The 87194-nt window shown below is 65.3% G+C and carries 76 protein-coding genes, 1 other RNA gene and 2 pseudogenes; 54 read left to right on the top strand and 25 right to left on the bottom strand.

Annotated features, from left to right (window positions below):
* Nucleotides 1–1826, top strand: a 1826-nt coding sequence (locus IC66_RS0111010; RefSeq protein WP_038947640.1) for a TRAP transporter large permease, incomplete at its 5' end; no start/stop codon positions are given.
* 12 nt (nt 1827–1838) lie between these two features.
* Entirely contained in the window at nt 1839–2816 is a 978-nt protein-coding gene (locus IC66_RS0111005) for an NAD(P)-dependent oxidoreductase (RefSeq protein WP_038947639.1), read from the top strand.
* On the opposite strand, the gene IC66_RS0111000 is transcribed toward IC66_RS0111005, so the two are convergent.
* Entirely contained in the window at nt 2813–3979 is a 1167-nt protein-coding gene (locus tag IC66_RS0111000) for an ABC transporter substrate-binding protein (RefSeq protein ID WP_038947638.1), read from the bottom strand. The two genes, IC66_RS0111005 and IC66_RS0111000, sit on opposite strands and share 4 nt — an antisense overlap.
* Nucleotides 3980–4308: 329 nt before the next feature.
* On the opposite strand from IC66_RS0111000, the gene IC66_RS0110995 reads away from it, so the two are divergent.
* The 4 genes from IC66_RS0110995 (at nt 4309) to IC66_RS0110980 (ending at nt 11143) form a co-directional block, all read left to right on the top strand.
* Nucleotides 4309–6699: a bifunctional diguanylate cyclase/phosphodiesterase gene (locus IC66_RS0110995; protein WP_049806505.1), complete on the top strand. Its 2391-nt coding sequence runs from the start codon at nt 4309–4311 to the stop codon at nt 6697–6699.
* Nucleotides 6700–6801: 102 nt separating this feature from the next.
* Nucleotides 6802–8103, top strand: a complete 1302-nt coding sequence (locus tag IC66_RS0110990) for an MFS transporter (RefSeq protein WP_038947636.1) — start codon at nt 6802–6804, stop codon at nt 8101–8103.
* A 158-nt stretch (nt 8104–8261) separates the two neighbouring features.
* The gene (locus IC66_RS0110985) at nt 8262–10844 is read left to right on the top strand and encodes an EAL domain-containing protein (protein ID WP_038947635.1); all 2583 of its coding nucleotides are present in this window, start codon (nt 8262–8264) and stop codon (nt 10842–10844) included.
* Between the two features lie 104 nt (nt 10845–10948).
* Entirely contained in the window at nt 10949–11143 is a 195-nt protein-coding gene (locus IC66_RS0110980; protein ID WP_244429102.1) for a DUF6894 family protein, read from the top strand.
* A 77-nt stretch (nt 11144–11220) separates the two neighbouring features.
* On the opposite strand, the pseudogene IC66_RS48230 reads toward IC66_RS0110980, so the two are convergent.
* A pseudogene (locus IC66_RS48230) lies at nt 11221–11441 on the bottom strand (hypothetical protein).
* Nucleotides 11442–11519: 78 nt separating this feature from the next.
* On the bottom strand, nt 11520–11729 hold the full coding sequence (locus tag IC66_RS0110970) for a cold-shock protein (RefSeq protein ID WP_028145479.1): 210 nt from the start codon (nt 11727–11729) through the stop codon (nt 11520–11522).
* Between the two features lie 442 nt (nt 11730–12171).
* On the opposite strand from IC66_RS0110970, the gene rpsU reads away from it, so the two are divergent.
* Nucleotides 12172–12447: a 30S ribosomal protein S21 gene (gene rpsU, locus IC66_RS0110965; RefSeq protein WP_028145478.1), complete on the top strand. Its 276-nt coding sequence runs from the start codon at nt 12172–12174 to the stop codon at nt 12445–12447.
* Nucleotides 12448–12608: 161 nt separating this feature from the next.
* Here rpsU and IC66_RS0110960 read toward each other — a convergent pair whose 3' ends face one another.
* Nucleotides 12609–13220 carry a TetR/AcrR family transcriptional regulator gene (locus IC66_RS0110960; RefSeq protein WP_038947634.1) on the bottom strand — a complete coding sequence of 204 codons (612 nt, stop codon included), beginning with the start codon at nt 13218–13220 and terminating at the stop codon, nt 12609–12611.
* Between the two features lie 132 nt (nt 13221–13352).
* Between IC66_RS0110960 and IC66_RS0110955 the strand changes: the two genes are divergently transcribed.
* From IC66_RS0110955 to IC66_RS0110940, 4 genes are all read left to right on the top strand, one after another.
* Complete coding sequence (locus IC66_RS0110955; protein WP_038947633.1) at nt 13353–14585, top strand: cytochrome P450; 1233 nt, start codon at nt 13353–13355, stop codon at nt 14583–14585.
* A gap of 142 nt (nt 14586–14727) precedes the next feature.
* Complete coding sequence (locus IC66_RS0110950; protein ID WP_038947632.1) at nt 14728–18339, top strand: AsmA family protein; 3612 nt, start codon at nt 14728–14730, stop codon at nt 18337–18339.
* A 369-nt stretch (nt 18340–18708) separates the two neighbouring features.
* Entirely contained in the window at nt 18709–19830 is a 1122-nt protein-coding gene (locus IC66_RS0110945; RefSeq protein ID WP_028145474.1) for a DUF2336 domain-containing protein, read from the top strand.
* Between the two features lie 47 nt (nt 19831–19877).
* Nucleotides 19878–20120 carry a hypothetical protein gene (locus IC66_RS0110940; protein WP_028145473.1) on the top strand — a complete coding sequence of 81 codons (243 nt, stop codon included), beginning with the start codon at nt 19878–19880 and terminating at the stop codon, nt 20118–20120.
* Between the two features lie 56 nt (nt 20121–20176).
* Here IC66_RS0110940 and IC66_RS0110935 read toward each other — a convergent pair whose 3' ends face one another.
* Nucleotides 20177–21196 (bottom strand): zinc-dependent alcohol dehydrogenase family protein, encoded by a 1020-nt coding sequence (locus IC66_RS0110935; RefSeq protein WP_038947631.1) that lies wholly within the window; start codon nt 21194–21196, stop codon nt 20177–20179.
* Between the two features lie 24 nt (nt 21197–21220).
* On the bottom strand, nt 21221–21694 hold the full coding sequence (locus IC66_RS0110930; RefSeq protein WP_085968322.1) for a cyclophilin-like fold protein: 474 nt from the start codon (nt 21692–21694) through the stop codon (nt 21221–21223).
* Between the two features lie 168 nt (nt 21695–21862).
* Here IC66_RS0110930 and IC66_RS0110925 point away from each other — a divergent pair.
* Nucleotides 21863–22588, top strand: a pseudogene (locus IC66_RS0110925) (LysR substrate-binding domain-containing protein); the annotation flags it as partial.
* Nucleotides 22589–22632: 44 nt separating this feature from the next.
* Here IC66_RS0110925 and IC66_RS0110920 read toward each other — a convergent pair.
* From IC66_RS0110920 to ssrA, 12 genes are all read right to left on the bottom strand, one after another.
* Complete coding sequence (locus IC66_RS0110920) at nt 22633–24339, bottom strand: ATP-binding protein (protein ID WP_038947629.1); 1707 nt, start codon at nt 24337–24339, stop codon at nt 22633–22635.
* Nucleotides 24336–25850 (bottom strand): ATPase domain-containing protein, encoded by a 1515-nt coding sequence (locus IC66_RS0110915; protein WP_028145469.1) that lies wholly within the window; start codon nt 25848–25850, stop codon nt 24336–24338. The genes IC66_RS0110920 and IC66_RS0110915 overlap by 4 nt, the downstream gene beginning before the upstream one ends.
* Before the next feature lie 305 nt (nt 25851–26155).
* Nucleotides 26156–26653, bottom strand: coding sequence for a GNAT family N-acetyltransferase (locus tag IC66_RS0110910; protein WP_028145468.1), 498 nt, complete (start codon nt 26651–26653; stop codon nt 26156–26158).
* A 166-nt stretch (nt 26654–26819) separates the two neighbouring features.
* Complete coding sequence (gene cax / locus IC66_RS0110905) at nt 26820–27923, bottom strand: calcium/proton exchanger (RefSeq protein WP_028145467.1); 1104 nt, start codon at nt 27921–27923, stop codon at nt 26820–26822.
* Nucleotides 27924–28017: 94 nt separating this feature from the next.
* A complete protein-coding gene (locus IC66_RS0110900) occupies nt 28018–28299 on the bottom strand; it encodes a hypothetical protein (RefSeq protein ID WP_028145466.1) in 282 nt (93 codons plus the stop codon).
* Nucleotides 28300–28490: 191 nt separating this feature from the next.
* Nucleotides 28491–30362: a ferrous iron transporter B gene (gene feoB / locus IC66_RS0110895; protein ID WP_038947628.1), complete on the bottom strand. Its 1872-nt coding sequence runs from the start codon at nt 30360–30362 to the stop codon at nt 28491–28493.
* 37 nt (nt 30363–30399) lie between these two features.
* Nucleotides 30400–30675: a FeoA family protein gene (locus IC66_RS0110890; protein ID WP_018319701.1), complete on the bottom strand. Its 276-nt coding sequence runs from the start codon at nt 30673–30675 to the stop codon at nt 30400–30402.
* Between the two features lie 124 nt (nt 30676–30799).
* Nucleotides 30800–31051 carry a ribbon-helix-helix domain-containing protein gene (locus IC66_RS0110885; protein WP_018319702.1) on the bottom strand — a complete coding sequence of 84 codons (252 nt, stop codon included), beginning with the start codon at nt 31049–31051 and terminating at the stop codon, nt 30800–30802.
* Nucleotides 31048–31236 carry a DUF4169 family protein gene (locus IC66_RS0110880; RefSeq protein ID WP_028145464.1) on the bottom strand — a complete coding sequence of 63 codons (189 nt, stop codon included), beginning with the start codon at nt 31234–31236 and terminating at the stop codon, nt 31048–31050. The genes IC66_RS0110885 and IC66_RS0110880 overlap by 4 nt, the downstream gene beginning before the upstream one ends.
* Before the next feature lie 281 nt (nt 31237–31517).
* On the bottom strand, nt 31518–32951 hold the full coding sequence (fumC, locus tag IC66_RS0110875) for a class II fumarate hydratase (protein ID WP_038947627.1): 1434 nt from the start codon (nt 32949–32951) through the stop codon (nt 31518–31520).
* An 89-nt stretch (nt 32952–33040) separates the two neighbouring features.
* A complete protein-coding gene (locus IC66_RS0110870; RefSeq protein WP_038947626.1) occupies nt 33041–33559 on the bottom strand; it encodes an SspB family protein in 519 nt (172 codons plus the stop codon).
* 110 nt (nt 33560–33669) lie between these two features.
* Nucleotides 33670–34034, bottom strand: a transfer-messenger RNA (tmRNA) gene (gene ssrA, locus IC66_RS42980).
* Between the two features lie 95 nt (nt 34035–34129).
* On the opposite strand from ssrA, the gene IC66_RS0110865 reads away from it, so the two are divergent.
* From IC66_RS0110865 to IC66_RS0110810, 12 genes are all read left to right on the top strand, one after another.
* Nucleotides 34130–34744, top strand: coding sequence for a chromate transporter (locus IC66_RS0110865; RefSeq protein WP_038947625.1), 615 nt, complete (start codon nt 34130–34132; stop codon nt 34742–34744).
* Entirely contained in the window at nt 34741–35271 is a 531-nt protein-coding gene (locus IC66_RS0110860; protein WP_028145460.1) for a chromate transporter, read from the top strand. Before IC66_RS0110865 ends, IC66_RS0110860 begins: the two co-directional genes overlap by 4 nt.
* A 94-nt stretch (nt 35272–35365) precedes the next feature.
* The gene (locus tag IC66_RS0110855; RefSeq protein ID WP_028145459.1) at nt 35366–36127 is read left to right on the top strand and encodes a tripartite tricarboxylate transporter TctB family protein; all 762 of its coding nucleotides are present in this window, start codon (nt 35366–35368) and stop codon (nt 36125–36127) included.
* 7 nt (nt 36128–36134) lie between these two features.
* Nucleotides 36135–37649: a tripartite tricarboxylate transporter permease gene (locus IC66_RS0110850; protein WP_028145458.1), complete on the top strand. Its 1515-nt coding sequence runs from the start codon at nt 36135–36137 to the stop codon at nt 37647–37649.
* A gap of 143 nt (nt 37650–37792) precedes the next feature.
* Complete coding sequence (locus tag IC66_RS0110845) at nt 37793–38773, top strand: tripartite tricarboxylate transporter substrate binding protein BugD (RefSeq protein ID WP_038947624.1); 981 nt, start codon at nt 37793–37795, stop codon at nt 38771–38773.
* A gap of 171 nt (nt 38774–38944) precedes the next feature.
* Nucleotides 38945–39739 carry a thymidylate synthase gene (locus tag IC66_RS0110840; protein WP_018319711.1) on the top strand — a complete coding sequence of 265 codons (795 nt, stop codon included), beginning with the start codon at nt 38945–38947 and terminating at the stop codon, nt 39737–39739.
* Between the two features lie 5 nt (nt 39740–39744).
* Nucleotides 39745–40230, top strand: a complete 486-nt coding sequence (locus IC66_RS0110835; RefSeq protein WP_028145456.1) for a GNAT family N-acetyltransferase — start codon at nt 39745–39747, stop codon at nt 40228–40230.
* Nucleotides 40230–40739, top strand: a complete 510-nt coding sequence (locus IC66_RS0110830; protein ID WP_028145455.1) for a dihydrofolate reductase — start codon at nt 40230–40232, stop codon at nt 40737–40739. The genes IC66_RS0110835 and IC66_RS0110830 overlap by 1 nt, the downstream gene beginning before the upstream one ends.
* 153 nt (nt 40740–40892) lie before the next feature.
* Nucleotides 40893–42029, top strand: coding sequence for an FtsH protease activity modulator HflK (gene hflK / locus IC66_RS0110825; RefSeq protein WP_028145454.1), 1137 nt, complete (start codon nt 40893–40895; stop codon nt 42027–42029).
* Entirely contained in the window at nt 42026–42922 is an 897-nt protein-coding gene (gene hflC / locus IC66_RS0110820; protein WP_038947623.1) for a protease modulator HflC, read from the top strand. The genes hflK and hflC overlap by 4 nt, the downstream gene beginning before the upstream one ends.
* A gap of 72 nt (nt 42923–42994) precedes the next feature.
* The gene (locus tag IC66_RS0110815) at nt 42995–43201 is read left to right on the top strand and encodes a DUF2065 domain-containing protein (RefSeq protein ID WP_028145452.1); all 207 of its coding nucleotides are present in this window, start codon (nt 42995–42997) and stop codon (nt 43199–43201) included.
* A 141-nt stretch (nt 43202–43342) separates the two neighbouring features.
* Nucleotides 43343–44860 carry a Do family serine endopeptidase gene (locus tag IC66_RS0110810; protein ID WP_038947621.1) on the top strand — a complete coding sequence of 506 codons (1518 nt, stop codon included), beginning with the start codon at nt 43343–43345 and terminating at the stop codon, nt 44858–44860.
* 135 nt (nt 44861–44995) lie between these two features.
* Here the strand turns inward: IC66_RS0110810 and serB are convergent, their stop codons facing one another.
* Complete coding sequence (gene serB, locus IC66_RS0110805) at nt 44996–45901, bottom strand: phosphoserine phosphatase SerB (protein WP_038947620.1); 906 nt, start codon at nt 45899–45901, stop codon at nt 44996–44998.
* Nucleotides 45902–45912: 11 nt separating this feature from the next.
* Between serB and miaA the strand changes: the two genes are divergently transcribed.
* The 9 genes from miaA (at nt 45913) to IC66_RS0110760 (ending at nt 56018) form a co-directional block, all read left to right on the top strand.
* Nucleotides 45913–46869, top strand: coding sequence for a tRNA (adenosine(37)-N6)-dimethylallyltransferase MiaA (gene miaA / locus IC66_RS0110800; protein ID WP_038947619.1), 957 nt, complete (start codon nt 45913–45915; stop codon nt 46867–46869).
* Between the two features lie 329 nt (nt 46870–47198).
* Nucleotides 47199–48974 (top strand): acetolactate synthase 3 large subunit, encoded by a 1776-nt coding sequence (locus IC66_RS0110795; RefSeq protein ID WP_038947617.1) that lies wholly within the window; start codon nt 47199–47201, stop codon nt 48972–48974.
* 24 nt (nt 48975–48998) lie between these two features.
* Nucleotides 48999–49541: an acetolactate synthase small subunit gene (gene ilvN, locus IC66_RS0110790; RefSeq protein WP_028145447.1), complete on the top strand. Its 543-nt coding sequence runs from the start codon at nt 48999–49001 to the stop codon at nt 49539–49541.
* A gap of 3 nt (nt 49542–49544) precedes the next feature.
* On the top strand, nt 49545–50240 hold the full coding sequence (locus IC66_RS0110785; protein WP_028145446.1) for a class I SAM-dependent methyltransferase: 696 nt from the start codon (nt 49545–49547) through the stop codon (nt 50238–50240).
* A gap of 45 nt (nt 50241–50285) precedes the next feature.
* A complete protein-coding gene (locus tag IC66_RS0110780; protein ID WP_038947616.1) occupies nt 50286–51176 on the top strand; it encodes an EamA family transporter in 891 nt (296 codons plus the stop codon).
* A gap of 7 nt (nt 51177–51183) precedes the next feature.
* On the top strand, nt 51184–51786 hold the full coding sequence (locus IC66_RS0110775) for a LysE family translocator (protein ID WP_038947615.1): 603 nt from the start codon (nt 51184–51186) through the stop codon (nt 51784–51786).
* A 134-nt stretch (nt 51787–51920) separates the two neighbouring features.
* Nucleotides 51921–52940 carry a ketol-acid reductoisomerase gene (gene ilvC, locus IC66_RS0110770; RefSeq protein ID WP_028145443.1) on the top strand — a complete coding sequence of 340 codons (1020 nt, stop codon included), beginning with the start codon at nt 51921–51923 and terminating at the stop codon, nt 52938–52940.
* Between the two features lie 147 nt (nt 52941–53087).
* A complete protein-coding gene (locus IC66_RS0110765) occupies nt 53088–53939 on the top strand; it encodes an SDR family oxidoreductase (RefSeq protein WP_028145442.1) in 852 nt (283 codons plus the stop codon).
* Between the two features lie 366 nt (nt 53940–54305).
* A complete protein-coding gene (locus IC66_RS0110760; RefSeq protein WP_038947614.1) occupies nt 54306–56018 on the top strand; it encodes a sulfatase-like hydrolase/transferase in 1713 nt (570 codons plus the stop codon).
* Between the two features lie 174 nt (nt 56019–56192).
* Here IC66_RS0110760 and IC66_RS0110755 read toward each other — a convergent pair whose 3' ends face one another.
* Nucleotides 56193–57752 (bottom strand): ABC transporter permease/substrate-binding protein, encoded by a 1560-nt coding sequence (locus tag IC66_RS0110755; RefSeq protein ID WP_038947612.1) that lies wholly within the window; start codon nt 57750–57752, stop codon nt 56193–56195.
* Nucleotides 57749–58531, bottom strand: a complete 783-nt coding sequence (locus IC66_RS0110750; RefSeq protein ID WP_028145439.1) for an ATP-binding cassette domain-containing protein — start codon at nt 58529–58531, stop codon at nt 57749–57751. The genes IC66_RS0110755 and IC66_RS0110750 overlap by 4 nt, the downstream gene beginning before the upstream one ends.
* A 134-nt stretch (nt 58532–58665) precedes the next feature.
* On the opposite strand from IC66_RS0110750, the gene IC66_RS0110745 reads away from it, so the two are divergent.
* The gene (locus IC66_RS0110745) at nt 58666–59484 is read left to right on the top strand and encodes an ABC transporter ATP-binding protein (RefSeq protein WP_038947611.1); all 819 of its coding nucleotides are present in this window, start codon (nt 58666–58668) and stop codon (nt 59482–59484) included.
* Nucleotides 59484–60272, top strand: a complete 789-nt coding sequence (locus tag IC66_RS0110740; protein WP_038947610.1) for an ABC transporter permease — start codon at nt 59484–59486, stop codon at nt 60270–60272. Before IC66_RS0110745 ends, IC66_RS0110740 begins: the two co-directional genes overlap by 1 nt.
* A gap of 48 nt (nt 60273–60320) precedes the next feature.
* On the opposite strand, the gene IC66_RS0110735 is transcribed toward IC66_RS0110740, so the two are convergent.
* On the bottom strand, nt 60321–60770 hold the full coding sequence (locus IC66_RS0110735; protein WP_028145436.1) for a cupin domain-containing protein: 450 nt from the start codon (nt 60768–60770) through the stop codon (nt 60321–60323).
* Between the two features lie 138 nt (nt 60771–60908).
* On the opposite strand from IC66_RS0110735, the gene IC66_RS0110730 reads away from it, so the two are divergent.
* The 19 genes from IC66_RS0110730 (at nt 60909) to IC66_RS47680 (ending at nt 84003) form a co-directional block, all read left to right on the top strand.
* Nucleotides 60909–61934, top strand: a complete 1026-nt coding sequence (locus tag IC66_RS0110730; RefSeq protein WP_038947609.1) for an ABC transporter substrate-binding protein — start codon at nt 60909–60911, stop codon at nt 61932–61934.
* Between the two features lie 30 nt (nt 61935–61964).
* Entirely contained in the window at nt 61965–62669 is a 705-nt protein-coding gene (locus IC66_RS0110725; protein ID WP_038947608.1) for an NUDIX hydrolase, read from the top strand.
* Between the two features lie 93 nt (nt 62670–62762).
* Nucleotides 62763–64073: an ABC transporter substrate-binding protein gene (locus IC66_RS0110720; protein ID WP_038947607.1), complete on the top strand. Its 1311-nt coding sequence runs from the start codon at nt 62763–62765 to the stop codon at nt 64071–64073.
* 15 nt (nt 64074–64088) lie between these two features.
* Nucleotides 64089–64856: an ABC transporter ATP-binding protein gene (locus IC66_RS0110715; RefSeq protein WP_028145432.1), complete on the top strand. Its 768-nt coding sequence runs from the start codon at nt 64089–64091 to the stop codon at nt 64854–64856.
* A gap of 2 nt (nt 64857–64858) precedes the next feature.
* Nucleotides 64859–65563 carry an ABC transporter ATP-binding protein gene (locus tag IC66_RS0110710; RefSeq protein WP_038947606.1) on the top strand — a complete coding sequence of 235 codons (705 nt, stop codon included), beginning with the start codon at nt 64859–64861 and terminating at the stop codon, nt 65561–65563.
* Between the two features lie 6 nt (nt 65564–65569).
* Nucleotides 65570–66451: a branched-chain amino acid ABC transporter permease gene (locus IC66_RS0110705; protein WP_028145430.1), complete on the top strand. Its 882-nt coding sequence runs from the start codon at nt 65570–65572 to the stop codon at nt 66449–66451.
* An 11-nt stretch (nt 66452–66462) separates the two neighbouring features.
* The gene (locus IC66_RS0110700) at nt 66463–67482 is read left to right on the top strand and encodes a branched-chain amino acid ABC transporter permease (RefSeq protein ID WP_370093429.1); all 1020 of its coding nucleotides are present in this window, start codon (nt 66463–66465) and stop codon (nt 67480–67482) included.
* The gene (locus IC66_RS0110695) at nt 67442–68371 is read left to right on the top strand and encodes a polyphosphate kinase 2 family protein (protein ID WP_038947605.1); all 930 of its coding nucleotides are present in this window, start codon (nt 67442–67444) and stop codon (nt 68369–68371) included. The genes IC66_RS0110700 and IC66_RS0110695 overlap by 41 nt, the downstream gene beginning before the upstream one ends.
* Entirely contained in the window at nt 68368–69405 is a 1038-nt protein-coding gene (locus tag IC66_RS0110690) for a patatin-like phospholipase family protein (protein ID WP_038947604.1), read from the top strand. Before IC66_RS0110695 ends, IC66_RS0110690 begins: the two co-directional genes overlap by 4 nt.
* Nucleotides 69406–70238: 833 nt before the next feature.
* Nucleotides 70239–72578, top strand: coding sequence for a mechanosensitive ion channel domain-containing protein (locus IC66_RS0110680; RefSeq protein ID WP_028145426.1), 2340 nt, complete (start codon nt 70239–70241; stop codon nt 72576–72578).
* Nucleotides 72579–72679: 101 nt separating this feature from the next.
* Entirely contained in the window at nt 72680–73681 is a 1002-nt protein-coding gene (locus tag IC66_RS0110675; RefSeq protein ID WP_038947603.1) for a Bug family tripartite tricarboxylate transporter substrate binding protein, read from the top strand.
* A gap of 161 nt (nt 73682–73842) precedes the next feature.
* A complete protein-coding gene (locus IC66_RS0110670; protein ID WP_080670331.1) occupies nt 73843–75495 on the top strand; it encodes an NAD-dependent malic enzyme in 1653 nt (550 codons plus the stop codon).
* A gap of 307 nt (nt 75496–75802) precedes the next feature.
* The gene (locus IC66_RS0110665) at nt 75803–76195 is read left to right on the top strand and encodes a BlaI/MecI/CopY family transcriptional regulator (RefSeq protein ID WP_028145423.1); all 393 of its coding nucleotides are present in this window, start codon (nt 75803–75805) and stop codon (nt 76193–76195) included.
* Complete coding sequence (locus IC66_RS0110660; RefSeq protein ID WP_038947602.1) at nt 76192–78708, top strand: M56 family metallopeptidase; 2517 nt, start codon at nt 76192–76194, stop codon at nt 78706–78708. Before IC66_RS0110665 ends, IC66_RS0110660 begins: the two co-directional genes overlap by 4 nt.
* A gap of 119 nt (nt 78709–78827) precedes the next feature.
* Entirely contained in the window at nt 78828–80297 is a 1470-nt protein-coding gene (locus IC66_RS0110655) for a DUF1800 domain-containing protein (protein ID WP_038947601.1), read from the top strand.
* A gap of 2 nt (nt 80298–80299) precedes the next feature.
* Entirely contained in the window at nt 80300–81547 is a 1248-nt protein-coding gene (locus tag IC66_RS0110650) for a DUF1501 domain-containing protein (protein ID WP_038947600.1), read from the top strand.
* Nucleotides 81548–81721: 174 nt separating this feature from the next.
* The gene (locus tag IC66_RS0110645; RefSeq protein WP_028145419.1) at nt 81722–82891 is read left to right on the top strand and encodes a serine hydrolase domain-containing protein; all 1170 of its coding nucleotides are present in this window, start codon (nt 81722–81724) and stop codon (nt 82889–82891) included.
* Nucleotides 82892–83213: 322 nt separating this feature from the next.
* Nucleotides 83214–83732 (top strand): septal ring lytic transglycosylase RlpA family protein, encoded by a 519-nt coding sequence (locus tag IC66_RS0110640; protein ID WP_038947599.1) that lies wholly within the window; start codon nt 83214–83216, stop codon nt 83730–83732.
* A gap of 115 nt (nt 83733–83847) precedes the next feature.
* Nucleotides 83848–84003, top strand: coding sequence for a hypothetical protein (locus IC66_RS47680; RefSeq protein ID WP_018319756.1), 156 nt, complete (start codon nt 83848–83850; stop codon nt 84001–84003).
* 344 nt (nt 84004–84347) lie between these two features.
* Here the strand turns inward: IC66_RS47680 and IC66_RS47090 are convergent, their stop codons facing one another.
* From IC66_RS47090 to IC66_RS0110615, 3 genes are all read right to left on the bottom strand, one after another.
* A complete protein-coding gene (locus IC66_RS47090; RefSeq protein ID WP_038947598.1) occupies nt 84348–84653 on the bottom strand; it encodes a hypothetical protein in 306 nt (101 codons plus the stop codon).
* A gap of 85 nt (nt 84654–84738) precedes the next feature.
* Complete coding sequence (locus tag IC66_RS0110620; RefSeq protein WP_028145416.1) at nt 84739–85011, bottom strand: hypothetical protein; 273 nt, start codon at nt 85009–85011, stop codon at nt 84739–84741.
* Between the two features lie 123 nt (nt 85012–85134).
* Nucleotides 85135–87194 (bottom strand): flavin-containing monooxygenase (locus IC66_RS0110615; RefSeq protein ID WP_049806504.1); only part of this gene is annotated, 2060 nt, incomplete at its 5' end.

Raw genomic sequence — 87194 nt, 5'->3', positions numbered from 1 at the left:
CCCGCCACGGCAGCATCGCCCTGCTGCTTCAGCTCAGCGACGCGATCGCGGCCATCCTGCTCGCCGCCGATCTCGTGGTGGTCTGCGTCTCGGTGCTGCTGCGTTTCTTCTTCAACGCGCCGGTCGAATGGTCCGACGACGTCGCGCGCGGGCTGATGGTCGGTTCGGCCTTCTTCGGCGCGGCGAGCGCGCTCGCGCGCGGCGAGAATGTCGGCGTGTCGTTCTTCCGCGATCTCCTGCCGCTGCGCCTGCGCGCGCTGGTCGATGCCGCTGGCGCTCTGCTGGTGGTGCTGATCTCGGGTTACGTCGCCTATAATGCCATCAAGCTGGGCTCATTGACTGCAGGCCAGACCACCGGTTCCGGCCTGCCGCTGGAGCTGACGTTCTATCCGATGGGCGTCGGCGCGCTGTTCATGACGGTGTTCGCCATCGACCATCTCTGCGCGAGGCCGCTTCCCGATATCGTCAGGGGGATCGTTGCGATCATCGTCGTCACCGGGCTCTATCTCGCCTGGGATTATCTGTCGCCGTCCTCGGTGCCGTCGGCGGGCACCTTGATGCTGATCGGCTTTTTCGTGACGCTGTTCGGCGGATTGCCGATTGGCTTTGCGCTGGCGCTTGCCGCGCTCATCTTCATCTGGGTCGAGGGCGCGCTGCCCGGCGTCATCTTCGCCCAGCAGATGGCGCGCGGCATCGACAATTTCGTGCTGCTTGCGATCCCGTTCTTCATCCTCGTCGGCTATCTCATGGAAGCCAACGGCATGTCGGTGCGCCTGATCGAGCTGTTGCAGCGCGGGGTCGGCCGCATGCGCGGCGGACTGAACGTCGTGATGGTGGCGTCGATGGTGCTGTTCTCGGGCATCTCGGGCTCGAAGATGGCCGATGTCGCCGCGGTCGGCTCGGTGCTGATCCCGGCGGCGCGCCGCTCGAAGCAGAACCCCGGCGGCGCGGTGGCGCTGCTGGCGGCGTCCGCGGTGATGGCGGAGACCATCCCGCCCTGTATCAACCTGATTATTCTGGGCTTTGTGGCCAACTTGTCGATCGGCGGCCTGTTCGTTGCGGGGCTCTTGCCGTCGGCGCTGATGGCGCTGGTGCTGATTGCGGTGTCCATCATCTTCGGCAAGCGGCCGGACAAGGTCGAGGACGTCGAGCCGCAGATGCCGGTGTCGGGGCTGTGGAGCGGCGCGATCGCCTCGTTCGGCCTGATCTTCATGATCTTCTTCGGCTTCAAGAGCGGCTTTGCCACCGCGACCGAGATCTCGGCCTTCGCGGTGGCCTATGCGCTCGTCGTCGGCAGCGTGGTGTTCCGCGAGCTCAGCTTCAAATCGGCCGCGCACAGCTTCGTGCAGGCGGCGACGCGCGCCGGTCTCGTGCTGTTCATCGTCGCCGCCGCGCAGTCGCTCGCGTTCACGCTGACCTTGCAGCAGGTGCCGCATGCGGTCGGCGATTTCATGCTCGGTTTGTCGAAGACCTCAGGCGTCTGGCTGTTCATCCTGCTCGCGATCGCCGTGCTGATCGTGATGGGCTCGGTGCTGGAGGGCGCCGCCGCGCTGATCATCTTCGGGCCGCTGCTGTTGCCGGTGGCCGTGCAGCTCGGCGTCGATCCCCTGCATTTCGGCGTCGTGCTGGTCATCGCCATGGGCATCGGTTTGTTCGCGCCGCCGCTCGGGCTCGGCCTTTACGGTGCCTGCCTGATCGGCAACGTGCCGATCGAGCAGACGGTGAAGCCGATCATGGGCTATCTCGGCCTGTTGTTCCTCTGCCTGCTCGTCATCGCCTTCGTGCCATGGCTGTCGACCGCGCTGCCGCGGGCATTCGGTTACTGAAGGAGTTTTGTCGTGAAGGTTCTGCTCGCTCACACGCCGGAGATGCGGCGCAATTACTATGGCGATCGCAGCCTGAGCGGCCTGCGCGCGGCCGCCGAGGTGATCCTGCACGAGAGCGACGAAACCCTGGACGCCGCCGGCCTCGTGCGCGCCGCGAAAGATGCCGACATCATCGTCGCCGATCGCATGACCGAAGGGCGCGGCGAGATTTTTGCGCAGCTGCCGCGTCTGCGGGCCTTCGTCCGCTGTGCCGTCGACATCCGCAACGTTGACGTCGAGGCGGCATCAAAGGCCGGCGTGCTCGTGACCCGGGCCGGCCCCGGCTTCGTTCAGGCGGTGGCCGAGCTCGCGATCGGCTTCATGGTCGATCTCTCCCGCGGCATATCCCGGGCGACGGCGGACTACCAGGCCGGGCGCAAGGTCGAAGCGCGGATGGGGCGCCAGCTCGCCGGCGGCACAATCGGCATCATCGGTTACGGCAGCATCGGCCGCTATCTCGCCGAGGTCGCAAAAGTGCTGCGCATGGAGGTGCTGGTCGCCGATCCCTTCGCAACCGTCAGCGACGCTGGGATCCGGCAGGTCGGTCTCGACGAGCTTCTCGCCGCGTCGGACTATGTCGTTTGCCTCGCGATCGCCAACGAGCAGACCGAGAATTTGATCGGGGAGGCGGCGCTGGCGCGCATGCAAAGGCATGCGGTCTTCGTCAATCTCTCGCGCGGCAATCTCGTCGACGAGGCAGCATTGGCGCGCGCGCTGCTGGAGCATCGCATCGCCGGCGCGGCGATGGACGTCGGCCGCGCGCCTGATCAGATGCCGACGCCGGAGCTGGCGAAGCTCCCCAACGTCATCGCGACGCCGCACGTCGGCGGGCTGACGCCCCAGGCGATCGAATATCAGTCGCTGGAAACGGTTCGGCAGGTGGAAGCGATCGTCAAGAGCGAGATCCCGCCGGGCGCGGTCAACGCCGAGCGATGGACGCGGCGGCCCTAGAGCCGATCCACCGCCCTAAACGTTCCGTCCTTCTGGATCACCGTCAAGAACACCTTCGGCGGCGTGTCGATCATGCGCAGGCCGACGGTGACGGCGCTGCCGCTGATGTCGAAGCGGCCGACATCGTTGATGGCGCGGAGCAGGTTTGCGCGCGTTGGCTTCGGCCCGGCCTGTTCCAGCGCCGCGGCCGCGAGGCGGCCGGAGAGATAGCCTTCCAGCGACACGAAGTCCGGTGTCAGCGTCGGATCGAACGCCTTCTGCGCCGCCTGGTAGTCGGCGACGATCTTGAGCGAGCGATCCCATGGAAACGGTACGACCTGCGAGACGATGACGCCTTCACCGTCGGGACCGAGCTCCCTGGCCAGCGCATTGGCGCCGACGAAGGAGACGTTGACGAAGGTCGGATGGAAGCCGCTGCGGTGCGCGAGCTTGATGAACTCCGCGCAGGGACCATAGGTCCCGACCATCACGATCGCCTCGGGTTCGGCGCGCCTGATCACCCGCCAGGCTGCGGTGACCGCGCGGGTGTTGCGCTCGAACGTGCCTTCGGCGGCAAGCTCGAGGCCGCGCTTGGCGAGCGCGCGCTTGACGCCGACCAGACCGTCGCGGCCGAAGGAATCGTCCTGGTAGAAGATGCCGATGCGGGTGAAGTGGCGATCCTCCGTGAGGTGCTTGATCCAGGCCTCGGCCTCCGCACCGTAGCTCGCGCGGATGTTGACGACGTTGGCAAGCTCGAGGTCGCGCAGGAATTCGGCGCCGCTGAACGGACCGATGAAGGGGATGTTCCTAGCGCTGGTGATCGGGATTGTCGCCATCGCGGTTGGCGTGCCCACCGCGCCGATCAGCGCGAACACCTTGTCGTCCTCGATCAGGTGCAGCGTCTGCGCCGCCGAACGATCGGGGTCGTAGCCGTCGTCGCGGCTGATGAGCTGGAGCTTGCGGCCGTGGACCCCGCCCTTGGCGTTGATCTCGGTGAATGCTGCGACGATGCCTTGCCGCATGCGCTGTCCGAGCGCGGAGGAGCGGCCTTCCAGCGCGGCGGCCTGGCCGAACAGGATCGCATCCTCGCTGACGCCGGCCTCGTCAGCTCTCGCTGCGAGCATGGTCGCGGCGAGGAGCGCGATGGTCAGGACGAGGGATGTCGCTGATCGAAATCGAAGCATCGGGGAGGTCTTGCCGCATGGATGGGAGAAGCCTTGCGCAACATATTCCTGCGAGCCTGAATAGCTCGCTAACCGGCGGCGCGTCGGCAGCCCGTAGTACTCCGGGCAAAACCGGCAACTTGTTTCCACAATGCCGGATCATTCGGGCAGTTCATTAACTAATTCACGCGTTGCGGAATGGTCGGGTTCCGAAATTGTGCAGTTCTTAACCGCGGTCTTGTTCCGATAGCGGCGCCGGCACCTCAACCAGAGGTTCGGTTCGTCGCGGACAGGGGGACGGCGGCTTCAAGATGGGCGATCGCGATCAGAACGATCAGGATCGGGGGCGTATGACCGGATGGTGGCGTGCCGCGCCGCTGCTCGGGCTGTATCGCCCTGCGCTCGTCGCGGTCGGCGTCGGTCTTCTGTTTTCGGTCGTGGGCGCGGCCGCCGTGGCGCGGTGGGAGGATCGAGTCAACAGGATCGAGTTCGAGAACGCGGCCGAAACCGAAGCGATCGTCATGCAAAACGGCATGGGCGAATACATCTCCCGGCTCGTCGCGCTGCGCACGCTGTTCGAATCGACCAATGACGAAGTCACCCGCAGCGAGTTCGAGACCTTCAGCGCCCGCCTGTTCGAGCGCCATCCCGGCATGCTGCGCATTGCCTGGCTGCCGCGCGTCAACCGCAAGGAACGCGCCGAATACGAGACCGCGGCGATCGCGGATGGCGTGTCCGGCTATCGCATCAAGTCGCTCCAGAGCGCGGGCTTTGCGACGGCGCCGCAGACCGATGAATATTTTCCGGTGTTCTACTCGACCCAGCCGAAGACCTCGCCGGTCTACGGCATGGATTACGCCACCGTTCCGGAGCGCCGCGCGGTGCTGGAGCGGGCGCGCGACAGCGACAAGGTCGCAGCCATTCGCACCCGCCTGTTCGAGCCGAAGGAGGGGGGCCGGCTGCCGGACGTTCTCGTTGCCATTCCCGTCTACGCCAAGGGAACGTCGCGCGAGACGGTTGCGGACCGGCGCCGCAATCTCGCCGGCTTCGTGGTCGGCGTCTTCGACCTGCCGCTGCTGATCCAGGCCATTCGCGTCGCCACCGGGGCAAGTCCCGCTGTCAGCATGAACGTCTATCCGCCCTTCACGGCGCAGATCGTCAGCCTGGAGCAGATGCTGCCGGATTATTCCTCGGCGGCCACGGCGCCGCAATCGATGCGGGACGTCGCGCGGGCGCTGCACTGGTTGGGCACTCTCAAGATCGGCGATACCGACTGGCAGGTGCGGGCGGTTCCAACCGCCGGCGGTCCGCTGGAGACGACTTACGATCGCGCCGGCGCGGTGCTGATCGTCGGCATGCTGCTGACGCTGTCGCTGTCGACCTATCTCATGCTCGCAAGCCGCAATTCGCGGCGGCTGTCGCTGGCGAACCGGCGGGTGCTCGAGCTCGCCCAGACCGACATCCTGACCGGACTGCCGAACCGCGCCTTCTTCCTCACACGGCTCGACGAGATGAACAGCCAGCTGAGCGTGCGAGGCCTGCCGTTCTCGATCCTGATGCTCGACCTCGACCGCTTCAAGAACGTCAACGACTCCCTCGGTCACGGTGCCGGCGATGCGCTGCTGCGCCAGGTGGCGCAGCGGCTGAAATCCGCCGTGCGCGCCAACGACGTGCTGGCGCGGCTCGGCGGCGACGAGTTCGCCATCATCCAGGAAACCGGCGCCGATCAGCGCGCCTGCTCGACCGAGCTGGCGGCGCGGATCGCCAAGCTCTTGACCGAACCGTTCCTGCTGCCCGGTCACCGCGTCGAGATCGGCACCAGCATCGGCATCGCCATCGCGCCGGATCACGGCAGCGATCAGGAGCAGCTGCTGAAGAAGGCGGACCTTGCGCTCTATCGTTCGAAATCGGCAGGACGCAACTGCTTCACCATCTACGACGAGGCGATGTCGGCCGAGCTGGAGGCCCGCAACACGCTGGAGGGGGATTTGCGCGATGCCATCGCGCGGTGCCAGCTGGAGGTGCACTACCAGCCGTTCGTCGACGCGCTCAGCGGCGCGCGGCGCGGCTTCGAGGCGCTGGTGCGCTGGCGGCATCCGACACGCGGATTGATTCCGCCGGACCAGTTCATTTCGCTTGCGGAGGAGACCGGGCTGATCGTGCCGCTCGGCGAGTTCGTGCTGCGGCGTGCTTGCGCGGATGCGGCCGGCTGGCCGTCCGGCCTCGCGGTCGCCGTCAATTTGTCGCCGATCCAGTTCAAGGAAGCCCGGCTGTTCGAGGTGATCTGTGCGGCGCTCGCCGATTCCGGCCTGCAACCCCAGCGGCTGGAGATCGAGATCACGGAATCCGTGCTGCTGGAGCGCGGCGGCGAGAACCACGCCTTCATGCAGCGGCTGAAGCAGCTCGGCGTCGAGCTCGCGCTCGACGATTTCGGCACCGGCTATTCCTCGCTCAGCTATCTGACGGCGTTCCCGTTCGACAAGATCAAGATCGACAAGTCGTTCATCCGCAACCTGACCCAGCAGCCGCGCAGCTCCGCCATCATTTCCTCGATCGTGACGCTGGCGCGTGGGCTGGACATGTCGGTCACCGCCGAGGGCGTCGAGACCCGCGAGGAGTACGAGCGGCTGAAGGCGCTCGGCGTCAATTTCGCGCAAGGCTATCTGTTCGGCCGCCCGCAGCCGATCGAGCGGATCCTGTTCGACGCACCCGTCAAACCTTCACGGCGCGACGCCGCCTGAGATCGCCCTGTCGCATCTCGCCCGACGGGCATGCGCGGAATTCGCTTGACCCGGGCACCCCCGGATGGTCGGTAGGACCGTCCAGGGATGAAACACACAAATATGCGGCTTCCGTTCTTCTACGGCTGGGTCGTGGTCGCCGTGACCTTCGTCACCATGGCCATTGGCGTCAACGCGCGCACCGCCTTTTCACTGTTCTTTCCTCCCATCGTCTCCGAATTCGGCTGGGAGCGCGGCGTCACCGCGGGCGCCTTCTCCTTCGGCTTCGTGGTGTCGGGCGTGGTCAGCCCTCTGATCGGCCGCCTGATGGACCGCGCCGGCCCGCGCGCGGTGATGGAGCTCGGCGTCGTGCTGATGGGCGGTGGTCTGCTGCTTGCGCCGCTCACCAGCGCGCCCTGGCATCTCTATGTCACCATCGGCGTCATGGTCGGCGCCGGCTCGGTGTGTCTCGGCTATTCCGGCCAGTCGCTGTTCCTGCCGAACTGGTTCATCCGCAAGCGCGGCTTCGCCATCGGCATCGCTTTCGCCGGCGTCGGCATCGGCTCGGTGACGTTGCTGCCCTGGGTGCAGCACATGATCGAGCAGACCGGCTGGCGCACCGCCTGCACCGGGATGGGCCTGCTCATCCTGGTCGTGCTGGCGCCGGTCAATCTGCTGCTGCACAAGCGCCCGCAGGACATCGGCCTCGAGCCGGACGGCGATGCCGTCTCGGCCGCGGGCGCGGCCGAACCGATCTCCAACGTCGTCGATCCCGTCTGGGTCGGGACCGATTGGACGCTGAAACGCGCGGTGGCGACCGCGCGATTCTGGTGGATCGCACTCGGCTATTTCTGCGGCCTGTACATCTGGTACGCGGTGCAGGTGCACCAGACCAAATTCCTGCTCGACATCGGCTTCAGTCCCGGTGTCGCGGTGTGGGCGCTCGGGATCGTCAGCCTGCTCGGCATTCCCGGCCAGATCCTGCTCGGCCATGTCTCCGACCGGATCGGACGGGAATGGGTGTGGGCGATCAGTTGCGCGGGCTTTGTGATCTGCTTTGCGGCGCTCATGGCGTTGAAGTTCCAGCCGTCGCTATGGCTGGTCTACGTGATGGTGTTCACGCAAGGCGCGCTCGGCTACGGCCTCACCTCGATCATGGGCGCCGTGGTGTTCGAGATTTTCCAGGGCAAGCACCAGGGCAGCATCTTCGGCACGATCATGCTGGCGGCGCTGGCGGGCGGTGCGGCCGGACCGTGGGTGACCGGCTTCCTCTACGATCGCACCGGTGACTACACGCTCGCCTTCGCCATCGCGATGATCGTGAGCGCCTTGTCGGCACTCTCGATCTGGCAGGCCGCGCCGCGGAAGGTGCGGGCCGTCGCCGGCCGGCTGCACAAGCTCCAGGCAGGAACCGGCGCGGATTAGGTTCCGCACGCATCAACATACCGTCGTGGTTTTCGCCGATCGTTAAGCATGCCGCGTCTTGGTCCCGAGGCGATAGGGCGGCAAAAACGTCTTGGACACCATCGGAGCGTTAGCGTCTGAGCGATTGCCGCATTTTCCCGCTATCGCCGGGTCAAACGATGTCCGCCTTCGATTGTCTCACTGAAATTCCGGACGTGCTGCGAGCCGCGCTCGAACGCGCCGACGATGGCGTCGTCATCGTCGATGACGCCCATCGCATCACGCATTTCAACGCCGCCGCGGAGCGCATCTGGAAGCTGGCGAGCTTCGACGTGCTCGGTCGCGATGCCGAAATTCTCGCCCTCAAGGGCCTTCAGGCCGATCCGGTGGCCGATCTCCGGGACGAGATCAGTCTCGTGCGCTGTGACGTCAGCCGCATCAGGGCGGCTATCGCGCTGTCTTCCGTGAAAATCGGCGGCGCCAATCATTACATCGTGTTTGCGCGCGACGTCACCATCGAAGCCGAGCGCCGCGTCAGGATCGGGCTTCTCCACGCCGTCTCCGACCAGACCAACCGGGCGGTGATCATCAGCGACACCGAGCAGAACATCGTCTACGTCAATTCCGCCTTCACGACGCTGTTCGGCTACACCAACGCGGAGGCCGAGGGTCGCCGCGCAGGCGAGTTGATTGCCGGCCGGCACACCGATCGCAAGGCGATCGCGAAGCTCATCAAGCGCCTGATGCATGGCGGTCGCCGCGGCGAAGCCGAGGTGCTGGCCTACGACAAGGACGGCGAGGAGATCTGGGTCTGCGCCCGGATCGATGCCTTCCGCGACATGAAGGGCCGGGTCAGGCACATCTTCGCGCTGCTCGAGGACATCACCGAAACCAAGCAGCTGCGCTCGTTGCAGCAGCTCATCATGGGCGCGCTCGCCGACGAGGTGCCGATCGGCGAGATCGCCGACAGGCTGTGCCGTCGCGTCGAGGAGATCGCGCCCCACGTGGTCTGCTCGTTGCTTCACGTCGATGCCGCGGGCTTGATCCATCCGCTCGGCGGCCCGAGCCTGCCCGATGATTATTCCCGCGCGCTGGACGGCGTGGCCATCGGCCCCGATGTCGGCTCCTGCGGCACCGCCGCCTTCTACGGCGAACCGGTGCTGGCGACCGATCTGGAGACCGATCCGCGCTGGCAGCCCTACAAGGCCATGCCGCTCGCGATCGGCCTGCGCGCCTGCTGGTCGACCCCGGTCAAGGCCAAGGACGGCCGGGTCATTGCGACCTTCGCCTTCTACTATCGAGAAAGCCGCGCGCCGAGCAATTGGCACCGGCGTATCGTCGAGGCCTGCGTCAATCTCGGCGCCTTCGCGATCGAGCGCAAGGAAGCGCGCGCCGAGATCGCGCGGCTCGCCTATCACGACATCCTCACCGGCCTGCCGAACCGCGCGCAGCTGCGGAACCTGATCACTACGGCGATCGATGCCTGCCCGACCGGCAGCCACGTCGCGCTCGCTTTCCTCGACGTTGATCATTTCAAGGACGTCAACGACACGCTCGGTCATGCCGCCGGCGACGAGCTCCTGATCCAGCTCGCCCAGCGCCTGCGCGAGCAGATCGGCCCGGAGGACATGCTGGGACGGCTCGGCGGCGACGAGTTCGTCATCCTGCTCCCGCAACGCAACGCCGAGAGCGCCGCGCGCGTCGCGGCCGACATCACGGAGGCGCTGGCTGCACCCTTGAAGCTTGGATCGAAGCTGATGCCGATGTCGGCCAGCATCGGCATCAGCCTCTATCCCGACCATGCTACCGACATCGACACCCTGATGCAGCAGGCCGATGCCGCCATGTACATGGCCAAGCAGGCGGGCCGCTCGACCTATCGTATCTTCAGCGCCGAGATGAACGGGCTCACCGAGCAGCGGCTGGCGCTGATCGCGGCGCTCCGCCGTGCCATCGCCGAAGGCGCGCTGACTCTCAGCTACCAGCCGCAGATCCGCAGCTGCGACGGCGCCATCCACGGCGTCGAGGCGCTGTCGCGCTGGCGCGATGCCGTGCTCGGCGACGTCTCGCCGGCAAAATTTATCCCGCTCGCCGAGGAATGCGGCCTGATCGAGCAGATCGGCCTGTGGTCGGTGCGCGAGGCCTGCCGGCAGATGGCGAGCTGGCGCCGCGCCGGGCTCAACATCCCTTGCGTGTCGGTCAACCTGTCGCCGATCAATTTCCGCAACGTCACGCTGGCGGCGCGGCTCAAGGACATCCTCGCCGAATACGATCTGCCGGCGGACGCCTTGATGCTGGAGATCACCGAAGGCGCATTCATGCAGGATGGCGTCGCCGCGCTCGAGACCATGAACGCGATCCGCGAGCTCGGCGTTGGGCTCTCGTTGGACGATTTCGGTACCGGCTATTCCAGCCTCAGCCGTCTCGCGCATCTGCCGATCCGCGAATTGAAGATCGACCGCAGTTTTATGCGCGACATCGAGCGTGACGCCAGCGCGCTTGCGATCGCCACCGCGGTGGTGCGCGTCGGTCAGGGCCTCGGCATGACCGTCGTCGCCGAGGGCGTTGAGACCGAAGGCCAGCGCAAGACTTTGGCCGAGCTCGGCTGCGACGTCGTGCAGGGCTTCTTCTACGCACCCGCACTTCCCCCCGTTGCCTTCGAGCGCTGGCTGATCGAGCACTGCGCCGAGCAGGCGAGGGCGATGCTGGGGCGGCTGGATGTGACGGCGGCGGAGAGCGACGCTGTGCGGAAGTCGGCCTAGTTGCCTTTGAGATATTCCCAGCCGGTAGGAACACATCGGCGGCCGGCGGTTTGGTCCCGCGGCGTCCGCCGCATGGGCACCGCCATCTCTGAGGGGGGCCCTAGATGTCGCAATTCTACTTCGACATCTGGGACGGTGAAGCGATCGTCGTAGACGAAGAAGGCCTGGATCTGGCCAGCCGACGGGCCGCGGAGGTCGAGGCCGCGTTGTCTCTTGCCGACATTGCCAAGCAGCTTGAGCCGTCGCCAGCAGCGATGGCCTGGCCATCAATGTCCGGGATGCGAGCGGTCTGGTGTTGAGAGCGATATCCGTCTGCGTAAGAGACCAGCCGGTCAATTGAGATCACCACAAGCGGCATGCCCGCTGATGGGTCTGGCTAGAGCAGCGAAAGCACGATGATCCCGTCTTCGAGTTCCCCTGAAGCGAGGCGGCCCGCGCCATACGCTCGAACTCCGTGCGATGCTTCTGGAGGTAGCTGAAGGCCTGCTTCTGCGTGTTGAATGTGGTGGCAAGCCGGCACGTCTTCCGGCTTGCGCCAAACGCAAGAAGGAAGGTGATGGTTCCGCCGTCCAGTTTGACTCTCACCCGGCCCCGCAAACAACCAAACCCGCTCAATCCGGAGATTGAGCGGGCAAAACGACCGTTTCAGTACATCCGTGAAACGGCGCCACGATATCAAGCCAGCGAGAGGTTCTCGGCGCTGACTTTACCTCGCATCTTGTCGGTCTTGGTCTCGAAGTTGACCTTTTGCCCCTCTGCGAGGCCGGCAAGGCCAGCTCTCTCAACAGCGCTGATGTGAACGAACACATCATTGCTGCCGTCGTTGGGTTGAATGAAACCGAAGCCCTTTTGGCCGTTGAACCACTTGACGGTACCTGTCGTCATCTTCTTCTCCAAAGCGCGCAAACGCGTTCCACGTGACGATCACGCGGTTATCTTCAACTTCGTCGATGTCGTCGGAAAAGGAGCCCGCGGGCGCATTCAACAAGGCACAGCGGCTAATCGAATCATCTCGATATAAGGGGCTTTCGGGATTTTGCAAGGAGCGAAGGCGGCTTGTTGTTGCGGAGCAGTTCTGGGTGTTCCCCGTCGAGGCGGTTTCGCGTGTGTCTGCCGACCTGCAAGCAAGCCGTTGTCGATTGACAGCGCTGCACGACAATGGTCACGTGGACCTCACCAAGCTGCTTCGCCGTGACAGGCAGGATCGGCTCGTCCGAAGCCGCGACGAGTGTCGCCGCTACTATCCTCAAAAATCGCAATGAAGCTCCTGCGCAATTTGGCTGCCGGCAGGACGTGTCGCATTCGCAGCCTCAGTCAGGAGGATCAATTGCACGTACTTGTCAGGGACAACAATGTTGAGCAGGCACTCCGTGTTCTCAAGAAGAAGATGCAGCGCGAGGGCGTCTTCCGGGAAATGAAACAACGGCGTTCCTATGAAAAGCCGTCAGAGAGAAAGACCCGCGAGAAATCTGAAGCGATTCGTCGCGCCCGCAAGCTTGCCCGGAAGCAGGCGATCAGGGAGGGGTTGCTGCCCGCGCCGCCGAAAAAGAAGCCCTTTGAACGCAAGCCGCCTTTGCCGGAAGTCAAAGCACGGACGGAGTAGAGAAGACCTTGGACCATGTGACGGCGATACCGGGGCCTTCTGCCTTGCATCGGGCGTCGCGGTGTTGCCGTGCTCTAGGGCCTGAAATCGATGCCGCGTAGCACGATGCCGGGCGGCGGGAAATTTCAGGGGCAGGGCTGTCGTTCAATAGCGACAGGACTTTACTCCGATGCCAGCCCCGTCCTCCGCCGCAAATCCGTGATCGCGCGCAGAAAGCTGTCCGCGGGCGTCGTTTCCGGATCGATCAGCCGGTGCAGGCGAAAGCCGTCTTCGAGCGCCAGCACGACGGAGGCCATCCAGGGCGGGTTCAGATTGTCGTTCCGTCCGTTGCTCTTCAACGTCGCCTCGACGATGTCGGCCACCAGCTTGCGCCGCGCGCGCAGGCGTTTGGCGAGCTCGGGGCGGCGCTTCTCGGCGCGGGCGACGAACAGGATCATCTCCATGTGCAGGAGCGGCGAGCGGGCGAGGGGATCCTGCCGCGTGCGGTCCATCGCCTTCAGCGCCGCGATGAAATCGTCGAGATTGTCGTGCTGGGCGAGGATGTCGAGGTTGCGCCGGATCGACTGCTCGACATGGTCCTCGAGCATGGCGATGATCAATTCGTCCTTGCTCTTGAAATTCGAATAGAACGCGCCGCGGGTGAAGCCCGCCGCCGCCGCGATCGCCTCGATGCTGGCGCCGCCGATGCCGTCCTCCTCGAACACGCGCGCGGCCGCCTCGAACAATTTGTCGCGCGTGTCGTCCCTGGTCGGCCTGGTTCTCAGCCTTGACATCGGATGAGGTTAGGGCAGAATGCAACTCGATACAACAATGTATCGAGTTGATAAATCTTGGGGATGGTTGCGCCGGGCAGTGGGGCTGCGATCGGCGTATTCGTGTCATCGGCAACCGATTTTGAGGTCACCATGAACGAGCACGTGCAAGGCGCCGGCGGCGCGCCGCTGTTCAACCCGCTCTCGCCGGACTTCATCCGCGATCCCTATCCGCACTATGACCGGCTGCGCACGATCGATCCGATCCACGTGACGCCGTTCGGCCAATTCGTCACCAGCCGCCACGCCGACGTCAGCCTCGTGATGCGCGACAAGCGCTTCGGCAAGGATTTCGTCGAGCGCACGACGCGCCGCTATGGCGAGAAGATCATGGACGAGCCAGTGTTCCGCAGCATGAGCCATTGGATGCTGCAGGCCGATCCGCCGGATCACACCCGCCTGCGCGGCCTCGTCGTAAAGGCCTTCACCGCGCGCCGGGTCGAGGACATGCGGCCGCGCATCCAGGCGATCGTCGACCAGGCCATCGATGCCGTGATCGATCGCGGCCACATGGACCTGATCGAGGATTTCGCCTTCCGCCTGCCCGTCACCATCATCTGCGAGATGCTCGGCATCCCCGAGGACCATCGCGAGGTCTTCTACAAGAGCTCGCGTGACGGCGGCCGGCTACTCGACCCCGTGCCCCTCACACCGGAGGAGATCAAGAAGGGCAACGAGGGCAACTTGATGGCGCAGATGTATTTCCAGCAGCTGTTCGAGCTGCGCCGCAAAAATCCCGGGGACGATCTCACCACCCAGCTGGTGCAGGCCGAGGAGGACGGCAACAAGCTCACAACCGAGGAGCTGACCGCCAACATCATCCTGTTGTTCGGCGCCGGCCACGAGACCACGGTGAACCTGATCGGCAACGGCCTTTTGGCGCTCCACCGCAATCCGGACCAGCTTGCGCTGCTCAAGGCGCGCCCCGAGCTGATGGAAGGCGCGATCGAGGAATTTTTGCGCTACGATTCCTCGGTGCAGATGACCGGCCGCGTCGCGCTGGAGGAGATCGAGGATCTCGGCGGCAAGAGGATCCCCAAGGGCGAGACCGTGCTGTGCCTGCTCGGCTCGGCCAACCGCGATCCCGCAGTCTATCCTGACCGGCCGGACCGGCTCGATGTTACCCGCCAGAACGTGAAACCGTTGTCGTTCGGCGGCGGCATCCATTTCTGCCTGGGTGCCCAATTGGCGCGCATCGAGGCCGAGATCGCCATTGCCACCCTGCTGCGGCGGCTGCCCGATCTGCGCATCGACGACGTCGAAAACCCGGAATGGCGGCCGACCTTCGTGCTGCGTGGCCTCAAGCGGCTGCCGGCGAGCTGGTGAGGCGGCTCGGCATTAACCTCCGCGCGCAACAGTCGCTGTGACTTCGCCACACTTCCCTCTATATAAGGGGCTGTTCCGGCGCGCCTGAAGTCCACTAAGGCCAGGGTTTGGTCCGGATGCCGGTTTGGCCGAGGGGAGACCCGTGCAGACGACGCTGCTCGGATTGGCGATTGCCTTCATCATTGCGCTGCTGGCCGCGCTGATCGGGCCTTACTACGTCGACTGGAACCAGTTCAGGCCCCAGTTTGAGGCGGAGGCTGGCAAGATCATCGGCGTACCGGTGCGGGTCGCGGGCGAGCTCGACGCGCGGCTGTTGCCGGCGCCGACGCTGCGGCTGCGCCAGGTCACCTTCGGCGGCAACAACGATCTCGGTCGCCTGCGCGCCGACAAGCTCGACGTCGAGTTCAGCCTGGGCTCCTTGATGCGCGGCGAATGGCGCGCCACCGAGCTTTCGGTGGGCGGCATGGCGGTCGACCTCGGCCTCGATGCCCGGGGGCGGGTCGATTTGCCCTCCACCGCGAGCGGCACCTTCAATCTGGCCTCCCTCGCCATCGAGCGGCTGAATCTCACCGGCCGCATTGCGCTTCACGATGCCGCCAGCCGCTCGACGCTGGAGCTGAACGACATCGCCTTCTCCGGCGACGTCCGCTCGCTCGCGGGCTCGGTGCGCGGCGACGGCAGATTCACCGCCGCCGGGGTGCGCTATCCCTTTCGCGTCTCCTCCGGCCCGAGTGCCGACGGCAGCGCCACCCGTCTCCACCTCAACATCGATCCTGGCGAGCGCGCCATCCTCGCCGATCTCGAAGGCGTGCTCGCCTTCGACAACCGCCTGCCGAAATTCGACGGTGCGCTGACGCTGGCCGTGCCGGCGGTCAAGAAGGCGGGCGAGGCGGGTCCGACGCCGTGGAAGCTCACGACCAAGCTCAAGGCGGACCCGGCCGGCGCGAAGTTCGAGCAGATCGACGCGAACTTCGGCGCTGAAGACAATGCGCTGAAGCTCGGCGGCGTCGGCGACCTCAGATTCGGCGCCGCGCCGCTGCTGCGCGCGGTGCTGTCGGCGCGCCAGGTCGATGCCGACAAGCTCGCGGGCAAGGACGATGCCGAGCCGCTCCGCATCCTGCCGGCGTTGCGCGCGGGGCTGGCTGCCATTCCGCAGGCGCCGATCCCGGCGCAGATCGAGTTCAACTCCGACCAGATCATGCTCGGTGGCCGCCCGCTGCAGAACATCGCGGCCGAGCTTCAGACCGATGGACGATCCTGGACCTTCCAGCGGCTCGAGCTGCGCGCGCCCGGCATGACGCAGCTCTCGCTCAACGGCGCAGCCCCGGGCGCCGACAGTTTCAGCGGCCGTCTCAGCGTCGAATCCTCCGATCCTGACGCGCTGGTGGCCTGGCTCCAGGGCCGCAGCGAGATCAACCGCCGCAGCACGCGGCCGCTGCGTCTTGCCGGCGACGTGACGATCGCCGCCAACCATCTCGCCATCGACAGGCTGAAGGCCGACATCGAAGGCGGCACCGTCGAGGGCCGCATCGCCTTCGTGCAAACAGGCGCGAGCAAGGGCTCGCGGATCGACGCCGAGCTCAAAGCCGACCGTCTCAACCTCGATGCCGCCGCAAGCTTCGTGCGCGCGCTTGCGGGGCCCCAAGTCGAATGGCCGGAAGAGGCAAAGCTCTCGCTCGATATCGGCCGCGCGATCTCCGCCGGCCAGGAGCTGCGACCGTTCGCGGCAAAGCTCGCTTTCGGCCCCGCATCGCTGTCGCTGGAGCAGCTGCGCTTCGGCCAGGCCAGCGGCGTGACCACGGAGGCGAGCGGCAGCTTCGACCGCACCAAAGCCACCGGCAAGCTCGCGCTGAAATCCTCGGCCAATTCGCTGCGCGAGCTCACCGCGTTAGTCGAGCCGTTTGCGCCCGCGGTGCGCGCGCGTTTCGATGCCATCCCGTCATTGCCAGGCGCGACCCGCCTCAAGCTCGATCTCAGCCTCGACAAGAATGCCGAGCATGCCGATCGCAGCAATGCCCGCGCCGTGCTTGATCTCGACGCGCCGCAGCTCAAGGCGACGGCGACGCTGGCCGCGCAGATGCCGGCGGCGGCGGTCAACGGCGTCGATATCGACAAATTGCGCAACAGCGACTTCACGCTGGACTCGAAGGTATCGGCCCCGCAGGCCGGCGCGCTGCTGGTGCTGCTCGGGCTCGATCGCGTGGTGGCTGCAGGCGAGGGCGCTTCGCAATTCGAAGGCAAGCTGACCGGAGCGTGGCGGCGGCCGTTGCAATTGAATGCCAAGCTCAGCGGCGGCGGGCTGGACGCCGATGCGCAGGGCAGCGTCGAATTGTCGGAGTCGAAAGCCAGCGTGAATCTGCGCGTGCGCAAGGCCAATCTGGCGCCGCTGTTCGGGACCAGCCCGGCCGACAAATCGATGCAGGCCGTGAGCCTGTCCTCCCGCCTCACGCTCTCCGGCAACCGCCTGACCTTCGACGATCTCGACGGCAACGCGGCCGGCTCGCATTTGCGCGGTCATCTTGCGGTGACGCTCGATCAGGAAAGGAGCGTCGACGGCGAAGTCGGCCTCGATACGCTCGATCTGGCGCCCGCGCTCGCGATGGCGATCGGCGCCGCCGGGCACGAGTCCGGCGAGCCGCTGAGTGCGGGGTTGTTGGGCGGCTGGCGCGGCCGCATCGCTTTCCAGGCGCTGCGCGGGATGTTGCCCGGTGGCATCGAGCTGCGCCCGTTTGGCGGCACGCTTCGAAGCGACGGCCAGTCGCTCGCACTCGATGCGCTGAAGGGCGGCCTCAGTGGCGGCGAGATGTCGGCGAGCTTCGACGCACGCAACGGCGCGAATGGTCTTGCGCTGAACGCGCGCATCGATCTCAGCAATGTCGATGCGGCGACGCTGCGCTATCGCGATCTCGCGCTGCCGAAGGGGCGCGCCACGGTGCAGATGGCGCTGACCAGCCAGGGCCGCAGCGTCGCGGCGCTCACCGGCGCGCTCGCCGGCAACGGCACGGTGACGCTGGACTCCGCGGAAATCGGCGGCCTCAATCCGCGCGCCTTCGAGATCGCGATCCGCGCCAGCGACGGTGGCCAGGTCGCCGACGACAACCGCCTGCGGCAGCTCGTCGAGCCCGCGCTTGCCGCCGCGCCGATCGCGGTGGCCTCGGCGCAGATCCCGTTCACGATCCGCGACGGACGCTTACGCGTCGGCGCGACCCCGCTCGAAGCGAAGAATGCCCGCGCCATCGTCTCCGGCGGCTACGACATTCCCGCCGATCAGGCCGACATCCGCGCCAGCCTGACGCCGATCATGACCGGGCTCTCCGGCGCGCCGCCCGAGATCCAGCTGTTCGCGGCGGGCCCTCCCGACAAGCTCAATCGCACGATCGACCTTGCGCCGCTGTCGTCCTGGCTTGCGGTGCGCACGATCGACCGCGAGACGCGCCGGCTCGACGCCATCGAGCGCGGCGAGCCTCCGCCGGCGACCGCGGCGCTGCCGACGCTGGTGTCTCCGGATGCAGCGCCCGAGTTGGCGCCGGCCAATGTGCCGCTGCCGGGCCAGGATCCGCGCCGCGCACCGTCAAAGCCGAAAGCCGCGCCGCTGCCAAAGGCCCCGCAGGCCGCGCCCGCCGCGCCAAGCCCGCCGCTCGCCCAACAGCTTGCGCCGCTGCCGCCGGCCATCGACGTGAAGCCTGCACCGGGTCCGCCGCCCGCCAAGCCCAAGCCGAAGCCGCCGCTGGTCCTGACGCCGCAGAATCCGTAAGGGTGACTTTAGTGAGATGAACGCGCGGGCTCGGTTCAACCTCTCCCGCTTGCGGGGAGGTCGGCGCGAAGCGCCGGGTGGGGGCTCTCTCCACATTGGGAGTCTCTCCGTTGAGACAGCCTCTCCCCAACCCTCTCCCGCAAGCGAGAGAGGGAGCGCACCTTCCGAGCCGCCTTGTCCGCCCGTGAATCCATTCCCTCGCATTTGAATGAATTTTGCCCGGCAAAACTGATTTGCCGATTTTACCGAATTCTCGCGTTTGATCTCTAGCGTCAGTTCCCAGAGGAATCCGGTGTCCCGCCACGAGTGGCGGGGCGCCGCGCCAAAAGAACTGCCAAGAATTACTCGCCAAGAACTGGGGTTATCGAGATGAACGGGGCGAAAACGCTTCTACAGGATCTGGACGACGCGATCGCGCGCGGCACTGACGAGAGCCGGGCGAAGGCGTTGTGGCATGCGACCGACATTCTGATCACCGGCCGCTACAGCGACGACGAGATCAGCATGTTCGGCGAGGTCATCGGGCGGCTCGCCGACGAGATCGAGGTCGCCGCGCGCGCGCAGCTCTCGGAGCTGATGTCGGCATGCGATCACGCTCCGCTCAACGTCATCGAAAAGCTGGCGCTCGACGACGAGATCGAGGTCGCCGGTCCCGTGCTGCGCGACTCCACTCGTCTCGACGAGAAGATGCTGGTCGAGAGCGCCATGACCAAGGGCCAATCGCATCTACTCGCAATCGCCCAGCGCAAATCGATCGGCGAGGCCGTCACCGACGTGCTGGTCAAGCGCGGCGATCAGGAGGTCGTGACCTCGGTGGCCAGGAACGAGGGCGCGCGCTTCTCCGGTTCGGGCCTGTTGCACATGGTCCGCCGCGCCGAAGGCGATTCGATCCTCGCCGAGCAGCTCGGCCTGCGCAAGGACGTGCCGCGCCACATCTTCCAGCAGCTGATCTCGAAGGCGTCGGAAGACGTCCGCCGCCGCCTCGAGACCGAGCGGCCCGAAATGATGGCGCAGATCCAGAGCTCGGTGACCGAGGTCACCGGCGATCTTCAGTCCAAGTTCGGCCCGTCCTCGCGCAGCTATTTCGTCGCCAAGCGCGTGGTGACGACGCAGTATCGCCAGGGCAACCTCAACCAGGATTCGATCTCGAACTATGCGCGCCAGCACCGCTTCGACGAGGTGCAGATCGGCCTGTCGCTGCTGTCGGCGCTGCCGGTCGACGTGATCGAGCGCGCGATGATGGACCGCAACCGCGAGATGATTCTGGTGCTGTGCAAGGCGCTCGACTTCTCCTGGGACACGACCATGTCGCTGCTGTTCCTCGGCGCCAAGGATCATCTGATCACGGCGCGCGAGCTGCACGACAACGAGCGGGATTTCGGCCGGCTGAAGATCGAGACCTCGCGCAGCGTCTTGAAGTTCTACCAGTCGCGCAAGACCGCCGGCGATTCCACCGCGGGCGGCCGTCAGCCCGAGCTTCAGGTCCACTGAACAGGTGCACTGAGCATCGTCCCGGACTTCAAAGGGGAGTATTTGCAATGTTGCCTCAATTCGGCACCGCGGTTCGCAAGAAGAACCTCAACAGCGCCGTGACCGCCGATCTCGGCGCGGGAGCGCCCGACAAGGCGTCGGTGGACGCCGCCTGGCTCGTGCTGGAAGCCGCCAATGACCTCGGCGACCACGCCGCGATCGACGCCTGCCGGCGTGTCATCGACGCCGAGCTGAACGGGACGGTGGCCGGAAGCTCGGACATCGATCTCGTGCTGGGGTATTTCCGGTAAGCTGCCTCACACACCGTCATCATCTCTCTCGCTTCGCCGTGAGGCGTCGCCCCATCTTAGAGGGTGATCAACGTCTTGATCGCGCGCCGTTCGTCCATGGCGCGGTATCCCTCGGCGACGTCGGACAGCGGCAGCTTGAGGTCGAACACCTTTCCCGGCTTGATCTTGCCGGCGAGGACGCGGCCGATCAGGTCAGGCAGGAAGCGCCGGACGGGGGCCGGTCCGCCGAGCATGCGCCGCTGCGCGAAGAACATCGCCTGGCCGTCGAAGGTCACGCCGTGCGGCACGCCGACATAGCCGATTGATCCGCCGGGCCGCGAACAGGCGATCGCCTGCGCCATCGATTCCTGCGTGCCGACGCACTCCAGAACGGAATCGGCGCCGACGCCATCGGTGAGGTCCTTGATGCGGGCAATGCCCGCCTCGCCGCGCTCGGCCACGATGTCGGTGGCGCCGAATTCGACCGCGAGCTGCTGCCGCGTCTTGTGTCGGCTCATGGCGATGATCCGCTCGGCGCCCATCTCCTTGGCCGCCAGCACGCCCATCAGGCCGACGGCGCCGTCGCCGACTACGATTGCGGTCGATCCCTTGCGAACGTTGGCGGCATCGGCGGCATACCAGCCGGTGCCAAGCACGTCGGAGGTCGCGAGCAGGTCGGCAATGAGATCGGGTGACGGATGCTCAGCGGTTGCGACCAGGGTGCCGTCGGCCAGCGGAACGCGCGCGTAGGGGGCTTGCGCGCCCGACATGAATTCGCGCTGGACGCAGGAGGAATGGAAGCCGAAGCGGCAATGCGGGCAGGTGTTGTCGGAGATGCAGAACGAGCCGACGACGAACTGCCCGGGTCGCACCGTCTTCACCTCGCTGCCGACCTCCACGACCACGCCGCAATATTCGTGGCCCATGTGCTGCGCACGACCGTCGATCGGCTGCAGGCCGCGATAGGGCCAGAGGTCGGACCCGCAGATGCAGGTTGCCGACAGCTTGATGATGGCGTCGGTGGGCTTGAGGATCTTGGGATCGTCGACCTCTTCGCAGCGGATGTCGCCGGGACCATACATGAGTGTTGCCAGCATGGCTGAACCTTTCGGGTTTGATCGTCAGGAGAGAAGCTCGAGCCGCAGCGGATATTTTCCGCGCGTGAGCAGGGGCTGAGCGCCGCCGTCGAGATGGCCGAGACGGATCAAGCCCTTCGAGTAGCGATAGCTGCCGTGGAAGAAGGCGAGATTGCCCCAGGGCGCGAAGTAGCAGAGATCGCCCGGCGCCTCGTCGGCGAACGGGACGCTGTCGAGCTCCGTCAGCTTGCGCGGCAGATAGGCGATCTTCTCGTTGGTCGAATAGTCCTCGATGGCGAGGTCGAGCGGCAGCAGAGCGACGAGGTCCCTCGCCGACGGGTTGTCCAGAAGGGTTGCCGTAAAACTGTGGCGGTCGAAGGCGCATCGCATCTGCATGTTCGCAGCTCCCGTCCGCCCGGCGGCGTTCGTCACGGTGAGGCCGGCGACGGAGCCGGGCACCGCGGCGGTGGCCACGAGGCCGCCGACAACGGTCCGGCGCGTGAAGCAACGTCTGGACATGATACATGCGCCTGTGGTCGGGGCCGGAGGGCACGAGAGCCGCGGCCGCCTCCGCCATTGGACATAACGCCCGGCGGGCGATCCGATTAGATGGATTAATCCGCTTGCGTTGATCGATGGGAGGCATGAATGGGAACTCTCGGCGGTGGAAGGCGATGGCCAGGCAGGATTTCAACGACCTTCGCCGGCGAGCGGCTGCGGCAAGCGATGGCACCGCGCATCGCGAAGATCGAGGCCGACATCGCCGACCTCATGGCGTTCCGCGACAAGCCGTCCGGGCGGACCAGGATGACGATCTCGAACCATGCATTCGAGAGCGTGGTGTGGCCGAAGCTGGAGCCGGTCCTGAAGAACTATCCGGACATCAAGCCCGAAGTCAGCCTCGACAGCGGATTTCGCGACATCGTCCAGGAGGGCTTCGATGCCGGCGTCCGTCTCGGCGAGAGCGTCGAGAAGGACATGGTCGCGGTGCGGATCGAGCCGGATTGGCGCCTGGTGGCTGTGGCTTGACCCGGCTACTTCGCCGAGCATCGCGCGCCCAAGCATCCCCACGAGCTCGTAGGGCACTGTTGCATCAGCCTGAGAATGGAACGGGCGGGCGGGCTTTACGCGTGGGAATTCGCCAAGCGCGGCCAGGAGCTTCGCGTCCGGGTCGACGGGCAATTGACGTTCAACAGCTCCTACACCCAGGTCGAGGCGGCCCTGAGGGGATACGGCATCGCCTACGTTCCGGAGAACATCATGAAGGCGCACATCGCCTGGGGCGACCGCGCGTTGGTGCTGGACGACTGGTCTCCGACGTTCGACGGCCACCACATCTACCATCCGAGCCGGCGCCAGAACTCGCCCGCCTTCAAGGTCATCGTCGACGCACTGCGTCATCGCGGGAAGTGACGGCGGCCGGCGATGCGGTTCGGTGCCGTCCCGTTCGTTCGAAGTCAGTACGAACCCGAGCGCTTTGATCCTGCATCGAGCCGTAGACTTGACCTCGCCGCGCTCAGCGCCGCAGACAGCTCGTCGATGTGGTAGGGCTTCGCCAGGATCTGGATGCCCGCCGCCTGCGCCTCATGGACGGAGGCTTCGGCGTAGCCGCTGGTCAGCAGAACCGGTATGTCGTTGCGACGCCGTTTGATCTCGTGTGCGAGTTCAACCCCATTCATGCCGCCGGGCATCATGATGTCCGAAAAGATCACATCGACGGAGCGACCATCGGCCAAAGCGCCGAGAGCCGCGGCAGCGCTGGCGGCGCGTGTGACTTCGTAACCGAGTTGGCCGAGCATCTCGGCGACCAGTGCGGCAACCTCGTCGTCGTCTTCGACCAGCAGGATTCGGCCCTGGTTGCTTTTCTTCGGTCGCACCCTGGTGAGGTCGATGAGGTGCCGCTCGCTCGAAGGGACATCGAACGATCGCGGCAGGTACAGTTCGATGCTCGTGCCCCGGCCGGCCTCCGATTGAATGCGGACCGTGCCACGAGACTGCGTCGCAAATCCATGGACCTGCGCGAGCCCAAGTCCCGAGCCCTTGCCGACGTCCTTGGTCGTGAAGAAGGGCTCGAAGACCCGCGACAGGATCTCCGGAGCCATGCCGACACCTGTGTCGATCACGGACAGCCGGACATAGTCGCCGGCGATCTCCGCGTCGTTCAGCTCGGGCAGGTTTTCGCCGCGGACGAGGATCGTGCCGCCGTTCGGCATGGCGTCGCGGGCATTGACGGCCAGGTTGAGGATCACCAGCTCGAGCTCCCCGGGATCGACCTCCACCGGCCACAGCGAATCCGGAAATTCGAACTCGACATGGACGTCGCCTCTCAGGCTTCGATCGAGCAGCTCGCGCATGCCACCGATCTGTGCGGCGACGTCGACGGGTTCCGGGCGCAGCTTCTGTCGGCGCGAAAACGCCAGAAGCTGCTTGGTCAGGCTGGCCCCGCGCTGCGCCGCCTGGATCATCCCGTCCATCAAGCGGCGACGGCGGTTGGGGTCCGTCTGGCGGTCGAGCATGTCGAGGCCGCCGGAAATCACCATCAGCAGGTTGTTGAAGTCGTGAGCTACGCCGCCGGTGAGCTGGCCGATGGCTTCGATCTTCTGAGCCTGGCGAAGCGTCTCCTCGACGCGAGCGCGCTCGTTCATTTCGAGACGCAGTTGCTCGTTGGCTTCCTTCAGTTCGCGCGTCCGCTCGACCACCAGCTTCTCGAGCTCCTGCGCGGTCTGCTCGCGGGCCTCGAGCAGAGCCCGGATTTCATATTGACGCCGGCGTGCCCGGATCGCCGACTGGATGGCGCTGGTCAGCGTGATCGGCTGAACCGGCCGTTCGAGCAGCGAGACGTTACGGAGAAGCTCGACGATACTGCGTCGCCACGCGACGACCGCCGGCTGTTCTCGATGGCTGGTGAGAACGACAAAAGGGAGGTCGGACCACGGCGGTTGGCGCGCGATCCATTGTGCCAGCGGCGCCGTGTCTCTCCCGAACAATCCTTCCTCGGCCAGGAAGACCGCGCCCACGCCTTCGGTCATCGCGCTGACGAGCGCGGACAGATCGCGGCAGTTGACCGCCTCCAGGCTCGCGCCGCGAAAGAGTTCGGTCGATGCCGGCCCGTCGCGGCCGATCGGGGCGAATACGAGAACGCGGTGATCCGGGTCGAGGCTCATTCGAATGGCCCTTCCGGCAGTGCCCTGCCGGTATAATGCGGATTGCCGGAAAAGATGCCGCTGAACTCCTGCAGTGGCGGGCCGAGCCTGATCCCGCTGCTGCCAAGCCGGAATTCGCGAATGCTATGCTCGTGATTGCCGCTACGCTTCTTGACGACTGACAAGGCGCGCCGCACCGTTCCACCGAATTCGAAATAGCGCAGCATCAGCACTGCATCGCTCAAATAGCTGATGTCGAGCGGCGTATCCATGGGACCTACAAGCCCATGCTGAGCGAGGATCAGGATGGTGAGGACTCCCTGCTGTGCCAGGTAGCTCAGGAGTTCATGCATCTGCAGGATGAGAAAACGTTCATCCGGCATCGCGTTCAGGTAACCGTTCAGGCTGTCGATGACGACAAGGCGGGCGTTGTCGGCCTCGACGCTTCGGCGGAGCGTCGCCGCGAACTCACCGGGCGACAGTTCGGCCGGATCGATCTGTTGAAACCGGATTTTACCCGAGGCGAGATGTTTCTCCAGAGGCAAGCCAAGTGTCCGTGCACGTGCTTCGACCGTTCCACGGCCTTCATCGAATGCGAAGAATACGGCGTGCTCGCCACGTTCGGCCGCCGCAATGGCATAGGTCAGTGCGACCGACGACTTGCCCGCACCGGCAGAGCCGAGCAGAAGCGCGTTGGTGCCGCGTTCGAGCCCGCCTCCCAAGAGCTGATCGAGCTCGGCGTTGCCGCTGGACATGGGCTCACCGGCGAAGGACTTGTGATGTTCGGCCGCGACGAGCCGGGGGAAGATCCGCAAGCCGCCTTCCGAAATTGTAAAATCGTGGTAACCACCGCGAAACCGGATGCCCCGCATCTTGATCACGCGAAGACGGCGCCGCTCGGCCCCATAGTCGATGGCGAGCTGTTCGAGCATCACCACGCCGTGCGCAATCGAATGCAGTTGCAGGTCGTCCTGAGAGGACGAGAGGTCGTCGAGGAGAACGACAGTGCAGTTGCGGTTGGTGAAAAAGTGCTTCAGGGCCAGAACCTGACGCCTATAGCGCAGCGGGTTCTGCGCCAGCAGGCGCAGTTCGGACAGGCTGTCGAGCACCACGCGGGTGGGATCAATTCGTTCGACCTCCCTGAAGATCAAATTGGTGGTTTCGCTCAACTCCATTTCGGCGGGATGGAAGACCGTGAGCTCGCGCTCCGGGTCGAGCGTCGTCTCCGGTGGCACCAGTTCGAAGATGTCGACCCCGTCCAGCGACCAGCCATGCCGACGCGCGACGACACTCAGCTCCCTCTTGGTTTCGGACAGGGAGATATAGAGCACGCGTTCGCCATCACGCACACCTCTCAGAAGAAATTGCAGCGCGATCGTGGTCTTGCCGGTGCCAGGCCGGCCCTCGTAAAGATACATCCGATTGGCGTCCAGGCCGCCGCCCAGGATGTCATCCAGGCCGTCGCTGCCGGTCGAAACTCTCGGCGAATCCTTAAGGTCGCTGTCTGGAGCAGCCCTCGACGGACCGGTCATTGAACCCCCTCGCGCATGTCTTCCGGAAGCTGATTTTGCCCGAGCGCCCAGAGGCTGGCAGCCGGGGTTGGACCGAAGAGGTCCTTCCAAGGAACTCTTCAGACAGGAACGAGTTCCCGCAGAGAGGTTACCCGGGCGATCGATGGCCCCGGCTTGAGCTATCGATGCAAGAAGCCAGTTGCGGGTCGGAGCGTCCAAGGGACGAGCCGCAATAGACTGTGCCGATAGCTCGGTGCTGTCGGTTCAAAACTGAACACAAGCTCCTGTGCTCGCCGCAGGTGGATTTGGTCGCATCGTGGTGGCGGTCATCGCCTTGCGCGGTAGATCACCACGTCCTCGCCGTGACGACTCGTGCGCCGCTCGAGCAGGTAATTCGATTTCTCCAGCACGCGGCGCGATGCGCCGTTTGCGGTATAGACGATGCCGATGAGAGACGGCAGCTCGAGTTGTGACAGCCCGATCTCAGTCAGCTCGGTCGCGGTCTCGCTGGCAAATCCCCGGCCCCAGAGACTGGGTGTGAACGCGTAGGCGATCTCGATCTCGTCCACGTCATCCACCAGGATGTGCCGGATGCCGGCCCGCCCGGCAAATGCGCCGTCTTTCGTGCGCAGGGTCCACAGGCCAAAACCGTATTGATCCCAGTGCGCCATGTTGACGGCGAGATATTTCTCCGTTGCCTCCGCCGAACGCACGCCGCCGATGTAACGCGACGCTTCGGGATCCAGATGGAGCGCGACGAGGTCGGCGAGGTGACTTTCGTTCAGCCTCTCCGCGGTCAGGTTGTCGGTACTGAAGCGATCCATGGAAGCAGGGTGTCGCGCGGAGCTGGTCGCGATCTGGATGTTGTTGAGGCCGATGATGCCATCGTGCCGCTGTTTTGCCCGACAGGTCAACCGGCTCGCGGCCTTTAGGTTTTTGTTCAAGCATGGTCCTTTCGGAAAACCGCCGCGCACTTTTCCGGATCATGCTTTAGACCGGGCCGTGCGAGCCGGGCGGGACCATGTAGAGCGTCATCGCGAAGATCGTGTAGATGCAGAGCAGGAGGGCACCGACGAACCAGGCGGAGCGTCCGCCATTGGTGACGAAGCTCGTCACCACGGTGGCGATCATGACCATGGTCACCGCTCCCGGCCAGAATTGAAGGTCCATGGGCTGCGGCCCGACGACGTAGCTCAGCAGCACGAGAACGGGTGCGACGAACAAGGCGATCTGGCTGGCGCTTCCGAGCGCGATGCTCACGCTCAAGTCGAGCCGGTTGCGGCGTGCCGCGGAAAACGCCACGGCCATCTCGGCCGCAGCCCCGACCAGGGCAACGACGATGAATCCGACGAATGCCGGGGTCATGCCGAGCGTTTCGGCGGCCTTCTGCACCGATGTCACGAAGATCTCGCTCACGAGTGCCACCAGCACGGTGACGATTCCCAGTGTCGGAACGGCGATCGCAATCGGCAGTATCGGGCCGCCTGCCTCGCCATGGTCGCTGCTTGCAAACAGCTCCTTGTGCGTCTTCAGCGAGAACAGCAGGCTGAGACCGTAGGCCGCAATCAGCAGGACCGCCAAGGCGGTGCTCAAGCGCTGCACCGTCGCCTCGTGGCCGGGAAAGTCGAGGTCGGCCACGGCCGAGGGTGACAACAGGGCGATCGTGGCCATCAGCAGCAGCGCGGAATGGAGCCTGCCGCCTGCCCGGTTGTATTCCTGCACGCGATGCCTCAATCCGCCCAGAAACAGCGATGCGCCCAGCATGAATAGCGAGTTGGTCACGATCGCACCCGCAATCGAGGCTTTGACCAGCATGTATTGACCGGCCTGCAACGCCGTGACCGCGATGATGAGCTCCGTGAGATTGCCAAGCGTGGCGTTCAACAGCCCGCCGACCGCATCGCCGGTCTTCTCGGCCACGGCCTCCGTCGCGTGGCTGAGCAGGCTCGCGAGCGGCACGATGGCGATCACGGCCAGCACGAACAGCAGCGTATGCGCGTCCGGCATGACATGCTCGAGCACGATCACGACAGGCACGACAGCCAGCAGCCACAGCAGCGGGCTGTGCCGGATTTCCCTGAGCAGCGCGTTCATGGTCCGTCCTACGCGGTCAGACCTCGACGCTGCCGCCGGAGTGGGGCCCGGTGTTGATCTAGCTCAACGGCTTGTGCGCCCTCGAACCGGCGCCTCAATAGCAGGGCGGATAGGGGTGATATCCACAAGCCCGGCGATAGCCATAGGCGCCATAGGCGGCAGCTCCCGCCGCTGCGGCACCGTAGTAAGCCCGCCGATGGACTCTACGGTTGACGCCGGCAACGCTTCCCGGCGTGAGCGGGCGTCCGACGCGGGCCTCGGCGGTGTCAACGGACACGGCGAGCGCATCCACCGGCGAGGTGTGGAACGACAGGGGCGCTGCCGTGAACAGCGCGGCGGTGACGAACAGTCCGATCAGCTTGGCATGTCCAGTCATGTGCTCTCTCCCTTTGCAGGACGACGAGAAAGCGTGACAGGCGGGTGAGGTGGACCATTGACCGAAATCAATGGTCGCGGTTTCCTGGGATCGCCTGGCCCGGATGATTCCTGCACTCGCGTAAGCCATTGATTTCACAACCCCGGTCTACTGTGCATGGGGTTGTTTTCGCAATTTTAGTTTTGAGGGCTTCAGCCGGCGCCCAGCGCCACCGCGACGTTGTACGTCAGGAGGCTCGCGGCATAGGCCAGCACCAGCATGTAGGTGAAGGTCACGGCCATCCAGGTCCAGCTTCCGGTCTCGCGCCGGATCACGGCCAGCGTCGAGGCGCATTGCGGCGCGAAGATGTACCAGGCCAGCATCGACAGCGCGGTGGCGAGCGACCATTTCGTCGCGAGCACCTGGCCGATCTGCTCGGCCGCTTCCTTGCCGCCCTCGATCGCATAGACGGTGCCGAGCGCCGCGACCGCGACCTCGCGCGCCGCCATGCCCGGGATCAGCGCGACCGCGATCTGCCAGTTGAAGCCGACCGGGGCGAGCAGGGGTTCGAGCGCCTTGCCGATGATGGCGGCGAGGCTGAAGTCGATGGCGGGCTCGGTGGCGCCCGCCGGCGGCTGCGGGAACGAGGCCAGGAACCAGATCAGCACCATCATCGAGAAGATCGTGGTGCCGGCGCGCACCAGGAACATCTTGGCGCGGGTGTAGATGCCGATCGCGATCGATTTCAGCTGCGGCATCTTGTAGTCCGGCAGCTCCAGCATGAACGGCGCCGGCGCAAAGTCGCGCAGCATGAAGAACTTGATCAGGAACGAGACGGCAAGCGCGCTGATGATGCCGGCGGCGTAGAGGCCGAACATCACGAGGCCCTGCAGGTTGATGAAGCCCCAGACGTCCTTCGCAGGGATGAAAGCCGAGATGATCAGCGTGTAGACTGGAATACGCGCCGAGCAGGTCATCAGCGGCGCGATCAGGATCGTGGTCAGTCGGTCGCGCTTGTTGTCGATCACGCGCGTCGCCATGATGCCGGGAATGGCGCAGGCAAAGCTCGACAGCAGCGGTATGAAGGCGCGGCCGTGCAGGCCGGCGCCGCCCATGATGCGATCCATCAGGAACGCGGCGCGCGCCATATAGCCGAAATCTTCCAGCAGCAGGATGAACAGGAAGATGAGGATGATCTGCGGCAGGAACACGATGACGCTGCCGACGCCGGAGATCACGCCATTCTGCAGAAAGCTCTGCAACAGGCCGTCGGGCAGGGTGGCCTGCACGAGCTCCCCGAGCGCGTCGAAGCCGGACTTGAGCACGTCCATTGCTGGTTGCGCCCAGGCGAACACCGCCTGGAACATCACGAACAGGATCAGCGCGAGCACGATGAGGCCGCCGACCGGATGCAGCACGATCGCGTCGATCCGCGCGGTCCAGGTGTCGGGCCTAGCAGGCAGGCTGACGCAGTCGGCGATGATGCGGTCGGCCTCGCGCTGGGTCGCGCGCAATTCGGAGACGCTGAGCGCGCGCCAGCTGTTCGCCGCCGCCTCGGCGGCGAGCCTTACCGAGATCTCGTCGGTCAGCTTCAAGAGGTCGGCGGTGCCGCCCTTGCGCACCGCGATCGAGGTGACCACGGGCAGGCCGAGCTCCTTGGCGAGCCGCTCCGTGTCGACGGTGATGCCGCGGCGGGCCGCGATGTCGAACATGTTGAGCACGAGCAGCATCGGCCGTCCGGTGCGCTTGAGCTCGAGCAGCAGGCGGATGGTCAGCCGCAAATTGGTCGAATCGGCCACGCACAGCACGAGGTCGGGCACGGTCTCGCCGGACGCCTTGCCGAGCACGAAGTCGCGGGTGATCTCCTCGTCGGGGCTGCGGCCGCGCAGCGAATAGGTGCCGGGCAGGTCGACCACCGAGACCTGACGTCCCAGCGGAGTGACGAAGAAGCCTTCCTTGCGCTCGACGGTGACGCCCGGATAGTTTGCGACCTTCTGCCGGCTGCCCGTCAGGGCATTGAACAGCGAGGTCTTGCCGCTGTTCGGCGTGCCCACCAGGGCGAGATGCAGCAGGGGTAATTCCATGGAATCACTGGTCCGGGATCAGAGGTCCGGTCGCTGTCTAGGCGACGATGATGGCCATGGCTTCGCGGCGGCGGACCGCAATCGTGATGCTGTCGACCCGCACGGCGATCGGGTCGCGCCCGACCAGCCCCTCGTGCAGGACCTCGACCCGGGCGCCTTCGACGAAGCCGAGCTCGATCAGGCGGCTCTCGAGCTCGATGTCGGAGAGCGCCGAGCCCGCCTCGCGAGCGGAAAGATGCTGGATGACGCCGGTATAGCCGCGCTGGGCCAGACCCAGCGGCATGTGCGGGCGCGTGTCATTGGTGTCGGTCATGCCCTGTATTTTCAACGCAAGGCATTGAGGTCAAGCGCGCGCGCTCCCTGAAACCGCACCTTAGAGTGATTTTAAAGTGCGGGTGGCGGAGCGCCGTCGAAGGCGCCCCCGAGGGCTGGGTTGGCTACTGGGCCGCGACCTTGTCCGGCTGGGGGGCCATGGCCCGGCTCTTGAAGTAGTCCAGCACGAACAGGCGGATCGCCGACGACAAATTGCCCTGCTGGCGGTTGTTGTCGATCTCGCCGACCAGCTCGGACAACGTCATGTTGCGCAAGCCGGAAATCTCCTTCATGCCGTTCCAGAACGCCTCTTCCAGGCTGACGCTGGTCTTGTGCCCGGCGACGACGATCGACCGTTTCACGACCGGCGACTTCATGGCTGCTCCTCGCGATCGATCTGATGCTGATCCAGATGCGCTTTCGCCTTGTCCGCGCGCGTCTCCTGCGCCGACCGTTCCGCCTTCGTGCGACCGAACTTCGTCCGGTTGGCGTCCGCCTGCTTCGCCGAGGCTTCCCGTTCGGCGCGCTTCCTGAAACGATTCAGGTTGATGACGTTCCCCATGCCGCGTCTCCATCATCCGATCCTTTCCAGGCAGGATGAAACACTCAGAAACAGGGTGCCGCACTGCGCCCCACAAGACTTGATCGCCATTCGCTTGTCCTCGTCAATCGGCCTCTAGGGCCATCAAACGATGAATTTCGCCCCCTTCGAGGGGCGGAAGGGCTGCGTAGCACGCCGTCCTGCCGGAACATTGACGGTAATCAAATCCCGCCCCCAAAGCCGCACATTTCTAGGGCGCCGAGCGTCCGTATCATTACGGATGGCTATCGGAATTCGGAGTTCTATCCCGGGCTGGTCATCTTCTCGGGGCGTACCAGGCGATCGAACTCATCAGCCGAGACGAAGCCGAGCCGCAGCGCCTCCTCCTTCAGCGTGGTGCCGTTGGCATGGGCCGTCTTGGCCACCTTGGCGGCGTTGTCGTAGCCGATCTTCGGGGCGAGCGCCGTCACCAGCATCAGCGAGCGCTGCATCAACTCACTTATGCGCTTTTCGTCGGCACGGATGCCGCTCACGCAATGCTCGGTAAAGGACCGCGCCGCATCCGCCATCAGGCGGATGGAGTGCAGCATGTTGTGGGCGAGCACGGGCTTGTAGACGTTGAGTTCGAAATGGCCCTGGCTGCCGGCCACCGTGATCGCGGTGTGATTGCCGAACACCTGGCAGCACACCATGGTCATCGCCTCGCACTGGGTCGGATTGACCTTGCCCGGCATGATCGAGGAGCCCGGCTCGTTCTCCGGCAGGACAAGCTCGCCTAGGCCCGAGCGCGGGCCTGATCCCAGGAGGCGGATGTCGTTGGCGATCTTGAACAGGCCTGTCGCGACCGAATTGATGGCGCCGTGCGCCAGCACGTAGGCGTCGTTGGAGGCCAGTGCCTCGAATTTGTTGGCGGCGCTGGTGAAGGGCAGCTTCGTGATCCCGACCACGTGCTTGGCGAAAAGCTTCGCGAAGCGCGGCTTCGAGTTGAGGCCGGTGCCGACGGCGGTGCCGCCCTGCGCCAGCGGATAGAGGTCCTTCACCGCGACCTTGAGCCGGGCGATGCCGCTTTCGACCTGCGCGGCATAGCCGGAAAACTCCTGGCCGAGCGTCAGGGGCGTGGCATCCTGCGTATGAGTTCGGCCGATCTTGACGATGTTTGCGAACGCCTTCTCCTTTTTGCGCAGCGCGCGGAGCAGCTCATCGAGCGCAGGAATGAGATCGGCAGTGATGCGACTTGCGGCCGCGATGTGCATCGCGGTCGGAAACGAATCGTTCGACGACTGGCTCATGTTGACGTGATCGTTGGGATGCACCGGCTTCTTGGCGCCGAGCTCGCCGCCGAGCAGCTCGTTGGCGCGGTTGGCGATCACCTCGTTGAGGTTCATGTTGCTCTGCGTGCCCGAGCCGGTCTGCCACACGACGAGCGGGAAATGGTCATCGAGCTTGCCCTCGATCACCTCGCGGGCGGCGCGGATGATGGCGCCCGCGCGGCGCCGGTCGAGCAGGCCGAGCTCGAGGTTGGACTGTGCCGCGGCGAGCTTGACGATGCCGAGCGCGTGCACCAGCGAGATCGGCATGCGGTCGGTGCCGATGCGAAAGTTCTGGCGCGAGCGTTCGGTCTGCGCGCCCCAATAGCGGTCGGCAGGGACCTCGATGGGACCGAAACTGTCGGTCTCGATGCGGGTGGTGGGGCGGGCGGTCTTCGCGCGGGCGGCTTTGGCCATGAGCACATCCATTCTGCCGCGCGAAACACCGCGCGGCTCTTTCGTGTGCTTCTCTATATAGGGAGTTCGGCCGCGTGCGACGGGTTCGGGTCCAACCTAGATCATTTCTTGCGGAAACGATCGAGCCGCACGACTTCGGCGCCGCCCTGGTTCGGGGCCGCCGGCTCCTCCGTGCTTTCCGCCGTTTCAGGGGCGGGCGTCTGCACGGCGGCGGCCGATGGCGCGGGAGCTGTCGGCAGCGTCTCGGGCGCGACCTCGGCGACGTCAGACGTGTCGAACTGCAGGCCGAACTTCACGGACGGATCGAGGAAGCTCTTGATGGCGCTGAACGGCACGATCAGCCGCTCCGGAATGCCGCCGAAGGACAGGCCGACCTCGAAGCGGTCCTCGAGCACGGTCAGGTCCCAGAACTGATGCTGCAGGATGATCGTCATCTCTTCCGGATATTGCGCCAGCAGCCGCGACGACAACTTCACGCCCTCGGCCTTCGACACGAAGGTGATGAAGAAATGGTGCTCGCCCGGCAGGCCCTGGGCCGCGGCATCGGTCAGCACCTTCCGCAGCACGCCGCGCAGCGCGTCGCGGGCCAGCACATCGTATCGGATATGATCGGTCGCCATGGTGGTCCTGTTGCATCCCCGAAGCCGGACCGTGCCGACTCGCCAAGCCGCAATAGTACCGCGCCTGACGGGTCAGCAGGAGTCCCCGCCGGGGAAGAAATCAAGAGTAAAGTGGAGGCTTCTGTTGCCAGGTGCCTCCGAACCCCGCCTAACGGAGCTAACCCGTTAGGACTTTAAGATGGTCTTTCAAACTGCGTTACGCAGCCTGAGCAACCGGAGCAAAGTTGTCGTTGGCAACTATTGCAGTAGCCCGATAACGGCGGAACAATACCGGGAAAAAGTACGCCCTTTACGCCCTCGTCGATCCTATTTCGCCCCCGCCAAAGCCCGCTTCGGGATGACCGGTTGGTGGGTTTTGGTGGAGGCGCCGGGTACCGCCCCCGGGTCCGAATGGTTTATTGCGACGACCGTTTATTTCCATAGCCGGCGAACCGGCAGCCCCAATATAGGGCGCAAAGGTTTCGAATGACAGGTGTTTCGCGCGGCGATCCCACGGTTCCCTTTGGATAGGTTCCGGACGGGCAGGGCAGGAGCTTGGCGGCGTGGCGACCGGCCCTCTAAGCTCCTGTGATGCCCGACGATTCCGCACCGGCGGCCCAACCAGATCAGATGCCGGATCAACCGGCCGCCGGCGCCGCGTCGCCCGGCCTGCTCGCGCTGTTCCTGGCCTTTGCCCGGATGTCGCTGGCCGGCTTCGGCGGGGTCTTGGTGTTTGCCCGGCGGGCGATCGTCGAGCAGCACCGCTGGATGAATGCGGACGAGTTCAACGAGACTTTTGCGCTCTGTCATTTCCTGCCCGGACCCAACATCGTCAATCTGTCCATGGTGTTCGGATCAAGGCTGCGCGGCATCGCGGGCGGGCTTGCCGCCTTTGCCGGGTTGTTGCTGCCGCCGACGCTGATCATGACGGTGCTTGCGATCATCTACGCCCGTTACGGTGACCTTGACGTGCTGCGCCGCAGCCTCGCCGGCATTTGCTGCGCGGCGGTCGGTCTCTTGATCGCGGTAGTGTTCCGCATGATGACGCCGCTGCTGAAGAGGACGGATCCCCTCGCACTGATCCTGATGGCCGGCGTGTTCCTCGCCATCGGCGTGCTCCGCCTGCCGCTTCCGGCGGTGCTGCTGGTCGCGATCCCCATCAGTGTCGGCGCCACTTTTTTCCTGCGGCGGAAAGTAGCAGCATGAAGCCTGAGAATCCGATCTGGGCGCTGATCTCCACCTTTGGACTAATGTCGCTGTTCGCCGTCGGCGGCGCCGCGGCGGCGGTGCCCGAGATGCACCGCATTGCGGTCGAGGTGCATCACTGGATGACCGATAAGCAGTTCACCGACGCCTATGCGATCGCGCAGCTCTCGCCAGGTCCGAACGTGCTTATCGTGACGTTAATCGGCTATGCCGTCGCCGGCATCCCCGGCGCGCTGGCGGCGACGCTGGCGATGTGCCTGCCGACCGCGTTGCTTGCCTATTATGTCAGCCGCCTCCTGAATCGGCCCAGCAAATCGCGCTGGCCCGGTTTGATCCAGGCTGCACTGGTTCCGCTTTCGATCGGATTGATGGCGGCGAGTGCCCTGATCCTGGCCCAGTCGACCGATCGCACAATTGCTGCAGTGCTTCTGACCGCAATGGTTGCGGTGATCGCCTCGGTCTCGCGCATCAATCCACTCTGGCTCCTGCTCGCCGGGGGACTGTTGGGTTTTGCTGGCATTGTGTAATGAAAATCGCTAGGCAGTGGTCGGGCGGGGGATCCATTTCCAGCCGATTTAGAACAACAGTGCTCGTGACTTACGGGTCGCGGAGGAGACATGCATGGCCGATACGATGGGCCACTCGGCGACTGCCACCCGAAACACATCGGTGGCGCTCGGCTTCTGTCTGCTGGCGATTGCGCCGCAGATTTTCGAATTCATCTGGTCGATAGGGACGATTTTCGGTTGGGGCGCGGGCCGCGGCCCGGCCACGGTCGTGATCAGCCACGCCACCGCGTTGCTCGTCGGTGCGCCCGGTACGTTGATGGGAGCGGCCACCGGTGACACCAAGAAGGCGTCGTCCGAGGTGCTGCTCGCGCTGATCTATTCCTATCCGATCTTTGCGGTGGCGATCGTCACGCTGTTCATGACCATCAAGTCGGCGCAGGACTATGTCGGCGGGGTCATCCTGATGGCGCTGGCCCTGTTTGCGCTGTGGGCCTCGAGCGATCTGCAGGGGATGCGCGGCTTCTCCTTCGGCGCCGGCACCGCGCCGCGGATGTTCGGCGGACTGCTGGTGGCCTTGTCCGCCGGCATCGCCCTGACCGGACTTCTGACCGATGGGCCGGCGATGGCCCATTACTCGTGGCGCGGGCCGATGTTCGTGATGGCCGCGATCCTGTTTTTCGCGCTGGCGATCCGGCCGCTCGGCCTCGTGGTCACGGCCTTTGCGAGCTTCATGATCGCCGCGACGGGGTCGCATGAGACGCGCTGGCTGGAGGCCGCCATCGTCGGCGCCTGCCTGACGATCGGCTGCGCGATCCTCTTTCCTTACGTGCTCGGGCTGCCGATGCCGATGTACCCGCGTTTCCTGATCCAGTGAGGGTGTGATGGATATCTTTGCCAACCTCGCTCACGGTTTTGCCGTCGCGCTGTCCCCGATCAACCTGCTGATGTGCCTGATCGGCGCGCTGGTCGGCACCCTGGTCGGCGTGCTCCCGGGCATCGGCACCATCGCCACTGTCGCGATGCTGCTTCCGATCACCTTCGGATTGCCGCCGGTCGGCGCGCTGATCATGCTCGCCGGCATCTATTACGGCGCCCAGTATGGCGGCTCGACCACGTCGATCCTGGTCAATATTCCAGGTGAGGCGACATCGGTCGTCACCGCCATCGACGGTCACCAGATGGCCAAGCAGGGCCGCGCCGGCCCGGCGCTGGCGATCGCGGCGATCGGCTCGTTCTTCGCCGGCTGCGTTGCGACCGTGCTGATTGCCGTGCTCGGCGCGCCGCTGACCAAGCTCGCGCTGGCGTTCGGCCCGGCCGAGTATTTCTCGCTGATGGTGCTCGGCTTGATCTTTGCGGTCGTGCTGGCCAAGGGCTCGGTGCTGAAGGCGATCGCGATGATCGTGTTCGGCCTGCTGCTGTCGATGGTCGGCTCGGACATCGAGACCGGCGCCTCGCGCATGGCCTTCAACATTCCGGAGCTCGCCGACGGCCTGGGCTTTGCGACGGTGGCGATGGGCGTGTTCGGCTTTGCCGAGATCATCCGCAATCTCGACGCCGGTGCCGAGATGAACCGCGACCTCGTGCAGCAGAAGATCACCGGCCTGATGCCGACCAGGAAGGATCTGATCGACTCGACGCCGCCGATCCTGCGCGGCACCGTGCTCGGCTCGATCCTCGGCATCCTGCCCGGCGGCGGCGCGGTCATCGCCTCGTTCGCGGCCTATACGCTCGAGAAGAAGCTCGCGAAGGATCCGAAGCGGTTCGGCCGCGGTGCGATCGAGGGCGTGGCGGCGCCGGAAAGCGCCAACAACGCTGCGGCGCAGACCTCCTTCATCCCGCTCTTGACGCTCGGCATCCCGCCGAACGCGGTGATGGCGCTGATGGTGGGCGCGATGACCATCCATGGCATCGTGCCGGGTCCGCAGGTCATGCAGAAGCAGCCCGACCTCGTTTGGGGCATGATCGCCTCGATGTGGATCGGCAATCTGATGCTGATCATCATCAACCTGCCGCTGGTCGGAATCTGGGTCCGGTTGCTTCGCGTGCCGTACCGGCTGATGTTCCCCTCGATCGTGATCTTCTGCGCGATCGGCATCTACTCGGTGAACAACGCGCCGGTCGACGTCATCCTTGCCGGCGTGTTCGGTCTCGTCGGCTACTGGCTGATCAAGCACGATTTCGAGCCGGCACCGCTGCTGCTCGGCATGGTGCTCGGACCGCTGATGGAAGAGAACCTGCGCCGTGCGCTGCTGATCTCGCGTGGCGACTGGAGCGTGTTCCTGACGCGTCCGCTGTCGGCGGTGCTGCTCGCGATCGCGGCGAGCCTGCTGCTGCTTACGGTGCTGCCTGTGTTGCGGTCGAAGCGCGACCAGGTGTTCACGGAGTCCGAGAACTAGGTGGCTCCTGAGTCGGCGCCGTCGCCTGCGTCGGCGCGCCGCATTCGGAAGTCGAATCGACTTGTGTTACGGCTTCGTGAAATGAAAATGCCGGCCTTTGGGCCGGCATTTTGCTTGTGTCCAAGGGAACGACGGGGATCGACATGACCTTCATTCGCGCGCTCACGAGCGCATGTGCCGCAGCGCTCGCCTCGCTGTGCGCTTTTGCTGTGCCGGCCGATGCGCAGACTTATCCGACGCGCAGCATCACCATGATCGTACCGTTCGCGGCTGGCGGACCGACTGACGTGATCTCGCGCATCGTCACCGGGCATATGGCGCAGACGCTGGGACAGAGCATCATCATCGAGAACGTGGTCGGCGCCGGCGGCACCACCGCAACCACCCGCGCCGCGCGCGCGGCCAATGGCGGCTATACGCTCATCACCGGGCATATGGGCACGCATGCCGCCTCCATGCCGCTCTATCCCAAGCTCGCCTATCATCCCGAGAAGGACTTCGAGCCGATCGCGCTGCTCGCGGGTACCCCGATCCTGATCCTCGCGCGCAAGGACTTTCCGCCGAAGGATTTGAAGGAGTTCGTGGCCTATGTGAAGGCCAACGCCGAGAAGGTGAACGCTGCCCATGCCGGCGTCGGCTCGGTCTCGCACGTCTCCTGCGAGCTGCTGCACTCGATCCTCGACATCAAGCCGGTCGGCGTGCCCTTCAACGGCACGGGACCTGCGATGAACGCGCTGGTGGCGGGGCAGGTCGACTACATGTGCGACCAGATCGTCAATGCCGTGCCGCAGATCAATGCCGGCACCATCAAGGCCTATGCGATCGCAACGCCGGAGCGCAATCCGTCGCTTCCGAACGTGCCGACGACGGCAGAAGCGGGCCTGCCGAAATTCCAGGCCCAGGCCTGGAATGCGATGTTCGCGCCCAAGGGAACCTCGCCGGCGATCCTGGCCAGCCTGAACGCTGCGGCCAACAAGGCGCTCGACGACGAGACCGTGAAGAAGCGCCTGCTCGAGCTCGGCAGCGTCATCCCGGGTCCCGCGGAGCGGACGCCGGAGGCGCTGGCCACCCTCGTGAAGAACGAAATCGCGAAATGGACCCCGGTGCTGAAGCCGGCAACTTAGGCAATGCGATCAAGCTGATAGGGCAAGGGGCGGGACGTAAGTTCCGCCCCTTGTCGTTTGCGCCGGGAGGACTCACTTTTCCGGGTATAATCGGAGCGGACAGCGAATCGCCGCTGTTGCAGCGCGGGGGCGGCCGCTAAGTTCGCCGGCTCCCCAAAGGCTCAGTCGCACATGCACCAGTATCAGGACCTGCTCGAGCGGATTCTTTCAGACGGCGCCGAAAAGACCGACCGGACCGGTACCGGCACGCTCTCGGTGTTCGGCCATCAGATGCGCTTCAATCTGTCGGCCGGCTTCCCGATGCTGACCACCAAGCGGCTGCCGCTGAAGGCGATCATCCACGAGCTGCTGTGGTTCCTGAAGGGCGACACCAACATCAAATATCTGCGCGATAACGGCGTCACCATCTGGGACGAATGGGCGGACGCCAATGGCGATCTCGGCCCGGTGTATGGTCATCAATGGCGCTCCTGGCCGGCGCCTGACGGCCGCAGCATCGACCAGATTGCGAACGTGGTCGACATGATCAAGCGCAATCCGGACTCGCGCCGCCTGATCGTCTCGGCGTGGAATCCAGCCGAGGTCGACAAGATGGCGCTGCCGCCATGCCATTGCCTGTTCCAGTTCTACGTCGCAGGCGGCAAGCTGTCCTGCCAGCTCTATCAGCGCTCGGCCGACGTCTTCCTCGGCGTGCCCTTCAACATCGCCTCCTATGCGCTGCTGACCATGATGGTGGCGCAGGTCACCGGCCTGAAGCCCGGCGACTTCGTGCATTCGTTCGGCGATACCCATCTCTATTCCAACCATCTGGAGCAGGCCCGGCTTCAGCTCACGCGCGCGCCGCGCGCGCTGCCGGTGATGCGGATCAATCCCGATGTGAAGGACATCTTCTCCTTCCGCTTTGAGGATTTCGAGCTCGTCGGCTACGACCCTCATCCGCACATCAAGGCGGAAGTCGCGGTTTAGCGCCGATGTCGCTCAACATCCGCCGTGTGCGCCCGGGCGAAGCCGGGCTCGTTCTCGCTTTCATCCGAGAACTCGCCGAATACGAAAAGCTCTCGCACGAGGTCGAGGCGACCGAGGCCGACATCGCTGACGCGCTGTTCGGCGAGAGACCGCAACTCTATTGCGCGATCGCCGAGTGGGACGGCGAGCCGGTCGGCTTCGCGGTGTGGTTTGCGAATTTCTCCACGTTCAGCGGCCGCCATGGCATCTATCTCGAAGATCTCTACGTGCGGCCGTCGCACCGGGGCAGGGGCCTCGGCAAGGCGCTGCTGGTCCATCTCGCCAAGGAATGCGTCGAGAACGGCTGGTCCCGCCTGCAATGGGCGGTGCTCGACTGGAACGCGCCGTCGATCGCGTTCTACAAGTCGCTCGGCGCGGTCATGATGGACGACTGGACGCTGTGCCGTGTCACCGGGCCGGCGCTGACGCGGCTTGCCGGGAGTGCGCCCTGATGGAGATCGTCTTCGTCGTCGCGATCGCGGAGAACGGCGTCATCGGCGCCGGCAACGCCATGCCGTGGCGCATGAAATCCGACATGGCGCGCTTCAAGGCGCTGACGATCGGCAAGCCCGTGGTCATGGGCCGCAAGACCTTCGAATCCTTGCCCCGGCCGCTGCGGGACCGCACCAACATCGTGATCACGCGCGATGCGGCCTATCGCGCCAACGGCGCCATTGTCACGACATCGGCCGCGGATGCCGGCGCGGTTGCGCTTGGCGACGCCCTGCGGCGTTCGGTCACCGAGATCGCGGTGATCGGCGGCGCCGAGATCTATCGGCAATGGCTCGATCGGGCCGATCGCCTCGAAGTCACCGAAGTGCACGCGCGCCCCGAAGGCGACACGCGTTTCGACATCGACAAGGCGGAATGGGACGAGGTTGAACGAATCCGCCATGCTGCCGGCCCCGACGACAGCGCCGACTTCTCCTATGTGACATATCGTCGGCGGCGCGGCCATTAACCGCTTTCGTCAATGTTTACATTGACTTTTTCGTGCCCGAGCATAGCTCGGAAGACGGGCACCGCTGCGTTGTAAGGGACTTGCCTGTCCCCTATAAAGCCGGACCGGACAAAGCGGGCGGGGGCAATTCCACCCTGCCGAGGAGAGCGTCGAATGCCGTGGAAGAATCAGGGCGGTGGCCCATGGGGCTCGGGTCCGAAGGGACCATGGGGCTCAGGCCCGCAACCGGTCGGGCCGAGGCCGCCGGATCTGGAAGACCTTCTGCGGCGCGGCCAGGACCGCCTCCAGCAGATCATGCCGGGAGGCTATTTCTCCGGCATCGGCATCACGCTGATCGTGCTGCTGATCGTCGCGTTCTGGCTGCTGTCGGGCTTCTTCCGCGTGCAGTCCGAAGAGCTCGGCGTCGTGCTGCGCTTCGGCAAGCATGTTCGCACCGTGCAGCCGGGCCTGAACTATCATCTACCCTATCCGATCGAGACAGTGCTGCTGCCCAAGGCGCTGCGCGTCAACACCATCTCCATCGGCATGACGCTGATCGACGATCCGGCGCGGCGCGGCCGCTCCATTCGTGACGTGCCGGAAGAGAGCCTGATGCTGACCGGCGACGAGAACATCGTCGACGTCGACTTCACCGTGCTCTGGCGCATCAAGCCGGATGGCGTCGGCGACTTCCTCTTCAACATCCAGAATCCCGAAGGCACCGTGAAGGCGGTCTCCGAGAGCGCGATGCGCGAGGTGATCGGCCGCTCGCAGATCCAGCCGATCCTCACCGGCGCGCGCAACGTCACCGAGCAGGGCGTGCAGGAGCTGATCCAGAAGACTCTGGACAGCTACGGCGCCGGCATTCAGGTCAGCCAGGTGCAGATGCAGAAGGTCGATCCGCCGGCGCAGGTGATCGACGCCTTCCGCGACGTCCAGGCGGCGCGCGCCAATCTCGAGCAGTTGCAGAACGAGGCACAGACCTACGCCAACCAGGTGGTGCCGCAGGCGCGCGGACGCTCGGCGCAGATCATGCAAGCCGCCGAAGGTTACAAGGAGCAGGCGGTTGCCGAGGCCAAGGGCCAGAGCGCGCGCTTCCTGAAGGTGTACGAGGAATACAAGAAGGCGCCCGACGTGACGCGTGAACGGATCTATCTGGAGACGATGGAGCGCGTGCTGGGCGGCGCGGACAAGCTGGTCTATGACGGCGGGCCCTCGGGCCAGGGCATCGTGCCCTATCTGCCGCTCGGCGAACTGACGACCAAGCGGCCGCCTACCACCGGTCCGCAGTCGAGCGGAGGTAGCCGATGAGGTCCCCGGTCACAGGTATCGTCACCCTGCTTGGGCTCCTGCTCGTCGTGATCGTCGGCTACATGTCGCTATTCACGGTGCAGCAGACCGAGCAGACCATCGTGCTGCAGTTCGGCCGGCCCGTCGACGTCGTCACCGCACCCGGCCTGCACTTCAAGGCGCCGTGGAATTCGGTGATCAACATCGACAAGCGGATTCTCGACCTGGAGAACCCGTCGCAGGAAGCGATCGCCTCCGATCAGAAGCGGCTCGTGGTCGACGCCTTCGCGCGCTACCGCATCAAGGACGCGCTGCGCTTCTATCAGAGCGTCGGTTCGATCCAGGCTGCCAACATCCAGCTCACCACGCTCCTGAACGCGGCGCTGCGCCGCGTGCTGGGCGAGGTCACCTTCATCAACGTGGTGCGCGACGACCGCGAGAAGCTGATGCAGCGCATCCGCGACCAGCTCGATCGCGAGGCCGACGGCTACGGCATCCAGGTCGTCGACGTCAGGATCCGCCGCGCCGACCTGCCGGAGCAGAACAGCCAGGCGGTCTATCAACGTATGAAGACGGAGCGCGAGCGCGAGGCGGCCGAGTTCCGCGCACAGGGCGGCCAGAAGGCCCAGGAGATCAAGTCCAAGGCCGATCGTGAGGCGACCGTCATCGTCGCGGAAGCGAATTCGCAGGCCGAGCAGACCCGGGGTGCGGGCGATGCCGAGCGCAACCGCCTGTTCGCCGAAGCCTACAGCAAGGATGCCGACTTCTTCGCCTTCTACCGGTCGATGACGGCCTACGAGAACGGGCTGAAGTCGAACGACACCCGCTTCCTGCTGCGGCCGGACTCGGATTTCTTCCGGTACTTCAGTAACCCGTCCGGCAAGACGGCGAACGAGACGCCGGCGAAGCCGTAAGCTAGACAAAGGGCGGCGGATCTCGCCGCCCTTCGTCCAGACAAGAACAGCATAACGGGAGGTTCCAATCCGATGAGGTCCATTGCGTTCGCCGACTTCCTCATCGGCTTGGGCATCCTGTTCGTGCTGGAAGGCTTGATGTTCGCGGCAAGTCCTAACTGGATGCGCAAGGCCATGAAGAGCGCCATCGCCACGCCGGACAACATCCTGCGGGCGGTCGGGATCGGTTCGGCCGTCGTCGGCCTGGTCCTGATCTGGGTTATGCGGCGCCCCATTTAGGCGTCGCGCCAACGCCAAAGTGAAGGCGACAGACCGGTTTTCGCCGTATTATCGGGGTTCTGAGGCCCGTTAAGCTCCGCGCTTGCGCCGTCCTCCCGTCAAGCGCAGTCTGGCGCCGAATCCCTCTCTCTGGAGATCACAATGACCGCTGCCACCATTGCCCCGTCCCGCTCGCGACTTGGTGTGCGAATTGGGCTGGCCGCGCTCGCCGTCGCTGCTTTCAGCGCGTTCGGCACGCCGGTCTATGCGCGCGGACCGGAGGGCATCGCCGACGTCGCCGAGAAGGTGATCGACGCGGTCGTCAACATCTCGACCTCGCAGACCGTCGAAGCCAAGGGCGGCGGCAGCAACGCCATGCCGCAATTGCCGCCCGGCTCGCCCTTCGAGGAGTTCTTCGACGACTTCTTCAAGAACCGCAAAGGTCCGGGCGGCAGCAGCAAGGGTGGCGAGCGCGGAGACGGCGGCCCGCTGCCGCGCAAGACCAACTCGCTCGGAAGCGGCTTCATCATCGACACATCAGGCGTCGTCGTCACCAACAACCACGTCATCGCGGATGCCGACGAGATCAACGTCATCCTCAACGACGGTACCAAGATCAAGGCCGAGCTGGTCGGTGTCGACAAGAAGACCGACCTTGCGGTGCTGAAGTTCAAGCCGACCAAGCCGCTGGTCGCGGTGAAGTTCGGCGATAGCGACAAGCTGCGTCTCGGCGACTGGGTGGTCGCGATCGGCAACCCGTTCAGCCTGGGCGGCACGGTGACGGCCGGCATCGTCTCGGCCAAGAACCGCGACATTTCCTCGGGTCCCTATGACAGCTACATCCAGACCGACGCATCCATCAACCGCGGCAATTCCGGCGGTCCGCTGTTCAACCTCGATGGCGACGTCATCGGCGTCAACACGCTGATCATCTCGCCCTCCGGCGGCTCGATCGGCATCGGCTTCGCCGTGCCCTCGAAGACGGTCGCGGGCGTCGTCGACCAGCTCCGTCAGTTCGGCGAGCTGCGCCGCGGCTGGCTAGGGGTGCGGATCCAGAGTGTTACCGACGAGATCGCCGAAAGCCTCAACATCAAGCCGGCGCGCGGCGCGCTGGTTGCGGGCGTCGACGACAAGGGCCCGGCCAAGCCGGCCGGCATCGAGCCGGGCGACGTCGTCGTCAAGTTCGACGGCAAGGACGTCAAGGATCCGAAGGACCTGTCCCGCGTCGTCGCCGATACGGCGGTCGGCAAGGAAGTCGACGTCATCATCATCCGCAAGGGCAAGGAAGAAACCAAGAAGGTCACGCTCGGCCGTCTCCAGGATCCCGAGAAGGTGCAGGCCGCGGTGAAGACCGACGAGCCCGCGCCCGAGAAGCCGGTGACGCAGAAGGCGCTCGGCCTTGATCTTGCGGCGCTGAACAAGGATCTGCGCACCCGCTACAAGATCAAGGAGAGCGTCAAGGGCGTGGTCGTCACCAATGTCGACGCCAATTCCGACGCCGCCGAGAAGCGCCTCTCCGCCGGCGACGTCATCGTCGAGGTGGCGCAGGAGGCCGTCTCCAGTGGCGCGGACATCCAGAAGCGGGTCGACCAGCTCAAGAAGGACGGCAAGAAGTCGGTGCTGCTGCTGGTGTCGAACGCCGACGGCGAGTTGCGGTTCGTGGCGCTGAGCGTGCAGTAGTCTCGGGCGTGGTCCCGTAGGGTGGGCAAAGCGAAAGCGTGCCCACCGTCTTTCCACCGCCGCAGCAAGAATGGTGGGCACGGCGCCAGCGCGCCTTTGCCCACCCTACGGGTGCGGAGCGCGCCGCGAGAGAGGCTACCCCTCCACGAACTCGTCCCGCCGATACCCCTGCGCATACAGCAGCGCGGTGAGATCACCGTGGTCGATCCGCGCCGCAGCCGCAGCCGCCACGGCCGGCTTGGCGTGATAGGCGACGCCCAGCCCCGCGGCCTGGATCATGGCGAGATCATTGGCGCCGTCGCCGACCACGACCGAGTCGATGTCGTCGAGATCGAACGACTCCATCAGATCCACCAGCGTCGCGAGCTTTGCCGCGCGGCCCAGAATCGGCTCCTTCACCTCGCCGGTGAACTTGCCGTCGCGCACGACGAGCTCGTTGGCGCGGTTCTCCTGGAAGCCGATCTTGGCGGCGACTGCGGTCGTGAACAGCGTGAAGCCGCCGGAGACGAGGCAGGTATAGGCGCCGTGGGCGCGCATGGTCGCGACCAGTTCGCGGCCGCCCGGGGTCAGCGTGATGCGCTTGGCCAGCACCTCGTCGACCACGCCGGCGGGCAGCTCCTTCAGCGGCGCCACGCGCTCGCGCAGCGCCGGCTCGAACTCGATCTCGCCGCGCATGGCGCGTTCGGTGATGGCGGCGACGTGGGCCTTCATCCCGACGAGATCGGCGAGCTCGTCGATGCATTCCTGGCCGATCATGGTGGAATCCATGTCGGCGAGAAAAAGCTTCTTGCGCCGGGCGCCGACTGGCTGCACGACGATGTCGACGGGCAGGTCGCCGCGAAGCTCACGGAGCCGCTCCTCGATGGCGTGACGGTCGCCTTCGAGGTTACTGTCGGCGCCGAAGGGAATGTCGACCGCAACCCCGTCGAACAGCCAGTGCGCGGGCGCCGCCTGGGGCAGCACGGCGCGGGCGCCATCGACGATGGTCGAGTCGAGCGCGGGATTGTCGGGATTGCAGATCAGCGTGGCGACGAGGGACATTTGAGGTTTTCGTGAGCGAGGGGCAAGTCAGCAGAAGCCATGTTGGCAAGGCCGTGCTTATCGCAGGCCCGACCGCCAGCGGCAAGTCGGCGCTGGCGCTGGAGCTTGCCCTCAGCACGGGCGGGGTCGTCATCAACGCCGATTCCATGCAGGTCTATCGCGACCTGCGGATCATCACGGCGCGCCCCACACAAAGCGAGGAAGCGCGCGCGCCGCATCGCCTGTACGGTCATGTCGATGCAGCCGTGAATTTTTCGGCCGGCGCCTGGGTGAGTGATGCCGCCAAGGCGCTCGACGAGGCGAAAGCGGAAGGCCGTCTGCCGATCTTCATCGGCGGCACCGGGCTTTATTTCAAGACGCTGACGGCGGGGCTCTCCGTGGTGCCGCCAATTCCTGCCGAGATACGCGAGGACGTGCGCGCGCGGCTGGAACGCAACGGTGCGGAGGCGCTGCATGCGGAACTGGCGCGTCGTGATCCCAGTGCGGCCGGGCGATTGAACCTGCGTGACCGCACCCGGATCGCGCGCGCGCTCGAGGTGGTCGAGGCGACCGGCCGTTCGCTGCTCGACTGGCACCGGGAGGGCCAGCCGCCGCTGCTGCCGAAGGACAGTTTTCGCGCGGTGTTTCTCGCGCCCGAACGGGACGAGCTTTATGCCCGCATCGATGCCCGCTTCGACGCCATGCTGGGCGCCGGCGCGTTGAGGGAGGTCGAGCGGCTCGCCGCCAGGCATCTCGATCCGCTGCTGCCGGCGATGAAGGCTCATGGCGTGCCGGCCCTGATGCGGCATCTGCGCGGCGAGCTCAGCCTGGAGGACGCCGCAGGAATCGGCCGCGCCGACACCCGCCACTATGCCAAGCGGCAATTCACCTGGTTCCGGCACCAATTGCCTGAGTTCGAATGGGTGAAGCCCGGGGAGGCGAGGGGATGGCTCGTCGCTATCGTGAACGCGGCCCGCGACCCCGCCTGAGGCGCTTTTCTGTCCGGGTTCCCGAATTTACCTCTCGCCGAACCCGGGGAACACCGCTACACTTGCAAAATCGCGCGGGAACGGCCGCATCGCCTTGACATCCAGGCTTTGGCCGCTATGTTTCGCGCAACCTTTGGGAAGCCGGGCACCTGCCATGCGTAACATTATTACCAAACTCCTTATCGCCGTCGTACCCAGGCACACCGCCGGGGGTGGCTAGCTGCCATCCACATGACAGGCGGTGTGCATGGGCCCTCTTCGGGGCCTTTTTTATTTCCCGAACCCGACACGAACGAAGCCGCTGACAACAGCGCATCCGGAGCAAGCCAATGAGCGACAAGAGCCACGATCCGAACCAGATGACCGGCGCCGCGATGATCGTCCGCGCGCTCATCGATCACGGCGTGACCGACATTTTCGGCTATCCCGGCGGCGCGGTGCTTCCGATCTACGACGAGATCTTCCAGCAGAGCGAGGTCCAGCACATCCTGGTCCGTCACGAGCAGGGCGCGGGCCATGCCGCCGAGGGTTATGCGCGCTCGACCGGCAAGCCGGGCGTTGCGCTGGTGACCTCCGGCCCCGGCGCCACCAACATGGTGACGCCGCTCACCGACGCGCTGATGGACTCGATCCCGCTGGTCTGCATCTCCGGCCAGGTGCCGACCCATCTGATCGGCAACGACGCGTTCCAGGAATGCGACACCGTCGGCATCACGCGTCCCTGCACCAAGCACAATTGGCTGGTGCGCGACGTCAACGATCTCGCAAAAGTGCTGCACGAGGCGTTCTACGTTGCGACCACGGGCCGTCCCGGCCCCGTCTTGGTCGACGTTCCCAAGGACGTGCAGTTTGCGACCGGCACCTATCATCCGCCGCGCAAATCCGACGTGCACCGCTCCTACGCGCCGCGCGTCAAGGGCGATGCGACCCAGATCCGCAAGGCCGTGGCGCTGCTCGCCCATGCCAAGCGCCCCGTGATCTACAGCGGCGGCGGCGTCATCAATTCCGGCCCCGAGGCGACCAGGCTGCTGCGCGAGCTGGTCGAGGTCACCGGCTTTCCGATCACCTCGACGCTGATGGGTCTCGGCGCATACCCTGCGTCGGGCAAGAACTGGCTCGGCATGCTCGGCATGCACGGCACCTACGAAGCCAACATGACGATGCATGATTGCGACGTCATGCTGTGCGTCGGCGCGCGTTTCGACGACCGCATCACCGGCCGCGTCGACGCGTTCTCGCCGGGCTCGAAGAAGATCCACATCGACATCGACCCGTCCTCGATCAACAAGAACATCCGCGTCGACGTGCCGATCATCGGCGATTGCGGCAACATCCTCGGCGACATCCTCCAGGTGTTCAAGGCGGAGGCGAAGAAGCCCGACATCAAGGCGTGGTGGCAGCAGATCGCGCAGTGGCGCGCCCGCAACTCGCTCTATTACAAGAAGAGCAACGACATCATCCTGCCGCAGCACGCGATCCAGAGCCTGTTCGAGGCGACGCGCGGCAAGGATACCTACATCACGACGGAAGTGGGCCAGCACCAGATGTGGGCGGCGCAGTTCTTCGGCTTCGAGGAGCCGCATCGCTGGATGACGTCGGGCGGTCTCGGCACCATGGGCTACGGCCTGCCGGCCGCGGTCGGCGTGCAGGTCGCTCATCCCGACAGCCTGGTCATCGACATTGCGGGCGATGCCTCGGTGCAGATGACGATGCAGGAGATGTCGACGGCGGTTCAGTACGAGCTGCCGATCAAGATCTTCATCCTGAACAACCAGTACATGGGCATGGTGCGGCAGTGGCAGCAGCTGCTCCATGGCAACCGGCTGTCGCATTCCTACTCGGAGGCGATGCCGGACTTCGTCAAGCTCGCCGAAGCCTATGGCGGCGTCGGCTTCCAGGTGCACAAGCCCGGCGATCTCGACGGTGCCATCCAGGAGATGATCTCGGTCAAGCGCCCGGTGCTGTTCGACTGCCGCGTCGCGTCGCTGGAAAACTGCTTCCCGATGATTCCGTCCGGCAAGGCGCACAACGAGATGCTGTTGCCGGAGCAGGCCAACGACGAGGCCACCGCCAAGGCTTTCGCCGGCGGCAAGGCGCTGGTGTGACGCGAGACATTTGAGGGGACGACAATGAACCAGCCCGCATCCGCCTACTTCATCGAAGAGCGCCACGATCCGAACGAGACGCACACGCTTGCCGTGCTCGTGCAGAACGAGCCGGGCGTGCTCGCGCGCGTCATCGGCCTGTTTTCGGGCCGCGGCTACAACATCGAAAGCCTTACGGTCTCCGAAACCGAGGCCCAGAAGCACCTGTCGCGCATCACCATCGTCACCACGGGCACGCCGATGGTGATCGCGCAGATCAAGAACCAGCTCGACCGCATGATCCCGGTCTACCAGGTCGTCGACATGACCCAGACCCGGCGCTCGATCGAGCGGGAGCTGGCGATGGTGAAGGTGCGCGGGCAGGGCGAGCACCGGGTCGAGGCGCTCAGGCTTGCGGATGCGTTCCGCGCCCGCGTGATCGACGCAACGACCGAGAGCTTTGTGTTCGAGATCACAGGCAATACGGACAAGATCAATCAATATATCGACCTGATGCGCCCGCTCGGCCTCGTCGAGGTGTCGCGTACCGGTGTTGCCGCGATCGGCCGCGGGCCTGAAGGGATGTGAACCATGCTGGCGCGCGACTGGTACTATAACGAGCGGAACCGGATGGGGATCGAGCCCGCGGTGGCCTCGATCTACGACGCCCACGACGACGCCGATCTGCGGGCGCGCGCCGCGCTGAAAATGCTGGGAGTCCAGCGCGGCTGGCGCATCGCCGACATCGGCTGCGGCAACGGCGTGCTGGCGACCGAAGCCGCGCTGCTGGGCGCCGAGGTCGACGCCATCGACATCTCGCCGGCGATGCTGGCGCTTGCGGAAATCTACGCGCGTGATCGCAAGGCGCCCGTGCGCACCCAGTCCGCCGGCCTGCTCAGCTTCGCCTATCGGCCGGAATCCTACGATCTGATCGTCAGCGAATTCACGCTGCACCATTTGCCGGATTTCTGGAAGGCGGTCGCGATGTCGCGGATTTTTCGCGCGCTCAAGCCGGGCGCGAGCTTCTATCTGCGCGACATCGTCTATGCCTCCATGCCCGACGCGATCGAGCGCGACGTGGAGCAATGGGCCGACTACCATATCAAGAACCACGATTTTTCGCGCGAGGGCGTGGTGATGCATATGCGCGACGAATATTCCACCTTCGGCTGGGTGATGGAGCGGATGCTGACCGATGTCGGTTTCACGCTGGTCTCGGCCGATTACCACGCACCGATGCACGGCACGTATCTGCTGCGCAAACCAAGAGCCGGCGAGCAAGGCTAGACGACAACAACAGGGCTGCACGACAGGGCAGAACCGAGAACAACAATGAAGCCGGCCGATATCCTCATCGCCATCCTGGTGGCGATCATCTGGGGGCTTGCCTTCGTGGCAAGCCGGATCGCGCTCGACGAGTTTTCGCCGGAACTGATGACCGCGATGCGCTTTTCCATCGCCGCGCTGCCGTGCCTGTTCATCCCCAAGCCGAAAGTCGCATGGTCGCTTCTGATCGCGATCAGCTTCACGTTGTTCCTCGGTCAATTCCTGAGCCAGGCCTATGGTATCGCCCATGGCGTGCCCGTGGGGCTGACCAGCGTCGTGGTGCAGAGCCAGGCCCTGTTCACCATCGGATTTGCCGCGATCGCCTTCGGCGAACGGCCGACGCCGGTCCAGACGCTCGGCATCGTCGTCGCGGCGATCGGCCTGCTCATGATCTGCGGCACGGTCGGTTATGATTTCAGTGTCGCTGCATTTGCGGTGCTGATGATCGCTCCGATCTGCTTTGCCGTCGGCAATCTCCTGCTGCGCGGCGCCCGCGGCGCGCCGATGTTCGATTTGTTCGCCTGGCTCTGCCTCACCGCCGCGTTGCCGCTGTTTGCGCTTGCACTGGTCGTCAACGGGCCAATGCCGACCTTCGAGTCGCTGATCCACATGTCGCTGACCGGCTTGATCTGCCTGCTGGTGATCGGCGCCATCTCGACCAGCATCGCGTACTGGCTCTGGGGCCGGCTACTGCGCGACTATCCCGCCGCGCTGGTGGTGCCGTTCGCGCTGCTGGTCCCGTTCGTCGGCTCGGCCGCCTCCAGCATCGTGTTCGGCGAGCGGTTCGGACCCCTGCGGCTGGCTGGCATGCTGACCGTGATCGGCGGTATCGCGGTGATGGTGCTGGCGAAGCGGCCCAAGGCGTTACCCGAAGAACCGCTGCCGAAGACGGCGTGAGGTGAGCATGTCCCAGTCGCTGTTCTACGCCTTCCTGATCTTCATGGTCGTGATGTATTTCACGCCCGGGCCGAACAACATCATGCTGCTGTCTTCGGGCCTGACCTACGGTTTCCGCCGCACCATCCCCCACATTGTCGGCGTCGTCATCGGCTTCGCCTTCATGATCGCTGCCGTCGGCCTCGGGCTCGGCTCGGTGTTCCTGGCCTACCCGATCCTCCAGACTCTCCTGAAATATGCCGGCGCGGCCTATCTCGTTTATCTTGCTGCCGTGATCGCCATGTCCGGCCCGGCCAGGCCAGGTGAAGGTGATGGTCGCCGTCCGATGACCTTCTGGGGCGCAGCCATGTTCCAGTGGATCAATGCCAAGGGCTGGGTGATCGTGATCGGCACCATCACCGCCTTTGCGGCCATCGCCCAATTCCCGCTCAACATCGCGATCCAGACCCTGATCAGCCTGCTGGTGGGGTCAGTGTCGTGCGTGGTCTGGGCGCTGTTCGGTACCGCGTTGCGGCCGGTCCTGACCTCCGAGCGGCTGGTCCGCGCCTTCAATATCCGGATGGCGATCCTGCTGCTGGTCTCCCTCTACCCCGTCTTCATGGATGCATGATGCCGCAGTTTTCCATGCAGAAACGGGTTTCCCAGGGGGCTGAAAATGCTCTAGACAGCCCCCGAAATCCGCAAATTTCACTGCCAAGACCTGACCAACGGCCGATTCTGGCCACCTGAACGAGGAAACGACCCATGCGTGTTTATTACGATCGCGACGCCGACCTGAACCTGATCAAGGGCAAGAAGGTCGCCATCGTCGGCTATGGCAGCCAGGGCCACGCCCATGCGCTCAACCTGAAGGATTCCGGCGTCAAGGACGTCGCCATTGCGCTGCGCAAGGACTCGGGCTCGGTCAAGAAGGCGGAAGCCGCCGGCTTCAAGGTGATGGAAGTCGCCGAAGCCGCCAAATGGGCCGACCTCGTCATGATGCTGACCCCGGACGAGCTCCAGGGCGACATCTACCGCGAGCACCTGCACGACAACATGAAGAAGGGCGCCGCCCTGGTGTTCGCGCACGGCCTCAACGTCCACTTCAACCTGCTCGACCCGCGCGCCGATCTCGACGTGCTCATGATCGCGCCGAAGGGCCCCGGCCACACCGTGCGCTCGGAGTATCAGCGCGGCGGCGGCGTGCCCTGCCTGATCGCGATCGCCAAGGACGTCTCGGGCAACGCCCATGACCTCGGCCTGTCCTATGCTTCGGCTGTCGGCGGTGGCCGCGCCGGCATCATCGAGACCACCTTCAAGGAAGAGTGCGAGACCGATCTTTTCGGCGAGCAGGTGGTGCTCTGCGGCGGCCTGGTCGAGTTGATCAAGGGCGGCTACGAGACCCTGGTCGAAGCCGGCTACGCGCCGGAGATGGCCTATTTCGAGTGCCTGCACGAAGTGAAGCTGATCGTCGACCTGATCTATGAAGGCGGCATCGCCAACATGAACTACTCGATCTCCAACACTGCGGAGTATGGCGAGTACGTCACCGGCCCGCGCATCGTCACCGCCGAGACCAAGGCCGAGATGAAGCGCGTTCTCGCCGACATCCAGGGCGGCAAGTTCGCCCGCGACTGGATGCTCGAGAACAAGGTCAACCAGACCTCGTTCAAGGCGACCCGCGCCAAGCTCGCCCAGCACCCGATCGAGGAGGTCGGCGCCAAGTTGCGCGACATGATGCCCTGGATCAAGAAGGGCGCGCTGGTCGACAAGTCGAAGAACTAAGCCGTTGTGCCCCGGACGCAGCGCAGCACTGTGGTGTTGCGCTGCTGATCCGGGGCCCAATGCGGCTCCTGGGTCCCGGCTCGGCGCTTGTCCGGGACATGGGTAAGAATCCAAGGCATGATCGCGTGAACTTCAGGGGAGAAGATCATGCGATCTGTCGTCGTCACCGGTGCGTCCACCGGCATCGGCTGGGCCACAGCAAAATTCCTGATTGAGCGCGGCTTTCGCGTGTTCGGCAGCGTCCGCAAGCAGGCCGATGCCGACAGGCTCAAGGCCGAGCTCGGCGCCAATTTCGCGCCGCTGCTGTTCGACGTCACCGATGAGGCTGCGGTCCTTGCTGCCGCGCGAACAGTCCGCGAGGCGCTGGGCGGCGAGACGCTGGCCGGCCTCGTCAACAATGCCGGCATCGCGGTCGCAGGCCCCGTGCTCGAATTGTCGGCCGATGATTTCCGCCGCCAGATGGACATCAACGTCATCGGCCCTGTGATCGCGACGCAGGCGTTCGGGCCGCTGCTCGGGGCCGACCCGTCGCTGAAGGGGCCGAAGGGGCGGATCGTGATGATCAGCTCGGTCGCGGGCAAGAACGGCAATCCGCTCTCGGCGCCCTACTGCACCTCCAAGCACGCCGTCGAGGGACTTTCGGAAAGCCTGCGCCGCGAATTGATGCTGTTCGGCATCGACGTCATCATCGTCGCCCCCGGCGCGGTGAAGACGCCGATCTGGAGCAAGGCCGAACAGACCGATCTGTCCGTTTACCAGAACTCGCCCTATCTGCCGGCGTTGAACAAGGTCATGGCCTTCATGATGGACCTCGGCGCGAAGGGCCTGCCGGCCGAGCGGATCGCCGAGATCGTGTTCGAGGCGCTGACGGCGGTAAGCCCCAAGGTGCGCTACCAGATCACGCCCGACCCGCTGCGCCATCTGATCGGCGCCGTACTGCCGAAACGGACGGTCGATCGCATCATCGCCAAGCGGCTCGGGCTGCTGCCGCAGGGGTGACTGACGCTCAGTTCGCCCCGGCCGCAAGCCGCGCGGCCTCCGGCCCGCGGTCGAAGCCTGACCATGCCCCGGGCGACCTCCGCCGTGTGCTGATGCGCTGCAGCTTGCACGGGAAGAGCAGGTGGCGGCCCAAGACCCGAGGTTGGCCGTCCAGCCTGTCCGGCCTGCGGCCCATCGCCGCCCGCGAAACATTAAGCGAAGGTCGGATCACGGCGCGCGTTGCCTGTCCTTGACCGTTCAGTTACAGTTTTATGACACGGTGCAGGCTTTCCGGCTGCGCCGGACGCCCTAGCCGCCCTTATTCCCGCCTTGGGCCGGCCAGACGGCTAGGTATCATTGCGCCGGACCAGCTGTTGCGTGTCGTCGATGGCGTCCGCGCCCAATCCAGGTCCTTCTGCCGCCACCGCCGTCCTCGCCAGCGTCGCCGCGCTCGGCATCTGGCGGCTGCTCGCGGTTGCCGCGCCGCATCTGGCCGCGCTCGCGCTGATGTACCAGACCGAGACCGATTTCGGCTCGCGCCTCTCCTTCGCGCTGGCCTGGGGCATCCTCAATTTTTTCTGGATCACGCTGCTGCGCCGGCCGGCGCTCTCCGGCGCGCTGTCGCTGACCATGGTCGTGGTGCTGGTGCTGCTGTCGCGGCTCAAGCACGACGTCGTCCAGATGACGGTCAACTTCATCGACCTGATGATGATCGACCGCGACACCGTCGCGTTTCTGTTCACGATCTTCCCGAATCTGCGCTGGTCGGTGATCCTGGCCGGCTTCGTCACGCTGCCGCTGATGTATGCGCTGTGGTGGCTCGATCCGTTCCGTATCCGCCGTCTGCCGGCGCTCGCCTGCAAGCTGGCCTGCCTTGCCGCGCTGGTCGGCTATTCGCTCTATCATCCGGACGAAGCCTGGCGCGGCTATTACGACGACGGCTATCTGTCGAAATTCTTCCGCTCCGGCGTCAGCTCGGTCTCCGATTTCGTGCAATACGGCTTCATGGAATCGGCCGCCGCGACCAACGAGCGGCTCAACATGCCGCTGGTCGATTCCTGCCATCCGGCCGGCCGCCGGCCGAACATCATCATGATCCATGATGAATCGAGCTTCGACATCCGCGCCGCCCAGGGCATCAAGGTGCCGCAGGGCTATGGCAGCCACTTCAAATCCTGGGACGGCAGGCAGCGCACGTTCCTGGCCGAGAGCAATGGCGGGCCGAGCTGGTTCACCGAATACAACGTGCTCGCAGGCCTCTCCTCGCGCTCGTTCGGCCGCTTCGCCTATTTCGTGACGCGCATCGCCTCGAACCGCGTCGACCGCGCCCTGCCGCTGGCGCTGCGCCGTTGCGGCTACGACACGATGTCGCTCTATCCCGCCCATGGCGGCTTCATGGCCGCGCGCAGCTTCCAGATAACGACCGGCATCGAACGCTTCCTCGACGCCAAGGACCTCGGTGCCAAGGACGTCGAGCCCGACGGCTTCTTCTACGACAAGGCGCTCCAGCTGATGGGCCAGCAGCCGCCCAACAAGCCGCTGTTCACCTTCATCTATCTCGGTGCCAATCATTTCCCCTGGGAGACGCGCTTCCGTCCCGACCTGCTGCCGAACTGGCGCGCGCCGGGCAATGTGGCTTCCATCGACGAATATCTGCGCAGGCAGGCGATCAGCGCCGAGCAATACAAGGCGTTCGTCGCGGGCCTGAAGAAGACGTTCCCGGGCGAGCCCTTCCTGATCGTGCGCTATGGCGATCATCAGCCTGAGTTTGCACCGGGTATCCTCGAGCCCGGGCTCGACGAGGGCGCTCTCGGCAAGAAGCTGGACGCCTACGATCCGCGTCTCTACGCGACCTATTATGCGATCGATGCCGTCAATTTCGAGCCGGTCAGAAGCGAGGCCGTGATGGACACGATCGACGGTCCTTATCTGCCGCTGGTGATCCAGGAGGCCGCCGGCATCCCGCTCGATCCGTCCTTCGCCGAGCAGAAGGAGATCATGCTCCGCTGCAAGGGCGTTTTCTACAGCTGCAAGGACGGCGCTGAAGCGCGGCGGCTGAACCGCCTGCTGATCAATGCGGGGATGATCAGGGGGCTGTAGCCGGCTTGCTTTGGCCGCAAGCGATACTCTTTGACCGTCCACCCTGAGGTGCTCACCAAGCGGCGTCAGATCGTAGGGTGGGCAAAGCGAAGCGTGCCCACCATCCCGTCGTGCGTGTTGAGAGACGGTGGGCACGACGCTTTCGCGCCTTTGCCCACCCTACGAAATCCGGGCCTACCGCCCGCCTACCTTCTCCCATAGCCACTTCGCCACCGCATCCGGCGAGGAATTCGCGTCGTTGCCGCTGGCGCGTAGATTCGCCTCGCGCATGGTGGCGATGTCGATCTTGCCGAGCATTGGCTGCAGCGCTGTCTTGAGCCGCTCGTCGCCGGCTCGTTTCGGGGCCAGCAGCAGGATGGCGTCGTAGGGCGGGATCGCGTGCCTGGGATCGTCGAGCGCGACGAGATCGTACTTTGCGATCAACCCGTCGCTGGTGTAGCCGGCGATCACGTCGACTTCGCCGCTCGCAACCGCTGCATACATGAAGTCGGGCTGCATCTGGCGCTGGGCGCGGAATGAGAGGCCATAGGCCTTTTGCAGCGCCGCCCATTCCGGGCGCGAGAAGAACTCGTAGTCGCCGGCAATCGATAGCGTCGATGCGTGTGCGGCGAGATCGGCGATGGTGCGGATATGAAGCGCCTCGGCGCGCTTCTTCGGAAGCACCAGCGCATAGGCATTCTCGAAGCCGAGCTCGCCGAGCAGGGTGATGTTGTCCTTTGCCAGGCTTGTCTTCAAATCCGTCAACAGCTCTGCGCGCGGCTTGATCTCGGTGCGATGCAGCTGGTTGGCCCAGAGCGTGCCGGAATAATCGACATAGAGATCGATGTCGCCGGCTTTCAACGCCCCGAAGATCACGCTGGAGCCGAGGCCCGAGCGCGCCGTTGCGGACAGACCGGCGGCCTGGAGGCGGTCCCTCATCAACGCCGACAGCACATATTGCTCGGCGAAGGTCTTGGCGCCGACGACGTAGCCCTGCGACGAGCGCCCCATCGTCGGCACCAGCGTTGCGGCGACCAGCGCTGCGATTCCGGCCGCGCCGAGCGCGGTTCGGGCGCGGCCGCGGCGGCGCAGACCGCTCTCGATCAGGCCGAGCAGCTGGTCGACGGCGAGCGCGAGCAGGGCCGAGGCAAAGCAGCCGAACAGCACGAACACCCAGTTCTGGGTTTGAAGCCCGGCGAAGATGTAATTGCCGAGGCTGGTCTGGCCGATCGGCGTCGACAGCGTCGCGGTGCCGATCACCCACACCGCGGCGGTGCGGATGCCCGCCATCATCACCGGCAGCGCCAGCGGCAGCTCGACCATGACCAGCGACTGCCGCGCGGTCATGCCGACGCCCTTGGCGGCCTCGATCAGCGCGGGATCGATGCCGTTGAGCCCGGTGATGCCGTTGCGCAGCACCGGCAGCATCGAATAGAGCGCCAGCGCCAGCATCGCCGGCAGGAAGCCGAACGCCGAGAAGGACACGCCGAACCAGGCCAGCGTCACCGAGGCGGCCAGCAGCAGCAGCGGATAGAACAGCGCGAGCAGCGCCAGGCCCGGCACCGTCTGCACGATGCTGGCGATTGCGAGCAGGATGGCTCGCGGCGCCGGGCGGTTGCGCGTCAGCATCGCCAGCGGCAGGCTGACGGCAAGGCCGAGCGCGAGCGCGGCAAGACTCACCCGCACATGATTGCCGAGATAATCGGGCAGATGCGCCAGCGCCTCGCCCCAGCGTGGATCGGCGAGGAAGCTCATGCCGCACCGCTTTGTGGCAGCAGCGCGTTCAGCCGCTCGACCTGGCGCCGCGGCGTACGCAGCAGCTCCAGCACGTAAGCGTCGCTGCTCTTCGAGAGCGCGGCGGGGGTGCCCTGCGCGAGCAGCTGTCCGCTGTGCATCACCGCGATGCGGTCGGCGAGCAGGATCGCCTCCGTCATGTCATGGGTGATCATCACGGTGGTCAGGCCGAGCTTGCGATGCAGCGAACGATAATCCTCGCCGAGGGCATCGCGGGTCAGGGGATCGAGCGCGCCAAACGGCTCGTCCATCAGCACGATGCGGGGCCTCGCCGCCAGTGCCCGCGCCACGCCGACGCGCTGGCGCTGGCCGCCGGAGAGCGCCTCCGGCAGACGGCTGCGATGCGCGTTGCGGTCGAGCTGCACGAGACCCAGCAGCTCGTCGACACGTGCTGCGATATCGGCCGCCGGCTCGCCCAGCAGTTTCGGCGTGATCCCGATATTGTCGGCGACGCTCAAATGCGGAAACAGCCCGCCGCTCTGGAACACGTAGCCGATCCGCCGCCGCAGCGCGACCGGATCGACGCTTTGCGCGTCCTCGCCTTCGATCGTGATGGTGCCGCCATCGGCCTCGATCAGCCGGTTGGCGAGCCGCAGCAGCGTGGTCTTGCCGGAGCCCGAGCCGCCGACGATCGCCACAAACTCGCCCTCGGCGATGTCGAGCGACAGATCGTCCACGGCCTTGAGCGAGCCGAAGCTCTTGGTGACGTGGGCATAGCCAATCATCGGCCTGGACAGCATCGGGCAGGGGCTCACCTTGCTGACCCGCCCACGGAGGGAGGGAATGAGAAGACCCATGCGTAGCACGCTTGGCGCCTTGATTGAACTTGGCCGCGCGAGCGGCTAAGGCATCGGGCCAAGTTCGGAGGGAACATATGTCAACGCCAACGGCAGTGGCGCTGGAAGATGCCAAGGTTGCGTTCCGGCTCGGGGACGGGCGGGTCTATACGGCGGTGGAGAAGGCGCATCTTGCGGTCGCGCAAGGCGAGTTCGTCGCCATTGTCGGGCCCACGGGCTGTGGGAAGTCCACGCTGCTCAACGTCGCGGCCGGGCTGCTGAAGCCGGCCGCGGGCAGCGTCAGGATATTCGACCGGCCACTCGCCGGGCTGAACCGGGATGCCGGCTACCTGTTCCAGGCCGACGCGCTGTTCCCGTGGAAGACCGCGCTCGACAATGTCGCCATCGGGCTGGAGATCAAGGGCACGCCGCGCGCCGAGGCACTGCCGCGCGCGCAGAAATGGCTGACCTCCGTCGGCCTTGGCGCGTTCGCGGGTCGCTATCCGCACATGCTCTCGGGCGGTCAGCGCAAGCGCGTGGCGCTGGCGCAGGTGCTGATCCGCGATCCAAAAATCCTCTTGATGGACGAGCCGTTCGGGCCGCTGGATGCACAGACCCGCCAGGTGATGGGCAATCTGCTGCTCGATCTCTGGAATGCCGACCGCAAGGCCGTGCTGTTCGTGACCCATGATCTCGAAGAGGCGATCGCGCTCGCCGACCGCGTCGTGATCATGTCGGCCGGGCCGTCCTCGCGTATCATCGGCGACTGGCGCGTGAGCCTGCCGCGCCCGCGCGACATCTTCGAGGTGCGGCTGGACAAGGAGTTCCACGCGCTCCACCGCGAGATCTGGAGCGTGCTCAAGGACGAGGTGATGAAGGGCTACGCGCAATCCACCCAAGCGGCGGAGGCGGTCTGATGTCGCGTCCGACGCTGTTCGCGCTGCAAGTCCTGGTCGCGGTCGTCTGCATCGTGCTGTGGCAGGTGCTGTCGACCGTTCCCGTGTTCGGCAAGATCCTGCTGCCGCCGTTCTTCTTCTCCAACCCCCTCGACGTGTTCAGCCAGATCGTGAAATGGTTCGCCTCCGGCGTGATCTGGAAGCATCTCGGCATCACGCTGGCGGAATCGATCCTGGCCTTCGTGATCGGATCGGCCGGTGGTGTGCTGGTCGGCTTCTGGTTCGCGCGCCAGCCGCTGGTCGCAGCTGTATTCGACCCCTATGTCAAGATGGTCAACGCGCTGCCCCGCGTGGTGCTGGCGCCGATCTTCGCGCTGTGGCTGGGGCTCGGCATCTGGTCCAAGGTCGCGCTCGGCGTGACCCTGGTGTTCTTCATCGTGTTCTTCAACGTCTATCAGGGCGTCAAGGAGGTCAGCCGCACCGTGCTCGACAATGGCCGCATGCTCGGCATGAGCGAGCGGCAGCTGATGCGGCACGTCTATTGGCCCTCGGCGCTGTCCTGGATGTTCTCCTCGCTGCACACCTCGGTCGGCTTTGCCGTGGTCGGCGCGGTCGTCGGCGAATATCTGGGTTCGGCGGCGGGCCTTGGCTATCTCATTCAGCAGGCCGAGGGCGTGTTCGACGTCGCCGGCGTATTCGCCGGCATGTTCGTGCTGTCGGCCTTCGTCATCCTGATCGACTATGGGGTCACGCTGGTGGAGCGGCGCCTGTTGGTGTGGCGGCCGACCGCATCGGATGGGCGAGGCTAGGCGCGAGGCGGGACCCGCGTATCGGCGCGGGCCCCCGGTCGCGAAGCCTCAATCCAGCAGCTTGGTGTCGTCGGGCGCCTGGGGCGGCGTCTTGATTGCGATCGCCTTGACCTGTCCGCTGATCGGCTTGGTGCCGCCATGCGGCGTGCCCTTCGGAATGATGACGAGGTCGCCCGGCTTCACCGTGACCTCCTTGTCGCCGAGCCAGATCGTGCCGGTGCCATCGAGAATGTACTGGATCTCGTTGGTGTTGGGATGCATGTGCTTGGGCACATTGCCGACCTGGATCGAGATCGTGGCGCCGTCGGCACTCGCGAACATTTTTGAGCGGTAGCCGACATTGTTGGCGGCCCCGAGCGCATCGCCTTCCATCTCTCCGGTGTGGATGATCTGCGCGGTGATGTTCTCGGCGGCGAGCGCCGGCCGGAGCAGCTGGTTCGCGCCGCATCCGGCGGCAAAGGCGGCGGCGATCGACAGCCCGATTGCAAGGCGATTCATGGATGATCCTCCCCATCACGAGTTTGTTGTTGTACCCGCATGCTATTGCGCCAAAAGGCCGATGGCCAGTGCCTTAGGCCACGCTTCTCAAGCCCGTCGCGCTGCTCTATGGTGCCGCCGGCCGAACGGAGGAAACCAATGAAGAACACGATTGCCAGGCTCGCCGCGGCGCTGCTCGCACTGACGCTCACCACCGGATTTGCCGCGGCGCAAAGCAAGGTCACCATCGCGGTCGGCGGCGGCTCCTGCCTGTGCTATTTGCCGACGGTGCTGGCCAAGCAGCTCGGCGAATACGACAAGGCCGGCCTCGATGTCGAGCTGGTCGACCTCAAGGGCGGCTCGGACGCGCTCAAGGCCGTGCTCGGCGGCAGCGCCGACGTCGTGTCCGGTTATTTCGACCATTGCGTCAATCTGGCTGCCAAGAAGCAGGAGCTCCAGGCTTTCGTGGTCTATGACCGCTATCCCGGCCTCGTGCTCGTGGTGGCGCCCTCGCGCACCAACGATATCAAGTCGGTCAAGGATCTCGCCGGCAAGAAGGTCGGGGTCAGCGCGCCCGGCTCCTCCACCGACTTCTTCCTGAAGTACATGCTCAAGAAGAACGGCATCGATCCGACCAGCGCCGCCGTGATCGGCGTCGGCCTCGGCGCCACCGCGGTCGCCGCGATGGAGCAGGGCCAGATCGACGCGGCCGTGATGCTCGACCCCTCCGTCACCGTGCTCCAGGGCAGCCACAAGGATCTGCGCATCCTGTCCGACACCCGCACGCAGAAGGACACGCTCGAGACCTTCGGTGGCGAATATCCCGGCGGCGCGCTGTACTCGACCGCGGCCTGGGTTGCCAAGCACGAGAAGGAGACCCAGGCGCTCACCAACGCGATCCTCGCCACGCTCGCCTGGATCCATTCGCATTCGCCTGAGGAGATCATGGCGAAGATGCCGGAGGAGACGGTCGGCAAGAACAAGGATCTCTATCTCGCCGCGCTGAAGAACACGATCCCGATGTTCTCCGAAACCGGCAAGATGGACCCGAAGGGCGCGGACGCCGTGCTCGCCGTGTTCAGCGTCGGCTCGCCCGAGGTGGCCAATGCCAAGATCGACGTCAGCAAGACCTTCACCAACAGGTATGTCGAGCAGGCCAAGAAAACCACGGGGAACGCCAAATAGCTGACGCGAAGGCGTGATAGACGCCCCCTCATGACGTCACTGGTCATTCATCGCGTCACGACGCTTGCTCTTGCCGTGCGGCCGATCGTCTGGCCGTTCGCCGAGGAGCGTCGCGCCGAGATCGCGGTACATTTTGCCGAGAAGCAGCGCGAGCGGCCGAAGATCTGGAACGGCCGCGTCCTGCTCGGGTGCGATCCCGTGTTCACGGACGGCCATTTCGCCTCGACCTATTTCGAGACCGATTTCGCAAGCTTCCTTGCCTGGCGCGACTGGGGCTTTCCCGGCGCGCCCGTGTTCAACGGGTTTGGCATGGGCGCGCTGCGCACGTCCGACGGCGCCTTCCTGATGGGCGAGATGGCGCAGCACACCGCGAACGCGGGCCGCATCTATTTCCCGTCGGGGACGCCCGATCTCGACGATGTCAGGGATGGGACGCTGGACATTTCCGGCAGCGTCGTGCGCGAAATTCAGGAAGAGACCGGCTTGACGGCGGCGGACTATGAGGCCGAGCCGGACTGGTATTGCGTCGTCAGCGGCCCCGCGATTGCGATGATGCAGGTGCTCAACCTCGATATGCCCGGCGACGAGGCTCGCGCCCGGATCGAAGCCAATCTCGCCCGTGAGGACGAGCCTGAATTGTCGGCCATTCATCTCGTGCGCGGGATGGGTGATCTCACGCCGACCATGCCGCGATTTGTCACGGCCTTTATCGAGCAGCAGTTCGCCTCGCGCTGATGCGCGAGGCTTGACATCCCTGCGCTCTGCCCATGTGATGGGGGCAACCAAAAGCAAGACGAATGCAATGCACAATCGTCCAGGGAGGTTTTGATGCGCCTGCGCATGGCTGCCCGATTGGTACGTGGGCTGGTGATCGCGATATCCGCGACGAGCCTGGCGGTGGCCGCCCAGGCTCAGGACAAGAAGATCAAGATCGGCGTCGTTTTTGATTTGACCGGACCTCTGGCCGGCGGCGGTTCCGAACTCGGCTATATCGGCGCAAAGATCATCCTCGACCATTTCGCCAGGACGGGCGTCGAAGGCTACAAGATCGAGGCGGTCTATGCCGATGCGCAGAGCAAGCCCGACATCGCCATCAACGAATCCGTCCGCCTGCTCGAGCAGGAGAAGGTCGACATGGTGCTCGGCTTCTTCTCCTCGGCGCAGTGCGTGCCGGTGGCCGCTCGCGTCGAGCAGCTCAAGAAGTTCATGTGGATGACGACCTGCATCTCGTCCGCCGTGTTCAACGAGAAGGGCTACAAATACGTTTTCCGCCCACAGGCCAGCGGCGACCAGTTCGGCATGATGACGATGGACTTCATCGCGCAGAACGCCAAGGCGAAGTTCGACAAGGAGCCAAAGGACCTGCGCGTCGCCATCATCCACGAGGACGGCGCCTATGGCGTCGACGTCTCGAAGGGCAACGAAGCAGGCGCGAAGAAAGCCGGCTTCAACGTCGTGATGAAGGAGGGCTATTCGGCGACCGCGCCCGATCTCTCCGCGCTGGTGACCAAGCTGAAGCGCGCCAAGCCCGACGTGATCTTCCACACCGGCTACAACCCTGACATCGCGCTGCTGCTCCGCCAGGCCCGCGAGCAGGGCCTGAAGTTCGGCGCGCTGATGGGGCATGGCGCGGGTTACGGCGTCTATGAGAAGTTGAAGGAAGGCATGGGGGCGGATGCCACCTACATCTTCAACACCGACCCGATCTCGATCTGGCTCGCCAACCAGAAGACCATGGATCCGAAGCTTCCGCCCGTGATCAAGATGGTCGGCGAGGAGTTCGACAAGATCAGGCCGGGCGTTGCCATCCGTTCCGCCCATGTCGGCATCGGCGCGTCCAATACTTACGTGTTCATGGCCGACGTGCTGCCGCGCGCGATCAAGAAGTACGGCGGCGTCGATCCCGAGGCGCTGCGCAAGGCGGCGCTCGACACCGACATCCCCGAAGGCGGCACCATGCTCGGCTTCGGCGTGAAGTTCTACGGCGAGGGCAGCCCCATGGCCGGGCAGAACGAGCGCTCGTTCCCCGTCGTGATCCAGTACATCGACGACAAATCCTCCGTGGTGTGGCCGAAGAGCCAGGCGCAGCGCGAAGCCGTGCTGCCGCTGCCGAAAGGCACCACCTACAGCAACCAATAGCGGCGGAGTGCTCTGGTGCTGGAGGTCAGTGGGCTGGTGAAGCGGTTCGGCGGCTTCACCGCCGTCAACAACGTGTCGTTTCGGGTTGATCAGGGCGAGATCCTCGGCCTGATCGGCCCCAACGGTTCGGGCAAGAGCACGATCTTCAACATGCTCTCCGGCACGCTGGCGCCGACATCGGGCTCGATCGTGTTCGGCGGCTCCGAGATCGCGGGCCTCGCCCCGCACCGGATCATCAACAGCGGCGTCGGCCGCACCTTCCAGATTCCGCGGCCGTTCCGCCGCCTGACCATCTTCGAGAACGTCGCGCTCGCCGGCTTTTACGGCCAGGGCCGCCACAGCCGCGTCAAGGCCGAGGAAGCGGCCGAACGGTCACTCGCGATGGTCGGCCTGCCGACCGATCGCCATGCCAGCGTCGACGGTCTCGGCGCAGCGGGGTTGAAGAAGCTCGAGCTTGCGAAAGCGCTCGCCACGGCGCCGAAGCTGCTGCTGGCCGACGAGAGCCTCGGCGGTCTCGACGAAACCGAGATGGATCAGGCCGCCGACATGTTGCGAAACATCCGCGACGAGCTCGGCATCACCATCATCTGGGTCGAGCACATCATGGGCGTGCTGATGCGCGTCGTCGATCGCGTCATGGTGCTCGATCACGGCGAGAAGATCTCGGAAGGCTTGCCGAGCGCGGTCGCGGGCGATCCGCGCGTGATCGAGGTCTATCTCGGCACCGATGCCGAGACCACGCAGGCCGCGGCCGCCGAAGCGCGCCGCCGCGCGGGAGGCTAGGCATGCTGGAGCTCCGCGCCGTCAATGCCGGCTATGGCACGTTCCAGGCGCTGTTCGATGTCAATCTCGACGTGAAGGCCGGCGAAGCCGTCGGCGTCATCGGCCCCAATGGCGCCGGCAAGACCACTCTGATGCGTGTCATCTCCGGCCTGATCCGGCCCTCGCGCGGGTCGATCCGGATGGAGGGGGCCGACGTCGTGGCAACGCCGCCGCACAAGATCGTCAGCCTCGGGATTGCGCATGTGCCGGAGAACCGGCGATTGTTTCCGCAGCTCTCGGTCGACGACAATCTCAAGATGGGGGCCTTCATGAAGGAGGCGCGCAGCCACTATGCCGATCGGCTCGAAGTGGTGTTCGGCCTGTTTCCGCGCCTGAAGGAACGGCGCCACCAGATGGCGGGCACCATGTCCGGCGGCGAGCAGCAGATGTGCGCGATCGGCCGCGCGCTGATGTCCAATCCAAAGCTGCTGCTGCTCGACGAGCCCTCGGCGGGGTTGGCGCCGGTCGTGGTGCAGCAGGTGTTCGAGCTGGTGAAGCGGATCCGCGCCAGCGGGCTGACCGTGCTGATCGTGGAGCAGAACGTGCAGCAGGTGCTGAAAGTGGTCGATCGCGCCTATCTGATCGAGGCGGGCACCATCCGGGCATCCGGCACGTCCGCCGAGATGCTGGCGAGCGACACGGTCAAGGAAGCGTATCTCGGGGTGTGAGGGGGCATGCAGGCATTCTTGGACATCTTCGACATCTACCTGCTGGAGGCCGTGATCAACGGCATCCTGCTCGGCGGCGTGCTGGCGCTGCTCGCGCTCGGGCTGAACCTGATCTTCGGCGTCATCGACGTGACCTGGATCTGCTATGCCGAGCTGGTGATGATCGGCATGTACGCCATGTATTTCATGGTGCAGTATTACGGCGTCAGCTATTTCGTCGCCGCCCCCTTCACCATCCTGCTGGTCGCGATCCTCGGCGCGGCCCTGCATTACCTCGTGATCGCGCCGCTGCTGACCGCGCCGCCGATCAACCAGCTGCTTGCCACCGGCGGCGTGCTGTTCGTGCTGCAGAGCTTTGCCACGGTCGCCTTCGGCATCGACTTCCGCAATCTCGGCATCCGCCTGCCGGTGCTCGCCCTCGGCGACATGAACTTTAGTTACGCGCGACTCCTGTCATTTTTGGCGGCGCTGGTCGGCATGGTCGCGGTCTATCTGTTCATGACCCGCACCTTCACCGGCACCGCGATCCGCGCCATCTCCCAGGACCGGCAGATCATGGCGCTGATGGGCGTCGACACCAAGCGGATCTATCTCATCACCTCTGCAATCGGCGGCGGGTTGGCCGGGCTCGCCGCCTGCCTCCTGGTGCTGCAATATGACGTGCATCCCTTCGTCGGCCTCTCCTTCGGGCCGATCACCTTTCTGATCTGCGTGCTCGGTGGACTCGGCAATTTCATCGGCGGCTTCATCGCAGCCTTCGTGTTCGCCGAGATCATCTCGCTCGGCGGCCTGTTCTCCGATCTGGAATGGGGCTATGTGCTCGCCTTCGCCTTCTTCATCGTCATGATGTTCATCCGGCCCGCGGGCCTGCTCGCGAGGCGCCGATGATGGGGCAAGGGATGATCGAGCAACGGCGGCTTGCAGCATGGGGGATTGGGCTGGCGGCGCTGGTCGCGCTGCCCTTCGTCTATCGCGATCCCTATCATCTGCACATCCTGGTGCTGATCCTGATCTGGTCGTTCGCTTATACGTCGTGGTCGATGATGGGGCGGTTCGGCCTCGTCTCGCTCGGCCATGGCGGCTTCATGGGGATCGGCGCCTATGTCACCGCGCTGCTCTGGAACCACCTCGGCGTGTCGCCCTGGATCGGCATTCCCGTCAGCATGGTCGCGGCCGGCGCACTGGCGCTGATCGTCGGCTACCCGTGCTTCCGCTTCCGCATCACCGGACACTATTTCGTTCTGGTGACGCTGGCGCTGTCAGGCATCGTGCTCCAGGTCATCACGGCGACGCGCGACTACACCGGCGGCTCGCTCGGATACACGCCGAATCGTACCTCGGGCAACAAGCTGCTGGCACTGCAGTTCGACGACAAGATCACCTGGTATCTGATTGCGCTCGGGGTCTGGCTGTTCGGCATCGTGGTCTGGCACTGGGTCGACCGCAGCATGAGCCGCTACGCGCTGGAGGCGATCTCGGAGGACGAGGACGCAGCGGCCGCCGCCGGCGTCGACGTCACCGCGGAGAAGCTGAAGATCACGCTGCTCAGTGCCCTGATGACGGCGCTTGCGGGCGCGATCTACTGCCAGTACCAGATGTTCATCACGCCCGACACCGTCAGCGGCATCGCGGTATCGCTCCAGATGGTGTTCGCAGCCATCGTCGGCGGCCTGTTCGTCTCGCTCGGCCCGACCTTCGGCGCCGTGATCACCATCCTGCTGGCGGAAACCCTTCGCATCGGCTTCGGCACCAAGGCGGTCGGCTGGGACAACCTCGTCTATGGCGTGCTGCTGGTCCTTTTCATCATATTCCTTCCCAAGGGCATCCTTGGTAGCGTGCTCGACCGATTGAAGCCGCAACGCAAGGTGCCCCGCGCTCATGAGCAAGAAGCCGTCCAAATCGCTCGCCCAGGAACTTGACCGCTACATCACGCCGTTCCGCTACGACGGCTCGGGCAAGTTTCATCTCAAGGCGCACAAGACCGACGAGAAAGGCGATCTCGACAAGGAGAAGGCGCTGGCGATTCTCGACGCCAACAAGAAGCGGCTGATCGGGTTTCAGGAGAAGCTCTATGCCCAGGACCGCTGGTCGCTGCTGATCGTGTTCCAGGCCATGGACGCCGGCGGCAAGGACAGCGCCATCAAGGCGATCTTCGAGGGCATCAATCCGCAGGGATGCGAGGTCCATGCCTTCAAGGCGCCGAGCAGCAAGGAGCTCGACCACGATTTCCTCTGGCGCCACGCGATCGCGCTGCCCGAGCGTGGCCATATCGGCATCTTCAACCGCTCCCATTACGAGGAATGCCTGGTGACGCGCGTGCACCCGGAGATCCTCGCCAAGGAGAAGCTGCCGCAAAAGCTCGTCACCAAGAACATCTGGAAGGAGCGGTGCGAGGACATCTCGGCGTTCGAGCGCTACCTCTGCCGTAACGGCACCGTGGTGCTGAAGTTCTTCCTCAACGTGTCCAAGGACGAGCAGCGCGAGCGCTTCCTCGATCGGCTGGAGGATCCGGCCAAGCAGTGGAAGTTCTCCATGGACGACATCAAGGAGCGCGCGCTGTGGCCGCGCTACCAGGCGGTCTATCAGGACATCGTCCGGCACACCTCGACGCCTCATGCGCCGTGGTACGTCGTGCCCGCGGACCACAAATGGTTCGCGCGCGTCGTGATCGGCTCGGTGATCAATGCCGCGCTCGAAAAGCTCGACCTGCGTTTCCCCCGCGCCGACAAGGCCTCGGTGACCGAGTTCGAGCAAGTGCGCAAGGCCTTGGAGAAAGAGGGGACGGGAGGCAAGAAGAAAGCAAAGTGACAGCCAATCGGACCGCCGACCGCAAGACCGTCAATTTCGCGCTCCAGGGCGGCGGCGCGCACGGCGCCTTCGTCTGGGGCGTGCTCGACCAGGTGCTCGAAGACGGCAGGCTCGCGATCGAGGCGGTCAGCGCGACCAGTGCCGGTGCCATGAATGCGGTGGCGATGGCTTCCGGCATGGCGCACGGGGGTGCGGAGGCCGCGCGGGAGAGCCTGCACGCATTCTGGTACGAAGTGTCTCGCATGGACATGGCGTACGATTTGATGTCGCCGCTGAACCAGTGGATCCAGGCCCTGAAGCTGCCGCCGGAATATCATCCGGTTCACGCCGTCATCCACACGTTGACGCACACGCTGCCGCCGGGTCTGCTCAATCCCTTTCATTTCAATCCGCTCCGGTCGCTCTTGCAGCGCGTCGTCGATTTCGACCGGCTCAATTCCTCGCCCGAGGCGCCGCAACTGTTCCTCAACGCGACCAACGTCCGCACCGGCAAGATCAAGGTATTTCAGAGCCCGCATCTCACCGCGGAGACCGTACTGGCCTCGGCCTGCCTGCCGCCCTATTTCCAGGCCGTCGAGATCGACGGCGAGCATTATTGGGACGGCGGCTATCTCGGCAATCCCGCGATCTATCCGCTGATCTACCGCAAGGGCAGCCACGACGTCGTCATCGTGCAGGTCACGGCGATCCGGCGCGACGAGCTGCCGACGAGCGCGGCCGACGTCCTCCATCGCATCAACGAGATCAGCTTCAATTCGTCCCTGATGCGCGAGATGCGCGCGATCGCCTTCGCCACACGGCTGATCGATGATGGCGAGCTCGACAGCGGCAAGCACAGCCGCATGTACATGCACTGGATCGGCAACGACCAGCTGATGTCGCAGCTCGGCACGGCCACGCAATTCCATCCCGAATGGAGCCTGTTGTGCCGCCTGCGCGACGAGGGCCGTTCGGCGGCGCGAAGCTGGCTGGCGCGCAACTTCGACCGGGTCGGGATGGCCTCGACGGTGGACCTGGCCGACATGTTTCTCTAGGCCGCAGACAAAAACTACGAAAACGACCCCATGCACAGTAGCCGGGCGCAGCGGAATCAATGGCTTGCCGGCGGGTGTCATATGAATGCTGATTTTGCGAAATCAAGTTGACGCGGCGGAGCAAAACAGGGACTTGATGTCACCATGCCTATCCAGGGAACCGGCACATTCAAATGTGATCCCTCACATCATTGATCCCGCTTGACAGTGTTGTGGCACAGGAGGAGCATGCCGATGGTCGCAACAAGCGACGCGCAACGTCCACCTCATGAGCAAGGGGAGGTCTATGACTCCACCTCCGCAAATCCAGCCGCGTTAAGTGCGATGGAGCTCGTTCGGACTATCGCATAGCGGCGGAAAACCGCGAACGGCACGCCGGGTCAAGGTTTAGCGGGCTGCATCAGTGAGGCATAGCCCCTACCTTCCCGGCGCTGTATTTTGCATCACATCGATTGTGTCCGGATGGCCGTGACGAGGCTGACCGCGACAGGTGATTTTGACATCCTGCCTTTCTCCTCCACCTTCCTCCTTGCCGTCATTCCGGGCCGCCTCCCGGAATGACGGAGGGTGTTGCTTGGCAGGTCGGCCGGCCCGAGCGCGCGCCTCAAGGATGGCCGCAGCGCAATTGCCAGGCAACTGACCTGCGCCGATGTTGCGCGCCGATGTTGCGGTTCCCGATCTTCGCATTGCGGCAAATGCCAAGAGAATGTCGCCTCAAAGGCCTACTTCCGACACAGGCCCCGGGCGAATAGCTGCGATCCGACATGACGCATGTGCTTCGGCGGTGACGGTCCCGACGCCGCCGGCTCATTCATTTTTTCCAGGGAATTCTCGTGTCGCATAAGCTTGCCCCGGCGGTCCTCGCCGCTCTCTTCCTCGCGATCTTCTCTGTCTCCGGTGTCCGCGCCGACACGCCTCGGCCGGCGACGAATAACGCTGCCGCACTGTCGCCCGACGAAGCCAGGCGCGCGCTGGAGACGCTCCAGGACGACAAGAAGCGCGCGCAGATGATCGATACGCTGCGCGCGATCGCGAGTGCGTCCGGTCAGCAGCAGCCTGCGCCGCCCGCGCCCGAGCAGAAGTCGCCGATCCCGCTCTCGGCCGACGGCCTCGGGGCGCAGCTGCTGCTCTCGGTGTCGGAGGAGATCGGCGAAATTTCGAGCGAGATCGCCAGCGTGGCGCGGACGCTCACGCATTTCCCGGCCTTCTACTACTGGATCGTGCGGACCGCGAACGATCCGGCGGCCTATAATCTCCTGATCGAGATCGCCTGGAAGCTCGCGCTGGTGCTCGGTTGCGCGCTCGCGGCCGAATGGGTGATCTTCCGCCTGATCCGCCGTCCGGTTGCGTTCCTGGAGGGACGCGTGCCCCAGACCGCGCGCCTGCCGGCGCAAGCGCTGCCCATCGCCGATCCGCCGTCATCGGTGACGGATGTCATCGCCGAACCGGAGCTGCACAAGCGCCGCCACAGCCTGGCGCGGGTCTGGCAGGTCATGCTGCGACTGCCTTTCGTGCTGGGGCGCTTCGTCCTTGAACTGCTTCCCGTGGTCCTCTTTGTGGGCGTTGCCACGGCGCTGCTCGGCACCGAGATCGGCGAGCCCACGACGGTTCGCCTCGTGATCCTCGCCGTCGTCAACGCCTACGCATTCTCGCGCGGGCTCATCTGCCTGGTTCGGGCGCTGGCGGGGCCGTTCGGCCTGTTTCCGGTGCGCGCCGAGACCGCGGCCTATATCGAGATCTGGGCGCGCCGCATCGTCGGCGTCGGCGTCTCCGGCATCGCCTTTGCCAATGTGGCGCTGCTGCTCGGTCTGCATCGTGCCGGTTATGCCGCGCTGCTCCGCATGGTGATGCTGGTCGTTCACCTCTTCATCGTCGTCATCATCCTGCAATGCCGCCGGCAGGTCGCCGAGGCCATCCGTGCGCCGGCCGAGCGGCAGGGCATCGCGGCCCGCCTGCGCGACCGCATCGCCGGCGGCTGGCATTATCTCGCCATCGCACTGGATCTTGCGCTGTGGGCGGTGTGGGCGCTCAACATCCGCAACGGCTATTCGCTGCTGCTGCAGTATTTCGTCGGCACCATCGTGGTCGCGGTGATCACGCGCGTCGCCATCATGCTGACGCTGAGCCTGATCGACCGCGGCTTCCGCATCAGGCCAGAGATATTGCAGCGCTTTCCGGGCCTCGAGATCCGCGCCAACCGCTATCTGCCGCTGCTGCGCCGGATCGTCTCCAGCGTGATCGTCTTCATCGGCTTCGTGGCCGTGCTCGAGGTCTGGGGTGTGGACGCCATCGTCTGGTTCTATGGCGGCCAGATCGGCAGCCGGCTGATCTCGGCCGTGGTGACGATCGGCGTCGCCGTCCTGATCGCGGCGGCGACCTGGGAAGCCAGTAACGCGCTCTTAGACCGCCAGATCAACACGCTGTCGCGGGACGGGCATTACGCCCGTGCCGCGCGGTTGCGCACCTTCCAGCCGATGCTGCGCACCGCACTGCTGTGCCTGATCGCCACCGTCGTCGGCCTCACCGCGCTGAGCGAGATCGGCGTCAACGTCGCGCCGCTTTTGGCGGGCGCCGGCATCGTCGGCATCGCCATCGGCTTCGGCTCGCAGAAGCTGGTGCAGGACCTCATCACCGGGCTGTTCCTGCTGCTGGAGAACACGGTCCAGGTCGGCGACAATGTCAGCGTGTCGGGGCTGTCTGGCGTGGTCGAGAACGTCTCGATCCGCACCATCCGTCTGCGCGCCGGCGACGGCGCCGTGCACATCGTGCCGTTCAGCGCGGTCACGACCATCACCAATGCCAGCCGCGGCGCCGGCAACGCCTCGGTCAGCGTCAACGTCGCCTACAAGGAAGACACCGACCGCGCCGGCCAGATCCTCAAGGACATCGTCGACGAGATGCGCCGCGAACCGGAATTCCGCCCGCTGATCCGCGGCGACCTCGATCTGTGGGGCATCGACAAGGTCGACGGCGCGATGGTGTCGATCGTCGGCCAGATCCGCTGCACCGAGGCCGGGCGCTGGCCGGTCCAGCGCGAATTCAACCGCCGCATGAAGCTGCGCTTCCAGCAGAACGGCATCGACGTCGCATCCGCCACCCAGACCATCTTGATGCACGTCGTGCCGCCGCTAGATGGCGCGGCCAATCTGACGCCGCGGCGGGCGGCCGGATAGTCGCTCGGTCGAAATTTCCGGCTTGCCTCCGCGCACCCGGCAGCGTTCACTCGGCCTCCAGCCCGCTGCCGACATGCGGGCGATGAAAATGGGTGGGTGGAATGCTACGAGGGCTATGGGCCGCCTTGCGCGGTCACGTGATCGTCTTGTGCGCCGTGGTCGGATGTGGGACGTGGATTGCACCGGGCCATGCCCAGCCGTTTCCCTCACGCCCCATCACCCTCATCGTACCGTTCGCCGCGGGCGGTCCGACCGACACGCTGGCGCGGATCCTGTCCGAGCGGATCGCCGCCGAGCTACGCACCACGGTCGTGGTCGAGAACGTGGCCGGCGCTTCCGGCAGCATCGCCGGTGCGCGCGTGGCGCGTGCGGCCCCTGATGGCACCACCATCACCATCGGCCATTGGGGCACCCATGTGCTGAACGGGGCGATCTTCAAGCTGCCCTATGACGTGGTCGCCGATTTCGAGCCGGTCGCGATGATCGCGATGGGAACGCAGCTCATCGTCGGCAGGAAGTCACTCGAGGCGAACAACCTGAAAGAGATGATCGCCTGGCTGAGGGCCAATCCCGGCAAGGCCACCGCCGGGACGGCCGGGGCCGGCACGGGCGCGCATGTCGCCGGCGTCTTCTTCAAGGACAAGACCGGCACCGACTTCCAGTTCGTGCCCTATCGCGGCGCAGGACCTGCGATGATCGATCTCGTGGCCGGCCAGATCGACATCATGTTCGACCAGGCCTCGAACTCGCTGCAGCACGTCAAGAGCGGTGCGATCAAGGCCTTCGCGGTGACCTCGCCGACGCGGCTCGCATCTGCGCCCGATGTGCCGACCGTCGACGAAGCGGGCCTGCCGGGTCTCTACATCTCCTACTGGCACGGCATCTGGGCACCGAAGGCCACGCCGAAGGACATCGTCACAAAACTCAACGCGGCGATCGTCGCCGTGCTCGCCGAGCCCGCCGTCAAGCAGCGCTTTGCCGAACTGGGGCAGGAGATTCCGCTACCGGCGCAGCAGACGCCCGCAGCGCTTGCGGCGTTCCAGAAGGCCGAGACCGAGAAATGGTGGCCGATCGTGAAGGCTGCCGATATCAAGCCGGAATAGCCGCGGCGTTAACCTTTTCCCGCGTGCAACTGCCTGTCGTTATCGAGAGTCTCGCTGCGGTGCGAGATCACAATCGATGCCTCCGTCGCTACGTCCTTGATCTCGATGGAGCGCTGGCCGACAATGTCCGCGGTTCAATGTGAAGCTTTTTGGGGGAATTCGTGAATAGACCTGCCCGGGTCGTTGCCCAATCGACGTCGTCCGATTCGCCGCAAGGCATGACATTGCTGCGCGATCCCTTGCTCAACAAGGGCACCGCCTTCACGGAAGCGGAGCGCGAGGCCCTGGGCCTGCGCGGCCTGTTGCCGCCTTGCGTGCTGACGATGGAGACGCAGGCTCAGCGCGTCCTCACCAATCTGCGCACGCTGCCGACCGATCTGGAGAAATACGTCGCGCTGAACGCGCTGCATGACCGCAACGAGGCGCTGTTCTTCCGCGTCGTCGTCGACAACATCGATGAGATCCAGCCTATCATCTACACCCCGACGGTCGGGCTTGCCTGCCAGAAATTCGGCCTGATCTTCCAGCGGCCGCGCGGCATGTTCATCTCCTCGCGCGATCGCGGGCAGATCGCCGAGATTCTGAAGAACTGGCCCTATTCGGCCAAGCTGATCGTCGTCACCGACGGCGAGCGCATTTTGGGACTTGGCGATCTCGGCGCCAACGGCATGGGTATTCCTGTCGGCAAGCTCTCGCTCTATTCGGCCTGCGCCGGCGTGCATCCGGAGGCGTGCCTTCCGATCGTGCTCGACGTCGGCACCAACAACGAAGAGCTTTTGAACGATCCCTATTATCTCGGCCTGCGCGAGCGGCGGCTGACGGGCGAGGCCTATGACAGCTTCGTCGACGAGTTCATGCAAGCCGCGCGAAAGACCTTCCCGGGCGTGCTGATCCAGTTCGAGGATTTCGCCAATCATTCGGCGTTCAAGCTGCTGCACAAATACCGGGATGAAGCCTGCGTTTTCAACGACGACATCCAGGGCACCGCGGCGGTGGCGCTCGCCGGCCTGTTCTCGGCGCTGCGCGTGAATGGCGGCAAGCTGAAGGATCAGAAGATCCTGTTCTTAGGGGCAGGCGAAGCGGCAACCGGCATCGCCGATCTCGTGGTGTCCGCGATGATGGCGGAGGGCGCCTCGGAAGCCGAAGCACTGCGGCGCAACTGGCTGGTGGATTCCCGCGGTCTCGTCGTCGGCGGCCGCGAAGGCCTCTCCGGTCACAAGCTGCGCTATGCGCACACCGGTCAGGCGCCGATCTCCGACTTCCTCACCGCGATCAAGACGCTGAAGCCGACGGCGATCATCGGGGTTGCCGCGGTCGGCGGCGCCTTCACGCCCGAGGTGCTCGAGGCGATGGCCGAGCTCAACGAGCAGCCGATCGTGTTCGCGCTCTCCAACCCGACCTCGAAGGCCGAATGCTCGGCGGAGGATGCCTATCGCTACACCAAGGGGCGCGCGCTGTTCGCCTGCGGCAGTCCGTATGATCCGGTGACGCTCAACGGCCGCAGCTTCGTGCCGCGCCAGGGCAACAACTCCTACATCTTCCCCGGCGTCGGCCTCGGCGTCATCGCCAGCGGCTCGAAGCTGGTGACCGACGAGATGTTCATGGCGGCGGCCCATACGCTCGCTAATTGCGTCGGCAAGGAGGATCTCGCCCAGGGCAGCCTCTATCCGGCCCTGCCGCGCATCCGCGAAGTCTCGGTCCGCATCGCCGCGGCCGTTGCCGACGTCGCCTATCAACGCGGGCTCGCCGACGGACCCGCGCCCAACGACGTCAAGGCTCTGGTGCAGTCGCAGATGTACGAGCCGCATTACTGAGTGCCTCCACACCGTCATGGCCGGGCATAGCCGTCCGAAGGACGGCGTCGCTTCCGCTTGCCTATGTCCCGGCCATCCACGCCGTGCTCCGTGGCACGAAGAACGTGGATGCCCGGGCCTTCGCCTCGCCGAAGCGGCTTCGGCCGCGCAGGCGGGACAAGCCCGGGCATGACGACCTTCTGAATTCAAGCGGCTATTAGGTCAGCCCGGCGCCACCATCACAGGTGGAATCGCCGTTGCCTCGCGCGGCCGCATATGCGACAATCTGTAGCGTTACAAGAAAACTCAATCCGCAAGGTAAGCCGCCATGGACGATCGTTTGCCCGAACTGGGCGACCTCGAGCACGAGGTCATGCAATTGGTTTGGGCCCATGGTCCTGTCACGGCCGAAATCGTGCGCGAGCGGTTGTCGCGGCGTCTGAAGGAATCGACGGTGCGCACGGTGCTGCGTCGGCTCGAAGAAAAGGGCTATGCTAACCACACCGTGGACGGACGCACCTATGTCTACCACGCGGCCGAAGAGCGCTCGCGGGTTGCGGCCAAGGCGGTGCAGCGCATCGTCGACTGGTTCTGCAACGGCTCGATGGAAGAGGTCCTCGTCGGCATGGTGGACAACAAGATGCTCGACCAGCAGCAATTGCGCACGCTGGCCGACCAGGTGGCCAAGGCGAAGAAGGCGAGGGGAGTGAAGAAAGAATGATCGCAACTCTGGCGGAGGCGGCACTGCGCTCCCTTGTGCTGGGAGGCGTCGTCTGGTTCGGTCTCAATCTGTTTCGCGTGCGCAATCCGCACGTTCACATGACGGCGTGGGTCGTCGTGCTGCTGGCGTCGCTGGCGATGCCCTTCGTGATGCACTGGCCGACGCTCACGATCACCCGGCTGCCTTTGCCGGTCGTCGTGCCGAATGATTTTCTGCCGGCCGACATCTCGATGCCGGAGACGCCGCAGCCCGCGCTGCCAGTCGCGCCCGGCATTGCTATCGCGCCGCAAGCCAGAAGCGGGCTCTCGATCAATTGGTGGCTCATTGCCACCATCATCTATGCCGGCATCGCCGGCCTGTTGCTGCTGCGGCTCGCGATCGGGCTCTGCCTGACCTGGCGTCTGGCGCGCGCTGCAAAGCCGATGAATGGCCTGCAGATGATCGCCGCCGACGTGCGCGTCAGCCGCGATGTCGGCGGCCCCGTCACCTTCGGCTCGACCATTCTGGTGCCGCCGCAATTCGCCGGCTGGGACGCGAAGAAGCGCCTCGCGGTGCTCGCGCATGAAGGCGCGCATGTCGCCAATCGCGATTTCTACGTCCTCCTGCTGGCATCGCTCAACCGCGCGGTGTTCTGGTTCAGCCCGCTCTCGTGGTGGCAGCTCGCGCGCCTTGCCGAGCTCGCCGAGATCATCAGCGACGCCGAGGCGATCGAGGTGATCGACGACCGGCTGTCCTATGCGGAAATCCTGCTCGATTTTGCCAGCACAGTGAAACCACGGCCGGTCGAGCTAGCGATGGCGCGGGCCTCGACCGTGCGCGCCCGTGTCGAGCGCATCATCGCGGCTGCCGCGATGCCCGTCGCGGTCAGCTGGCGCAAGCGGCTGTGGATCGCGGCTGCGATCGTTCCGGTGGTGATCGTGTCCGCCGGCATGATCGCCTATCGCACGCCGGACGCGGTGCCACTGGCCGCGGATGCCGGCGAGGTGCCTGCCCAGCATTACCGCCCGTTCGTCAATTTCTACGCCATGGGTCCGGCCTCGGTGTTCGCCATCTTCCGCGAGGGCGACGAGGTCTATGGCCAGCTCACCGGCCAGCGCAGGCTGCGCCTGACGGTCGGCAATGACGGCACGGCCACCTACGCGGCCTCGTCCGGCGAGATCACCTTCGCGCTCGATGCGGAGCGCCGCTCGTCCGAGCTGACGCTGCGCATGAACGGCCGCGACATTCGTGCGGTTCGTGTCGCCGAGATGCCGGCGGCGGGAGCCGAGCCGGTATCGCTCGATCCGTATGTCGGTTGGTACAGGATTGCGCCAAACCGCGTGCTCACCGTGCGCCGCGACGGCGACCGTCTCTCATTGCGGGAGACCGGCCAGGACGCAACGCAGGTGCTCCCCGAGGGCACCGACGCCTTCTCCTTCCGCGGCGATCATCTCGTGATCTTCCTGCGCGACGAGCAGGCGAAAGTGTCGCGCCTGCTGGTGCAGAGCGCCATCTTCGGTGCCCGCCTGGGAGCCCGCGTCGACCCGGCGGTGGCCCAGGCGGTCGAGGCGGATTTCGCGCGCCGCCTCGCGAAGGTCTCCGACAGATTCAGGGAGCAGGTGCCGGCGGCCGGCAGTAAGGAGATGGTCTTGGCCGGCATCGAGGATCTTCGCCGCGGCACGCCGGACTATGATCGCATGAGCGCGTCGCTCGCGGCCAAGGTCCACCGCTATCTCGCCGAAATGCAAACGACTTTCGTGGCGCTCGGCGCGGTGGAATCGATCTTCTTCCGCGGCGTCGGGCCCGGCGGCTATGACATCTATGGTGTGAAGTTCGCGAACGGCAGCGCGGAATTTCGCCTGATGATCGAGCCGGACGGCAAGGCCGGCGACGTGTTCTTCCGCGCCGACGGCAATGACGAGATCGGCGGCATGGTGTCTTGCGCGGAGGAGGCGAGCGTCCGCGGCCGCGCCGGCACCTCGCCGATCAGGATCATGCTCTATAACGAGTTGGCCGACGACATCCAGGTCTTCAATCTCGATGCGGACGGCAATCGCAAGGCGCAGATCGTCAGGCCCAACATGACCTGGTTCACCACCACCACCGTGAACAATCCCTGGATGATCGCCGACAAGTCCGGACGGTGTCTGGAGATCGTGATGCCGGGGCGGCAGACCCGCTTCCACAATGTCGAAGCCTCGGCTATCGGCGCACGTCCGGGCCGCGCCGCGCGCCGCGCCGTTCCGATCGCCAATGGCGAGGAGATGCTGCGCCGTTATATCGAGGGCGTCGGCAGGGGGCAGCCGGACTACGCGCACATGACGTCGGAAGTGGCCGACATCACGCGCCAGCAATTGCCGTTCGACCAGGCGATCCTGGCGCGGCTCGGCGCGCTGCGCGCGGTGTCCTTCCGCGGCGTCACCGCGCTCGACAGCGACATCTACATCGCCCAGTTCGCCAACGGTTCGGCGGAATGGCGCATCGGCGTCAGGAACGACACCATCACGAAGATTGCGCTCGGGCCGAATTTCTAGGGACGCCGGCGGCTCCCGATGTCGTGACGGAGGTGCTGCAATCTCCGCTTGTCGGCCAGTGCCTTGAATGCTACGGTCAGTAGCATTACAAATCGTAGCTTAGAGCCGGAACATTCGCCATGAGCAATTCCGCAAGGGCCGAAGCCGTGCTGGCTCTGCATCGTTTCGGGATGGGGCCGCGGCCGGGATCGATCGCCGCCGTCGGGAGCGACCCGCGCGGCGCGCTGATCGCCGAGCTCGACCGCCCGCTCGCGCTCACCGCGGCGAGCGCTCTGCCCCCCAGTGCGAAAGCCTATCGCACCGTGGCCGATGCCAATGCGCGGCGAGCCGCGCGGGCCAAGCAGGCGCAGCAGCAGGCCAAGAAGCAGCAGATGGCGTCGGCTGGCTCGGGCGATCAGGCCGAGGCGCGGCCCGAGGGGCAGGCACAGGGCTATGCCCAGGAAAAGGATGCGGCCGAGATGGCGGCGAAGCAGGCGGCCGACGCCATTCCCGATCCAGGGCGTCCGATCTACCTGCAGGAAGCCAAGCTCCGCACGGAAGCCGCGCTCACGGCCGATATCGGTTTTGCCGAGCGGCTGGTCTGGTTCTGGTCCAACCATTTCTGCATCTCGGCCAACAAGATCCAGAGCATGTCCGGTGCCTATGAGCGCGAGGCGGTTCGCGCCAACGCGCTCGGCCGCTTCGTCGATCTCCTGCTGGCCGTCGAAGGCCATCCGGCCATGCTGTTCTATCTCGACAATCTGGAAACGATGGGCGCCAACTCGACGGCCGGCATCAATCGCAACCGCGGCCTCAACGAGAACATCGCGCGCGAGATCATGGAGCTGCATACGCTCGGCGTGCGCACCGGCTACACCCAGGACGACGTCATCAGCTTCGCCAACGTGATGACCGGCTGGACGCTGGTGCCGCCCGGCGCCGATCCCCAACATGGCGGCGAGTTCACCTTCAATCCGCGGCTGCACGAGCCCGGCGGACAGACCGTGCTCGGTAAGCGCTACGAGCAGGAGGATGTCGAGCAGGGCCGTGCCGTGCTGCGCGATCTCGCCGCGCATCCGGCGACCGCGACCCATGTCGCGACCAAGCTCGCGCGCCACTTCGTCACCGACGCGCCGCCGCCCACTCTGGTCGAGCAGATGACGAAGAGTTTTCGTGAGACCGATGGCGATCTCAAGCAGATCGCGATCGCGATGGTGTCGTCCGACGAGGCGTGGCGCGCGCCGCCGGCAAAGCTCAAGCGTCCGAGCGAATGGGTCGTCGGCATGGTGCGTGCGACCGGCATCACGCAGGTCGATCCCGTCCTCTACACCGGCGGCCAGCAGCTGCTCGGCGAGCCGCTATGGCGTCCGTCCGCGCCCAAGGGATATCCGGATGACGAAGCGAGCTGGATCGACGGCGTCGGCCGCCGGCTCGACGTCGCCAACAATTTTGCCGAGCGCATATCCGGCATGGCCGATCCGCAAGCCATCGTCGAGGACGTCTTTGCATCCGAGATCGCGGCCGAGGTGAAGCAGGCGGTCGGCCGCGCCGAGAGCCGGCAGCAGGCGCTGGCGCTGCTGTTCATGTCGGCGGATTTTCAGAGGAGGTGAGCATGGGCGTCAATCATCTGCCCACGCGGCGCGAGCTTCTGGTCGGCTCCGGTGCGCTGTTCGCATGGAGCCAGATGCCCAGGATCGCGCGCGCCGAAGGCCGCGACCCGCGCCTGCTCGTCATCGTGCTGCGCGGCGCGCTCGACGGCCTCGGTGCCGTCGCGCCGGTCGGCGATCCCGACTGGATCTCCTTGCGCGGCGATCGCGCGCTGCTGCTGGACGGCAAGCCGCCGGCGCTGCCGCTCGACGCCTTCTTCGCGCTCAACCCGGCGATGCCGAATTTGCACCGGCTCTACAGGAGCGGCAAGGCGGCGATCGTCCATGCCACGGCCACGCCCTATCGCGAGCGTTCGCATTTCGACGGCCAGGACGTGCTGGAGAGCGGGCTTGTCAAGCCCGGTATGACCAGCTCGGGATGGCTCAACCGCGCGCTGCTCGCGCTGGAATCGGGCGGCCGCGTCGACCCGCGCGGTAGCCGCGCGCTCGGCATCGGCTCGGTGACGCCGCTGGTGGTGCGCGGCTCCGCGCCTGTGATGACGTGGGTGCCGCAAAGGCTCTTGCCGGCGAGCGAGGACACGCAGAGCCGCCTGCTCGATCTCTACCAGCACACCGACCCGAAGCTCGCGACCGTGCTGCAGGCGCGCATGAAGCTCGCTTCGCTCAGCGGGGCGCCGGGCACGGGCGAGGCGATGTCTGACGATCCAACCCTGGCGCCGCCGGGCATCGCACGCGTGCGCGCCTACTTCGCAGACGCCGCCGGCACGGCCGCGCGCTATCTCGCCAAGCCCGACGGCCCGCGCGTCGGCGCCATGGGCTTCGTCGGCTGGGATACGCATATCGCGGAAGGCGCGGCCTCGGGCCAGCTCTACAATCTGCTCGGTGCGCTCGACGGCGCCTTCGTCGCGATCGAGAGCAACATGGGCGAAGCCTGGAAGGAGACGGTGGTGGCCGTCGTCACCGAGTTCGGCCGCACCGCCCGCATCAACGGCACGCAGGGCACCGATCACGGCACCGGCACGGTCGCCTTCCTGATCGGCGGCGGGCTCGCCGGCGGCCGTGTGATCGCGGACTGGCCGGGACTGAAGCCGGCGCAGCTGTTCGAGGATCGCGACCTCAAGCCGACCACCGATCTGCGCGCCGTGCTCAAGGGCCTGCTGAGGGATCATTTGCGCGTCGAAGAGACAGTGCTGGCGGAAACGGTCTTTCCCGGCAGCGCAGACATCAAGCCGATGGGGGGCCTTGTGGCCTGAAGCGCGATGTGCACGCTGACGCAACGAGAGCTCGATTTTCTCGCCAGCTTGAAGGCGACTTGGCGACGGCTCTATTGGCGTGAGTTCGCGCGTCTTCTCGAGGAGGGGGCAGAATCCGGCGAGACTCGTGTCGATATTTGCCCCGCCTCGCAAAGGACATGAGGAGAAGCCTGGATGAGACGCCGCCGGTTCATTTCACTTCTCGGGGCAGCCGCGCTGGCGCCGCTCTCCGCTCCGCCAGTATCTGCGGAGCCATCTGGCGGCTGCGGTGTTCCGCTTGCGCGAGATGATGGCTGGCCTGCCGGCTCCGTCAACGACGATGGGCTCGTCAACCGCGACGTGCTGTGCAGGATGGGGGATCGGCTCGCATCAAGCGATGCCAACATTCATGCAGTTCTGGTCGCCCGCGACGGCAAGCTGGCGTTCGAACGTTACTTCAAGGGCGCCGACGAGATACCCGGCTACATCTACGGCCGCCGGGTCGAAACCATCGCCTTCGATGCCGATACGTTGCACAACATGAAGTCTGTTTCGAAGAGCGTTGCATCTCTCGTCGTCGGGATTGCGATCGATCGCGGGCTGATACGCGGCGTCAACGAGCCGATCTTCAGCTTCTTCCCCGAGCTGTCCGACTTGCGTTCTCCCGAAAAGGACCGCATCCGGCTGGCGCATGTGCTCACCATGTCGATGGGCCTGAAGTGGGTCGAGGCGACACCCGCGACGGGAGACGACGACAATGACGAGACGCGGATGCATATGGCATGGGATCCGTGTCGCTACGTTCTCGGTCTTCCCGTGACCGCCGCGGCAGGGCAGGAGTTCTTCTACAACACCGGCGCGCTCACGCTTGTGTCGGCCATCATCCGCAAGGCGACTGGACGTCCCCTCGACGAATTTGCGCGCGAGAATTTGTTCGAACCTCTGGGTATCACCGGCACGGCGTGGGGCCGGTACAGGGGGGATACCGATGCCGGAGGAGGATTGCGCCTGCGGCCGCGCGACATGGCCAAGATCGGCCAACTCGTGCTTGCGGGCGGTCGCTGGAACGACCGCCAGATCGTTTCCAAGGCATGGATCGAGGCTTCGACGGCGGAGAAGATCAAGGCGACGGACGATCAATCCTACGGATATCTGTGGTGGCGCGGCCAAGCGCGCCTCAATGACCGGAAGGTCGCCTGGGTCGGCGCGCTGGGGCGCGGCGGGCAGTCGATCCGCATCGTGCCGGAACTCGATCTCGTCGTCGCAGTGACTGCGGGTTACTATCAGGACTACAGCCCGAAAGCGTTTCAACTCCAGTTCGGTATATTCAGGGACGTCCTGCGCGCGATCCCGCCTCCGGCCTGAGCTGGAGCCGGCCACCGTCAGGGCAATCGCATATGGCATTTCCGCCAGCTGAGCGCGCGCCTCGTCCTTCGAGACGACGCGCTTCGCGGTCTCCTCATCAGGATGAGGCTAAGCGGCATCGGTGCCCGTCAAGACTGCTGCCGCACACTCCGTCCTCATCCTGAGGGCCGGCCAGCGGCGGGCTGTCCCGATTCAGGACGCGTCACTGTGGTCGAATCGTCACAGCTGACGCGAAACGGCGGCGGCCCCACGCCCGCTTTTGTTCCGACAAGGTTCTGCCCTCATTGCCCACCGAAATTCCGTGCAGTTCGGAGGGCGCATCATGTCTCGCATTGCACGTGCCGAAACTGCCCGGATTTCGCTGGCAACCTCGAGCCGGCTGCTGCTGGCCATCGTCGGGGCCGCCTCGCTCGCCGCCTGCGCGCAATCGCCGGTCGGCCGCCAGAAGGCCGATCTCGCGGCCACCGGCCGGCAGGCCGCGGTCGAGCGGCCGCACCGGGTGGCGGCGCTGCATCCAAGGCCGGTCAGCCGGGTGCGCATTCCCGATGGCGATGCAAAGCAAGCGACCTCGCACGGCGTTGCCAGCTTCTATTCGGATACGGAGACTGCGAGCGGCGAGAAGTTCGACAAGAACGAATTGACCGCGGCCCATCCGACCCTGCCATTCGGCACCAAGCTGCGCGTCACCGACGTTTCCTCCGGCCGCTTCGTGACCGTCAGGGTCAACGATCGCGGTCCCTATATCCGCGGACGCGTCGTCGACGTCTCGCCTTCCGCGGCCGAGGCGCTCGGCATGGTCGATAGGGGCATCACCAATGTCCGGCTCGACGTCGTGCAATGAGGCCCGGCCCGTCGAGATCGACCCGCGCACTTAACCGGCTGTTAGCTGCTCTGTCGCACCATGGGTGTCCAACAAGTCGGGGCTCCAGGTTCGGAGCCTTCTGGGGAGGCGGCGCTTGAACACGATCCAGTATCTCGAAGATCAGGCTGCGCGCGCCGAGCGGCTCGCCAAACGGATCACGGATACGCTGACGATCGAAAGGCTGCTGACCTTCGCGGGCGAGCGCCGCCGCGAGATCGAGGTCATCGCCGGCAAGCACCGCCGCGCTTAACTCCCGCATCCATGCGCTGAACGCATTCGCCCTCGCTGAGAGGCGCGGAACTTCTTCCTTTTTCCTGCGTCATGACAGTGATTGAAGAGGAGGACGTCATGGGTTTTGGACGAGGTGCTTTGCTTTGGTTGCTTGGCGTGCCGCTGCCGATCGTTCTGCTGCTGGCATTGTTCTGGCACCACTAAAGCATGATCCGGACCCGGAGGGCCGCGTTCGCGCGAAGCGCGAAGCGGTTGTCCGAAGAGATCATGCTCGACTGAAAATGTTGCCGCACGAAAAGCGCCGCGGAAGCGGCGCTTTTTTTGTTCCTGCGAGCCGAGGCAATCGATGAGGTGGATGTGTCCTCAGCTATGGCTGTCGACGAAGTCGCTGAGATAGTCGGGCAGCTCTATGCCATAGATGTCGCAGCGTGCCTTTATCGCGCCGGCGACGTCGGTCGAGATGTCCTTCATCCAATGTTCGAGCGTGTTGAACGAAATCACCTTGATGGGGTCGTTGAAGCAGCCGGCGACGAACTCGCCGATCGTGGCTTCGAGATCGCTCCGCTCGATGCGAATCTCAGTCGCCTGGTCGAGGCGGTCGATCACCACGAACAGGGTCTTGTCTGCGCCGTAGGGCACGACCGGGGGTAGTACGCCAGCTGCAAGCATGTGAGGCACTCACGCCTTGACTTCCGATCTCCCCTAACGGGAAGAACCGGCAGAAAGTTCCTACGCGCCTGCATGTGAAGCGCCGTCAGAGAAATTCTCTCCAGCGCGACAGCTCGATGACGTGTTCGGGCGAGAGGATGCCGGTCACGAGCGGCGGCTGTGCCGCTGTCCGGATCTCATAGAGATGCCGGGTCGTGGCCGGCTTCCCCATGAACGCCGAGATGCACTCGTCCAGAGTGCCTTCCGTTATCGGGTATGATTCCCGGTCCGGCCGGCGCTGGTTTGCGAGCGACGGCCATTTATGCAGGGCCGCAAGCGCACCGAAATCGACCTTTGACTCCGCAACCGCGTCCCCCATCGTCCCACCTCACGCAAAAAACACCCCAGCACGCGGATTTGCGTACCGGGGCCCATACCTGTCGCTGCATCTCGACGCCACAACGCAGCAGCCGGGAAAAGGTTCCCGGCCGCGGTGTCATGATCAGCTCGCCGCCGCCGCGATTCTCCGCCCCGGGCTGGCTAGCCCGTGGCCGTGCTCGTCACCGCGGCTGACCTCCGGCGGCAGCCCGGCAAAGCGCCGCAAGGCTTCCGCCATCTGCACCCGGCCCGAGACGCCCGTGATCACCACATCGACCATGGTGAAGGACGAGTGGAAATGGCCGTGCGCCTTGAGCTGCTCGACCGGGACGCCTGCGATCGCCATCGCCTCGGCATAAGCGATGCCTTCGTCGCGCAGCGGATCGAACTCGCAGGTCGTCACGAAGGCCGGCGGCAGCCTTTCGACCTTGCCGCGGAGTGGCGAGGCGCGCGGATCGGTGCGGTCCGCCGGCGAGCAGTAGAGGTCCCAGAACCAGTACATCAGCGAGCGCGTCAGGAAGTAGCCGGTCGCATTGTCGTTATAGGACGGGCGATCGAAGGTGCAGTCGGTGACCGGGCAGATCAGGAGCTGACCGGCGATCTCCGGCCCGCCGCGGTCGCGTGCGAGCTGGCAGGTGACGGCGGCGATGTTGCCGCCGGCGCTCCAGCCCGCAACCAGCACCGGGCCCGGCTTGCCGCCGAGCTCAGTGGCGTGCTCGGCGATCCAGCGCGTGGCCGCATAGCCGTCTTCGGCAGCGGTCGGGAAGCGATGCTCCGGCGCGTGACGATAGCCGACGCTGACGAACATCATGCCGGTCCGCCGCACCATGTCGCGGCAGAACGGCTCGTCCGACTGCTCGTCGCCGAGCACCCAGCCGCCGCCGTGGAAATAGACCACGACCGGATGCGGTCCCGGCGTTGCCGGCTTGTAGACGCGGTATGGCAGCGCGCCATCGGTGACGGGGAGGGTGCCATCGACGATATCGCCGATCGGCCGCCCGGCGGGACGGCCCTTGTTGAACTCGTTCACGAACTCGCGCGCGCCGAGCGCGCCCATCGACTCGATCTGCGGCAGGTTCAGCGATGCGAGCAGGTTCAGCACCAGCCGCACATCCGGCTGCAGCCGCACCACCTCGCCGTCATTGCATTGCTCTGCACCGCCAGGGCCGGTGAGCTTGAAACCGAGCATGCCGCGGCTGACCACCTCGTCGCAGATGCTGCGATAGGGGCCGACGCCGCCGGTATAGGGCATCAGGCCCTGCACCTTGCCGGGGACGTTGGCGCCCGTGTACCAGGTGTTGGCGAGCCGATGCAGCGTCACCATCGAGCAGTCCGCCATGTGCCGGCCCCAGCCGGCCTGCGCCGTCTCGGTCGGCTCGATCGTGGTGAAGCCGGCATCGCGCAATGCGGCGAGCCGGTCGACCACCCAGTCGACATGCTGCTCGATCGACACCGCCATGTTCGACAGCACCGACGGGCTGCCGGGCCCGGTGATCATGAAGAAGTTGGGAAAGCCTTCGACGGTGAGCCCGAGATAGGTCTGCGGCCCCTGCGCCCAGACATCTGTCAGCGACTTGCCGCCGCGCCCGGTGATCGGATGCACGGCGCGGATCGCGCCGGTCATGGCGTCGAACCCGGTCGCGAATACGATGATTTCGACGTCGACGCTGCGGCCGTTCGTGGAGATGCCACTCGCCGTGATCGCCTTGATCGGCTCCTGGCGCAGATTGACCAGCGTGACGTTCGGCCGGTTGTAAGTGGCGTAATAATTGGTGTCGAGGCAGGGACGCTTTGCGCCGAAGGGATGATCGTGCGGCGTGAGCGCCGCCGCTGTCTCGGGGTCCTTGACTGCCGCCCGGATCTTCTCGCGGATCAGGTCCTGGACGATCTTGTTGCCGTCGACGTCGACGGCCTGATCGGCCCAGAGCTGGGTCAGGATGTGGACGAGGTCGCCGGCGGCCCAGGCACGTTCGAATCGCTCGCGACGCTCGGCATCGCTCAATTGCCAGCTCACGACCGTCTGCTGCGGATAGGGCACGCCCGCCATCGACTGGCGCGCCTGCTCGCGATAGGCCGGGCGATCGGACTGCAGCAGGCTCATGCGGTCCGATGGCGCCGGGCCGTTATGTGCAGGCAGTGCGAAGTTCGGCGTGCGCTGGAACACGGTCAGATGCGCGGCCTGCT

Source organism: Bradyrhizobium genomosp. III (genome assembly GCF_000261705.1).
Classification (GTDB): domain Bacteria; phylum Pseudomonadota; class Alphaproteobacteria; order Rhizobiales; family Xanthobacteraceae; genus Bradyrhizobium; species Bradyrhizobium ottawaense.
The sequence above is the reverse complement of the archived record's forward strand: the minus strand, read 5'-3'. Positions and strand labels throughout refer to the sequence as shown.

Coding starts and splice junctions, on each gene's coding strand:
- IC66_RS0111000 (WP_038947638.1), bottom strand. CDS start 3,979: ATGCTTCGATTTCGATCAGCGACATCCCTCGTCCTGACCATCGCGCTC.
- IC66_RS0110995 (WP_049806505.1), top strand. CDS start 4,309: ATGACCGGATGGTGGCGTGCCGCGCCGCTGCTCGGGCTGTATCGCCCT.
- IC66_RS0110990 (WP_038947636.1), top strand. CDS start 6,802: ATGCGGCTTCCGTTCTTCTACGGCTGGGTCGTGGTCGCCGTGACCTTC.
- IC66_RS0110985 (WP_038947635.1), top strand. CDS start 8,262: ATGTCCGCCTTCGATTGTCTCACTGAAATTCCGGACGTGCTGCGAGCC.
- IC66_RS0110980 (WP_244429102.1), top strand. CDS start 10,949: ATGTCGCAATTCTACTTCGACATCTGGGACGGTGAAGCGATCGTCGTA.
- IC66_RS0110970 (WP_028145479.1), bottom strand. CDS start 11,729: ATGACGACAGGTACCGTCAAGTGGTTCAACGGCCAAAAGGGCTTCGGT.
- IC66_RS0110960 (WP_038947634.1), bottom strand. CDS start 13,220: ATGTCAAGGCTGAGAACCAGGCCGACCAGGGACGACACGCGCGACAAA.
- IC66_RS0110955 (WP_038947633.1), top strand. CDS start 13,353: ATGAACGAGCACGTGCAAGGCGCCGGCGGCGCGCCGCTGTTCAACCCG.
- IC66_RS0110945 (WP_028145474.1), top strand. CDS start 18,709: ATGAACGGGGCGAAAACGCTTCTACAGGATCTGGACGACGCGATCGCG.
- IC66_RS0110940 (WP_028145473.1), top strand. CDS start 19,878: ATGTTGCCTCAATTCGGCACCGCGGTTCGCAAGAAGAACCTCAACAGC.
- IC66_RS0110935 (WP_038947631.1), bottom strand. CDS start 21,196: ATGCTGGCAACACTCATGTATGGTCCCGGCGACATCCGCTGCGAAGAG.
- IC66_RS0110930 (WP_085968322.1), bottom strand. CDS start 21,694: ATGTCCAGACGTTGCTTCACGCGCCGGACCGTTGTCGGCGGCCTCGTG.
- IC66_RS0110920 (WP_038947629.1), bottom strand. CDS start 24,339: ATGAGCCTCGACCCGGATCACCGCGTTCTCGTATTCGCCCCGATCGGC.
- IC66_RS0110915 (WP_028145469.1), bottom strand. CDS start 25,850: ATGACCGGTCCGTCGAGGGCTGCTCCAGACAGCGACCTTAAGGATTCG.
- IC66_RS0110910 (WP_028145468.1), bottom strand. CDS start 26,653: ATGGATCGCTTCAGTACCGACAACCTGACCGCGGAGAGGCTGAACGAA.
- cax (WP_028145467.1), bottom strand. CDS start 27,923: ATGAACGCGCTGCTCAGGGAAATCCGGCACAGCCCGCTGCTGTGGCTG.
- IC66_RS0110900 (WP_028145466.1), bottom strand. CDS start 28,299: ATGACTGGACATGCCAAGCTGATCGGACTGTTCGTCACCGCCGCGCTG.
- feoB (WP_038947628.1), bottom strand. CDS start 30,362: ATGGAATTACCCCTGCTGCATCTCGCCCTGGTGGGCACGCCGAACAGC.
- IC66_RS0110890 (WP_018319701.1), bottom strand. CDS start 30,675: ATGACCGACACCAATGACACGCGCCCGCACATGCCGCTGGGTCTGGCC.
- IC66_RS0110885 (WP_018319702.1), bottom strand. CDS start 31,051: ATGAAGTCGCCGGTCGTGAAACGGTCGATCGTCGTCGCCGGGCACAAG.
- IC66_RS0110880 (WP_028145464.1), bottom strand. CDS start 31,236: ATGGGGAACGTCATCAACCTGAATCGTTTCAGGAAGCGCGCCGAACGG.
- fumC (WP_038947627.1), bottom strand. CDS start 32,951: ATGGATGTGCTCATGGCCAAAGCCGCCCGCGCGAAGACCGCCCGCCCC.
- IC66_RS0110870 (WP_038947626.1), bottom strand. CDS start 33,559: ATGGCGACCGATCATATCCGATACGATGTGCTGGCCCGCGACGCGCTG.
- IC66_RS0110865 (WP_038947625.1), top strand. CDS start 34,130: ATGCCCGACGATTCCGCACCGGCGGCCCAACCAGATCAGATGCCGGAT.
- IC66_RS0110860 (WP_028145460.1), top strand. CDS start 34,741: ATGAAGCCTGAGAATCCGATCTGGGCGCTGATCTCCACCTTTGGACTA.
- IC66_RS0110855 (WP_028145459.1), top strand. CDS start 35,366: ATGGCCGATACGATGGGCCACTCGGCGACTGCCACCCGAAACACATCG.
- IC66_RS0110850 (WP_028145458.1), top strand. CDS start 36,135: ATGGATATCTTTGCCAACCTCGCTCACGGTTTTGCCGTCGCGCTGTCC.
- IC66_RS0110845 (WP_038947624.1), top strand. CDS start 37,793: ATGACCTTCATTCGCGCGCTCACGAGCGCATGTGCCGCAGCGCTCGCC.
- IC66_RS0110840 (WP_018319711.1), top strand. CDS start 38,945: ATGCACCAGTATCAGGACCTGCTCGAGCGGATTCTTTCAGACGGCGCC.
- IC66_RS0110835 (WP_028145456.1), top strand. CDS start 39,745: ATGTCGCTCAACATCCGCCGTGTGCGCCCGGGCGAAGCCGGGCTCGTT.
- IC66_RS0110830 (WP_028145455.1), top strand. CDS start 40,230: ATGGAGATCGTCTTCGTCGTCGCGATCGCGGAGAACGGCGTCATCGGC.
- hflK (WP_028145454.1), top strand. CDS start 40,893: ATGCCGTGGAAGAATCAGGGCGGTGGCCCATGGGGCTCGGGTCCGAAG.
- hflC (WP_038947623.1), top strand. CDS start 42,026: ATGAGGTCCCCGGTCACAGGTATCGTCACCCTGCTTGGGCTCCTGCTC.
- IC66_RS0110815 (WP_028145452.1), top strand. CDS start 42,995: ATGAGGTCCATTGCGTTCGCCGACTTCCTCATCGGCTTGGGCATCCTG.
- IC66_RS0110810 (WP_038947621.1), top strand. CDS start 43,343: ATGACCGCTGCCACCATTGCCCCGTCCCGCTCGCGACTTGGTGTGCGA.
- serB (WP_038947620.1), bottom strand. CDS start 45,901: ATGTCCCTCGTCGCCACGCTGATCTGCAATCCCGACAATCCCGCGCTC.
- IC66_RS0110795 (WP_038947617.1), top strand. CDS start 47,199: ATGAGCGACAAGAGCCACGATCCGAACCAGATGACCGGCGCCGCGATG.
- ilvN (WP_028145447.1), top strand. CDS start 48,999: ATGAACCAGCCCGCATCCGCCTACTTCATCGAAGAGCGCCACGATCCG.
- IC66_RS0110785 (WP_028145446.1), top strand. CDS start 49,545: ATGCTGGCGCGCGACTGGTACTATAACGAGCGGAACCGGATGGGGATC.
- IC66_RS0110780 (WP_038947616.1), top strand. CDS start 50,286: ATGAAGCCGGCCGATATCCTCATCGCCATCCTGGTGGCGATCATCTGG.
- IC66_RS0110775 (WP_038947615.1), top strand. CDS start 51,184: ATGTCCCAGTCGCTGTTCTACGCCTTCCTGATCTTCATGGTCGTGATG.
- ilvC (WP_028145443.1), top strand. CDS start 51,921: ATGCGTGTTTATTACGATCGCGACGCCGACCTGAACCTGATCAAGGGC.
- IC66_RS0110765 (WP_028145442.1), top strand. CDS start 53,088: ATGCGATCTGTCGTCGTCACCGGTGCGTCCACCGGCATCGGCTGGGCC.
- IC66_RS0110760 (WP_038947614.1), top strand. CDS start 54,306: ATGGCGTCCGCGCCCAATCCAGGTCCTTCTGCCGCCACCGCCGTCCTC.
- IC66_RS0110755 (WP_038947612.1), bottom strand. CDS start 57,752: ATGAGCTTCCTCGCCGATCCACGCTGGGGCGAGGCGCTGGCGCATCTG.
- IC66_RS0110750 (WP_028145439.1), bottom strand. CDS start 58,531: ATGCTGTCCAGGCCGATGATTGGCTATGCCCACGTCACCAAGAGCTTC.
- IC66_RS0110745 (WP_038947611.1), top strand. CDS start 58,666: ATGTCAACGCCAACGGCAGTGGCGCTGGAAGATGCCAAGGTTGCGTTC.
- IC66_RS0110740 (WP_038947610.1), top strand. CDS start 59,484: ATGTCGCGTCCGACGCTGTTCGCGCTGCAAGTCCTGGTCGCGGTCGTC.
- IC66_RS0110735 (WP_028145436.1), bottom strand. CDS start 60,770: ATGAATCGCCTTGCAATCGGGCTGTCGATCGCCGCCGCCTTTGCCGCC.
- IC66_RS0110730 (WP_038947609.1), top strand. CDS start 60,909: ATGAAGAACACGATTGCCAGGCTCGCCGCGGCGCTGCTCGCACTGACG.
- IC66_RS0110725 (WP_038947608.1), top strand. CDS start 61,965: ATGACGTCACTGGTCATTCATCGCGTCACGACGCTTGCTCTTGCCGTG.
- IC66_RS0110720 (WP_038947607.1), top strand. CDS start 62,763: ATGCGCCTGCGCATGGCTGCCCGATTGGTACGTGGGCTGGTGATCGCG.
- IC66_RS0110710 (WP_038947606.1), top strand. CDS start 64,859: ATGCTGGAGCTCCGCGCCGTCAATGCCGGCTATGGCACGTTCCAGGCG.
- IC66_RS0110705 (WP_028145430.1), top strand. CDS start 65,570: ATGCAGGCATTCTTGGACATCTTCGACATCTACCTGCTGGAGGCCGTG.
- IC66_RS0110700 (WP_370093429.1), top strand. CDS start 66,463: ATGATCGAGCAACGGCGGCTTGCAGCATGGGGGATTGGGCTGGCGGCG.
- IC66_RS0110695 (WP_038947605.1), top strand. CDS start 67,442: ATGAGCAAGAAGCCGTCCAAATCGCTCGCCCAGGAACTTGACCGCTAC.
- IC66_RS0110675 (WP_038947603.1), top strand. CDS start 72,680: ATGCTACGAGGGCTATGGGCCGCCTTGCGCGGTCACGTGATCGTCTTG.
- IC66_RS0110665 (WP_028145423.1), top strand. CDS start 75,803: ATGGACGATCGTTTGCCCGAACTGGGCGACCTCGAGCACGAGGTCATG.
- IC66_RS0110660 (WP_038947602.1), top strand. CDS start 76,192: ATGATCGCAACTCTGGCGGAGGCGGCACTGCGCTCCCTTGTGCTGGGA.
- IC66_RS0110655 (WP_038947601.1), top strand. CDS start 78,828: ATGAGCAATTCCGCAAGGGCCGAAGCCGTGCTGGCTCTGCATCGTTTC.
- IC66_RS0110650 (WP_038947600.1), top strand. CDS start 80,300: ATGGGCGTCAATCATCTGCCCACGCGGCGCGAGCTTCTGGTCGGCTCC.
- IC66_RS0110645 (WP_028145419.1), top strand. CDS start 81,722: ATGAGACGCCGCCGGTTCATTTCACTTCTCGGGGCAGCCGCGCTGGCG.
- IC66_RS0110640 (WP_038947599.1), top strand. CDS start 83,214: ATGTCTCGCATTGCACGTGCCGAAACTGCCCGGATTTCGCTGGCAACC.
- IC66_RS47090 (WP_038947598.1), bottom strand. CDS start 84,653: ATGCTTGCAGCTGGCGTACTACCCCCGGTCGTGCCCTACGGCGCAGAC.
- IC66_RS0110620 (WP_028145416.1), bottom strand. CDS start 85,011: ATGGGGGACGCGGTTGCGGAGTCAAAGGTCGATTTCGGTGCGCTTGCG.